Annotated in this window: 106 protein-coding genes and 2 pseudogenes (2 of these 108 cut by a window edge); 60 read left to right on the plus strand and 48 right to left on the minus strand. The window is 70.7% G+C overall.

Translation table 11 applies throughout. The features are described 5' to 3' along the window. On the plus strand, positions 1–1151 hold the 3' portion of the coding sequence (locus tag EWH70_RS23745; protein ID WP_130477702.1) for an HNH endonuclease signature motif containing protein. It extends 40 nt beyond the left edge of the window; only the last 1151 of its 1191 coding nucleotides appear in the window; the start codon falls outside the window, past its left edge; the stop codon is at positions 1149–1151. Positions 1152–1199: 48 nt separating this feature from the next. Here EWH70_RS23745 and EWH70_RS23750 read toward each other — a convergent pair whose 3' ends face one another. After that, positions 1200–1778, minus strand: coding sequence for a TetR/AcrR family transcriptional regulator (locus tag EWH70_RS23750; protein ID WP_130477703.1), 579 nt, complete (start codon positions 1776–1778; stop codon positions 1200–1202). A 96-nt stretch (positions 1779–1874) separates the two neighbouring features. Between EWH70_RS23750 and EWH70_RS23755 the strand changes: the two genes are divergently transcribed. The 6 genes from EWH70_RS23755 (at position 1875) to EWH70_RS23780 (ending at position 13806) form a co-directional block, all read left to right on the plus strand. Further along, complete coding sequence (locus EWH70_RS23755; protein ID WP_130477704.1) at positions 1875–2261, plus strand: DUF6463 family protein; 387 nt, start codon at positions 1875–1877, stop codon at positions 2259–2261. Positions 2262–2434: 173 nt separating this feature from the next. Continuing rightward, positions 2435–3511: an MYST family histone acetyltransferase gene (locus EWH70_RS23760; RefSeq protein WP_240687181.1), complete on the plus strand. Its 1077-nt coding sequence runs from the start codon at positions 2435–2437 to the stop codon at positions 3509–3511. A 128-nt stretch (positions 3512–3639) separates the two neighbouring features. Beyond that, positions 3640–7641 (plus strand): Hint domain-containing protein, encoded by a 4002-nt coding sequence (locus tag EWH70_RS23765; protein WP_240687182.1) that lies wholly within the window; start codon positions 3640–3642, stop codon positions 7639–7641. A 1-nt stretch (position 7642) separates the two neighbouring features. Further along, positions 7643–8209: a hypothetical protein gene (locus tag EWH70_RS23770; protein ID WP_130477705.1), complete on the plus strand. Its 567-nt coding sequence runs from the start codon at positions 7643–7645 to the stop codon at positions 8207–8209. After that, the gene (locus EWH70_RS23775) at positions 8206–10242 is read left to right on the plus strand and encodes an AbfB domain-containing protein (protein ID WP_130477706.1); all 2037 of its coding nucleotides are present in this window, start codon (positions 8206–8208) and stop codon (positions 10240–10242) included. Before EWH70_RS23770 ends, EWH70_RS23775 begins: the two co-directional genes overlap by 4 nt. Before the next feature lie 120 nt (positions 10243–10362). Further along, entirely contained in the window at positions 10363–13806 is a 3444-nt protein-coding gene (locus EWH70_RS23780) for a BTAD domain-containing putative transcriptional regulator (RefSeq protein WP_165436385.1), read from the plus strand. 41 nt (positions 13807–13847) lie between these two features. Here EWH70_RS23780 and EWH70_RS23785 read toward each other — a convergent pair whose 3' ends face one another. From EWH70_RS23785 to EWH70_RS23795, 3 genes are all read right to left on the minus strand, one after another. Further along, complete coding sequence (locus tag EWH70_RS23785; RefSeq protein ID WP_165436386.1) at positions 13848–14165, minus strand: hypothetical protein; 318 nt, start codon at positions 14163–14165, stop codon at positions 13848–13850. Between the two features lie 109 nt (positions 14166–14274). Continuing rightward, on the minus strand, positions 14275–14928 hold the full coding sequence (locus EWH70_RS23790) for a response regulator (protein WP_130477709.1): 654 nt from the start codon (positions 14926–14928) through the stop codon (positions 14275–14277). Further along, entirely contained in the window at positions 14925–16040 is a 1116-nt protein-coding gene (locus tag EWH70_RS23795; protein WP_130477710.1) for a sensor histidine kinase, read from the minus strand. The genes EWH70_RS23790 and EWH70_RS23795 overlap by 4 nt, the downstream gene beginning before the upstream one ends. A gap of 111 nt (positions 16041–16151) precedes the next feature. Between EWH70_RS23795 and EWH70_RS23800 the strand changes: the two genes are divergently transcribed. Continuing rightward, the gene (locus EWH70_RS23800) at positions 16152–16877 is read left to right on the plus strand and encodes an ABC transporter ATP-binding protein (RefSeq protein ID WP_240687183.1); all 726 of its coding nucleotides are present in this window, start codon (positions 16152–16154) and stop codon (positions 16875–16877) included. Then, the gene (locus tag EWH70_RS23805; protein WP_240687184.1) at positions 16874–17638 is read left to right on the plus strand and encodes an ABC transporter permease; all 765 of its coding nucleotides are present in this window, start codon (positions 16874–16876) and stop codon (positions 17636–17638) included. The genes EWH70_RS23800 and EWH70_RS23805 overlap by 4 nt, the downstream gene beginning before the upstream one ends. Before the next feature lie 7 nt (positions 17639–17645). Here the strand turns inward: EWH70_RS23805 and EWH70_RS23810 are convergent, their stop codons facing one another. The 5 genes from EWH70_RS23810 to EWH70_RS23830 are packed head-to-tail and all read right to left on the minus strand — an operon-like array spanning position 17646 to position 21663. Next, the gene (locus tag EWH70_RS23810) at positions 17646–18389 is read right to left on the minus strand and encodes an SDR family NAD(P)-dependent oxidoreductase (RefSeq protein ID WP_130477712.1); all 744 of its coding nucleotides are present in this window, start codon (positions 18387–18389) and stop codon (positions 17646–17648) included. Next, complete coding sequence (locus EWH70_RS23815) at positions 18386–18892, minus strand: aromatic-ring-hydroxylating dioxygenase subunit beta (RefSeq protein ID WP_130477713.1); 507 nt, start codon at positions 18890–18892, stop codon at positions 18386–18388. The genes EWH70_RS23810 and EWH70_RS23815 overlap by 4 nt, the downstream gene beginning before the upstream one ends. Further along, positions 18885–20150, minus strand: a complete 1266-nt coding sequence (locus EWH70_RS23820; RefSeq protein ID WP_130477714.1) for an aromatic ring-hydroxylating oxygenase subunit alpha — start codon at positions 20148–20150, stop codon at positions 18885–18887. Before EWH70_RS23820 ends, EWH70_RS23815 begins: the two co-directional genes overlap by 8 nt. A 14-nt stretch (positions 20151–20164) precedes the next feature. Continuing rightward, a complete protein-coding gene (locus tag EWH70_RS23825) occupies positions 20165–20542 on the minus strand; it encodes a hypothetical protein (RefSeq protein ID WP_130477715.1) in 378 nt (125 codons plus the stop codon). A 14-nt stretch (positions 20543–20556) separates the two neighbouring features. After that, complete coding sequence (locus EWH70_RS23830) at positions 20557–21663, minus strand: acyl-CoA dehydrogenase family protein (protein WP_130477716.1); 1107 nt, start codon at positions 21661–21663, stop codon at positions 20557–20559. 132 nt (positions 21664–21795) lie between these two features. On the opposite strand from EWH70_RS23830, the gene EWH70_RS23835 reads away from it, so the two are divergent. The 4 genes from EWH70_RS23835 to EWH70_RS23850 all read left to right on the plus strand — a co-directional run bounded on the left by EWH70_RS23835 (position 21796) and on the right by EWH70_RS23850 (position 25306). Beyond that, on the plus strand, positions 21796–23262 hold the full coding sequence (locus EWH70_RS23835) for a PAS domain-containing sensor histidine kinase (protein WP_130477717.1): 1467 nt from the start codon (positions 21796–21798) through the stop codon (positions 23260–23262). Between the two features lie 69 nt (positions 23263–23331). Then, a complete protein-coding gene (locus EWH70_RS23840; protein ID WP_130477718.1) occupies positions 23332–23835 on the plus strand; it encodes a flavin reductase in 504 nt (167 codons plus the stop codon). A 5-nt stretch (positions 23836–23840) separates the two neighbouring features. Next, complete coding sequence (locus EWH70_RS23845; RefSeq protein ID WP_130477865.1) at positions 23841–24089, plus strand: hypothetical protein; 249 nt, start codon at positions 23841–23843, stop codon at positions 24087–24089. After that, positions 24074–25306, plus strand: coding sequence for an amidase family protein (locus EWH70_RS23850; RefSeq protein ID WP_130477719.1), 1233 nt, complete (start codon positions 24074–24076; stop codon positions 25304–25306). The genes EWH70_RS23845 and EWH70_RS23850 overlap by 16 nt, the downstream gene beginning before the upstream one ends. Here the strand turns inward: EWH70_RS23850 and EWH70_RS23855 are convergent. Genes EWH70_RS23855 through EWH70_RS23865 form a run of 3 tightly spaced genes read right to left on the minus strand, consistent with a single transcriptional unit; the run spans position 25296 to position 27144 of the window. Beyond that, positions 25296–25922 carry a response regulator transcription factor gene (locus EWH70_RS23855; protein ID WP_130477720.1) on the minus strand — a complete coding sequence of 209 codons (627 nt, stop codon included), beginning with the start codon at positions 25920–25922 and terminating at the stop codon, positions 25296–25298. The two genes, EWH70_RS23850 and EWH70_RS23855, sit on opposite strands and share 11 nt — an antisense overlap. Before the next feature lie 4 nt (positions 25923–25926). Further along, positions 25927–26484 carry a nuclear transport factor 2 family protein gene (locus tag EWH70_RS23860; RefSeq protein ID WP_130477721.1) on the minus strand — a complete coding sequence of 186 codons (558 nt, stop codon included), beginning with the start codon at positions 26482–26484 and terminating at the stop codon, positions 25927–25929. A gap of 12 nt (positions 26485–26496) precedes the next feature. Continuing rightward, positions 26497–27144: a GntR family transcriptional regulator gene (locus EWH70_RS23865; protein ID WP_240687185.1), complete on the minus strand. Its 648-nt coding sequence runs from the start codon at positions 27142–27144 to the stop codon at positions 26497–26499. A 56-nt stretch (positions 27145–27200) separates the two neighbouring features. Here EWH70_RS23865 and EWH70_RS23870 point away from each other — a divergent pair, with 56 nt between their 5' ends. Beyond that, complete coding sequence (locus EWH70_RS23870; protein WP_130477722.1) at positions 27201–27713, plus strand: YbhB/YbcL family Raf kinase inhibitor-like protein; 513 nt, start codon at positions 27201–27203, stop codon at positions 27711–27713. Between the two features lie 2 nt (positions 27714–27715). On the opposite strand, the gene EWH70_RS23875 is transcribed toward EWH70_RS23870, so the two are convergent. Further along, entirely contained in the window at positions 27716–28888 is a 1173-nt protein-coding gene (locus tag EWH70_RS23875) for an MFS transporter (protein ID WP_130477723.1), read from the minus strand. Between the two features lie 66 nt (positions 28889–28954). Here EWH70_RS23875 and EWH70_RS23880 point away from each other — a divergent pair, with 66 nt between their 5' ends. After that, positions 28955–30040, plus strand: a complete 1086-nt coding sequence (locus tag EWH70_RS23880) for an ArsR/SmtB family transcription factor (protein ID WP_130477724.1) — start codon at positions 28955–28957, stop codon at positions 30038–30040. Here the strand turns inward: EWH70_RS23880 and EWH70_RS23885 are convergent. Together EWH70_RS23885 and EWH70_RS23890 are read right to left on the minus strand one after the other, a co-directional pair. Further along, positions 29932–30588, minus strand: a complete 657-nt coding sequence (locus tag EWH70_RS23885; protein WP_130477725.1) for an FG-GAP repeat domain-containing protein — start codon at positions 30586–30588, stop codon at positions 29932–29934. The genes EWH70_RS23880 and EWH70_RS23885 overlap by 109 nt on opposite strands. Before the next feature lie 237 nt (positions 30589–30825). Further along, positions 30826–31248 carry a winged helix-turn-helix transcriptional regulator gene (locus EWH70_RS23890; RefSeq protein WP_130477726.1) on the minus strand — a complete coding sequence of 141 codons (423 nt, stop codon included), beginning with the start codon at positions 31246–31248 and terminating at the stop codon, positions 30826–30828. 71 nt (positions 31249–31319) lie between these two features. On the opposite strand from EWH70_RS23890, the gene EWH70_RS23895 reads away from it, so the two are divergent. Then, complete coding sequence (locus EWH70_RS23895) at positions 31320–31955, plus strand: FMN-dependent NADH-azoreductase (RefSeq protein WP_130477727.1); 636 nt, start codon at positions 31320–31322, stop codon at positions 31953–31955. A 53-nt stretch (positions 31956–32008) separates the two neighbouring features. Next, positions 32009–33322, plus strand: coding sequence for an HNH endonuclease signature motif containing protein (locus tag EWH70_RS23900; RefSeq protein ID WP_130477728.1), 1314 nt, complete (start codon positions 32009–32011; stop codon positions 33320–33322). Here the strand turns inward: EWH70_RS23900 and EWH70_RS23905 are convergent. Further along, a complete protein-coding gene (locus tag EWH70_RS23905; protein WP_130477729.1) occupies positions 33203–33661 on the minus strand; it encodes a MarR family winged helix-turn-helix transcriptional regulator in 459 nt (152 codons plus the stop codon). The two genes, EWH70_RS23900 and EWH70_RS23905, sit on opposite strands and share 120 nt — an antisense overlap. A 67-nt stretch (positions 33662–33728) precedes the next feature. Here EWH70_RS23905 and EWH70_RS23910 point away from each other — a divergent pair, with 67 nt between their 5' ends. Beyond that, positions 33729–34115: a tautomerase family protein gene (locus EWH70_RS23910; protein WP_130477730.1), complete on the plus strand. Its 387-nt coding sequence runs from the start codon at positions 33729–33731 to the stop codon at positions 34113–34115. On the opposite strand, the gene EWH70_RS23915 is transcribed toward EWH70_RS23910, so the two are convergent. After that, complete coding sequence (locus EWH70_RS23915) at positions 34105–37236, minus strand: AfsR/SARP family transcriptional regulator (RefSeq protein WP_205669226.1); 3132 nt, start codon at positions 37234–37236, stop codon at positions 34105–34107. The two genes, EWH70_RS23910 and EWH70_RS23915, sit on opposite strands and share 11 nt — an antisense overlap. Positions 37237–37333: 97 nt before the next feature. Here EWH70_RS23915 and EWH70_RS23920 point away from each other — a divergent pair, with 97 nt between their 5' ends. The 5 genes from EWH70_RS23920 to EWH70_RS23940 all read left to right on the plus strand — a co-directional run bounded on the left by EWH70_RS23920 (position 37334) and on the right by EWH70_RS23940 (position 42825). Then, on the plus strand, positions 37334–38851 hold the full coding sequence (locus EWH70_RS23920) for an MFS transporter (RefSeq protein ID WP_130477732.1): 1518 nt from the start codon (positions 37334–37336) through the stop codon (positions 38849–38851). Between the two features lie 9 nt (positions 38852–38860). After that, positions 38861–39409, plus strand: a complete 549-nt coding sequence (locus tag EWH70_RS23925) for a copper chaperone PCu(A)C (RefSeq protein WP_130477733.1) — start codon at positions 38861–38863, stop codon at positions 39407–39409. Between the two features lie 63 nt (positions 39410–39472). Continuing rightward, positions 39473–40105 (plus strand): carbonic anhydrase, encoded by a 633-nt coding sequence (locus EWH70_RS23930; RefSeq protein ID WP_130477734.1) that lies wholly within the window; start codon positions 39473–39475, stop codon positions 40103–40105. Positions 40106–40284: 179 nt separating this feature from the next. Further along, a complete protein-coding gene (locus tag EWH70_RS23935; RefSeq protein ID WP_130477735.1) occupies positions 40285–41256 on the plus strand; it encodes a TerC/Alx family metal homeostasis membrane protein in 972 nt (323 codons plus the stop codon). Positions 41257–41397: 141 nt separating this feature from the next. Continuing rightward, on the plus strand, positions 41398–42825 hold the full coding sequence (locus EWH70_RS23940; RefSeq protein WP_240687186.1) for an MFS transporter: 1428 nt from the start codon (positions 41398–41400) through the stop codon (positions 42823–42825). Here the strand turns inward: EWH70_RS23940 and EWH70_RS23945 are convergent. Continuing rightward, on the minus strand, positions 42746–44260 hold the full coding sequence (locus tag EWH70_RS23945) for an MFS transporter (RefSeq protein ID WP_130477736.1): 1515 nt from the start codon (positions 44258–44260) through the stop codon (positions 42746–42748). The genes EWH70_RS23940 and EWH70_RS23945 overlap by 80 nt on opposite strands. An 81-nt stretch (positions 44261–44341) precedes the next feature. On the opposite strand from EWH70_RS23945, the gene EWH70_RS23950 reads away from it, so the two are divergent. Continuing rightward, positions 44342–44998 (plus strand): winged helix-turn-helix transcriptional regulator, encoded by a 657-nt coding sequence (locus EWH70_RS23950; RefSeq protein WP_130477737.1) that lies wholly within the window; start codon positions 44342–44344, stop codon positions 44996–44998. Next, on the plus strand, positions 44995–45852 hold the full coding sequence (locus EWH70_RS23955) for an alpha/beta fold hydrolase (RefSeq protein WP_130477738.1): 858 nt from the start codon (positions 44995–44997) through the stop codon (positions 45850–45852). The genes EWH70_RS23950 and EWH70_RS23955 overlap by 4 nt, the downstream gene beginning before the upstream one ends. A gap of 4 nt (positions 45853–45856) precedes the next feature. Here EWH70_RS23955 and EWH70_RS23960 read toward each other — a convergent pair whose 3' ends face one another. Both EWH70_RS23960 and EWH70_RS23965 read right to left on the minus strand, forming a co-directional pair. Further along, positions 45857–47122: a hypothetical protein gene (locus EWH70_RS23960; RefSeq protein WP_130477739.1), complete on the minus strand. Its 1266-nt coding sequence runs from the start codon at positions 47120–47122 to the stop codon at positions 45857–45859. A 30-nt stretch (positions 47123–47152) separates the two neighbouring features. Then, positions 47153–47695 carry a hypothetical protein gene (locus EWH70_RS23965; protein WP_130477740.1) on the minus strand — a complete coding sequence of 181 codons (543 nt, stop codon included), beginning with the start codon at positions 47693–47695 and terminating at the stop codon, positions 47153–47155. 191 nt (positions 47696–47886) lie between these two features. On the opposite strand from EWH70_RS23965, the gene EWH70_RS23970 reads away from it, so the two are divergent. After that, the gene (locus tag EWH70_RS23970) at positions 47887–48348 is read left to right on the plus strand and encodes a DoxX family membrane protein (protein WP_130477741.1); all 462 of its coding nucleotides are present in this window, start codon (positions 47887–47889) and stop codon (positions 48346–48348) included. After that, on the plus strand, positions 48345–48863 hold the full coding sequence (locus EWH70_RS23975) for a hypothetical protein (RefSeq protein WP_130477742.1): 519 nt from the start codon (positions 48345–48347) through the stop codon (positions 48861–48863). Before EWH70_RS23970 ends, EWH70_RS23975 begins: the two co-directional genes overlap by 4 nt. Before the next feature lie 37 nt (positions 48864–48900). Here the strand turns inward: EWH70_RS23975 and EWH70_RS23980 are convergent, their stop codons facing one another. Next, a complete protein-coding gene (locus EWH70_RS23980) occupies positions 48901–49581 on the minus strand; it encodes an NAD(P)/FAD-dependent oxidoreductase (protein WP_240687187.1) in 681 nt (226 codons plus the stop codon). A 187-nt stretch (positions 49582–49768) separates the two neighbouring features. Further along, a pseudogene (locus EWH70_RS36720) lies at positions 49769–49852 on the minus strand (hypothetical protein); the annotation flags it as partial. An 80-nt stretch (positions 49853–49932) separates the two neighbouring features. On the opposite strand from EWH70_RS36720, the gene EWH70_RS23985 reads away from it, so the two are divergent. After that, a complete protein-coding gene (locus tag EWH70_RS23985) occupies positions 49933–50526 on the plus strand; it encodes a helix-turn-helix domain-containing protein (RefSeq protein ID WP_130477743.1) in 594 nt (197 codons plus the stop codon). Between the two features lie 81 nt (positions 50527–50607). Continuing rightward, positions 50608–51963 carry an MBL fold metallo-hydrolase gene (locus EWH70_RS23990; protein WP_130477744.1) on the plus strand — a complete coding sequence of 452 codons (1356 nt, stop codon included), beginning with the start codon at positions 50608–50610 and terminating at the stop codon, positions 51961–51963. Positions 51964–51973: 10 nt separating this feature from the next. Here EWH70_RS23990 and EWH70_RS23995 read toward each other — a convergent pair whose 3' ends face one another. Next, positions 51974–53128, minus strand: a complete 1155-nt coding sequence (locus tag EWH70_RS23995; protein ID WP_165436387.1) for a DUF1684 domain-containing protein — start codon at positions 53126–53128, stop codon at positions 51974–51976. Positions 53129–53264: 136 nt separating this feature from the next. Here EWH70_RS23995 and EWH70_RS24000 point away from each other — a divergent pair, with 136 nt between their 5' ends. The 3 genes from EWH70_RS24000 (at position 53265) to EWH70_RS24010 (ending at position 56413) form a co-directional block, all read left to right on the plus strand. Then, positions 53265–53864: a TetR/AcrR family transcriptional regulator gene (locus EWH70_RS24000; protein WP_130477746.1), complete on the plus strand. Its 600-nt coding sequence runs from the start codon at positions 53265–53267 to the stop codon at positions 53862–53864. Between the two features lie 120 nt (positions 53865–53984). Further along, positions 53985–55577, plus strand: coding sequence for an FAD-dependent monooxygenase (locus EWH70_RS24005; RefSeq protein ID WP_165436388.1), 1593 nt, complete (start codon positions 53985–53987; stop codon positions 55575–55577). 5 nt (positions 55578–55582) lie between these two features. Next, a complete protein-coding gene (locus EWH70_RS24010) occupies positions 55583–56413 on the plus strand; it encodes an alpha/beta fold hydrolase (RefSeq protein ID WP_130477748.1) in 831 nt (276 codons plus the stop codon). Between the two features lie 24 nt (positions 56414–56437). Here the strand turns inward: EWH70_RS24010 and EWH70_RS24015 are convergent, their stop codons facing one another. The 3 genes from EWH70_RS24015 to EWH70_RS24025 all read right to left on the minus strand — a co-directional run bounded on the left by EWH70_RS24015 (position 56438) and on the right by EWH70_RS24025 (position 59486). Beyond that, the gene (locus EWH70_RS24015; protein WP_130477749.1) at positions 56438–57016 is read right to left on the minus strand and encodes a VOC family protein; all 579 of its coding nucleotides are present in this window, start codon (positions 57014–57016) and stop codon (positions 56438–56440) included. A gap of 73 nt (positions 57017–57089) precedes the next feature. Beyond that, positions 57090–58127: a methyltransferase gene (locus tag EWH70_RS24020; RefSeq protein ID WP_130477750.1), complete on the minus strand. Its 1038-nt coding sequence runs from the start codon at positions 58125–58127 to the stop codon at positions 57090–57092. Positions 58128–58199: 72 nt separating this feature from the next. Next, complete coding sequence (locus EWH70_RS24025) at positions 58200–59486, minus strand: MFS transporter (RefSeq protein WP_165436389.1); 1287 nt, start codon at positions 59484–59486, stop codon at positions 58200–58202. A 232-nt stretch (positions 59487–59718) separates the two neighbouring features. Between EWH70_RS24025 and EWH70_RS24030 the strand changes: the two genes are divergently transcribed. Then, entirely contained in the window at positions 59719–60918 is a 1200-nt protein-coding gene (locus tag EWH70_RS24030) for an ROK family transcriptional regulator (protein ID WP_130477752.1), read from the plus strand. Positions 60919–60927: 9 nt separating this feature from the next. Here EWH70_RS24030 and EWH70_RS24035 read toward each other — a convergent pair whose 3' ends face one another. Beyond that, on the minus strand, positions 60928–61773 hold the full coding sequence (locus tag EWH70_RS24035; protein WP_130477753.1) for a helix-turn-helix domain-containing protein: 846 nt from the start codon (positions 61771–61773) through the stop codon (positions 60928–60930). 91 nt (positions 61774–61864) lie between these two features. On the opposite strand from EWH70_RS24035, the gene EWH70_RS24040 reads away from it, so the two are divergent. From EWH70_RS24040 to EWH70_RS24060, 5 genes are read left to right on the plus strand one after another with little or no spacing between them, the layout of a single operon-like run. After that, positions 61865–62869 (plus strand): NHL repeat-containing protein, encoded by a 1005-nt coding sequence (locus tag EWH70_RS24040; RefSeq protein ID WP_130477754.1) that lies wholly within the window; start codon positions 61865–61867, stop codon positions 62867–62869. Further along, a complete protein-coding gene (locus EWH70_RS24045) occupies positions 62866–65091 on the plus strand; it encodes an alpha-N-acetylglucosaminidase (RefSeq protein WP_240687188.1) in 2226 nt (741 codons plus the stop codon). Before EWH70_RS24040 ends, EWH70_RS24045 begins: the two co-directional genes overlap by 4 nt. Positions 65092–65119: 28 nt before the next feature. Next, positions 65120–65311, plus strand: a complete 192-nt coding sequence (locus tag EWH70_RS24050) for a ferredoxin (RefSeq protein WP_130477755.1) — start codon at positions 65120–65122, stop codon at positions 65309–65311. A 7-nt stretch (positions 65312–65318) separates the two neighbouring features. Next, positions 65319–66497: an NAD(P)/FAD-dependent oxidoreductase gene (locus tag EWH70_RS24055; RefSeq protein ID WP_130477756.1), complete on the plus strand. Its 1179-nt coding sequence runs from the start codon at positions 65319–65321 to the stop codon at positions 66495–66497. Next, positions 66494–67711, plus strand: coding sequence for a cytochrome P450 (locus tag EWH70_RS24060; protein WP_165436390.1), 1218 nt, complete (start codon positions 66494–66496; stop codon positions 67709–67711). The genes EWH70_RS24055 and EWH70_RS24060 overlap by 4 nt, the downstream gene beginning before the upstream one ends. Before the next feature lie 7 nt (positions 67712–67718). Here EWH70_RS24060 and EWH70_RS24065 read toward each other — a convergent pair whose 3' ends face one another. Then, complete coding sequence (locus EWH70_RS24065) at positions 67719–68372, minus strand: GNAT family N-acetyltransferase (RefSeq protein ID WP_130477758.1); 654 nt, start codon at positions 68370–68372, stop codon at positions 67719–67721. A gap of 177 nt (positions 68373–68549) precedes the next feature. On the opposite strand from EWH70_RS24065, the gene EWH70_RS24070 reads away from it, so the two are divergent. Beyond that, entirely contained in the window at positions 68550–69896 is a 1347-nt protein-coding gene (locus tag EWH70_RS24070; RefSeq protein WP_130477759.1) for an erythromycin esterase family protein, read from the plus strand. Positions 69897–69937: 41 nt separating this feature from the next. On the opposite strand, the gene EWH70_RS24075 is transcribed toward EWH70_RS24070, so the two are convergent. Genes EWH70_RS24075 through EWH70_RS24085 form a run of 3 tightly spaced genes read right to left on the minus strand, consistent with a single transcriptional unit; the run spans position 69938 to position 71812 of the window. Further along, positions 69938–70330 carry a nuclear transport factor 2 family protein gene (locus EWH70_RS24075; protein ID WP_240687189.1) on the minus strand — a complete coding sequence of 131 codons (393 nt, stop codon included), beginning with the start codon at positions 70328–70330 and terminating at the stop codon, positions 69938–69940. 37 nt (positions 70331–70367) lie between these two features. Then, positions 70368–71216 (minus strand): oxidoreductase, encoded by an 849-nt coding sequence (locus EWH70_RS24080; protein WP_130477760.1) that lies wholly within the window; start codon positions 71214–71216, stop codon positions 70368–70370. Positions 71217–71218: 2 nt separating this feature from the next. Then, positions 71219–71812: a TetR/AcrR family transcriptional regulator gene (locus tag EWH70_RS24085; protein WP_130477761.1), complete on the minus strand. Its 594-nt coding sequence runs from the start codon at positions 71810–71812 to the stop codon at positions 71219–71221. Between the two features lie 106 nt (positions 71813–71918). On the opposite strand from EWH70_RS24085, the gene EWH70_RS24090 reads away from it, so the two are divergent. Continuing rightward, a complete protein-coding gene (locus EWH70_RS24090; RefSeq protein WP_130477870.1) occupies positions 71919–72947 on the plus strand; it encodes a dipeptidase in 1029 nt (342 codons plus the stop codon). On the opposite strand, the gene EWH70_RS24095 is transcribed toward EWH70_RS24090, so the two are convergent. Next, on the minus strand, positions 72937–74142 hold the full coding sequence (locus tag EWH70_RS24095) for a cytochrome P450 (protein WP_130477762.1): 1206 nt from the start codon (positions 74140–74142) through the stop codon (positions 72937–72939). The genes EWH70_RS24090 and EWH70_RS24095 overlap by 11 nt on opposite strands. A 112-nt stretch (positions 74143–74254) precedes the next feature. Here EWH70_RS24095 and EWH70_RS24100 point away from each other — a divergent pair, with 112 nt between their 5' ends. The 3 genes from EWH70_RS24100 (at position 74255) to EWH70_RS35560 (ending at position 77500) form a co-directional block, all read left to right on the plus strand. Continuing rightward, entirely contained in the window at positions 74255–74851 is a 597-nt protein-coding gene (locus tag EWH70_RS24100) for a TetR/AcrR family transcriptional regulator (RefSeq protein WP_130477763.1), read from the plus strand. A 64-nt stretch (positions 74852–74915) separates the two neighbouring features. Further along, positions 74916–76886 (plus strand): eCIS core domain-containing protein, encoded by a 1971-nt coding sequence (locus EWH70_RS24105; RefSeq protein ID WP_205669228.1) that lies wholly within the window; start codon positions 74916–74918, stop codon positions 76884–76886. A 203-nt stretch (positions 76887–77089) separates the two neighbouring features. Beyond that, a complete protein-coding gene (locus EWH70_RS35560; protein ID WP_165436391.1) occupies positions 77090–77500 on the plus strand; it encodes a helix-turn-helix domain-containing protein in 411 nt (136 codons plus the stop codon). 3 nt (positions 77501–77503) lie between these two features. Here EWH70_RS35560 and EWH70_RS24115 read toward each other — a convergent pair whose 3' ends face one another. Beyond that, positions 77504–77812 (minus strand): DUF7677 family protein, encoded by a 309-nt coding sequence (locus tag EWH70_RS24115; protein WP_130477766.1) that lies wholly within the window; start codon positions 77810–77812, stop codon positions 77504–77506. Between the two features lie 485 nt (positions 77813–78297). Continuing rightward, the gene (locus EWH70_RS24120) at positions 78298–78573 is read right to left on the minus strand and encodes a hypothetical protein (protein ID WP_130477767.1); all 276 of its coding nucleotides are present in this window, start codon (positions 78571–78573) and stop codon (positions 78298–78300) included. Positions 78574–78846: 273 nt separating this feature from the next. On the opposite strand from EWH70_RS24120, the gene EWH70_RS24125 reads away from it, so the two are divergent. The 3 genes from EWH70_RS24125 to EWH70_RS24135 all read left to right on the plus strand — a co-directional run bounded on the left by EWH70_RS24125 (position 78847) and on the right by EWH70_RS24135 (position 81764). Then, positions 78847–79725 carry a GNAT family N-acetyltransferase gene (locus EWH70_RS24125; RefSeq protein WP_130477768.1) on the plus strand — a complete coding sequence of 293 codons (879 nt, stop codon included), beginning with the start codon at positions 78847–78849 and terminating at the stop codon, positions 79723–79725. Next, on the plus strand, positions 79722–80828 hold the full coding sequence (menC, locus tag EWH70_RS24130) for an o-succinylbenzoate synthase (protein WP_130477769.1): 1107 nt from the start codon (positions 79722–79724) through the stop codon (positions 80826–80828). The genes EWH70_RS24125 and menC overlap by 4 nt, the downstream gene beginning before the upstream one ends. 75 nt (positions 80829–80903) lie before the next feature. After that, on the plus strand, positions 80904–81764 hold the full coding sequence (locus EWH70_RS24135) for an SAM-dependent methyltransferase (protein WP_130477770.1): 861 nt from the start codon (positions 80904–80906) through the stop codon (positions 81762–81764). 10 nt (positions 81765–81774) lie between these two features. Here the strand turns inward: EWH70_RS24135 and EWH70_RS24140 are convergent, their stop codons facing one another. Genes EWH70_RS24140 through EWH70_RS24150 form a run of 3 tightly spaced genes read right to left on the minus strand, consistent with a single transcriptional unit; the run spans position 81775 to position 84081 of the window. Beyond that, on the minus strand, positions 81775–82509 hold the full coding sequence (locus tag EWH70_RS24140; RefSeq protein WP_130477771.1) for an ABC transporter permease: 735 nt from the start codon (positions 82507–82509) through the stop codon (positions 81775–81777). A gap of 1 nt (position 82510) precedes the next feature. Continuing rightward, entirely contained in the window at positions 82511–83221 is a 711-nt protein-coding gene (locus EWH70_RS24145; protein WP_130477772.1) for a fluoroquinolone export ABC transporter permease subunit, read from the minus strand. After that, on the minus strand, positions 83218–84081 hold the full coding sequence (locus EWH70_RS24150; RefSeq protein WP_130477773.1) for an ABC transporter ATP-binding protein: 864 nt from the start codon (positions 84079–84081) through the stop codon (positions 83218–83220). Before EWH70_RS24150 ends, EWH70_RS24145 begins: the two co-directional genes overlap by 4 nt. Before the next feature lie 82 nt (positions 84082–84163). Here EWH70_RS24150 and EWH70_RS24155 point away from each other — a divergent pair, with 82 nt between their 5' ends. The 3 genes from EWH70_RS24155 to EWH70_RS24165 all read left to right on the plus strand — a co-directional run bounded on the left by EWH70_RS24155 (position 84164) and on the right by EWH70_RS24165 (position 85631). Beyond that, positions 84164–84643 (plus strand): GbsR/MarR family transcriptional regulator, encoded by a 480-nt coding sequence (locus EWH70_RS24155; protein WP_130477774.1) that lies wholly within the window; start codon positions 84164–84166, stop codon positions 84641–84643. Positions 84644–84699: 56 nt separating this feature from the next. After that, complete coding sequence (locus EWH70_RS24160; protein ID WP_130477775.1) at positions 84700–85263, plus strand: DUF6886 family protein; 564 nt, start codon at positions 84700–84702, stop codon at positions 85261–85263. A 71-nt stretch (positions 85264–85334) separates the two neighbouring features. After that, positions 85335–85631: a DUF1330 domain-containing protein gene (locus EWH70_RS24165; protein WP_130477776.1), complete on the plus strand. Its 297-nt coding sequence runs from the start codon at positions 85335–85337 to the stop codon at positions 85629–85631. Positions 85632–86281: 650 nt separating this feature from the next. On the opposite strand, the gene EWH70_RS24170 is transcribed toward EWH70_RS24165, so the two are convergent. Beyond that, positions 86282–87202: a LysR family transcriptional regulator gene (locus EWH70_RS24170; RefSeq protein WP_130477777.1), complete on the minus strand. Its 921-nt coding sequence runs from the start codon at positions 87200–87202 to the stop codon at positions 86282–86284. A 153-nt stretch (positions 87203–87355) separates the two neighbouring features. On the opposite strand from EWH70_RS24170, the gene EWH70_RS24175 reads away from it, so the two are divergent. The 3 genes from EWH70_RS24175 (at position 87356) to EWH70_RS24185 (ending at position 89228) form a co-directional block, all read left to right on the plus strand. Beyond that, positions 87356–87730 carry a VOC family protein gene (locus EWH70_RS24175; RefSeq protein WP_205669229.1) on the plus strand — a complete coding sequence of 125 codons (375 nt, stop codon included), beginning with the start codon at positions 87356–87358 and terminating at the stop codon, positions 87728–87730. Between the two features lie 58 nt (positions 87731–87788). Next, on the plus strand, positions 87789–88169 hold the full coding sequence (locus EWH70_RS24180) for a VOC family protein (protein ID WP_130477778.1): 381 nt from the start codon (positions 87789–87791) through the stop codon (positions 88167–88169). A gap of 384 nt (positions 88170–88553) precedes the next feature. Next, positions 88554–89228: a GH12 family glycosyl hydrolase domain-containing protein gene (locus tag EWH70_RS24185; RefSeq protein ID WP_130477779.1), complete on the plus strand. Its 675-nt coding sequence runs from the start codon at positions 88554–88556 to the stop codon at positions 89226–89228. Positions 89229–89598: 370 nt separating this feature from the next. Here EWH70_RS24185 and EWH70_RS24190 read toward each other — a convergent pair whose 3' ends face one another. From EWH70_RS24190 to EWH70_RS36630, 8 genes and pseudogenes are all read right to left on the minus strand, one after another. Beyond that, positions 89599–92610, minus strand: a complete 3012-nt coding sequence (locus EWH70_RS24190) for a glycoside hydrolase family 3 protein (protein WP_130477780.1) — start codon at positions 92608–92610, stop codon at positions 89599–89601. Next, positions 92610–94928, minus strand: a complete 2319-nt coding sequence (gene yicI / locus EWH70_RS24195; protein ID WP_130477781.1) for an alpha-xylosidase — start codon at positions 94926–94928, stop codon at positions 92610–92612. The genes EWH70_RS24190 and yicI overlap by 1 nt, the downstream gene beginning before the upstream one ends. Further along, complete coding sequence (locus EWH70_RS24200) at positions 94925–95740, minus strand: carbohydrate ABC transporter permease (RefSeq protein WP_130477782.1); 816 nt, start codon at positions 95738–95740, stop codon at positions 94925–94927. Before EWH70_RS24200 ends, yicI begins: the two co-directional genes overlap by 4 nt. Continuing rightward, positions 95740–96639 (minus strand): carbohydrate ABC transporter permease, encoded by a 900-nt coding sequence (locus EWH70_RS24205; RefSeq protein ID WP_130477783.1) that lies wholly within the window; start codon positions 96637–96639, stop codon positions 95740–95742. The genes EWH70_RS24200 and EWH70_RS24205 overlap by 1 nt, the downstream gene beginning before the upstream one ends. Positions 96640–96649: 10 nt before the next feature. Further along, positions 96650–97945: an ABC transporter substrate-binding protein gene (locus EWH70_RS24210; protein WP_130477784.1), complete on the minus strand. Its 1296-nt coding sequence runs from the start codon at positions 97943–97945 to the stop codon at positions 96650–96652. 70 nt (positions 97946–98015) lie between these two features. Continuing rightward, complete coding sequence (locus EWH70_RS24215; RefSeq protein ID WP_476692392.1) at positions 98016–99638, minus strand: LacI family DNA-binding transcriptional regulator; 1623 nt, start codon at positions 99636–99638, stop codon at positions 98016–98018. Positions 99639–99749: 111 nt separating this feature from the next. Next, positions 99750–100714: pseudogene (locus EWH70_RS36285) on the minus strand (family 43 glycosylhydrolase); the annotation flags it as partial. A 407-nt stretch (positions 100715–101121) separates the two neighbouring features. Then, the gene (locus tag EWH70_RS36630) at positions 101122–101322 is read right to left on the minus strand and encodes a glycoside hydrolase family 6 protein (RefSeq protein WP_338078609.1); all 201 of its coding nucleotides are present in this window, start codon (positions 101320–101322) and stop codon (positions 101122–101124) included. A 585-nt stretch (positions 101323–101907) separates the two neighbouring features. Here EWH70_RS36630 and EWH70_RS24230 point away from each other — a divergent pair. The 7 genes from EWH70_RS24230 (at position 101908) to EWH70_RS24260 (ending at position 109903) form a co-directional block, all read left to right on the plus strand. After that, positions 101908–102996 carry a substrate-binding domain-containing protein gene (locus EWH70_RS24230; protein WP_130477786.1) on the plus strand — a complete coding sequence of 363 codons (1089 nt, stop codon included), beginning with the start codon at positions 101908–101910 and terminating at the stop codon, positions 102994–102996. An 83-nt stretch (positions 102997–103079) separates the two neighbouring features. Continuing rightward, a complete protein-coding gene (locus EWH70_RS24235) occupies positions 103080–104408 on the plus strand; it encodes an ABC transporter substrate-binding protein (protein WP_130477787.1) in 1329 nt (442 codons plus the stop codon). Between the two features lie 31 nt (positions 104409–104439). Then, positions 104440–105396 carry a carbohydrate ABC transporter permease gene (locus EWH70_RS24240; RefSeq protein WP_130477788.1) on the plus strand — a complete coding sequence of 319 codons (957 nt, stop codon included), beginning with the start codon at positions 104440–104442 and terminating at the stop codon, positions 105394–105396. Then, complete coding sequence (locus EWH70_RS24245) at positions 105393–106247, plus strand: carbohydrate ABC transporter permease (RefSeq protein ID WP_130477789.1); 855 nt, start codon at positions 105393–105395, stop codon at positions 106245–106247. Before EWH70_RS24240 ends, EWH70_RS24245 begins: the two co-directional genes overlap by 4 nt. Beyond that, the gene (locus EWH70_RS24250) at positions 106244–107254 is read left to right on the plus strand and encodes a hydroxyacid dehydrogenase (protein WP_240687191.1); all 1011 of its coding nucleotides are present in this window, start codon (positions 106244–106246) and stop codon (positions 107252–107254) included. Before EWH70_RS24245 ends, EWH70_RS24250 begins: the two co-directional genes overlap by 4 nt. Before the next feature lie 11 nt (positions 107255–107265). Beyond that, the gene (locus EWH70_RS24255) at positions 107266–109116 is read left to right on the plus strand and encodes a DUF2264 domain-containing protein (protein WP_240687192.1); all 1851 of its coding nucleotides are present in this window, start codon (positions 107266–107268) and stop codon (positions 109114–109116) included. 16 nt (positions 109117–109132) lie between these two features. Further along, the gene (locus tag EWH70_RS24260) at positions 109133–109903 is read left to right on the plus strand and encodes a sugar phosphate isomerase/epimerase family protein (RefSeq protein WP_240687193.1); all 771 of its coding nucleotides are present in this window, start codon (positions 109133–109135) and stop codon (positions 109901–109903) included. Between the two features lie 63 nt (positions 109904–109966). Here the strand turns inward: EWH70_RS24260 and EWH70_RS24265 are convergent, their stop codons facing one another. Beyond that, entirely contained in the window at positions 109967–110989 is a 1023-nt protein-coding gene (locus EWH70_RS24265; protein ID WP_240687194.1) for a glycoside hydrolase family 5 protein, read from the minus strand. A 93-nt stretch (positions 110990–111082) separates the two neighbouring features. Next, complete coding sequence (locus EWH70_RS24270) at positions 111083–112138, minus strand: glycoside hydrolase family 43 protein (RefSeq protein ID WP_165436392.1); 1056 nt, start codon at positions 112136–112138, stop codon at positions 111083–111085. A gap of 257 nt (positions 112139–112395) precedes the next feature. On the opposite strand from EWH70_RS24270, the gene EWH70_RS24275 reads away from it, so the two are divergent. After that, positions 112396–112665 carry the 5' portion of a family 43 glycosylhydrolase gene (locus EWH70_RS24275; RefSeq protein ID WP_130477793.1) on the plus strand. It continues 1125 nt past the right edge of the window, so the window shows 270 of its 1395 coding nt (coding positions 1–270); it begins with the start codon at positions 112396–112398; the stop codon falls past the right edge of the window.

Here is a 112665-nt window from a genome sequence, read left to right on the forward strand (position 1 = left end):
ACGAGGAGGTAGCCGCCATCATTCAGCGTGGCCAGGAAAAGATGGCCGCGGCCGCCGCCGAAGTGCTGGAGGGCCTGGCGGAGCTGAGCGCCCGCGGGGCCGATTTCGGGTTCCGGGATCTGGTGGCGTTTCAGGTGGACAACCTCAACGTCTCCCGGTCGCTGGCCAAGACCCGGGTGCAGCTGGCCGAGGAACTGTTCGGCTCGCTGGCCGCCACCGGTGCGGCGCTGGCGGCGGGTGAGGTGTCGCTGGAACACGCGGTGGAAATCCACCGCGCTATTACGGCCCTGCCGGTGGAAGCGCGGGAGGGTTTCGAGGACATCCTGCTGACCCTGGCCCGCACCGCCCCACCCACCGCGGTACGCAAAGCCGGGGACAACATCCGGGCCCGCATCGACCAGGACAGCGCACCACCCGACGAGGACGCGCTGGCGCACCCGGTCCGCGAGTTCCGCTCCACAGTGGATCGACGCGGCCGGTACCGGTTCGCCGGAACCTTGGATGCCGAAACTGGCGCCACCCTGGACGGCCTGTTCGATGTGCTGGCCAAACCGTGCCCCGCCGAGGAAGGCCAACCCGACCTGCGCAACCAAGCCGAACGCAAAGGCGACGCACTCGCCGAGATGATCGAACTGGTCGCCCGCACCGACGACCTCAGCACCCAAGGCGGGGAACGAGCCGTGGTCACCGTGACCACCACCCTCGACGACCTGCAACGCCGCGCCGGACCCGCGATACTCGACGGCGCCGGATACCTCAGCGCCTCCGCGCTGTCGCGGCTGTGCTGCGAAGCCAAACTTGTCCCCGCCGTATTCGGATCCGAGGGCGAGGTACTGCACCTGGGCCGCGATGTCCGGCTGGCCACCAAAGCCCAGCGCCGCGCCCTCCGCCTACGGGACCGTGGCTGCTGTTTTCCCGGCTGCACACGCAAACCCCGCTGGTGCGTCGTTCACCACGTGCGGGAATGGCAACACGGCGGACAGACCACAGTGGACGAGATGATCCTGCTCTGCGGCAGACACCACCGCATCGTCCACCACACCGACTGGACCGTCACCATGACCGACGGCAAACCCCAGTTCCACCCACCCGCCTGGCTCACCACACGCCGAAGACCCAGCACCAACCCCTACCACCGAATCCCCGCCTGAAACCGAAGCGCGGGGCAGGTTGTGACGCCCGGGGAGACCGCGCGACCTCTACTGCGCCGTGGTCGCGCCCCCGGGCCGGGCCTGGTCGAGGATGATGTCGCCGGCGCGGGCCCGAACGTCCACACGGGACCGGCCGCCGTGGTCGGTGGCGAGGAAGTGATGGCCGATCGCCAGGCAGAACGCCAGCAGGCTGCGCGCCTCGACCTCGTCGGGATCGTCGCAGAAGGTGCCGATCATGTCGCGCAGCAGGCGCATGCGCTCGTTGTCCACCCGGCGCAGGTACCCGGCCGCGACCTCGTCGCGGCGGGCCCAGTCGCGCACCGCCAGGTCGATGGGGATCAGCTCCTCGGAGTAGGTGAGCTGCCCGGCCAGCCGCACCCGCTTGCGTGGGTCGCGGGTCTCGCGCTCGACGCGGTCGAGCACGTCGCCGATGCTGCGTTGTTCCCAGGTGTCCAGCATCGCCAGCAGCAGGGCGTCCCGGTCGGCGAAGTAGCCGTAGAAACCCCCCTTGGTCACCCCCAGGGACTTGGCCAGCGCCTCCACCCGCACGGCGTCCACGCCGCCGCCGGCCAGGGCCCGCAGACCGGCCTCGACCCACTTCTCCCGCGGCGTCCGCAACGCGCCCATGACCCACCTCACCTCGAATCCGGTTGTACGCACCCGTACAACCAGGTTAGCCTCCTTCGATATACGCCACCGTATAACCGGGGATGGAGGCCAACGATGATCAAGTGGGCTGGCTGGCTCATCACACTGTTCGGCGCCGCGCACACGATCCTCGCGCTGACCCTGATGGGCGCCGGACAGCACGCCGGAACCTGGTTCAGCGGCGGCCTGTGGCAGGAGAACCTCAAGGCGCTGAGCCCGGCTGGCTCGGCGTACTGGTTCAGCATCGACAGCTTCGGCCCGGCGTTCGTCCTGGTCGGGCTGCTGGTGCTGTGGCTGGCACGGCGTGGCATCACGCCACCGGCGTTCGTCGGCTGGGCGCTGATCGTCTGGACGGTGGTCGACGCCGTGGTCATGCCGCTGACCCCGTGGCCGGTCATCCTCGTCGCCGCCATCCTGCTGCTGGTGGGAATCCGCCGCGCCACCGCGACCGAACGCGCCTGAGCGATCCGCCGGGGTATTTCTCCAGCGTTTCTATATTCCATTGCGCTCACTGTAGATACGGCAATTTCGGCAACTGCGGCCGAATGGCTCATTGACCGAAAGTCGGCCTGCCTGATTTCCTTGCCAGGTCAAATTACTTCAGGCAGGGATTCCACCGGCCGTCGGGGCGTTTCATGGTGGAGGAATTCCAGCCGGGCTCGGGTTTGTCACGGCGGGAGTTCTGCATGCGTGTGCGTTCGTGGGTTGGTGCTGCCTGCGTCCTGTTGATGTTGGTGTCGTCGCTGACGCCTGCCGTGATGGCGGAGGAAGTGTCGGCGGATCGGGCCTTGGTGCGGTGGCTGGCGCGGAAGGACCCGCGGTCGACGGTGCGCACCGATGCGGTGGTGGCGCTGGTGAGTCCGCTCGGGGAGCCGGCGGTCTCGGAGTTTCTGGCTACCGGCTACGACTATGCGGTGCGGCGTGCGGCCGACGCGAAGGTGCGGAATCTGGATTTCGCGAAGCGGGTGCTGGCCACGCATCGGCCGGAGTTCTCGCCGGCGGTATTCGAGGCGTCGCGGCGTGCGGTGCAGGGCACCGATGCCGACCGGGAAGCCTTTGTGCGCACCGGATATGCGGCCGCGCAGAACAGTGACCGGTCGGCGCGGGAGGCGGCGGGTGAGCACGCGCGGGCGATCGCGGAGACCGATCGCGCTTTCGTACGGGCGCTGGCGGTGAACGATCCGGGGGCGCAGGTGCGGGGGGCGGCGGTGTGGGCGACACGTCCGGGCGCCGGTGACGGGGACCTGGTGGAATTCTACGTGCACGGCTGGGTTTCGGGTGGCCGGCTGGATCTGGATTCGCATCGGGCACGGGCCGCGGACAACGACATGGCGTGGCGGGCCACGGCCCGTCGCCTGGTGGCCGAGGCGACCGAGGCCGAGCAGGCCGCGCGGGAAGCCGCCGGTGAAGCTGCGGAGCAGGCCAGGCAGGCGGCGGCACGGGCTTGGCGCACCGTGGCCGATCAGACCACCCCGGCGCGCACCGCGTGGGGCGAGGCCGAGCGGGTGGCGCTGGCGCAGGCGGAGAACTGGCGGCTGGTCGCCGCGGCGGCGGCCGGTGCCACCAGCCCGAACTGGCAGGCCATCGCCGGTTCCGCGGCCGGGAACGAATCCGAATGGATGGCTGAGCAGACGACCGCTGCCGAGCAGGCTGCCTATTGGAAAGCGCTGTACGAGCAGGCACTGGCGGGCGAAAAAGAAATGACTCGCTGAAATCTCTTCTTTTGCCGGGTGGGATCTTGTATTAGCGGAGGGAATCCGTCGTGTCTTGGCTCAGAAATTCTTACCGCGGGCTGATACTCGCGCTCGTACTCACGGTGTTCGCCGGGGGGCTGCAACCGGTGACAGCCGCCGCGCCCGGTGCGCCGCCGACGAATCCGGCAGCGCGGCAGATGCCGCAGGGTGGTCATGGTTCGTGGGATGGCAGGCAGGGCCTGTCGGTGTCGGCGATCGATCCGCGGCTGCGGCAGCTGGTGGTCGACATCGCCGAGCTGGACGAGGACATCGAGGTCCGGCAGGCCGCGACTGCGGCGCTGGCCGCGGGCACCGACGCGGCGATCATGGCGTTCCTGGAGAGCGGGCACGAGCAGGCCAAACAGGCCGCGGCGGCGCGCAAGGCCGAGACGGCGCGGCAGCATCGGACCGAGATCGAGGCGTTGCGGGGCACCGGCGGGCCGGTGTTCAACGCCGAGGTCGAACGCGTGCTCGCCGGTACCGACTACGACCGGGCGTGTTTTCTGGCCTACGGCGCCGAGGTCGCCAAGCTCCGCGACCGCGAGGTAGCCGAACGCACCCAGGCCAGGGCTCACGAGTTGCGAGTCCGGGTGACCTTGCTGAGCACCACCGGCGGGTTCGAGGTCCAGAAGGCAGCCAAGGCGGCGCTGGCCGCGGGGGATGCGGCGATCGCGGAGTTCCTGCGTACCGGATATCAGGCCGCGGCCGCGTTGGACGCGCAGGCTTGGGAGCGGTACCTGCGTGAGCAGGAGGAACGCAACAAGGCCGCCGAGGCGGCCTCGGAGCTGGCCAAGAAGGCCGCGCGGGCCTCGCAGGCGCGGCAGGCGCTGCTGGTCGCGCACGGCGAGGGCGTGCGCGCGTTGCAGCGGGCGGCCAACGCGATGGTGCTGGCCGGAAACGAGGGCCGCCGCGCCGCGCAGATCCTCGCGGCGAACGAGGCCGGCGGGGTCCATGCCCCGTTCGACGAGGTCCAGCGCGAGGTCGCCCGCCAGCTCGGCGCGGCCCAGACCGCGTCGAACGCGGCGCAGCAGGCCGCGGCCAGGGCCACGGTCGAGGCGAACGTGCTGGTCGAGATCGGCCTGCCCTACGGCGCCGAGTGGGCCCGCATGGCCCAGGGCATGGCCGAGGCGGCCGGCGCCGCCGTGGGCGCCTCGCAGACCGCGGTACACGCGGTCGAGGCCACCGTGGCCACCGACCGTGCCCAGGAAGGACAGCAGAAAGCCGAAGCCCGCGCCGAGCAGGCCCGCAAATGGCGCGGCCACGCCGAGGAACACGCCCGGTCAGCGGCCGCGATCGCCGAGGCCGCCCGGGTCGAGGCTGCCGCCGCGCAGGACGCCGCCGTACGGGCACGCCAGTCACGGCTGGCGGCCGAGGAAGCCGAACGGCAGGCCTGGGCCGCCGCCGAACGCACCCGCCAGGCCCGGCTCACCGCCGAGGCCGAAGCTCGCACCGCCGCCGCGCAACGCGCCATCGCCGAACGCGAACGAGCCAGCGCCGAAGCCGCCCGCCAGCGAGCCGACCAGGAAGCCGCCCGGGCACGCGCGGCCCGTGGCGTCGCCGAAATGGAAGAAGGCAACGCCAACGCCGCCCTGACCCGGGCGCTGGAACAGGAACGTCTCGCCGGACAGGCCGCGGGGCACGCTCGCACGGAAGAGGGCAAGGCCATCGCCGCCCGGGACGAGGCGTTCCGGGCCGAGCAGGCCCGTGACGCCGCGCAGGCGCGGGCACAGGCGCTGGAGGCGATGGCCGCGCAGGCCCGGGGCACCGAGCACGCGGAAGCGGCCCAGGCGGCCGCGAACCAGGCCCGCACCGAAGCGGGCATCGCATCCACCGCCGCGGCCAACGCCAGGACCGCGGCGAACACGGCCACCGGGGCCGCGGCCAACGCGAGGGCGGCCGCCACCGAGTCGACCCGGGCCGCCGCCCGGGCACGGGCAGCGTCGGACGCGGCGCACGCCGCGGCGAAGCGGGCCGACGCCGCCGCAGGCCAGGCCGAATCCGAGGCGGCCGCCGCGCACCATTTCGCCCTGCAGGCCAACGTGAAGGCCGCCGAAGCGACCGCGTGGGAAACCAAGGCCGCCGAACACGCGCGTAACGCCCAGCGGCTGGCCGAGCAGGCCGCCGACGAAGCGGTCAAGGCACTCTGGGCGGCCGACCGGGTCAAGGCCGAAGCCGAAGCCGCCGCCCGCGAAGCCGTCTCCTCGGCGACACAGGCCGAGGCCGCCGTGCGGGCCTCACTGGCCGCGCGGGCGTCGGCGCAGGGCATCACCCAGCCTGCCAGCAACGCCATCACCATCGTCGCCCCGTTCACCGGCGAGGACCTCGACGCCGACTGGATCGCCGAAATCGCCGCCCAGGCCCAAGCCATCGGCAACGAACAAGCCGAGGCCGCCGCACGGCGCGCCACGGAGGCCACCACCGCCGCCCGGGCCGCCGCCGACGCCGCAGCCCGCGCCGCGGCGGAGGTCAAACCCGCCTACGAAGCCGCGGCCCGCGCCGCGGCCTCGGCCGAAGCCGCCGCCAAATCTTCCGCGGCAGCCCAGCGATCAGCCGCCGACGCCGCACTCGAAGGCGCCGCCGCACGCGCGGCCGCGGCACGGGCCAGCCAGGCCGACGCGCAAGCCCGCGCCGACGCCGCCGCGGCACGCAACGCCGCCAACCAGGCCAACAACGACGCCGCCATCGCAGGTCGTAACGCCACCGCCGCCGAAGCCGCCGCCGAAGCGGCTCGCACGGCCGCCCGCAACGCCGAAGACGACGCTGCCGCGGCACGCGACGCCGCCACCAGAGCCCAGGCCGCGGCCGAGGCAGCCAACGACGCGGCCGAACGCGCCCAAGCCCACGCCGACGAGGCCGCCAAGGCCGCCGAGAACGCCAAGGGCAAGGCCACCGAAGCCCAGCAGGCCGCCGAACGCGCCGAGGAACAGGCCCGGCGCGACGAGGCCGAACGCCGCCGCCAGGCCGCCGCGGAGTCCGGCGGGGACGGGATTCCCGACCTGACACCCGACGAGGAGGAAGTCCTGCGGATGGCGGGCGGCGAGCCACTCGTCCAGGAATTCCGCAACGGCAGGGCCGCGGCGAACAAAACCGTTCTCGACTTCCTCGTCGAAGTCGGCGCCGAGGTCATCCTCGACGTCATCGGCGTGAACGACGCCAAACGCTGTTTCGGCGAAGGCAACATCGAGTCCTGCCTCTGGACCGTCGTCAACGTGGCCTCCCTGGTCGTGATCATCGGCAAGATCGGCCCGATCACCAAGGCCGTCGGGAGAATCATCAGCGGCGTCCAGGGCTACCTCGACGGCACGAAGTGGGGCAGGCAGCTGCTCAAGCGGGTGCAGGACTTCACCGTCTGCAACTGCTTTCCGGCCGGCACCACGGTGGACACCGAGCACGGACCGAAACCCATTGAGCGGGTCGCCGTCGGGGACCGGGTCTGGGCACGGGACACCGGCACCGGGCTGCCGCGGTTGCGCCGGGTCGTCGACCTCTCCAGCAGGACGGCCGAAACGCTGCTCAGCATCACAGCAGGCGGCACCACCGTGCGGGCCACACCGGAGCACCCGTTCTGGGTGGACGGCCGTGGCTGGCGCAGAGCCGACCAGCTCGTGGTGGGCGACCGGCTGGAGACGAAACGCGGCGAGCACCCGGCCGTCACCGGCATCACCCGGGCCGCCGCAGCCGTCACCGTCCACAACTTCGAGGTCGAAGGCGACCACAACTACTACGTCACCGAGTCACAGTTACTGGTCCACAACTGCGAAAGCGTCTGGAACATCATCACGCGCAGGGCCGACGACTGGCCCGGCACACCGATTCCGAAGTCGTTCGAGCTGCCGACCACGAGCGGACAGCGGATCTGGGTGATCGAGTCGGCGACGAAACACATCAACGAGCGGTACCTGAGCCTGAATGTGCGCCCGGAATTCCTCGATCTTCATGCCGAGGCCATGCTGAGCCAGCTGCGGAGTGCGGTCGACCAGGCCGTCACCAACGGTCTTCGCTATGACGGGCCTGTCAGGATAGGCAACTGGCACCTGCAGTTCAGTGAGCCGAGGAACGGGACGCTCCCGGTCCTTCACCACGCTGTATACAGTCCAGGAAGGTCGTGACGTGTCGTTTCGAGTAACCGGAGTTTCGCCGGCGGAGCAGGCCAGGGACGAAAGCGACGACTACATCGCACTCTCCCTCGCCTTCGTGCCGCCCGGCGCCCGGATGGATCCGGTCTACTTCTTCGCCGCCGACTCACGTGGACCCGAGTACGGCTACGTCGAGCTGAAGGCCGATGGCTACCAGGGAATGGTGTTCGAGATCGTCATGGTGACCGTCCCTGTCTCGCCGGGCCCGGTTCCCGGCGCGGCACCGGAGGAACCCGGCCTGGTGCGGCTGGACCTGTCGGAGCGCCCTGGTCCGTCCACAGAGGACTTCGCGATGGAGACGGTCGACCACCGGATGCCACTGTCGGTTGGCGTCGACGGCAACCGTGTCTACGTATCGCTGGGAGAACACCGGATCGCGCGCTGGGTGGTGTCCGCACCGGTGTCGTTCGGCGTGACCGAGGACGACCTGCTCGCCGGGTTCCGCGTCGACGACGCCTCCGGTGAACTGGGCAAGAGGATGATCGCGGAGCAGGAACGACGTCGGGTCGTCCTGGCGAAGAAGGAAGGCCGTTCCGAATGAGATGGAGACCCGTGCTCATCGCCGCCGCCGTGGCGGGCGGGCTGCTGGTGGCCGCGCCGGCACAGGCGCAACCCGTCGCGCCACCACCGGTGGTGGCCGCGGACACGCCGACCGAGGTGCCGCTGGAGGTGGCGGTTCCGCCTGCGACACAGGAGGACAAGTTCCGCGCCGCCGCCGTCCTCGGCATCGTCGCGGGTGACGACCTGCTGGTGCTCAGCGACCGCAACTTCGTCATCGCGCTCTGGCGGCGGGCCACCGGAGCGGAACTGCGGGCATCGGCCGAACTGGCGTTCGCCGGGACCGACCAGGAGTGCTCCCAGTGGATCCGCACCGGAATCCACGAGGCGAAGCGGCGCGACGACCTCAACGAGATCCGCGACGCCGAACGGGCCCGCGAGGCCCGCGAACTGAAGCAGAGCGCGGCGGCGGTCATCGGGATCGTCGCGGAACCGGAACTGCTGATCCGCGGGTACAAGGACTTCGTGTTCGCACTGTGGGAACGGGCGACCGGGCCGAAGGTCAAAGCGGCCGCCCTGGCCGCGTTCGGCGGGACCGAGCAGCAGCAGATCGACTTCCTGCGCACGGGCATCGGCGTCGCCGACGCGCAGGACAAGCAGGACAAGATCGACCAGGACGAGCAGGCCAGTGAGGCGGAGAAGGCGCGGCAGAAGGCCCGCAACGCCAAGGCACGGGCGATGGCGGTGCTCGGCGTCATCGCCACCCCCGGAATGCTGGAGCTGTCCGACGACAACTTCGTCCGCGAGGTGTGGAACCGCGCCACGCAGGGCACCGAAGTCCACGACGCGGCCGTCGACGCCCTGCGCAGCCCGGATCCGGCCGTGTGGAAGTGGTTCATCGACACCGGTATCTACGAGGCCGACGGCCGCGACACCGCCAGCAAACTGCGCAAGGAGGAGGAAGACAACCGGCGGCGCGCACTGGAAATCCAGACCAAGGCGGAGAAGTCCCTCATCCGCCCGGGGCTGGTGTACGCCGCGAAAGCCGCGCTGGCCGGGACCCCCAAGGACGTCGCCGACTTCCTGCGGATCGGCCAGTACCGGTCGTTGATCCAGTCGCTGCGCTCCGACCGCGCGGGCAGGCGCGGTCACCACGTCCGGCCGGTCGGCGCGGGTTACGCCGACATCACCGCCGGACCGCAGATCCCGGGTGGCGGCGCCGGCGCCGACGCGTCCTGGCGGGTCATGCCGGGCCTGGGCAACCCGGACTGCTACTCGTTCGAGTCGATGACACAGCCGGGCGTGTACCTGCGGGTCAGCAACTTCCGTGTCCGGGTCGAGCCGACCGACGGCACCACCGTCTTCCACCGGGACGCCACCTGGTGCCCGAAGCCCGGGCTGATGGGCGTCGGCGTCTCACTGGAGTCGTTCAGCAATCCGGGCCGGTACCTGCGCCAGTTCGGGGGCGCGCTGTTCGCCGCCGACAACAGCCGCAGGCAGAGCTTCGATCACCCGGACTGGTTCACCGTCGACGCGTCCTGGCGGATCAACTGGGCCTACCCGGTCACCACGGCGATCGAGCTGCGCTGGCTCAACGACACCGCCGCGCGCGACTACGTCTGCGAACCGGCCGACACCGAGAAGACCGACGGCATGGTGCGCTACCGCGACTACCGCTGTGCGCGGATGTACTGGGCACCCACGCATCACAACTTCGGACCGAAGATCATGACCGGCCACATCCACGCCGAATATCTCAGGCTAGGCGGGCACACCTCGGCCCGGCTGGGCCTGCCGGTGACCGACGAACTGGACGCACCCGACAAGGTCGGCCGGTACAACACCCTGTCCAACGCCGGGGCGATCTACTGGTCGCCCTCGACCGGCGCGCACGCCATGTTCGGCTCGATCCTGAGCACCTGGTACTCGCTCGGCGGTGTGAAGTCGTCGCTGAAGTACCCGATCAGCGCCGAAACCGACATCCCCGGACTGCCCGGCGGTAAGCGCACGCTGTTCCAGGGCGGCCGTATCGACTACGACCCCGCGACCGGCAAGGCGACCCCCTACCCTGCCTGACGCGGGACCGACCCGGGCCCCTCGCTCACTCCCCGGGCGAGGGGCCCTTCTCGCAGGTCAACCATCTTGCTAAAGTACGCCCGCGTCGGCATCACGATGTTATGGACGGGTGGGGGCACCGTGGTCGAAGACCCGAAGACGTGGGGAGCAGCGCTGCGGACACGGCGCAGGAACGCCGGGCTCACCCAGCGCGACCTGGCGAGCCTGTCCGGGGTGAGCGTCCGCACCATCCGCCACCTGGAACAGGGCCTGACCGGCAAGCCCCGGCAGGAGTCGGTCCGCAGGCTGGTGGCCGCGCTGGACTCCGGCGGTCCCGCGCCCACGGCGCCGGAGGCCACGCTCCGCATCGACATTCTCGGCCCGCTGGCGGTGACACTCGACGGCACCCCGGCCGACCTCGGCCCGATGAAGCAGCGGTCGCTGTTCGCCCTGCTCGCGCTGCGCGCCGGCCAGGTGGTCACCCGCGAGGAACTGGTCGACGCGCTGTGGGGCGACCGGCCGCCGGCCAGCTGTCACAACCTGGTCCATACCTATGTCTCCGGGCTGCGCAAGGCGCTGGCGACCGGTCACGGCGCGGCGGCGGCCATTTCCTCCGCCACCGGCGGCTACCTGCTGACCGCCGACGCGGACGCGATCGACCTTGGCCGGTTCGACCGGCTGGCGACCATGGCCGACCGGCTGTGGCAGGAAAGCCCGGAGGCGGCCCTTGATCTGGCCGAACGGGCGTTGCGCTGCTGGCGCGGGCCGGCACTGGCCGACCTGCCGCCCGGGATCCGGCAGCACCCGGTGGCGCAGGCGGCCGGCACCCGCCGCATCGCCGTCTGTCTTGCCTACGCGGAGACGGCGTCGCGGCTGGGAACACCGGAGCAGGCCGTCGAGTACCTGCGGGCGCTGACCCACGAGGAGCCGTTCCACGAGGGACTGCACGCCCGGCTGATGCTGGCCCTGGCCGGCAGCGGGCAGCAGGCGACCGCCCTGCGGTTGTTCGGCGAGCTGCGCTCGCGGCTGTCCGACGAGCTGGGAATCGCGCCTGGGCAGGAAGTGCGGTCGGCCCATCTGCAGATCGTGCGCGACGAACTGCCAGCGAAGCCGGTCCCGAACTCGCGGCAGCCCGTGCCCGCGCAGCTTCCGGCCGCCGTGTCCGGGTTCGTCGGCAGGCAGGACAGTCTCGGCACGCTCGACGCGCTGCTCGGCGGCGCCGTCAGCCTCGCGGTCATCAGCGGCACGCCCGGCGTCGGGAAGACCTCGCTCGCCGTGCAGTGGGCCCAGCACGTGCGCGGCCGCTTCCCGGACGGCCAGCTGTACGTCAACCTGCGCGGCAACGCCTCCGGGCAGCCCGCGCGGCCGCTGGAGGTGCTGGTCCGGTTCCTGCGCGCGCTCGGCGTGGCCCCCGAGCACACCCCCGGTGACGTCGACGAGGCCGCCGCCCTGTTCCGCACCCGGCTGGCCGGGCGCCGGATGCTGATCCTGCTGGACGACGCCGCGGGCGCCGACCAGGTCCGCCCGCTGCTGCCGGGTAGTCCCGGCTGCCTCGTCGTGGTCACCAGCCGGGACCGGCTGACCGGGCTCACGGCGAAGGAGGGCGCGTCCCGGCTGTGCCTCGGCGTGCTCGACGAGACCGAGGCCGAACTGCTGCTCGGCAGGATGATCGGCACGGACCGGGTGCACGCCGAGGCCGGCGCGGTCCGGGAACTGGCCCGCGCCTGCGCCTACCTGCCGCTGGCGCTGCGGATCGCGGCGGCCAACCTGATGTCGGCGCCGCACACCAGCGTCGCCGCCTACCTCGACGAGCTGCGTGGCGCCGGGACGCTGAGCGGTCTCGCGGTGCAGGGCGAGGACAGCGGCGACGCCGTGCTCCCCGCGTTCGAGATTTCCTACACCAGGCTGGAACCACCGGCCCAGCGGCTGTTCCGGCTACTCGGCCTGGTCCCCGGCAGCGACTTCACCGCCGGGTCGGCGGCCGCGCTCACCGGTGACCCGGTCCCCGTCACGCGGCAGCTGCTGCGCAGGCTGACCGCGGCGAGCCTGCTCGACGAGCACGCGGCCGGCCGCTACCAGTTCCACGACCTGCTCCGCGAGTACGCCGCCGGGCTCGCCCGCCACGCCGAGCCTGCCGAACACCGGCGTGCCGCGGTGCGCGGGCTGTTCGACTACTACCTCGGCCACGCCGAGGCCGCGAGCGCCGTGCTGTACCCGTTCGCCCGCCGGACCGTCCGGCCCGCCGACGTCGAGTTCACCACGTCGTCCGCCGTCGACTGGCTGGACCGGGAGCGCACCAACCTGTTCGCCATGGTGTCGCGGGCGGCCGAGCACGACCTCGCCGACCACGGCTGGAAAGCGGTCGACATCCTCAGCCGCTACCTCTACCACCGGGGCCACAGCGCGGAATGGCTGACCGCCTGCCGTGGCGCGCTGGCCGCGGCGCGGACCCGCGGCGACCAGCGCGCCCAGGCCAGGATGCACAACGTCCTCGGGCTCATCCACTACAACCTCAGCGACTTCCGCGCCTCGCTCAGCGAGCACGCGACCGCGCTGGTGCTGAGCAGGTTCACCGGCGACAAGGCCATGCAGGCCGGCGCGCTGCACAACATGGGCAGGGTGTACTCGCAGACCGGGCAGCACAAGCGCGAGGTCGACTGTTACCAGCAGGCGCTGTCGCTGCGGCAGGAGATCGGCGACCGGGTCGGTGAGGTGGCGGTGCGCCAGCACCTGGCCGTCACCTCCTACACGCTGGCCGAGTTCGACACCTCGATCCGTGAACTCGGCAGGGTGCTGGAGGTGGCGAGGGCGGAGAGCGCCGCCGACATCGAGCAGCGGGCCCTGCACGCGCTCGGGATGAACAACTGGGCGCTCGGCCGGTTCGACGAGGCACTCGGGTTCTACACCCGGTGTGCCCGGATCGTGCACCGCACCGGCAACCGGCACGGCGAGGCACCCGCCCTGGTGTGCATGGCGGAGACGAACTGCGACGCGGGACGGCTGTCCACGGCGGCGGAGCAGGCGCGGGAGGCGGTCCGGCTGGGCCGGTCGCTGGGTGAGCGCAGGCACGAGGCGGGCGGGCTGGAGGTGCTGGCCGCCGTCGAAGCCCGGCTCGGCAGGCACGACGAGGCGATCCGGGGCTACACCGAGGTGCTGCGCCTGGCCGAGGAGATCTCGTTCGACTACGGGCAGCAGTCCGTCCTCATCGGACTCGGTGCCGCCTACCGCGGCGCCGGGCGGACCGAGCAGGCCGTCGAGACCGGGGCCGCGGCGCTGGAAATGGTGCGGGCGTCCGCGACGCTGGTGCTGGAGGTGCGGGCGCTGACCGAACTGGCCAGGTCATTGCTGGCCGCCGGGGACACCGCCGCCGCGGAGCGCCACGCCGAGCAGGCGGTGACCCTCGCGCGCCGGCGTGGCCAGCGGTTCGGCGAGGCCCATGCCCTGCACGTGTCGGGGCAGGCCCTGCGGGCCGAGGGCCGTGCCGAGGCGGGAGCCCGGCGCCTGGACGAGGCACACGCCCTGTTCGCCGAACTGGGGACGCCGGGGGCGGGCGACAGGCCGTCCCTGATCGGCAGAAGCGCGTGAGGTGCGGGGCCGGTGTCGGGGACCGGCCCCGCGGTCCGTTCTCAGCAGGTTCCCTGGTTGTCGATCGTGAAGATCTCGGTGGGCCCCCAGCCCTTGAGCCCGGCCGTCGGCCCCGACTCGATGGCGAAATGCGCGTTGACCGCGTCCCAGGTGAGGATCGCCCCGCGCGTACCCGGCCACACCCGCACCCGCTCACCGCCCGCACCCGGCCCGGCAACCTCGAGGTTGTACTCGATCTCGAAGAATCCCGTGTTCAGGCAGGCGGGCTCGCTGCTCGCGCCGGCCGGCGCCGCCAGCACCACGCCGGCGGCTCCGGCGGCGAGCCCGGCCGCCAACGTCCTGGTGAGCATCTTGACCACTGTGTCGACTCCCTGTGTCGCTTGTTGGTTGATTACCAACGAGACGCTAGGGATCGTTTCTGGAACACCACTGGAACCCGGCTGAACCGGTGCCTGCCCGGTGGACCCGTCAGTCCAGCAGGCCGTGGTGCAGCGCCCGCAGCACCGCCCGGGTGCGGTCGCGCGTGCCGAGCTTGCCCAGCAGGTTCGACACGTGGTTCTTCACCGTTCCCTCGGCCAGGAACAGCGCCTCGCCGATCTCCCGGTTGCTGTACCCGCCGGCGACCAGGCGCAGGACCTCGAGTTCGCGTTCGGTCAGCTCCCGCACCGGCGCGGCGTCGGCCTCGGTCAGCGGGGCGAGTTCGCCGGACCGGACCACCCGCAGCAGCCGGTCGGTGATCGCGGGCCGGACCAGGGTCGCCCCGGCAGCGAGCGTGCGCACGGCTCCGACGAGCTGCTCCAGGGTGACGTCCTTGAGCAGGTACCCCTTCGCCCCCGCCCGCAGTGCCCGCAACGCGAGTTCGTCGTCGTCGAACGTGGTGAGCACCAGCACCGGGACGTCGATTCCGCGCTGCCGCAACGCTTCCAGCGTCCAGATCCCGTCGTGGCGCGGCATGCGCAGGTCCAGCAGGACGACGTCGGGCCGGTGATCGGCGATGGCCGTCACGGCCGCGGCGCCGTCGTCGGCCTCGGCCACCACCTCGACGTCCGGCGACAGGTCGAGCAGGCCGCGGATCCCCTTCCGGACCAGGGTCTGATCGTCGACGACGCACACCCGGATCATGGCGCGGGCACCTGCGCCAGGACGCGGAACCCACCGCCGCCGGCGAATTCCACGCGGCCGCCGAGTTCTTCGACCCGCTCGGTGATGCCGCGCAGCCCGTTGCCGGGGCGGATCGCGGCCGCACCCCGGCCGTCGTCCCACGCGCTGAACCGCACCTCACCGCCGGTCCCGGTGATCTCGATCCACAGCTGGGTCGCCTCGGCATGGCGGATGGCGTTGGTGACGACCTCCTGCACGCAGCGGATCAGCGCCGCGGTGCGGGTCTCGTCGACCCGCACGGTGTCGTCGACGCGCAGGTGCACCGTCGGCTCGGGCAGGTCGGCGACCAGCTCGCGCAGGGTGTCGCGCAGGTCCGGGCTCCGGCGGCGCAGTTCGCCGACGGCCGCGCGGACGTCCCCGAGCAGGCCCCGGGCCGTGGCGCGGGCCTGGGTGACGTGCTCGGCGGCGGGCCCGGACGCGGTGTGCGCGGCGACCTCCAGTTCGAGCGCGAGGACCGTCAGCTGGTGCCCGATCAGGTCGTGCAGCTCGCGGGAGATCCGCAACCGCTCGTCGGCTCTGGTCGATTCGGCCAGCAGTGCGGTGGCCGCACGCAGCTCGACGTGTGCCCCGGCGAGTTCCTGCCGGGTCCGCGCCTCCCGCAGCTGGACCAGTACCCCGAACAACACGCCCAGCTGCAGCAGCAGGTACAGCAGCGGAAGCAGCAGCATCTCCACGAGCCGTCCGGAGGTCATCCAGACCGCGGCGGCCACCACGCCAGTGTGCAGCACGATGATCGCCGCGCTGGTCCTCCTGCCGACCAGATAGCCGCTCGTTGCCGCCGTGTAGACCAGCAGAATCGGCGTCCAGCCGACCTGTGGTGCCAGCAGCACGAGGGCCGCGCCCAGCAGAACCTGCGCGGCGAACACCCGTCGCACGAGCACCGCCGAGGTGAGGTCGACCAGCCAGGTGCAGACCACCAGCGCCGTGGCGTAGCCGGCGAAGCAGATCCACCACAACCAGAAGGGAGCGGCGCCCGTGGCGCCGCCGGACAGCTGGACCACCAGGACCGGCACGGCGACGGTGACACAGACGAGCGTGCCGAAGATTCCGGACCACAGCTCGTCTCGCCGCATCCGTCCACTGTAAACGGCGGACTCCCCCGGTGACCCGTGCCGGAAGTCATGGCCTCCGATCGTGACCGCCGGCACGCGCGCGGCCCGGGGTCGCTGCCTAGCGTCGGTGGGGTGAAAGCGATCGAGATACACCGGCTGCACAAGCGCTACAAGCACGTCGTCGCCGTCGACAACCTGAGCCTGACGGTGGACCAGGGCGAGGTTTTCGGGCTGCTGGGCCACAACGGCGCGGGCAAGACCACGACCGTCGAGATCGTCGCGGGACTGGGCAAGCCCGACCGCGGCCGGGTCCGCGTGCTCGGGCTCGATCCGCTGCGGGAGCGCGCCGCCGTCCGGCGAGTGCTCGGTGTGCAGTTGCAGGACGCCGCCCTGCACCACGCGCTGACGGTGCGCGAACTGGTGCGGCTGTACCGGACGCTGTACCGCGACGGCGCCGACCCGGACGAGCTGATCGGCGCCGTCGGGCTCACCGGAGCAGCTCGCACCCGGTACGACCGGCTCTCCGGCGGTCAGCAGCAGCGGCTGTCCATCGCGCTCGCCCTCGTCGGACGACCCCGCGTGGCGTTGCTCGACGAGCTGACCACCGGCCTGGATCCCCGTGCCCGCAGGGACATCTGGGCCCTGGTGGAGAACCTGCGCGCCGACGGGGTCGCCGTGCTGCTGGTCAGCCACCAGATGGAGGAGGTCGAACGGCTGTGTGACCGCGTCGTCCTGCTCGACCGCGGCAGGGTGATCGCGGCGGGCACGCCCGCCGACCTGGTGACCGAGGCCGGCGCGGTCACGCTCGACGACGCCTTCCTCGCCCTGACCGGCCGTCCCCACCAGGAGCTGTCGTGACACCGGCGAGCCGGCCGGGCCCGCGAGCCTGGGCGGCCCTCATCGGTGCCGAGGCGCGGATGGTCGTCCGGGACACACCGGGCCTGCTCATCCCGTTCGCACTGCCCCTGCTGATCCTGGTGATGAACGCGCTCGGCTCGGCCAAGCAGGTAGTGCCGGGTACCGGCGGCCGTACCACGGTGGACCTCTACGTCGTCCCGCTGGCACTGGCGATCGGCACGGCCACCATCGCCGTGGTCAACCTGCCCAGTTTCCTCGCCTACTACCGCACCGCCGGGGTGTTGCGGCAGCTCGCCGTGACACCGGCACGGCCGATCATGGTGCTGGTGGCGCAACTGGTCGTCAGCGCGGCGCAGACAGCGGCAGGGATCGCGCTGGCGCTGGGGATCGCCACGGTCGCGTTCGACGTGCACCTGCCTGCCGCGCCGGCAGGTGCACTGGGCGTGCTGTGCCTGGCCGCGCTGGCGATGTACGCGGTCGGCCTGCTCGTCGCCGCGGTCGCGCCCACCGGCAACGCCGCCGTGGCGATCGGCATGACGCTGTTCTTCGCCATGGGCGCCGTGGGCGGCATGTTCGGCGGCACCGGCAACCTGCCCGGCGCGCTGGCCGGGATCGGTGAGGCGCTGCCGTTCGGGGCCGCGGTGAAGGCACTCGGGGCGGCCTGGGCCGGCGCCACGCCGCAACCGGCGCAGCTGGTGAGCCTGGCGGTCACCGTGGTGGTCTGCGGCCTGCTCGCCGCCCGGTTGTTCCGCTGGCGGTAGTACGCCGTCAACGCAGGTAGAGGCCGCCGTTGGCGTCCCAGCAGGCACCGGTGACCGAGGCCGCGCCCGGTGAGGCGAGCAGGGCGACCATGTCGGCGATGAACGCCGGGTCGCCGAGCTGCCCGACCGGAATCCGGGCGGTGAAGGAGTCGAGGTCGGCGCCGACGATCGAGCGGACGGCGGGGCTGTCCAGCGGGCCCGGCGAGACGGCGTTGACGGTGACCCCCGAGGAGGCCAGCTCGCGGGCGAAGACCTTGGTGGCCGACAGGATCGCTCCCTTGGATGCCGCGTAGTGGCCGCCGGTCGCGGTGCCGCCGTTCTGCCCGGCCAGCGACGCGAGGTTGACGATCCGGCCGTAGCCCCGCCCGGCGAGGTAGGCGCCGAAGACCTGGCAGGCCGTGAAGGTGCCGGTGAGGTTGACCGCCAGCACCTCCTCCAGTTCGGCCCGCGTGATCTCGAACAGCGGTGTGGCCTGGGTGCGGGCGGCGTTGTTGACCAGGATGTGCACGGTGCCGAAGTCGGCGACGACGTCGGCCAGCAGCCGTTCCAGCGCCGCGCGGTCGCTGACGTCGACGCGGTAACCGCGCGCCGTCGCGCCGGTGTCGTCGAGCCGGCCGGCCAGCGCGGTGGCCCCGGCGCCGTCGAGGTCGGCCACGGCGACCCGGCAGCCACCGGTGTGCAGGCGGCGGACGAGGTACTCCCCCAGGCCGTTCGCGCCGCCGGTGACGACGGCGACCTGCCCGGCGGTCACGGCAGGAACCCCGCCGCCGGCACGGCGTCGTCGCTGTCGACGAGCCGGACGACCTTCAGCGCGATCCGGTCGCCCGCCGGGTCCCCCGCCGACAGGCGGATCCGGTGCACGAGGTCGGCGGCCCAGATGTCGTGCCGCCCCCGTTTGTAGGCGATCAGCACCTGTGCCGACCGCAGCACGACCTCGTCGTCGGCGACCGACTCCGGCACGAACCGCGACACGGTGCGGACGGTGCGCGCGGCGTCCACGGCGGCGATGGCGTAGCCCTCGGTCATCCGGTTCACCCGCAGCCGCCGCATCCGGGCGTCGTCGTAGACCATGTTGAGCGACGCGGCGAAGTCGGTGGCGTCGCGGTCGATCGGGACGACGTAGATCCCGTCTCCGGTGAACAGCTCGTTCCAGGCGGCGTAGTCCGGGCGGTCGAGCAGTTCGGCCTCCCGCCAGACGAGTTCGACCGCCCTGGCCACCCGGCGGTCGGTCAGGGACAGCGCGGTCTCAGGCATCGCTCATCATCCGCTTCCACTCGCCGTAGGCGGCACGCATTCCGGTCTCGTCGGTGACGTGGGAGGTCGGCAGGCCCCGCGGATCCGTTGCCTGCCTGGCCATTCCGCGGTTGACCAGGATCGCCATGTCCGGCGCGGCCCGCACCCCGCGCTGGACCCGGTCCCAGCCTTCGGCGTCGTCGGGTGTGCCGAACCCGAACGGTCCCTGGAAGTGCTCGTGGATGCGCAGCCGTTCCCGGTTGACCACGTCGAGTTCGGGCGGGCCGTCCGGGCCGATCGCGATGTGCTCGATCTCGGTCTCGTCCACCGCGACCGGGCGCAGCACCCGCAGGAACGACGAGGACAGCGACACGTTCGGGAACAGGTTGAGGTTGAACCCGGTGCCGTGCATGGCCCGCACCAGTTTGCGCACGGTGGCCGGATCGAGCGTCTGCGACAGTTCCGCGGCGATGCCCGCGAAGCGGGACGGCAACGGCTCGCTGCCGTCGTCGACGTCCAGATCGGAGTGCCCGGGCACCATCCGCATGACGCTGTGGCCGTTGCCCAGATCGTGGGTGACCGCGGCGGGATCGGTCATGAACGACATCATGTCCGCGGTCTCGGCATCGACCGAGGCCATCCAGGACCGGTGCACGATCGGGAAGTGGTAGCCGTCGGTCGTGTTCTCCAGCTGGATCTTCCAGTTGCCCCGGTAGCGGAACCGGTGCCTGCCCAGGACCTTGACCGGGTAACCGCCGCCCTGCTTGAAGAACCGGTCGATCCACGGAACGGCCTCACCGAGGAAGTCCGCCAGCGGCTCGCCGTCCCCGGCGAGGGTCGCGAACACCATGCCGCCGCAGACCTCGGTGCGCACCCGGTGCAGCGACAGCTCCCGCCGGTCGAACACGCCGTCGTAGCCCTGCGGGTAGGGCACCCCGCGCAGGGTTCCGTCCAGGCCGTAGGACCAGGCGTGGTACGGGCAGGTGAACCCGTTGGCCCGGCCCGAGGGCTTCTCGCACAGGCTCGCGCCGCGGTGCCTGCAGCGGTTGAGCAGCGTGTGCAGGACGCCCTGGCGGTCGCGGGTCACGATCACCGGCTGGCGGCCGATGTGCGCGGTCTTGAAGGTGCCCGGCTCCGGCAGCTCGCTCTCGTGCGCGACCCACACCCAGGTGCGTTCGAAGATGCCGGTGAGCTCACGCTCGAAGATCTCCGGGTCGGTGTAGAGCCGGCCGGCGACCCGGTCCGGGGACACCAGGTCGCCGGGGGAATGCTCGGTCATCGGGTGCTCCCTGCTCAGTCGGGAAGGGTGACGTCCTCGCGGACGGTGAGCGCGCGGCCGATGCGGGCCTCGATCCTGGCGAACTTCCACAGCTTGAACTCGGTGCCGCCGACGCCGGTGGTGCGCAGCAGGTTGCAGGCCGCCTTGACGGTCTCCTGCGTGTCGACGTCGGCGAGCAGGTAGCAGGTCCACGGCCAGCCCTCGGACGGGCCGACCATGTGCGAGTCGTCGTCGAAGTCGCCGATGAAGTCCACCCCGGGCAGGGCCTTGAGCTGGCCGGTCATCGAGACGAACGCCTGCCAGACGTCGCCGGCGGTGATGCCGTCCCTGGGCAGGTCGAAGAAGTTCTGGTTGATGCCGATGCAGAACAGCACCCGCAGTGGCTGGTTCATGGAACTCCCCTCGCTCAACGGAAACCGGGCGTCGTGGGTGGCAGTCCCATGAGGACGGCGCCTGCGGCGTCGTACATCGCGGGACCGAGGAAGGCGTGCTGCTTGGGGACCAGCGCGTCACCGAGCAGCAGCTGCAGCGGGTGGTCGTTGTTGATCGCGGCGGTTCCGGAGACCTCGACCAGCCTGGCGACGACATCGGACGACGTCCGCGCCAGGTGCGCCGCGGCGAGCCGGAGGTGGGCGTTCTGCTCGTCGCTGACGTCGTCGCCGGCGACGACGGTGTCCCACACCTCGTGGCTGAGGTCGTAGAACCAGGACCGGGCCGAGCGCAGCTCCGCCTCGGCGGTGGCGACCGCGGCGCGGTAGTACGCCCGGTCGGCCAGCTTGGGCGCGCCGGTCACCCCGGCGTACCCGGCACCGGTTTCCTCGGCGTGGTTCAGCGCGGCCCGCGCGACACCGGCGCCGACGACGGCGAGAACCTGTGCCGCGTAGGCGATGGTCGGATAGCGGTACAGCGGCTCGTCAACGGTGGGTGCTCCGCCGCGGACGAACGTCCACTCCCTCGGCACCTCGACGCCCCGGACGACCAGGTCGAACGACCCGGTGCCACGCATGCCGACGACGTCCCAGTCCCGCACGATCTCCACCTGCTCCGGCCGCAGCAGCGCGACCCGCGGCTTGCCTGCGGTGGAGTCGTCGCCGGGAATGCCCACGCCGAGCACGTCGGCCGCCATGCAGCCGCTGGCGAACTTCCAGCGGCCCTCGACCAGGAACCCGTCCCCGGTCGGCTCGGCGGGCTGCACCGGGAACAGGCCACCGGCGAAGACGACGTCCGGGCCGTCCCGGTACAGCTCGGCCTGGGTCTGCGGGGGCAGTGCGGCCAGGTAGATCAGGCCCGAGCCGAAGCTGGCCACCCAGCCGGCCGAGCCGTCGACGACCGAGATGCGCTCGATGCGGTCGAGGAACTCCGCGGGTGGCAGCGGTTCGCCGCCGAACTTCGCCGGGGTGGCCGCGCGGTAGAGGCCCGTCTCCTTGAGGCGGTCGACGAAGTCCCTTGGCACGTAACGCTGCTCGCGGAACTCCGCCCGCCGCCGGGCGAGCTCCGCCAGTACGGCGTCCATCTGCTGCTCCTCGCGTCGGGTGTCCCCCGCACGGTACGAATCCGGCGCGGGTCACGGAATCGGTATTGCCTCTGCCCGCGTAGGGGATTCCTTCAGTAGGTGCGGCCCGCGCACCCGCCCTACGCTGACGGGGTGCAGGCCGATCCGCGCGCCCCCGAGCTGATCACGGACGACTTCGTGGCGATGATGAACGCCACCCGGACGTGTGTACTCCTCCACGACGCCGCGACCAAGAACATCCTGTGGGCCAACCCGGCCGCCTGCGAGATGCTCGAGTGGACCGTCACCGAGCTGCGGCCGCTCAAGGCGAACCACATGAGCAGCTCGGCGCAGCAGTACGACCGGGTGATCGGCCGGGCGTGGCTGCAGGAAGCCGTCGACAAGGGCGCCAGCCGGATCGAGTGGCACTACCGCAGCAGGTCCGGCCGGGTGATCCCGACCGACGCGCTGGCCGTCCGCGTCGAACTGGCCCAGGGGCCCGCGGTGATGGTGCAGTTCCGCGACATCGAACGGGAGCAGCGGATCGAACGCGAGCTGCGGCGCACCACGTCCTATGTCGACGCGCTGGCCCACCACACCTCGACGGCCGCGCTCATGCTCGACGCGGACGGCGCGCTGCGGTTCGCCACCGACACGGCCGCCACCCTGCTCGGCGCGGACCCGACCGAGCCGCTCGGGCCGCTGACCGGCTACGGCAGGCTGCGCCTGGACGGCCGTCCGGCGACGTGGGAGCAGGCCGTGACGCGGGCCGACCCGGTGGCCGCGGTCGGGCTGGAGGTTCCCCGCGGCGACGGCGACCCGGTGTGGCTGGAAGGCAGCCTGGAACGGCTGCGGCAGGCCGACGGCGACGCGCTGCTGATGATCCTGCACGACGTCTCCGACCGGGTACACCAGGAAGTGCGCAGGGAACGCGAGCTGCACCGGGAGAACTACCTGGCCCGCTACACCGCGATGGGCGACATGGCGATGGCGATTGCGCACGAGCTCGGCCAGCCGCTGTCGGCAGCGGGCAACTTCCTGGCCGGGCTGCGGGCCCGCGCCGGCGCGCTGGCGGTGGCAGGCGAGCTGGGCTACGGCATCGACAGCGCGGTCCGCCAGATCGAGCGGGCCAGCGCGATCGTCGCGTCGGTGCGGGCGTTCGTCGGTCACCTCGAACACGTCCACCAGGAGGTGGACCTGGGCGAGATCGTCGAGGAATGCCTGTACTTCGTGCGGCTGCGCGCCGAGCCGGCCGGGGTGCTGGTGACGGTCCGGCACGACGGGCCGGTGCGGGTGCGCTGCGAGCGCGTGCTCACCGGGCAGGTCGTGCTCAACCTCTGTTTCAACGCGATCGACGAGCTGGCGGCCTGCGACCCGGCGCGGCGGCGGCTCACGATCACCACCCGGACCGAGGACGGCCGCGGCGTCCTCACCGTCGACGACGAGGGCCGCGGCCTGCCCGCCGACCCGTTCGCCGGGTCGTTCACCGCCAAGGAACACGGCAGCGGCATCGGGCTGGCGCTGAGCTACCGGATCATCACCCGCCAGCACGGCACCATCTGGGCACAGCGGCGCGACGAGGGCGGCTCGCGGTTCGGCTTCACCCTGCCCCTGGCGTAGGGGAAATCCTCAGCCGCGGCGGTGTTACTCACGATGCCCCGGCGCCCGCGCACGCCGTAGGCTTTCCCCGTGCCCGAGCCGACCCGGACCCAGCTGGAGTTCCGCTCCGCGATGGCGAACCTGTCCGCCGCGGTGAACGTGATCACCACCGACGGGCCGCACGGCCGCGCCGGGCTGACCGTCAGCGCGGCCTGCTCGGTGACCGACTCGCCGCCGACGATGCTGGTCTGCGTCAACCGGTCGGCCCGCTCGCACGGCGTCCTGCTGGCCAACGGGCGGGTGTGCGTCAACGTGCTCGGCGCCGAACACGAGGACCTGGCCCGCTACTTCGCGGGCGGGGCGGGCGTGCCACCCGCGCAGCGGTTCACCGACGGCCGGTGGGACCTGGACACCGAGGGCGTCCCGGTGCTGCGGGACGCCCTCGCCTCGGTGGTCGGCCGGATCGTGGCCGAGCAGACCCAGGGGTCGCACTCGGTGCTGTTCGTCGAGGTCGACACGGTGCCCGAGCCGGCAACCGACAGCGGTGCGCTGGTCTACTTCCAGCGCCGGTACCACAACCTGGCGGCGTCGTGAACCGGATGACGCTCACCTGCTACAACGACACCCACGGCTACGGCTGGCGGCACGTCGACCTGTTCGTCCACGACGCCGGGGGACGCGAGCTGAGCTGGGTGCACTGGCAGGTGCCCGAGGACGGCCCGGAGGCCGCCGACGCGGTGACCGCCGAGGTCGAGCCGCTGCTGCGGCGCACGTCCGAGTGGCGGCACGGGGTGAGCGAGAGCGGGATGGACTACTGGGTGGCCGACGCCGAATGGGCGCGGCCGTGACCGGGCCGTGGTCGCTGCGTGAGCTGGCCGGCGAACTCGCCCGCGGCACGATCACGCCGGCCGAGGCCGTCGCCCGGTCCCGCGCCCGCATCGCCGGGACCGACGCCGCGCTGCACGCGTGGGTCGCCCAGGATCCCGGCGCGCCCGGCGGGATCCCGCTCGGCGTGAAGGACATCATCGACCTGGCCGGCCTCCCGACCCGCTGCGGCAGCGTCCTGCGGGCGGACGCCACGCCGGCGCGGGCCGACGCGGCGATCGTCACCGCCTGGCGCCGGGCCGGCGCGGCACCGGTCGGCAAGACCGCCACCACCGAGTTCGCCTACTTCGCCCCCGGGCCCACCGGCAATCCGGCGGCGCCCGGCCACACCCCGGGCGGCTCGTCGAGCGGGTCGGCCGCGGCCGTCGCGGCCGGGCAGGTGCCGCTGGCCCTGGGCACGCAGACCGCCGGCTCGGTGACCAGGCCCGCGGCGTTCTGCGGGGTGGCGTCGCTGGTGTTCAGCCACGGCCGGTTCCCGATGGACGGGGTCACCGCACTCAGCCCGAGCCTGGACAGCCACGGCGTGTTCGCCGCCCGGGTCGCCGATCTCGCCCTGGCGTGGTCGATGCTGACCGGCGAGCCCGAGCCCGGCCCCGGCCGTCCACCCCGGCTGCTGGCCTGGACGGCGGTGCCGCTCGGGGTCGTCGGCACGGAGATGTCCGGCGCGCTGGCCGCCGCCCGGCGGAGGCTGACCGAGGCGGGCGCGGTGGTCGACGACTTCCCCGACGAGCGGCTGATCGCCGAGGTCACCGCCGCCCACGCGGTGGTGATGGCCTACGAGGCCGCCCGCGAGCGGGCCGCCGAGCTGGCCGACCGGGACCGGCTGAGCCCGCAGCTGACCGGGCTGCTGGACACCGGCGCGGCGACCCCGGACGGCGACTACCAGGCCGCGCGGGAGGTCGTCGCCGCGGCCCGGCCCCGGGTGGCGGACCTGCTGGCGTCCTACGACGCCATGCTGGGCCCGGCCGCCCCGGGCCCGGCTCCGGCCGGGCTGGCGGCGACCGGCGACCCGGCGGTCAGCCGGGCGTGGCAGGCGCTGGGGCTGCCCGCGGCGGGCGTGCCGGGCCTGGTCACCGCGGCGGGGCTGCCGCTCGGGCTCCAGCTCGTCGGCCCGGCGGGCGGCGAGCCCGCGCTGCTCGGAGTCGCGTGCTGGGCGGAGGCCGCGCTCGTCAGACCGTGACCTGGTGGACCAGGACGTCCCGGACGAGTGCGCCGAGGCTGTCCGCTCCGGTCTTCGCCTTGATCCGGGCGCGGTGGACGTCGATGGTCTTCACGCTGGCGCTCAGCCGCCGCGCGATGTGCTGGCTGGGCAGTCCCTCGACGACCAGCCGGAGTACCTCGCGTTCCCGTGGTGTCAGCGTGCCGATGCGGCGCTGGACGTCCTGCCTGCGGGCGTGCTCGGCGAACCGCTCGCGGGCCTCGATCAGCTGCTGCTGCACGACTTCGAGCATGCGCTGCGGCTGGTAGGGCTTTTCCAGGAAGTCGGCGGCGCCGCCTGCCATCGCGCGGACCGACATCGGGATGTCGCCGTGTGCCGAGCAGAAGATGACCGGCGCGGGGTGGCCGAGCTGCCGTAACCGCTCCTGCAGCCCGAACCCGCTGATCCCGGGCATGCGCACGTCGACGATGACCACCGCGGGCTCGTCCGGGTCGAACTCGGCGAGGAACGAGGCCGCGTCGGGGTAGGTGAGCGCCTGGACGCCCACGCTGTCGAGCAGGAAGACCAGCGACCGCCGCAGGTCCTCGTCGTCGTCGACGATGTGGACGACCGGCTCTGGCGATCCCGGGGCTGCCATGCGCTCATGGTCTCATCAACACCGACGCCGCCGGGTGATCACCGGGCCATGAGTGCGGCAGCGGCGCGACGAAGACGTTCTCGGTCCGGGTGCGGGTGATCTTCCAGCTGCCGCCGGTCCTGCGGAAGGCGTTGTTCAGCCTGCTCGACCGCAGCAGCGACCGGCCGTCGGAGAACAGCCAGGGCTGGACGTGGATCCACTGGCCGGTCGCCTCCTGCCCGGTGACGTGGATCTGTTCCGAGGTCAGGTAATGCGCGTTGAGCACCAGGGCGGGATCCCGCTTCTCGCCCCAGAACCGCTCGAAGTGCGCGCGGATGGCGGCGGCTCCCTCAGCGCGGCCGAACTGGCCGTCGTAGTACTCCCCCACGCCCTCCCAGACGGCGTCCTCGGTGTAGAGCTCCATGATCAGGTCGATCCGCCGCGCATCGTCCGTGACGCCGTACTCGGGGCAGGGGGTGTCGCACAGGAACACGTACCGGGCCTGCAGGCGGCGGATCTCGGCCTCGGCCTCGAGCACCTCGACCCGGCGCAGCAGGTCGGCAACCGTCGTCTCGATCGTCATGGGAACGGGACGCTACGCGAGCCCTGCGGCGGTCTGCGTGAGGTGCCGGGTGAGCAGGTCCGCGGCGGCGTCGGCGTCCCTGGCCAGTGCGGCTTCCTCCAGCCCGCGGTGCTCGGCGAGGTGGTCCCGGCCGGGGTCGCGGCCGGCGGCCCAGCGGCGGGTCAGCTCGCCCGCGAGCCACATCCGGTCGAACGTCTCCAGCAGCACGTCGTTGCCGCTGCCCTCCAGCAGGGTGCGGTGGAAGACGCGGTGCGCCTCCGACCACTGTGGACTGACGCCGCCGGTTCCCGGCTCGTGCGTCGGCGTGTTCGCCAGCCGGTGGTGTGCCGCGCGGACCCGTGCCTCCCAGTCGAGGTCGCCGCGGGCGATGGACATCCGCAGCGTCGCGGGTTCGATCGTGCTCCGCGCCTCGGCCAGGTCCTGCCACCGCTTGGCCGACTGGAGCGGGACCGCGAAGCCGCGGTTGGTGAGCCGGTCGGCCAGGCCGTCGCCGACCAGGCGGACCAGCGCCTCCCGCACCACCGCGAGGCTCACCCCGTGCGCCCCGGCCAGCTCCTGCGGTTTGAGGGCGTCGCCGGGCGCGAAGTCGCCGCGCAGGATCGCGTCGCGCAGCTCGGCGTACACGCGCCCGGACAGCATCTGCTTGGTCCCCTGAGCCATGCCGACATCGTAGACCATTTGACAGATAATCGATTTTCTGTGCTATCGTCGATCTCGTGAACGATCCTTTCGCCCGCCTTCCCGAGGCAGCCACCTTCACCGTCACCAGTAACTCCGTCACCGACGGCGGCACGCTCGCCGCCGAGCAACTGGCCGGCGCGGACGTCTCGCCGCAGCTGTCCTGGACCGGCGCCCCCGAGGGCACGAAGAGCTACGCCGTCACCGCCTACGACCCGGACGCCCCCACCGGTTCCGGGTTCTGGCACTGGGCCGTCGCCGACATCCCGGCGACGGTGACCGGCCTGCCCGCCGGAGCGGGCGACGCCACCGGCTCGGGCCTGCCGGAGGGCGCCTTCCAGCTGCCCAACGACGCCCGCGAGGCCCGGTTCGTCGGCGCCGCCCCGCCCGCGGGCCACGGCAGGCACCGGTACCTGTTCGTCGTGCACGCGCTCGACGTCGCCACGATCGGCGTCCCGGCCGACGCCACCCCGGCCTACCTCGGCTTCACCATCGCCGGCCACATCCTGGGCCGGGCCGTGCTGACGGCGACGGCGGAAACGCCCGCCTGAGTTCAGCCGGCGCGGCCGTGGCGCAGCAGCGCGGGCAGGGCGACGGCGAGCGCCACCGCCCTGGCCACGCCGGCGAGCTGGTACGGCACGCGGAGACCGAGCCCGTGCGCGACCAGGCCGCCGGCGAGCATGCCGAGCGGGATCAGTCCCCAGCCGAGCAGCTTGTAGACGCTGTTGACCCGGCCGAGCAAAGTGGACGGAACGAGTCGCTGCCGCAGCGTCGCGGTGGCGACGTTCCACATGGTCGTCGCGAAGCCGCCCAGGGCGAGGAAACAGCCGAGGGTGACCGGGCCGGGGCTGAACCCGGCCCCGACGAGCGCGACGACGTTGAGGGCCGCCGCGACGACGAGCGACGAACCGGCCCGCAGCGGGACGTGCGCGCTGATCAGTCCACTCAGGACACTGCCTGCGCCTGCCGCCGTGAGCAGCAGGCCGTAGCCCCCGGCGCTGACCTGCAGGGTCTGGGTGGCGAACAGGACCAGCGTGGCGTTCGCCAGCTGGCCGAAGAAGGTGTTGACACCGAGCAGGACGGCTACGGTGCGCAGCAGGCGATGCCGCGTCAGCCAGCGCAGGCCCTCCGCGACGGCCGTACGCACGGGTTTCCGCTCCCGGCGGCCGGTTTTCGGCAGCCCGGACAGCAGGAAGGCGGCCACGGCGAACGACCCCGCGGTGACCGCGAACGGCAGCCCGGCCGAGACGGCGAACAGAGCGCTGCCCAGCGGCGGCCCGGCGAACTGGTGCCCCGCGGTGATCACCGCCTGCTGGGCCCCGTTGGCCCTGTGCAGCATGGGCCCGGGAACGACGTCGGGCAGCACCGTCTGGACGGCGACGCCGAGCACGACGGTGCAGATTCCCAGCGCGAACGCGAGCACCGCCAGGGTGGCGATGCCGATCCCGTCCAGCGCGGCGAGAATGCCGGTGGCCGCGACGATCGCGGCCGCCACCAGCTGGGTCCGCCACATCAGGCCCGCCCGGTCGAACCGGTCCACCCACGTCCCGGCCGGCAGCGCCACCAGCAACCACGGCAGGTAGGCCATGGTGGAGATCGCCGTGACCAGCCGGGGATCACGCGTGATCGTGATCGCCAGCAGCGGCACCGCGGCGACGCAAGCGCCGCTGCCCATTCCTTCGATTCCGGTGGCCGCGACCAGCCGCCGGTACCCCGCCGCACCCATGGCTTCAGCGTGCGGTGGCCGTTGCCGTTCCGGACACGGTTTAGCCCGGTGCTACATACTCGGGCGATGGCACTCACGGTCGAGGTAGGGGTGGACGACCTTGCCACCACCCGGTTCGCCGTCTCGCCGCTGTCGGAGACGGTGGCCTGCCTGCAGCAGCTGTGCGGACGCGACCGCAACCCGGCCAACCTCCGGTGGCTGCGCTGGGCACGCGACCGGCTGGCCGAATCGCCGCTCGACCTTCCGCGCACCTGGCCGCTGCTGGTGGGAACCCACCGCAGCTGGCCCGAGTTCCTCGTGCCCGCGCCCACCGGCGCCGCCCCGGCGATCGACGACGAACTGGCCACGGTCGCCGGCACCTCCGCCCGCGACATACGCGCCAGCCTGGCCAGGGTCTTCGGCGACAACCCGCCCGCCGCCCTGTGGGCCCGCCCGGTCACGGAGATCCGGGCGGTGGCGCGGGAACTGCGTCAGGCCCACGACCGGCTGGTCGCCCCGCACTGGCCGCGCATCCGGGCGGCACTCGAAGCCGACATCGCCTACCGGGCACGCGGGCTCGCCCTCGGCGGAGCCGGGCAGCTCTTCGCCGGCCTGCACCGGGACCTCAGCTGGCAGGACGGCAGGCTGACGCTGGCCGGAGACCGCTGGCGGGCCCACCGCGCGGTCGGCCGCGGCCCGGGCGGGCTGGTCCTGCTGCCGGTCGCGCTCGGCTCCGCCCACGTCCTGATCAAGAAGCAGACCTCGACCCAGACCACCGTGCGCTACCCGGCCCGCGGCATCGCCACGCTGTGGACGGCGGACACCGGCCCGCCCGCGGACAACGTCGTACGGCTGCTCGGACGACCGCGAGCCGAGATCCTGCGAGCACTACGGTCGCCCGCGACCACCACCGACCTCGCGCGGGCCCTTGGCGTCACGCCGAGCGCGGTGTCCCAGCATCTCGCGGTGCTGCGAGCCAGCGACCTGGTCGCCCGCACCCGCGCCGGACGCAACGTCCTCTACCGGACCACCGCGCTCGGTACCCGGCTACTGGCCGGGATGGCTCACGCCGAGCAGGTCGCCGGGTCCGCGACGACCAGCGGGTCGGTCGCCGGCCTGCCGGTGAACGGGACGGTCTCCCGCACGCTCAGCGCGCCGTCGCGCAGGGTGTAGACCGTACGGGTACCGGAGTAGGTCAGTTCCCCGGCCGGGCTGCCCAGGTTGTCGGCCTCGGCGGCGACGGTGCCGAAGGTTCGGCCGCCGCCCTCGGGCGAGCAGTTGTATCCCAGCCGGGCGGCGATACCGCCACCCTCGGCCAGGGCGACGGGTGTGCCGTCGGGGCCGACGACCTGGCTCAGGTTCCCGCCGTCGAAGTGCAGCGTGGTGAAGTGCGTGGTGTTCGCGCCCACCGACTGCGTGACGATCAGTTCCGCCCGGCCGTCACCGTTGAGGTCGGCCACGCGGGGTGCCTCGAGACCGGCGGCGGAGTCGGCACCGACGCGGATCGAGGCGGGCACCCCCTGCACCGTCGCCGAGATCACCTGGTCGTCACCGGCCGGCGTCGCGGTGACCGTCTCGATCTCGCCGTCTCCGTCCAGGTCCGCGACGGTCGTGACCGGCTCCGTGGCCGGGGCCGCCGTGGCGGTCGCCGTGGCCGTGAGACTCAGCGCCGCGGCGATGCCGGTGAGCGTGGCCGCGCGGACGATTCCCTTGCGGTTCATGAGGTTCTCCCCTTCTCTCCGGACCGTCCGGTGATCTTTTCACCGAAACTGTCTTCGTACGGGGAGACGTCCACCTGGCCGCGAGGTGGGCCACGGGTGTGATGTGCCACACCAGCGCAACCCTGACGCACTTCAAAGTGCCTTTTGTAAGGCTTCTTTTTCTCACTCATGATGGTGTTACGCACTACCAGTGAGGTGAGAAGGACGATGGCGGAACAGGGAACGCGTGGGGACGGGTCACTCTCGCGCCGCGCCGGCCGAAGCCCTGCCCCGGCCGACTCCGGTTCGTTCGCTGACCGCGCGGTTGCCGGCGATCTCACGGTGGTGAGTGGCGGCCCAGTCGGCCATCGCCGACACCGCCTCCAGCAGGGACCGGCCCAGGTCCGTCAGCTCGTACTCCACCCGCGGTGGAACCTCGGCGTACGCGGTCCGCGAGATCAGTCCGTCACGCTCGAGGTGCTTGAGGGTCTGGGTCAGCATCCGCTGGGAGATGCCCGGGATGCTCGCCTGCAGGTCGGAGTAGCGCAGCACCCCGGCGCTCAGGGTGCTGACGACCAGGACCGTCCACTTGTCACCGATGCGATCGAGCACTTCCCGGATGAAGGCGCCGTCCTCCGGCCATGCCTGGCACGGACCGCTGATCTGTCGCGCTGACGCCATCCCGCTCACCTCTCATCCGGTGTGCAACCGCACTACCAGTATGTAACCACCACCGAAAAGGAACACCACCCATGTCGTACCTGCTTCACGTCGACTCGTCCGCTCTCGGCGAGGCCTCGATCTCGCGCCAGGTCGCCCGGTCCTTCCTCGACGGCTGGCAGGGCACGGTCGTCCACCGCGACCTCGCCGCGGCGCCCGTGCCCCACCTCAGCGCGGCCGGCATCACCGCCCGCGTCACCGATCCCGCCCAGCACACCGACGAACAGGCCGCCGCGGCGGCGTTGCAGGACGAGCTGATCGAGGAGTTCCTCGGCGCCAGGGCTTACCTGTTCACGGTGCCGATGTACAACCTGTCGATGCCGTCGGTGTTCAAGGCCTGGCTCGACCAGATCGTCGTGCACGGCCGCACGTTCCGGCCGTCCCCCGTCGCCGGGCGTCCGGCGGTGCTGATCTCCGCCCGGGGTGGCAGCTACGCTCCCGGCGCACCCAACCACGGCTTCGACTACGTCGTGCCCACGACCGAGGCGGTGCTCGGGCGGGAGGAACTGCTGGGACTCGATGTCGCCACCGTGATCCCCGAACTGACCTTGGCTCCCCACACACCGTCCCTGGCGGAGCTTCTGCCGAAGCACAAGGAATCCATGGCCGAGGCCCACGACCGCGCCCGTGAACTCGCCGCGACGATCGCCACCGCGACTGCCGCCTGAGGTCATCCGATCGTGTAATGGTTTCGAACACGTGTTCGTAATACGATGGTGATGTGTTCGAGAGATCTGGCACCCGCTTGTGGCGGCACTCCGACGAGGAGGTAGCCGCCATCATTCAGCGTGGCCAGGAAAAGATGGCCGCGGCCGCCGCTGAGGTGCTGGAGGGCCTGGCGGAGCTGAGCGCCCGCGGGGCCGATTTGGGTTTCCGGGATCTGGTGGCGTTTCAGTTGGACAACCTGAACGTCTCCCGGACGCTGGCCAAGACCCGGGTGCAGCTGGCCGAGGACCTGTTCGGCTCGCTGGCCGCCACCGGCGCGGCGCTGGCCGCGGGCGAGGTGTCACTGGAGCACGCGGTGGAAATCCACCGCGCTATTACGGCCCTGCCGGTAGAGGGCCGGGAGGGTTTCGAGGACATTCTGCTGACCCTGGCCCGCACGGCCCCACCGACCGCGGTCCGCAAGGCCGGGGACAACATCCGGGCCAGGGTCGACCAGGACAGTGCCCCACCCGACGAGGACGCACTGGCGCACCCGGTCCGGGAGTTCCGCTCCAAAGTAGACCGACACGGCCGATACCGCTTCACCGGCGTCCTCGACCCGGAGACCGGCGCCACGCTGGACGGGTTGTTCGACGTGCTGGCCAAACCACACCCCGCCGAGGAAGGCGTGCCCGACCTCCGCGACCAGGCGGAGCGGAAGGGTGACGCGCTGGCCGAGATCGTCGACCTGGTCGCCCGCACCGAAGACCTGCACACCCAAGCCGGGGAACGCGCCGTGGTCACCGTGACGGTGACACTGGAGGACCTGGAACGCCGCGCCGGAGCGGCACTCGACGGCGCCGGATACCTGAGTGCCCCGGCGCTGTCCCGGTTGTGCTGCGAGGCCAAGCTCGTCCCGGCCGTGTTCGGCTCCGACGGCGAGGTCCTGCACCTGGGCCGCGAGGCCCGGCTGGCCACCAAAGGCCAGCGCCGCGCCCTCGCCCTCCGCGACCGTGGCTGCGCCTTCCCCGGCTGCACCCGCAAACCCCGCTGGTGCGTCGTCCACCACGTCCGCGAATGGCAACACGGCGGACGAACCAATGTGGACGAAATGGTCCTGCTCTGCGGACGCCACCACCGCGTCATCCACCACACCGACTGGACCGTCACCATCACCGACGGCAAACCCCGATTCCACCCACCAGCCTGGCTCACCAGGCGCCGAAGACCCAGCAGCAACCCCTACCACCGGATCCCCGCCCAATGGGAGCTACTCCCCCTCGGGCGCGGCGAACGCCTCCTCGTACCGCAGCAGCGTGTCCACGAACAGCCGCCGCTGCGCCGCGCTCAGCGGTGCGAGGGCGTGCCGCCACGCATGAGCCCCCGGTGACAGCCACTGCGCGATCGCGGGACGGCTCTCCGGGCTGATGTCGACGATGCGCCGGCGGCGGTCGGCGTCGTCCTCGCGCCGCACCAGGACGCCCTTGCGGCTGAGGTCGCTCACCAGCAGGCTCACGGTGGTCGGCGCCACGCCCAGCATCCCGGCCAGTTGCGAGACGGTCAGCGGCCCGTCGAGCAGAAGCAGCGACAGCATCGACAGGTGTCTCGGCGCCAGATCCAGCGACCGCAGCTGCTCCGGCAACGGCATCCGCTTGATCCGGCCGACCACCCTGGGCATCACCAGCAGCAGCTCCCTGACCGCGTCGTCGGTGGCATCCGGCGTTGACATCCGCCCAACCTTTCAATAGCTTTGAGATCAAAGATATTTTGTGATCAAACCTGTCAGGGAGTATGTCATGCCCCACCTCACCGTCCATGTGCTGGAAAGCGACCTCGCCGGCCGGGAGACGGCACTGATCGAGAAGCTGACCGACGCGGTCGTCACCGTCTACGGCGAATGGGCCCGCGGCATTGTGGATGTCCGGCTGATCGGCCTGCCGCCCGGCCGGTGGGGAATCGGCGGTACGCCAGCACAGGCGCCCTCGCCGAGCGTGACGTTCGGCATCAGGGAGGCCGCGTTCAGCAGACCGGACGCCGACGAGATCGTCGCCGGCCTGGTCACCGCGGTCACCGAGGCCGTCGTCGGCGTCTTCGGCGAGCGCGTCCGGTCCGATGTCACGGTCGAACTCGTGGGCAGCCCGGCCGGACGCACCGGCGCCGGCGGAGCCGTGGTCACGTCGTAGCCCTGCCGGGCAGGTTCTCCCCCGGCTCCTGGGCGCGTCCGGCGCCGGACTCCGCCGCGAACGTCTCCGCGCCGAGCCGGTCGCGTACCGCCGCGGTGATCCGGTCGACGTCGGGGCGGTGCGGTCCGGGCACCGGCGCCCCGGCACTGTCCCGCAGCGCGGCGGCGGTTCCGAGCAGCCGTGCCGCGCGGACCGGGTGCCCGGCGGCCAGCTGCGCGCCGGCGAGTCCTTCCAGTGCGAGTGCGGCGCTGCGGTGGTTGCCGAGGTCGCGGGCACGCTCGAAGCCCGCGACGTGACAGGCCGTCGCCTCGGCGGCGTCGCCCCGCAGCCGCGCGGTGAATCCCAGCTCGGCCAGCGTGTTCACCACGCCGGGCTCGTGGGCGATCTGCTGATAGGACTTCAACGCCCCGCGCAGCCGGGTCCGCGCCGTGTCGAGGTCGCCTTCCCGGCGCGCGAGGCTGCCGAGGTTCTCCTCCGCCAGGATCTCCCAGAACCGGTTCGACTGTTCGGCCGCGAGCCGCTCCGCCCGCTCGAACGCCTTCCTGGCGCGCGAGAAGTCCCCGGTGAACATGGCGGCACGGCCCAGGCCGACGAGCTTCGCCGGGACTTCCGCCCACAGGCCGAGTTCCTCGGCGGTGCGCAGCCCGTCCCGGTGCCAGCGTCCGGCCCGCGCGTAGTCGCCTGCCAGTTCGGCGAGTTCGGCCAGGCTCGCGGTGGCCTGCATCCGGCCCCAGCGGTCGCCTGCCTCCCGGAACAGCTCGTCGCTGCGCTCGCAGTCCCGCCGCAGGGTGGCCAGATCTCCTTTCAGCACCGAGAAGAACCCGCGGGTCCACAGGGCGGCGGCGACGCCCCAGCTGTCCCCGAGTGACCGGAACATGTCCAGCGCCCGGCTCACCTCGGCCTCGCTGGCGCCCAGGTCCCCGAAGCTGTACAGCGCCGCTCCCCGGAACCACCGTGCCCGGGCCAGCCCGGCGTCCACTTCGGTGTCCGCGATCTCGCCGACGGCGACCGCAGGCTGCTCGCCGAGCATCAGCCGGATGCCCGAGTGCCACGCGCTCGCCTGGGCCCGCAGCCCGTGCGGGGCAGGCCCGGGATGAGCGTGTGCGGCGGCCAGCGCCCGGCCGCCCTCCCGCAGCCTGCCGGAGAGCACCCAGTACCAGCTCAGCGCGGTGACCAGCCGCAGCACCGGCGCTGCCGTGTCCTCGTGCCGGAACGTCTCCAGCGCGGCGCGCAGGTTGGCGTTCTCGGTGTCCAGCGTGCGCAGCCACTGCCGTTGCCCGTGGCCGCGCAGGTGCGGTTCGGCTTCCTCGGCGAGCTCCAGGTAGTACCGGCTGTGCCTGCGCCGGGTCTCGTCGAACTCGCCGGCCGCGCGCAGGCGTTCGGCGCAGTAGGCCGTGACCGGGGCGAGCAGCCGGTAGCGGGGGCCCTCGGTGACGATCACCAGTGAGCGGTCGACCAGGCGGGCGAGCAGCCCGACCACCGCGGCGGGTTCCACGTCGTCGCCCGCGCAGGTCGCCTCGGCGGCGGCGAGCGCGCACCCGTCGACGTGCACGGCCAGCCTGCGCAGCACGGCACGCTCCACATCGGACAGCAGCTCCCAGCTCCAGTCGACGGTCGCCCGCAGGGTGCGCTGCCGTCGCGGCGCTCCGCGGCGGCCCGCGGTGAGCAGGTGGTCGTCGAGCCCGCGGGCCAGCTGGTGCACGCCCATCCCGCGGACCTGGGTGGCGGCCAGTTCCAGTGCCAGGGGGATTCCGTCCAGGCGGCGGCAGATGTTCGCCACCGCGGCGGCGTTGCCGGACTCGAGGGCGAATCCGGGCGAGGCCGCCGCGGCCCGGGCGACGAACAGTTCCACCGCGCCGGGCTCCGCGAGCGGCTCGGCGTAGTACACGTGCTCGCCGGTGAGCCGCAACGGTTCCTGGCTGGTCAGCAGCACGTGCGGGCCGGCGGCGGAGCGCAGCAGCACGTCGGCCAGTTCGGCGGCGGCCTCGACGACGTGCTCGCAGTTGTCCAGCACCAGCAGCATGCGCCTGCCCCGCACCACCTCCACCAGCCGGTCGGCGGCTGCCGTGGCCTGCCCGGTGCGCGCCGAGGCGATCCCGTCCCGGATGCCCAGTGTCGCGGCCACCGCATCGGCCACCGCGGCCACCGGCGCGCCGGGTGCCACGTTCACCAGCGGGACCAGGAAAATCCCGTCCGGGAAGGCGTCCCGCAGGCGGTCGGCCGCGGCCAGCGCGAGCCTCGTCTTGCCGACACCGCCGGTGCCGGTGAGGGTCACCACGCGCCGCGTCCGCACCAGGGCGGACACCGCCTCGACGTCCCCGGCCCGCCCGACCAGCTCGGTCAGCGGCACCGGCAGGTTGCCCGGAGCCGCGTCGAGCGCGGGGCTCTGCTCGAGCATCGCCCGGTGCAGCTCGACGAGTTCCCTGCCCGGATCGGTACCCAGCTCGCCACGCAGCCGGTCACTCAGCCTGGCGTACGCGTGCAGGGCCTCGCCCTGCCGTCCCGACCGGTAGAGCGCCAGCAGGTAGACCGCCTGCAGGCCTTCGCGCAGCGGGTGCCGGGCGGCGGCATCGGCCAGCTCCATCGCCAGCTGGACGTGCTCGCCCAGGTCGAGCCGTGCCCGCGCGTGGTCCTCGACGGCCCCGATGCGCTGTTCGGCCAGCTGGGCGACGACCGGGCGGGCGCACTCCAGGTCGCCGACATCGGCATACGGCTCACCGCGCCACAACGCCATCGCCTCGGCGAACAGCGCGGCCCGCGCCCGCGGATCCGCGGTGGCCCGCGCCCGGCCGGTGAGCGTGCTGAAGAGATCGGCGTCGACCGCGCCGGGTTCGGCTCGCAGGAGGTATCCGTCCTGCTGGTACCCGATCAGGTCACCGGCGCCCGGCTCGGCGGCGTCCAGCTTCCGGCGCAGCTGCCAGACCTTGTTCTGCAGGGTGGCACGCGGGTTGCCGGGCAGCCGCTCGCCCCACACCTGCTCGATCAGCAGATCGGTCGGCACGAACCGGCCCGCACGCACCAGCAGCACGGCCAGCAGCGACCGGAGCTTCGTCGCGGAGACCTCGACCGGGACACCGGCGGAAGTCCAGACCGCCAGTGGACCGAGAACCCCGAACCGCACACGACGACAGTAGTCGACCCGCGACGAGAGTGAGCCGAGAGCAGTACCCGGCACAGTGAGTACGCCGGTTACGGCCGACCCGTGGAGGAGACCACCGATGACCCAGTCCGAGACACGTGCGGGCCCCCGGGCCTGGATCGGCCTCGCCGTCGTGACCGCGGCCAGCGTGCTGATCGCGATGGACAACACCATCCTGTTCCTCAGCCTGCCGCACATCACCGCCGACCTGGGCGCGACCGGGCCGCAGATGCTGTGGATCCAGGACATCTACGGCTTCCTCGTCGCCGGGCTGCTGATCACCATGGGCACGCTCGGCGACCGGATCGGCCGCAGGCGGCTGCTCATGATCGGCGCGGCGGCGTTCGGCGCCGCGTCGCTGCTGGCCGCGTTCTCGGCGAGCGCGGAGATGCTGATCGCCGCCCGCGGCATCCTCGGCGTCGCGGGCGCGGCGCTGGTGCCGACGATCCTGGGCATGGTGCGCGGGCTCTTCCCGGACCCGAAGCAACGCACGCGCGCCATTTCCGTGCTGATGACCTGCTTCACGCTCGGCGGGGCACTCGGGCCGCTCGCCGGCGGCGTGCTGCTGGAGCACTTCTGGTGGGGCGCGGTGTTCATCGTCGCCGTCCCGGTGATGGCGCTGGTCCTGCTGACCGCGCCGCTGCTGCTCACCGGCCAGGAGGACACCCGGCCCGGCAGGCTCGACCTGCCCAGCGTGGGCCTGTCCCTGGTGTCGATCCTGCCGATCACCTACGGCGTCAAGGAACTGGCCAGCTACGGCCCGTCCTGGACGGTGCTCGTCAGCATCGTCGCCGGCGGCGCGTTCACCGTGCTGTTCGCCCGCAGGCAGTACCGGCTGGACAGTCCGCTGCTGGACCTGCGGCTGTTCCGCTCCCGGACGTTCAGCGTGTCGCTGGGCGCGCTGCTGCTCGGGCAGTTCGCGATCGGCGGCATGTTGTTCCTGCTGCCCCAGTTCTTCCAGCTGGTGCTGGGCGAGACGCCGCTGCGGGCCGGGTTGTGGCTGCTGCCGGGCACCGCGGTCTTCGCGCTGGTCGCCATCATCGTCCCGGCTGTCGTCGCCAGGGTCCGGCGCGACCGGCTGCTCACCGGCGCCCTGGTCCTCGCGGCCGCGGGCTACGTCCAGCTCGCCCTGGCCGGTCCCGGCGCCGGCCACGCGCAGCTGGTGGCGGCGATGGTGGTCATGTTCGCCGGGATGGCGCCACTCGTGCTCGTGGTCACCGACCTCGCGGTGGCCGGGGCGCCGCCGGACCGCGCGGGCGCGGCCGCCGCGATGTCCAGTACCGCCACCGAGTTCGGGATCGCCGCCGGTGTCGCCGCGCTCGGCAGCGTCCTGGCCGCCGTGTACACCCGGGTGCTGGGTCCCCTGCCCGAGGGCGTGCCCGCGGCCGCCGGGGAGAGCCTCGCGCGGGCGGGCGACGTGGCCGGGCATCTGCCCGAGCCGGTCGCGGAACAGCTGCTGGCCACGGCCAGGGACGCGTTCGTCACCGGGTTCAACGTCGTCGCCGCCATCAGCGCGGTGGTGGCACTCGGCTCGGCGATCGCGGTGAAGTCGCTGTTGGGCGGACGAAGTGCGAGTCATACGCGCGGGAACGGGTAGCGCTGGTACATGCGCGTGCGACGGACTGTGCTGATGCTGGCGGCGTTCCTCGTCCCGGTCGCGGGGTGCGGACCGTCCCGCGGGGACGGCAACGCCGGAACGCTGGGGACGAGTGCGGAGATCGGGGAGGTGAAACTCCGCAACGTCTACGTCGAGCGGCCGGACGACGGCGCGCACCGGCCAGGGGACAGCGCCCGGGTCGCGTTCACGGTGGTTTCCAGCGAGAACGCCGACGACCGGCTGACCGCGGTCACGACCGGCCACGCCCGCGAGGTGCGGATCAACTGGGACCAGCACTGCGACGGCACCGCCGAGCCGGTCACCGCGCTGCCTCTGCGCAACGGCGGTGTTCCCGGGCCCGCCGACCGGGCGGTCACCGGTCACCTGCCCTACCACCTCACGCTCGTCGGGTTCACCCGCGAGGTCCTCGCGGGCACGACCGTCCCGCTCACCTTCACCTTCGCCCGCGCGGGCACCGTCACCGTGGACGCCATGGTCCAGCCACGCGACCCCAGCGACGCTCCCGGCGCGTACGCCTGCGGCGCAACTCCGCTGTGACAACCCTCATGGGGTACCCGGTTTGCCGTCTATGTCCGTTGCTTGCGGATATGCTGCACAGTCATGAACGACGCGCCCACCCCCTCGGAAGCCTTCGAGCTGCTGCTGGCCGGCAACCAGCGCTTCGTCGACGGGACGCCGCAGCATCCGAACCAGGACGCCGCGCGGCGTGCCGACATCGCCCCCGGCCAGCGCCCGTTCGCAGTGTTGTTCGGCTGCTCGGACTCCCGGCTGGCCGCCGAGATCATCTTCGACCGCGGCCTGGGTGACCTGTTCGTGGTCCGCACCGCGGGTCACGTCGCCGGGCCCGAGGTCCTGGGCAGCATCGAGTACGCCGTGAGCGTGCTGGGCTGCCCGCTGATCGTCGTGCTCGGCCACGACTCGTGCGGCGCCGTCGCCGCCACCCGCGCCGCCCTCACCGACGGCCTGGGCACCAGCGGGTTCGTGCGCGACGTCATCGAGCGGGTCACGCCCAGCGTGCTCGCCGCCCACGCCGCCGGGATCACCGGCGACGACGACATCGTCGCCGAGCACACCCGGCACACCGTCAACCTCCTCGTCGACCGCTCCCGGCTGCTCGCCGAGCGGGTCGCCGCCGGACAGACCGCCGTCGTGGGCATGTGCTACCGGCTGGCCGACGGCAGTGCCCACGTGGTGACCACCCAGGGCCTGGCCACCGAACCCAGCCCCACCTGACGCACGTCCAGGTGACACCCTCTTTACGATATGTCCGTTTTGCCTGATACTCGCGGGTGAGGGGAGTACTTCCCGAAGCCCCTGACCGGTCAGGACGGACACGACCGGGTGTCCCCGGCAGGGCGCCCATCGCGGGCGAAGGAGACCTCGAACGCTGACGGTTCGAGGAGGCTCCCGCCATGACCCAGTCCACGATCGGCTCACCGTGGCTGTGGGGCGTCAGCATCGCGGTCCTGCTGGCCCTGCTGGTGACCGACTTCCTGGTGACCCGGCGCCCGCACGAGGTGTCGCTACGCGAGGCGGCCGGCTGGTCGGTGTTCTACCTGGCCTTGCCGCTGGCGTTCGGCGCCGGGCTGTGGTGGGCCTTCGGCGGTGCGCAGGCACTGGAGTTCGTCACCGGCTTCGTCGTCGAGAAGTCCCTTTCGGTGGACAACCTCTTCGTCTTCCTGCTGCTGCTGACCGCGTTCGCCGTGCCAGCCGAGGTCCAGCAACGGGTTCTGCTCTACGGCATCGTCGGCGCGCTGATCCTGCGCGGCGTCTTCATCGCCGCCGGTGCCGCGTTGCTGCAGGCGGGCACCTGGGCGTTCCTGGTCTTCGGCGCCATCCTGTTCGGCTCAGCGGTCAAGATCCTCCGCGAGGCCGTCACCGGCGCCGGGCTGGAACGGGACGTGGCCCAGCTGCGCTCGGTGCGGCTGCTGCGCAAGCTGATGCCGGTCACCGACGACTACCGCGGCACCCGGCTGATGGCGTACGAGCGGGGACGGCGCGCGCTCACCCCGCTCAGCGTCGTGGTGGTGGCCGTCTTCGCCACCGACGTCGTGTTCGCCGTCGACTCCGTGCCCGCCGTCTACGGCATCACCGAGGACCCCTACCTGGTCTTCGCCACCAACGCCTTCGCGTTGCTGGGGCTGCGGGCGCTGTACTTCGTACTGCGCACCACGCTGGCCAAGCTCGTGCACCTCAACCACGGGCTCGCCGTCATCCTCGCCTTCATCGGGATCAAGCTCGTCCTGCACTGGGCACACGACCTCTGGCCGGCCGTCCCGTCGATCCCCACCCCGGTCTCCCTGGCCGTCATCGTGCTGGTCCTGGTCACCGTCACCCTGACCAGCCTGCATTCCCGTAACCGCACCCGCGCCACCCGGAGCTGACCATGCTCAACACCCTCATCGACGCCGGCCTGATCGCCCTGCTCATCCTCGCCGCCCTCATCACCGCGGCCGTCCTCATCGACCCCCGGCCGCGCCGCTGACCCGGCCCGCTCGTTATGATACCGCTGTATCATAACGAGCATGGGGGCATCGATGGGAGACCGGCGCGGGGTGGTCCTGGCCCTGGCGTGCGCGGCGCAGTTCATGGTGGTGCTCGACATCTCCGTGGTGAACGTCGCGCTGCCGTCGATCCAGCGGTCCCTCGGGTTCGGCGACGCCGTCCAGCAGTGGGTGGTCAACGCCTACGCCCTGACCTTCGCCGGCCTGCTGCTGCTCGGCGGGCGGCTGGCCGACCTCTACGGCCACCGGCGCGTGTTCCTCACCGGCCTGGCGTTGTTCTCCGGCGCGAGCCTGGCCGGTGGCCTGGCCGGCACCGCCGAGTTGCTCGTCGCCGCCCGCGCCGTGCAGGGCATCGGGGCGGCCGTGCTCGCCCCGGCCACCCTGACCGTGCTCACCGGCACGTTCGCCGAAGGACCCCGGCGGACGCGTGCGCTGGCGATGTGGACCGCGGTGGGCGTCGCCGGTGGCACCGCGGGCAACCTGCTCGGCGGGATTCTCACCGAGTACCTGTCCTGGCGGTCCATCCTGCTGATCAACGTCCCGGTCGGGGCGGTCGCCCTGCTGCTCGCCCCGCGTCACCTCGCCGGGCACCACCGGCCCGCCGGACGGCCCCGGCTCGACGTGACCGGGGCGGTGCTGGCGACCCTCGGGCTGTCCGCGCTGACCTTCGGCATCGCCCGGTCGCACACCTCGGGCTGGGCCGCACCCGCCACGGTGGCCGCCCTGGCCGTCGCGGCCGCCGCGCTCGCGGCGTTCGTGGTGGTGGAAGCCCGTTTCGCCGCGGTCCCGGTCATCCCGCCGCGGCTGTTCCGGGCCCGCGCGATCAGCATCGGCAACCTCGCCATGCTCCTGGCAGGCGCCTGCCTCAACCCGATGTGGTTCTTCCTCACCCTGGCCATGCAGAACGTCCTGCACTACAGCCCGCTGCAGACCGGGCTGGCCTTCCTGCCGCACACCGTGGTCACCATCGTCGTGGCCGCCCGCGTCACCCCGTGGCTGATGCGGCACGTCGGCAGCCGCACGCTCGTCGCGCTCGGCTCCCTGCTCGCCGCCGCGGGGTTCGCCTGGCAGGCCCAGCTCACCCCGGACAGCGGTTACCTGACCGGCATCCTCGGCCCCGCCATCGTGTTCTCCCTCGGCGGCGGGCTGCTCAACACCCCGCTGACCACCCTCGTCACCTCCGGCGTCGGCCCCGGTGACGGCGGAGCCGCGTCCGGGCTGATGAACACCACCAAGCAGGTCGGCGGCGCCGTCGGCCTGGCCGCACTGGTCACCCTCGCCGGTCCCGGCTACGCGACCGCCTTCCTCGCCATGGCGGCCCTCATGGCCGTCACCGCGGTCGTCGCCCTCACCCTTCCCCGCGGGCCCGTCATCCGCGCCGGCCGGGGAGAGCGGCGAGGCCGGCCAGCGCCGCCGCGTAACACAGCCCGGCGACCACGGTGCAGCTGATGGTGAGCGCGTCGAGGAACGAGGCCTGGGCCGCGTCGAGCAGGCGCGGGTCGGCTCCGGCCACGGAGAACGCCACGGGCACCGACCGAGCCGCCTCGTGTGCCTGGCCGGTGGCGGCGAAGGCGCTGTCGAGCAGGCGTGCCCCGAACACCGAGGAGAAGACCGAGCCGACCACCGCCACGCCGAGGGTGGAGCCGAGTTCACGGGTCGCGTCGTTGACCGCCGACCCGACTCCGGCCCGGGCGGGCGGGAGCACCCGCATGATCGACTCGGTGGCCGGGGTGGAGATCAGGCCCATGCCCAGGCCCATGAGCACCATCTGCGGCACGATCGTCGACCAGTAGGCGGTGTCGGCGGCGACGCTGCCTGCGATCCAGGCCATCGCGGTGCCGAACGAGACCAGCCCGGCCACCACGACCGATCTCGTGCCCACCCGCGGCGCGAGCATGCCACCGGCGACGGAGGCGACGGCGATCGAGAGGGCCACCGGCAGGATCCGGGCGCCGGTCGAGAGCGGGCCGAATCCGCGCACCACCTGGAAGTACTGGGTGATCAGGAAGATGAAGCCGGCCAGCGCGAAGAACGTCACCGCCACCGCACCGCTGGCGGCGCTGAAGCGGCGGTCGGTGAACAGCCGGATCTCCAGCATCGGATGCTCGGCGACCCGCTCGACCGCCACGAACACCGCGACCAGCAGGGCCGACCCGGCGAAGCCGAGCAGGGTCGCCGTGCTGTCCCAGCCGCGCTCGGGACCCTCGATCACCGTGTAGGTCAGCAGCCCGAGCAAGCCGGCCGACACCAGCAGGCCACGCAGATCCAGCCGCGGCACCGACGGGTCCCGCGACTCCGGCACCAGCGCGAAGCCGAGGACGGCGGCCACCAGCGCGAGCGGAACGAGCGCCAGGAAGACGCTGCCCCAGTAGAAATGCTCCAGCAGCAACCCGCCGGTCACCGGGCCGGACGCCACGCCCACCCCCACGACGGCGCCCCAGCCGCCGAGCGCCGCCGCGCGCTGCCTGCGCTCGCGGAAGGTGTTGGAGATGATCGACAGCGTCGTCGGGAAGATCAGCGCGGCGAACACGCCCATGCCGAATCTGGCGGCGATCAGCGTGCCCGTGCTGGCGGCCAGTGCTCCGGCCACCGAGGTGACCGCGAACCCGGCGAGGCCGAGCAGCAGCGCGGGGCGCCGTCCGTAGCGATCGGACAGTCCGCCCGCGGCCAGGACCAGCGCGGTGAAGGCCAGGTTGTAGCCGTCGACAACCCACTGGAGACCACGGGTCCCGGCACCGAGTTCCGTGGCGACACTCGGCAACGCGACGTTCACGATCGTGACGTCGAGGTTGATCGCGAGCGTCGCCGCGTACACCGCGACCAGGATCCCGGCCCGCCGTCGCAGGGTCAGGTCCGGCATGAGGTTCGGAGAACTCGCGCGCATGTTCTCGTCCTACTGCCTGGAGTTTGAAAAAGTCAAGTGTCCACTCTTGAATATCAAACACCGTGCGGCTAGGTTCGGAGCATGCGTTCCTACGGCCACTACTGCGCGGTCGCGAAGGCTCTGGACGTGATCGGCGACCGCTGGACACTCCTGGTGATCCGGGAGCTCTTCCTGCAGGGCGGGTGCCGCCACGCCGACCTGATGGCCGGGCTGCCCGGCATCGCCACCAACCTGCTCGGCGACCGGCTGCGCAAGCTCGAGGCGAACGGGCTGGTGCGCAGGGAGGCGGCGGCTCCACCGGTGGCCGCGACCCTCTACCACCTCACCGACGCCGGCCGGGACCTGCAGCCGGTACTCCGGGCGCTCGGCCACTTCGGCGCCAGGTACATGCCCAGCCCGACCGGTGACGAGGAGTTCCGCAGCCACTGGGTGGCGTTCCCCGTCTCGGAACTTCTCGACGACGCCGACCCCGGTGGACCCCAGGTCGTCTTCGAGATCCGCACCGGGGACCGGCCCACGTTCGTCGAACTGGCCGACGGCGAGATGCGCACGACGTTCACCGCTCCCCGATCGCCCGACCTCGTCCTGGACGGTCCCGCTCCGCTTGTCCTCGGCGTGCTCACCGGGCAGCTCACGGTGACCAACGCCCGCCGGATGGGGTTGCGCACCGAGGGGTCGACCGCCCCGCTGCGACGCCTGCGCTACCTCGTCCCGGCCGGACCGGAGGCCCAGGCATGACGGCGCGCCGCCCGTCGTGGGTGGACGACGACCTGTTCCCCTTCCCGAGCCGGTTCGCCGACATCGACGGGCACACCGTCCACTACGTGGACGAAGGATCGGGGCCGACGCTGCTGTTCCTGCACGGCAACCCGACCTGGTCGTTCGAGTTCCGCGACGTCATCCGGGCCCTGCGGGCACGGTTCCGCTGCGTCGCCCTGGACTACCCCGGCTTCGGGCTGTCCACGGCCCGCCCCGGCTACCGGTATCTGCCCGAGGACCACGCCCAGGTCGTCACCGCGTTCGTCTGCGCCCTGGGCTTGACTGGAATCACCCTGGTGGGCCACGACTGGGGTGGCCCCATCGGCCTGGCCACCGTCCAGCGGCGGCCCGCCGCCTTCACCGGCCTCGTGCTGGCCAACACCTGGGCCTGGCCCATCGGGGACCTCCACATCAAGGCCGCCTCGCACCTGTTCGGCAACCCGCTGGGGCGGGTGCTGATCAGGCGGCTCAACCTGTTCGTCAACGCGCTGATCCCGGCCGGGCACCGGCTGCGGAAGCCGACCGCCGCCGAGATGGCCCACTACCGCAAGCCGCCCGGCGTTCCCGGCGCGTCGGCGGTACTCCCCGGTCGCATCACCGCCAGCCGCGACTTCCTCGCCGGCGTCGAGGCCGGGCTCGCCGGCCTCGCGTCGCTCCCGGCGCTCATCGTGTGGGGCGACGCCGACTTCGCCTTCCGCGCCAAGGAACGGCGGCGCTGGGAGCAGACCTTCGCCGACCACCACACCGTCGTCATCGAGGGCGCGGGTCACTTCGTGCAGTCCGACGCACCGCGGGAGTTCGCGGCCGCGATCCGCGACTGGCGGTCCGGGTGACCCGTCAGCCGCCTGCGATCTCCTTCTCGATGGCGGCGACCTCGGCCGCGTTGTCCGCTTCCCGCACGAGGTAGGCGTGCCGGGCGGTCTCCAGCTTGTCCGCCAGGTCGGCCGTCGCGGCGCTGCCCTTCTTCAGCAGATCCTTCGCGATCCGGTCGGACAGCGCGTTCAGGGCCGTGGACTGGTTGGCCGTGAAGCTCGGCACCCGGGTGAACATGGCCGGGATCTCCTCGACTCCGGCTGCACGGGTGCCGAGCGCGGACAGTCGCGTGGAGATGTCGTCCCAGAACGCCGCGTGATCGGTGAAGAACCGGGCGTCCATCACCAGCTGGCGCCGGTTACGGCGCCCGTTGTCCGCGCCGGCCACCGCGATCGGGGCGGGCCAGCCGTCGTCCCCCCGGACCTCCCCGGGATCGTTGACCATGACGTTCAGGGACTCGATGTCGAGTAGGTCCTGAATGTTCTTGGTGGCCATTTTCCCGAAGGCGACGTTCTTCTCCGCCTCCACTTCCTTGAGACCGTTCACCGCACTGAAACCCGCGTCGATGAGCTGACCGATGGTCGCCATCGACGGTGGCTCGGCGAATCCGGCGACGTCGGTGACCACCTTCGAGTAGTACTGCTGCAGTCCGGTGGTGATGGCGCCGTAGTCCGCCAGGTTCCCCGCCAGGCTTTCGAGAAACTTGGCGCTGCTGTTCAGCAGTCCCGAGATGACATTCGTCGTGACACTGGCCGCGTTGCTCTGGGAAGCCAGGACCACGCCGTAGGTGCCGGAGGCGATCGGGCTTTCCCATCCGGCCGGAGCTTTCGTCCGGATGTAGGCGGCGTCGGACGGGATCACGACCTCGCGCGCGAGGGTGTCCCGGATTCGCAGCCACGTGATCAGGAACTTGCCGATGGTGATCGGTGTGTTGGCGATGTCGTCGACGTTGAGCTGGAAGTGCTTGTCGTTGGAATTCGCCTTGCCGAGAAGTTCCTCGACCCGCTTCCTCGCCGCCGGCGCCTCCGGGTGGGGCACCTGCTCCTCGGCCAGAACGGCGAACCCGCTCGCGTAGAAGCCCAGTTTCTCGAACCACGACATCTTAACGTCCCGGTAGGTTTCCTCGACGGTTCCCCGCCTGCTCAGGACGTACTTCCACTGCGTGATCCTGCCGATCGAGGTTTCCAGGTCCTCCAGGGCGGGAGCGGCCTGCGCGGCGAGATTCGCGTACGTCGCCCTGAGATCTTCGCAGTTCTGCGTGATCTTCTTTACGATTTCCTCGACCGACATGAGTCGCCGCCTCTCGACAGTGCCGCGCCGCTATCCGGCCAGGTACCGCTCGAACCGGGCGCGATGCTCGTTGATCTCCGCCATTTCCGGAAGGACCGGAGCTCGCTGGTCCAGGTGCACGTCGCGGAGCGCCTCACTGATGAGGGCCGACAGCGATGCCGCGCTCGCGTCGTCGAACACCGCCGGGACGATTCCCATCAGGCAGAACTTGCCGGCCGAGTCGAATTCGACGATCCATCGCCGGCCCGGATCGTCGATGGACGCCGGCGGGCGCCAGACCGGAAGCTCCCCTGCCCGTGCCCGCTCGCGGAGTTTCTCCAGCTTTCGCTGCCACAGCATGAACTCGTTCCAGAAACCGCGAAGCCGGTCCGGTTCGGTCACCGTGACCTCGTCGTCGGCCGGTTCGGGAGCGTCCGGCGGCAGCGCGGCGAGAATCGTCTCCGTGAGGGTCGCGCAGAACTCGACCGGGTCATCGTAGTGCCGCCGCCACGACCGGTCGACGGTCACACCGTCGACGACATCGCCCGTCGTGCGCACGTCGAAAACGCCGTACTCGTCGGTGGCTTCGCCCATTGCGTCCCCCTCCGGCCGCCCGGGACAACTGTATCCCCGGATCGCGGAACCGTTGTCGGTCGAATGCCCGACAACCGCGTACGTCACCGGGCGTAGGTCCAGGTGCCGGTCGTCGGCGGACGACGCTAGGACCGGCAAACCGCGAACCTGTTGCCGTCAGGAGGAACGGTTTCGAAGGAACGGAGCGAACGATGACGATCAAGACAACCCTGACGGGAATCGGGAACTGGCTTGCCCGGCACAGTGTCGGCGCGCTGCGGGTGAGCGTCGGGGTGGTGTTTCTCGGGTTCGGGGTACTGAAGTTCATTCCCGGCGCCAGCCCGGCGCAGGAGCTGGTGATCCGCACGCTGGAGACGCTGTCGTTCGGCGTGCTGTCGCCGCAGGCGGCGCTGCTGGTGACGGCGGTCGCGGAGTGTTTCATCGGCCTCACCCTGATCACCGGCAGGCTGCTGAAGACCGGCCTGGTGGTACTCGGGGCGTCGCTGGTGGGCATCCTGTCGCCGCTGGTGCTGTTCTTCACCGACCTGTTCCCCGGCGCGCCGACGCTGGAGGCCCAGTACGTGTTCAAGGACATCGTGCTGGTCACCGCCGGCCTGGTGATCGCCGCAGGCGCGCTCGGCGCCCGGCTGCGGCCGGTCCCCCACGCAGCATGACGATGCCGGTTGCCCACCGTGCCGGATCGCTCGATGATGGTGCGGTGATCCCAGCCTGGCGGGCAGATCGGTTACGCGATGACGACGAGATCGTCCGGTGGCGGCCTGTGCTCCGCGTTTCCCAGGCCGCCACCTGGGCCGGGCGGGACGTGGACGACCGATGGGTTGTCGGTAAGCCGGGGGCGCACGTCCTGCGGGCGGAGTCGGCGCAGGGGGTGATCGCGTTGCTGCCTCTGCTGGACCGGCCGGTGACGGAGGTCGCGGCCGAACTCGGCACCGGCGTCAGCAGCCTTCCCTGCCATGACCTGGGTTTAGAACGCGTGCTCGGCGCCGCCCTTCACCGTGACAGCAGCGGTCACTGGACCACCCGGGCCATTGCCTGGATCGACGCAGGCTTTCCCTTCGCCGGGTGCCGCGACGCCCTGATCCAGGCGGCATCCGACAGGCGCGTCCCGCAGCGCGCTCGCCAGACAGCCGCCCGGATCCTGACCAGAAACCCCAGATCGTCCACTTAGGACATTCTGCCGCCGGGCTCCACGCTGGTCGTGCTCGTCAGAGCCGGGTCCTCTCCCGGGCGCCGACCGCGAGGCGGGCGTCCTCGGCGGCCAGGTCGGCGTTGATCTGCGTGGCCGCCGCCGAACCGGCCGCGGCGGCCGCGCCGACCTGGGCGGCCAGGTCGGTGACGTTGCCGGCGGCCCACACGCCGGGCACCTCGGTCCGCCCGGCCGCGTCGACCGCGATGTACTCACCCATGGGATGCGCCGTGGGGTACAGCCCGAGCCCGGCGAGGAACCCGGCGCGGGCCACCATCCTCGGCGAGACGGCGACCACCTCGCGTTCGACGACCGTGCCATCGGCCAGCCGGACACCGGCCAGGCGGTCCTCAGTGATCTCCACGGCGGCCACCTCGCCGTCCACCACGCGGATGCCCCGTGCGTCCAGTTGCTCCGCCTGTTCCCCGGCCGGCGCGGTGCCGCGAGCGAAGAACGTCACGTCGTCGCTGAGCTGGCGGAACAGCAACGCCTGGTGCACCGACATCGGACCGGTGGCCAGCACGCCGATCGCCTGGTCGCGGACCTCCCAGCCGTGGCAGTACGGGCAGTGCAGCACATCGCGCCCCCAGCGCTGCCACAGTCCCGGGATGTCCGGCAGCTCGTCGGCCAGCCCCGTGGCGGCCAGCAGCCGGCCCGTGAACGACCTTTCCGCCGGCCAGCGTCGCCGCGAACAGATCACCCCTTCGGGTCACGGTGTCGACCACACCGGACACCACCTCGCCCCCGTAGCCGCGCACCTCCTCGCGGCCTCGCGCCAGTAGCTCGGCGGGCGGCAGCCCGTCCAGGGCGAGCAGCCCGTGCACCCCGTCCGCCGGGGCGTTACGTGGCGTGCCCCCATCGACCACCACCACCGACCGCCGCACCCGCGCCAGCGTCAGCGCCGCGCCCAGGCCGGCGGCACCCCCACCGACGACCACCACGTCGTAGCGGTCTGCCAATTCCTCTGTCACCGTGGATCACCTCCACGGCCACCATCGCACCGCTCACACCAGCTTGCAAATTAAGTTGCCGAACTGGCAAAGTGGTCGGTATGGACGACGTCGACAGCGCACTGGACGCCGTGGGACCTCAGCTACGCGCGTTGCGCCGGGAGCGCGGCACCACACTCGCCGAGCTGTCCGCGGTCACCGGCATCTCCGTGAGCACCCTGTCCCGGCTGGAATCGGGTAGCCGCCGCCCGACCCTGGAACAGCTGCTTCCGCTGGCCAAGGCACACGGCGTCACACTCGACGAGCTGGTCGGCGCCCCGCCCACCGGCGACCCGCGCCTGCATCTGCGGCCGATCAGCTGTCAGGGCGGGATGACGATCCTGCCGCTCACCCGGCGGCCCGGCGGCATCCAGGCGTACAAGTTCGTCCTCTCGGCCAGGGCCCGCCCGAAGGAACCGGATCCGCAGACCCACGAAGGTTACGAATGGCTGTATGTCCTCAACGGACGCCTGCGGCTGGTGCTCGGTGAGCACGATCTCGTCCTGGCTCCCGGCGAGGTGGCCGAGTTCGACACCCACGTCCCCCACTGGTTCGGCGCCGCCGACACGGAATCGGTCGAATTCCTGAGCCTGTTCGGCAAACAGGGTGAACGTGCGCACATCCGGGCGCGCCCAGGGAATTCCCGGTCCCGCTGAGCCACTTGCCACCCTGGCAAAGTTCTTTGACGCCTCCTCGCCGGGCTACCGATACTCCGGTGCGACAGCGGAGGTGGCGAAGTGTTTGTGGACCAGTACTATCTCGAGTGCCTTTCCCAGGCGAGTTACCTGGTGGGCGACCAGGTGGCCGGCGAGGCGATCGTCATCGACCCTCGGCGTGACATACAGGACTACCTCGACGGCGCCCGGCGACGAGGGGTACGGATCACCGGAGTGGTGAACACCCACTTCCACGCCGATTTCGTCGCCGGGCACCTGGAACTGCGGCAGGCGACGGGAGCCTGGATCGCCTACGGTCAGCGCGCCGAAACGGAGTACCCGATCCGGCGACTGCGCACCGGGGACCGGATCACGGTGGGCGCGACGATCCTGGAAGTGCGGGAGACACCCGGTCACACCTGGGAGAGCATCTCGCTGGTGGCCTATGCGGGAACGGATCCCCGGCCTCGCGCGGTCTTCACCGGCGACACACTGTTCGTCGGCGACGTCGGCCGTCCCGACCTGGCGGCCGCGGTCGGCGCGAACCCGGTCGAACTCGCCCACGAGCAGTTCAACAGCGTCCACAATGTCCTGATGACGTTGCCGGACGAGGTCGTCGTCCACCCCGGGCACGGAGCGGGTTCGGCCTGCGGCAAGAACCTCTCCGCGGACCTCCAGTCCACGATCGGCAGGCAACGTCACACGAACGTGGCGGTGCGGGAGACCAACGAGGATCGCTTCGTGGCACGCCTGCTCACCGGCCAGCCTGCGATTCCACGCTACTTCGCCGTCGACGCCGTCCTGAACCGGCGGGAACGGACCGTGCTCGACACGCCGCCGGCTCCGCCGGGCCTGCCGGCCAGGCGGCTGCGGGAACTGGTGAAAGCGGGAGCACGCGTCGTCGACGCCCGGTCACCGGAGGAGTTCGCCGAGGGGCACCTCCAGGGGTCGGTCAATGTCGGCGTCGACGGACGCTTCGCGGAGACGGCGGGCATGGTGTTCGACCCGGCCGACCACCTGGTGATCGTCGCCCCACCCGGCCGGGAGAACGAGGTCGCCCTGAGACTCGCGCGGATCGGACTCGACAATGTCGCCGGGTACCTCGCGCGAGACTTCACCGGGCTGAGCGACCTCGTCCGCCCGGGATTCCGGATCGGCCCACAGGACGTCGCCGGGCGGTTGCCCCGGATCACCGTGGTGGATGTGCGCAATCCCGGCGAGCGAGCAGCCGGGTACATCGCCGGCTCCCTGCCGATCCCGCTGGCCGAACTGGGCCGGCGCATGGACGAGATCCCGGACGACCGCACCGTGCTGGTGCACTGCGCGGGCGGCTGGCGCTCCAGCGTCGCGGCGAGCATGCTGCGCGCCGCCGGGCGTACCGACGTGCTCGATCTCGACGGCGGTTACGACGCCTGGAAGCGGGCCGGAGCGGCATAGCCGGGCGGCGTCAGCCGGCGGCCGGGATGAAGTTGGCGTACTCCTCGATCCGGTCGATGAGTCCGTCCTTGAAGCGGAAGTACATCGCCGCCTGTACCTCGCCGACCGGCCCGTCGGCATTGCTGATGCGCAGGACGTGCTGCTGGAGCACCTCGTCCGCCTCAGCGAGCTGGCGGGTGATGTCGTAACGCAGTGACGCGTCCGCTCCAGGCATGTCCTTGAGCATCGCGAGGTTCTCGTCGATGGTCTGCTCGCCCTTGCCGTCGTTGTGCCAGACGGTCGCGGTGTCCGTGCACAGCGCACGCATCGCGGCGTAGTCACCCTCTTCCAGCCGTCGCAGGTAGCGGACAGCGGTGTCCTTGATGTCGGCGCTCATGGCTTCGCGTGTTCCTTTCGGTTCGTGAACAGGTGCCCGCTCCCCCACCGGCACGGGGACCGGCAGGTGGTTGCCCTCCGGGGGCAACGGGCAGGGATAGATGTGCGAGAAGGTGTGCAGCGGAAGCACGACCTGGTTGAGATCGATGTGGACGGTGTCGCCCTCCACCGGCGGCAGCAGCACCCACCTGCCGATGGCCGGGGTCTCGGTGCCGCTGGTGGAATCGGTGAACACCACCAGCAGGTTGCCGGGGAACGTCTCGATCACCGTCAGCGTGTGCCGCTGCCCCGCCAGGTCGAACACCAGATCGGCGGGCGCGGGCAGGACGTGCTTGGTGGGCGGATCGGTCAGCCGCTCGATCTCGACTTCCCGCCCCGGCGTCCGCCGGTACTCCGCCTCGACCACATACGCCGGATCCACCGGGTACACCGCGATTTCCCGCAGCCCCGTCAGTGCCTCGGCGGCGGGATCCCAGACGACCAGCCCGTACCTCCCCTCCCCTCCGGAGATCGTCGCGGTGCGCCCGCCCGGCAACCGCAGGCTGTCGCCCCCGGCCAGCGTGACGGTGCCGTCCACCGGACTGCCGTCCGTCGACACCTCGTCCGCGGCGGCCGCGGTGAATCTCAACCCGTCCGGGCCGCTCGCGTCCCACTGCCCGGGCACGCCCTCGACGGTCTGGGCCGGCCCGCTGAGGGTGGCGAGCTGAACCACCCCGGCCTTCCCCTGCTGTCCGGCTATCTCTTCCCAGCGGGCATTCCGCCACGCCGTGTAGTCCACTTCTTCGACCATGGTTCGAGTTAGCCGCACAGGCGGGCCAACCGTCAAACTTTGTTGCCAATCTGGCAAGTCACGTCCTCGGCCGGCCATCTGGCAGCCACTGCCAGATGGCAGTTAGGCTTACCGGCCCCGAACCGAGGAAGGTGCCATGACACTGCGCGCGACCAAAATGGAGCGAACCCGGGACCTGATCGCCGAGACAGCCCTGACGCTGTTCCAGGAGCAGGGATACGCCGACACGACCGTCGAGCAGATCGCGGCCGCGGCCGAGGTCGGCGCACGCACGGTGTATCGCTACTACCCGACGAAGGAAGCACTCGTCTTCGGCCTGTACGCGAGGATGCTCGACACCGCACGCCAGGAACTCCGGGCACTGCCCGACGACACCTCCGTTCCGGATTTGCTCCGGGCCGTTCTCGACAGCATCGTGCGCTCACACCTGGACAAGCCGGACCAGATGCTCGCGGCGTTCGCCCTCGCGCAGCAGACCCGGTCGGTCATGGCCTACCTCACGCACCTGCTGTTCACCTGGCGGCAGGAACTGGTCCACGACGTGGCCGCCCGGCTCGACGGGCGGTCCGCAGACCTCGTCGCGGGGCTCGCGGTGGAACAGACGGCGACGGTGTTCACCCTGGCCTTCCGGAAGTGGGCCGACGGCGGTGGCCGGTCCGACCTGCGGAAACTGACCTACACGACGTTGAAGCTGCTGCACTCGGACGCCGTCCCGCTGCCGTCGCTGCGGCGCTGACCACCGGCGGCGACTGAGACGCACGCCACTTTCGCCGCCATGGCGGCAGCTCGCGTCAACCGGCAGACTGTGCCTTGTGGCAGTGACTGCCACGAGAGGGCGAGCGAAGTGGAGACAGCCATGACCGTCGAGTCGGCCGAGCGGGTTCCGGTGCTGATCGTGGGAGGCGCCTACACCGGGCTGAGCACGGCGCTCGGACTGGCCTCGCGTGGGGTGCCGCCGATGCTGGTGGAACGCCGGGCGACGACGTCCACGCTGCCGAAGGCATGGGGACTCAACTCGCGGACCCACGAACTGCTCAGCACCATCCCGGGGGTCGCCGCGGCGCTGCACGACGCGCAGAAGGACGTGCGGCTGCCGCTGGTCAAATCCGGCCCCACCGTGCGCGACGCGCGAGCGGCCGACGTCCCGGAGGACCTGCTCGCCAGGTACCGCATGCTCACCGCGGCGCCCGCGTGCTGGCTCCCGCAGGCGACCATCGAGAGGATCCTGCGCGGGCGAGCCGAGGAACTCGGCGCCGACCTGCGTTTCGGCACCGAACTGGTGTCCTGGACACAGGACGCGGACGGGGTCACCGCGGTGGTGCGTGCCACCGGTGACGGGCGCGAGTACCGCGTCCACGCCGACTACCTGGTCGCCGCCGACGGTTACACCAGTCCGATCCGCACCAGCCTCGGCATCGGGGTGGAGGGCGGCGGGCGGATCGGCCACGTCTACGTGATCACCTTCGAAGCCGACCTCGATGCCTACTTCGAGGAAGGCCGGTTCTGCGTGACCGGGCTACCCGGCAGCGGGATGAGCGTGATCCACGACAGCATGGGCACCCGCACCCTGTGGGTCGACTACTTCCCCGAGCAAGGACAGAGCGAGGCCGATTTCACCGAGGACCTGTGCCGGGACAGGGTCCGCCGGGCCGTCGGCGATCCCGGGCTGGAGTGCCGGATCGTCAACGCCCGCCCGTTCACCCTGAACCACCAGCTCGCCGAACGGTTCCGGGCAGGCCGGGTCATCCTGGCCGGCGACGCGGCACACGCCTGTCCCCCGGTCGGCGGGCAGGGCGGGAACCTCGCCATCCAGGACGGCTACGACCTCGCCTGGCGGCTGGCCCTGGTTCTCGGCGGGCAGGCCGGTGAGGCACTGCTGGACACCTACCAGGCCGAGCGGCGGCCGGTCGTCAACATCACCCTGGAACGTGAGGTCGCGCTCCAGGCGGTGGCCGACGGGCGCGTGCTGTCCACTTTCGACCCGTCGCAGCCGATACCCACACCCCGGGAGATTCTCGGGTTCCGGTACCACTCGCCTGCCGTCCGCACCGAACCCGGCGACGACCACGCTCTCCAGGAGGACCCGGAGAACCCGACCGGGCGGCCCGGCAGCCGCGCCCCGCACGTGCGCCTGGAACGGGACGGGCTGGCACTGTCCACACACGACCTGTTCGGTCCCGGCTTCGTCCTGCTCACCGACGCGGAGGGCACGGCGTGGGCCGACGCGGCCGCGAACGTCGCCCGGTACCTCGGAATCACGCTGACCGCCCACCAGATCGGCGGCCGGATCCGGGACGCCGAGGGAGTCTGGCGGCGCCGCTACGGAATCGAAGCCGGCGGAGCGACGCTCGTCCGCCCGGACGCGATGATCGCCTGGCGCAGCCGGACCGCCGCGGCCGGCCCGGAGCGCGAGCTCGAGAACGCCCTCACCGCGATCCTCGCGCGCTGATGCCGATGTCGCCGACGACGATCCGCCTCGGTGAGCTGACCTTCGACGTCGCGGACTCCGGCCCGGCGGACTCCCCCGTGGTCCTGCTGCTGCACGGTTTCCCGCAGTCCCGCCACTGCTGGGACGAGGTCGCCGGGCAGCTCAACGCGCACGGGTACCGCACCGTCGCCCCCGACCAGCGAGGCTACTCACCGGGCGCGCGGCCGCCCGCGGTCTCCGGCTACGCGATCCCGGAGCTGGTGGCCGACGTCATCGGGCTCCTGGATGCCATCGGCGTGGACACCGCACACATCGTCGGCCACGACTGGGGCGCGATAGTGGCCTGGTACACCGCCGTCCACCATCCCGAGCGCACGCGGACCCTCACCGCGCTGTCCGTGCCGCACCCGGCCGCGTTCGCCTGGGCCCGCGACCACGACCCCGACCAGCGACGGCGCTCGGCCTACATCGACCTGTTCCGTCGCGAGGGAGCAGCGGAGGACCTGTTTTTCGGTGAACAAGGCGGTCTGCGCCGCCTGTTCGTGCCGCCCCTCACCGAGGCGCAGGCCGCGCCCCATCTCGCGCTGCTGTCCACCCGCCCCGCGCTGACCGCGGCACTCAACTGGTACCGGGCACTCGACAGCGGCTTCGGCGACCTGGGCCCGTCGGCCGTGCCGACGACCTACCTCTGGAGCACGGACGATCCGGCGCTGGGCAGGGCCGGTGCCCTGCGCTGCGAGCGACACGTCACCGGCCCGTACCGGTTCGTCCGGCTGGACGGCATCAGCCACTGGATTCCCGAGCAGGCACCGGCCGCGGTCACCCGGGAGATCCTCACGCGCGCGGCGACGGCCTGACACCCTCGGCCCCGGTGCCCTGCCTCAGGACCCCTCGATCCGTTCGACGAGTTCGTCGCGGAACTCCCGCGCCGCCGCGAGCTCCGGTTCGTCGCCGGTCGCCCGCTTCAACGCGCCTTCCAGGATCTTCAGGCCCTGGCGTTCGTCGCCGCGCGCGTCCGCCTGCCTCGCGGCGTTCTCCATGGCTTTGGCGAGCTTGGTCCGTGCCTCGGGTTCGGTGGCCGCCTGGTTGATCCGGATCCAGTTGCCGCCCGGGTCGACGACGGTGAATCCGGTGTACCGGTCGTTGCGCAGCCGCGGCCGGGTCATCCGCGGGATGCCGGAAACAAGCAGCTTTCCGTGCACGGACCGCATTCCCGCCGCGAAGGCCTCGAACAGCTCGCCGGTGTCGGGCACGATGACCAGGCACGTGCTGTACGACTGCGCCGGGTCGTAGCCGTCCATCCCGAAGAAGTGCAGATTGATGTCCTCCCGGCGCACCGCGACGTGCGGGTTCGGCCGCGTCTGCCGGTAGGTGATCTCGAAGCCGAGCATCTCGTAGAACGACGCGGTCTCGTCGATGGACGGGCAGGGCAGGAGCGGAATGGTCAGTTCGTTCGCCATTGCCCGAAGCTAAGCCCGGGCCCGCCGAAACGACACCAAGCTCTTTGCTCAAGCGAACGGCCCGGCGGCCGGTTCACACCGGAGCGGCCTCGAGCAGCGAGAACCCGTCCGGCGCCGCGGGCAGCGGGTGCACGGTCACCGTGAAGCCCGCCGAGCTCAGCAACGCGTGGTACTCCGGCTCGGTTCGAAGCCGCCCGCCGACGTTGACGACGGAACCGACATCGTCGACGTAGACATGCGGCGGTATCGACCCGTCCACGGTGGCGGGCAGCATCTGCTCCACCAGCAGCAGGCGCCCCTTGTCGGTAGCCATGCTCTCGCGGCAGTTGGCCAGGATCATGGCCACCCGCTCGTCCTCCGGCCAGTTGAAGAGCACGCTCTTGCACAGGTAGACGTCCCCGCGCGGGAGGGACTCGAAGAAGTCACCGGTCCGGATCTCGCATCGGTCCGCGACGCCGGCTTCGGCCAGCACGCGAGGCGCGTGCTTCACCCCGTCCTCGCGGTCGAGCAGGATGCCGCGCAGCTGGGGATGGGCGGCGAGGACGGCCGCGATGAACGGCCCGCTGCCACCGCCGATGTCCACGACCGTCGAGAACGGACCGAAGTCGTAACTGTCCACAATGATCGGAGCGATCACGCGGGTGTGCTCGATCATCAAGCGGTCGATGGATTCCCGGAACTCCGAATCCTGGCTCCAGTCGATGTCGCTCCAGAATCCCGGGTCGGAGGTGAACTCACTGGCCTGCTTGCCGGTACGGACAGCCTGGTCCAGCTTGGGCCAGGCTCCCCAGGCCCACTCGCCGACCTGGTACGCCGCCAGCTCGTGCACCGATCCGGGCGCGCCCGGCAGCAGCAACCGTCCGCGTGGGGCGAGCCGGAAGGCGCCCGGCCGCTCCTCGGTGAGGACCTCGAGTGCGGCCAGTGCCCGCAGCACGCGGGTCAGTGTCGGCTCGTGCGTCGACGTGGCGCGGGCCAGATCCCCGGCGGTCACCGTCGAGTCGCCGATCGCGTCCAGCAGCCGCAGTTTCAGCGTGGCGCCGAGCAGGAACGTGAACGTGTAGCCGTCGAGCATCCGCAGCAGCTCAGGGTCTTGCCAGGGTCCTCTGGTCATGCGTCACTCCCTCTTGGCGAACTCCACTAAGGCATGGCTAACCTCATCTTGGGCGTTCAAGCCGGCTTGATGTCAATTCGACACATGACCGGTTCGCGGGGCGCGAACCCTGAGCACGGCGAGGGCTCCGACGAGTGAGATCACCCCGCTGACGACGTACAGGGCCGGGTAGCCGCCGAGCGAGCTGACGATCATCGCGGCGAGGAACGGGGCGACGACCTGTGGCGCGGTGACCGCGATGTGGAAGACGCCGAGATCGCGGCCCGTGTCGCCGGCCGCGGGCATGACCAGTGTCGCCAGCGCGAGATCGACACCGAGGTACAGGCCCATGCTGAAGGCGGTGACGGAACCGCAGATCAGCCAAGCCGTCCAGACCGGCCACACGAACGGGACCAGCGTCGAGACCGCGGCCACGAGCCCGGACCCGAGCACGAACATCCGGTGGTGACCGAACCGGTCGACCAGGGGACCGGCGATGGCGGTGCTGACCACGGTGAGCGGAAGCACCAGCGTCGAGCCGATCGCCGCGGCCTCGGCCGCCGTCATGCCGGGCGGCAGCGTGACGTAGTCCTGCAGGACGTACAGGCTGAAGCTGCTGACCATGGTGAATCCGAGGAAGAGCACCGCACGGGAGATGAAAACCCAGCGGTAGTCGCGGAATCGCAGACTGGAGAGCGTCTGGCGCAGCTCGGCGAGCACCGGCCGGCTCTCCCGGACCTCCGCGGCGGCCTCGCGCGGCTCCCGCGTGAGCCAGGCACCGACCAGCGAGGCGAGCGGCACCAGGATCGCCAGGACCAGATAGCCGGTGGCGATCGCGTCGGCGAAGTACGCGCCGATCTGGACCCCGACGACCCCTCCGATGGGCAGCCCCAGCCCCTGGATCGTGCTGGCCAGACCGTGCCGGTGCGGGGGAATCCGGTCGGGGATCACCGCGAGGATGACGTTGAGCCCGATGTTCACCAGTGCCTGCATCAGAAACCAGCCGACGACGAGTCCGGCGACCGTCGCCGAGGTGCCGAGCATGATCAGCGAACCGGCGGTGCCGAGGCCGCCGAAGAAGATCCACGGTGCCCGCCGGCCCCACCTGCTCCGGGTGCGGTCGGACCGGATCCCGATGAACGGCGGCACGGCGAACGAGGCGATCGCCGCGATCCCGGTCACCAGCGCGAGTGCGGACGGGGCGCCGTCGCCTGCGATGAGCCGCGCCTGGGTGGGCAGCAGTATCTGGAGTGCTCCCGAGATCGCCGCGTAGGCGCAGACGTTGAGCACGAACATCGACAGCATGATCGGCCACACCCGCACCGTCCGGGCGGCCGTGCCGGTGGCTAGTTCTTCCTGCTGGGGAGCTTGCTGGGACACGGGCAGGCCTCCGGGCTCGAAGGCCGCGCCGGCCCTGGCGGCGACATCGCCAGGACGGGCCGGGTACCGGTTCGGGTGAGATTCGTACGTAGCCTCCAAAATCCGAACATAGAAGTTCGATTTCTGAAAAAAGTCTCCGGCCATAGCTTTCACCTGCAAGGCTGGTCACCCAGCCCGGACGGACTGGTGGCCGATTTTCGTCCGAAGCTCCTCAGACCGGTAAGGTGAGGGAATGACTGACCGCTCGCGCTCGCCGCGGATCGAGTCGCCCGCGTCGATCGGGTCCGTGTTCGACCTCATCCGCCGCGGGACCGCACGCACCCGGCGGGAGATCTCCCGGCAGACCGCGCTCGCCCCGTCCACCGTCTCGCTGCGGGTGGATTCCCTCATCGCGGCCGGCCTGGTCGAGGAAGCGGCGAGCGGGCAGGCCACCGGCGGCAGGCAGCCGCGGTTCCTGCGGGTGCGCGGAGACGCCGGGGCGGTCGTCTCGGTCGCTCTCGGCACGCACCACTTCCGCCTCGCGGTCGCCGACCTCGTCGGGCGGGTGCTGCACGTGACCGAGTGCCCGATCGACGTCGCCCTCGGGCCGGCCGCGGCGATGCGCGAGATCTGGGAGCGGACCCTGATCGCGCTCGGGGACGCCCGCGTCGACGCCGGCGCCGTGCGCGGGATGGCGCTGGGCGTCCCGGCTCCGATCGACTCCCGGCTGGGCACCGTGACGTCCTCGGCCCAGTTGCCGGGCTGGGGCCAGCAGAACCTCTATGACCTGATCAAGCGGCACACCGAGCTCCCGGTGTCGATCCAGAACGACGCGAACCTCCTGGCACTCGCGGAATTCCGGGCCGCCGGCCCGGACGTGGGGCACATGCTCGCGGTGAAGGTCGGCAGCCGGATCGGCTCCGGGGTCGTCGTCGGCGGCCGGCTGTACTCGGGCTCGAGCGGTGCCGCAGGAGAGATCAGCCACTCCCGTTCGTCCGGCCGGTCGGCCATTCACTGCTGGTGTGGCACGCCGGACTGCCTCGAGTCGGTCGCCGGCGGCGCGGCGCTGGTCGCCAGGCTCCGGCAGGAGGGCTACGACATCGGCGGAACAGCCGATCTGGTCGCACTCGCCGGCGCGGGTGACGCCCGGGCGGTCGAGCTGCTCCGCGAGGCAGGCGGACTGGTCGGCGAGGTGCTGTCCTACGTCGTCAACTTCCTCAACCCGGACCTGGTCACCTTCGGCGGGCAGCTCTCCGGCGTGCCGCCGTTCGTGGCCGCGATCCGCGCGGCGGTGTTCCAGCAGTGCCTTCCGGTGGTCACCGACGCGCTCGAGGTGCGGGTCGGCACCGTGGGCACCGACGCCGAGATTCTCGGTGGCATCCAGCTGATCCTGGATCGCACGCTGGACGTGAACCGGGTCGACAAGCTCGTGGCGAACGGCTGGACCGGCTGACGCGGGTGGTCAGGTCCGCGTGCGCCCGGCGCGGAAGTGCGCCCGGTACGCGCTGGGCGACATTCCTTTCACCGCGCGAAAACGGCGGTTGAAGTTGGACAGGTTGGTGAACCCCGACTCGGTCGCGATCGTGGCCACCGGCCGGTCGGTCTCCCGCAGCGACCGGCAGGCGGCGTTGAGCCGGACGACGGTGAGGTACCGGGTGACGCTGGAGCCGGTGCAGCGAGCGAAGAGCCGGCTCGCCGCGCTGGCGTTCATGCTCGCCGCGCCGGCGATGTCCTTGAGGGCGAGCGGGGACGCGTAGCCGGCGTGGATCTTCGCCACCATGGCTTCGACCCGGCCGGCCACCGCCCGGCTGACGGCTGGCCGCCGCTGCTCGGTGGCCAGCAGGCGATACGGCACCCGGCTCATCGTGACCAGCAGCCGGAGCAGCTCGACGCTGCGTTCGGCCGCGGGGAGCGTGCCCAGGCCGTCGGGCTGTTCCGGCGGATCCGGGAACCAGATTCCGTTCGCGGCGTCGTCGAGCATGGCGGCGACATTCTCGAATGCCGGTGTATCGAATAGGCCGTCGCCGAGAAAATCCCGGCGGAAATGAATCACGACCGCCTCGTTCACCATGTCCTCGCCGGTCGACACGTAGCAGTGCGGCAGGTCGGGACCGAACAGGGCGAGGTCCCCCGACTGGTACTCCTCGACCGAATCGCCGGCCAGCCGGGTACCCCTTCCCCGGACCATGCGGGTCAGCTCGAACTCGCGGTGGAAGTGCCAGTACGGATCCAGCCTACCCACCATGAAGTGCGCATACCGCCAGGTGAGCGGAGCGGCGGGGGTGAGGTGCTCGAAGGTCGGCCGCATCGCGATCCTCCCGTTCCAGGGTGCAACGATCGTACCAGGATCTGCCACGACAAACGTTGTCCGAATACCCCCGCCCAATCAGGGTTGGGGTATGACCACATCCGTTCCCGACGGTACCGAAACCATTTCCCCGCCGATGACCTGGCAGATTCTCACGCCCGGTACACCGCGCAGCCCGGAATGGTCGCATTCGGGAATCGCGGTCGATCCGGCGGGGACGGTCTACTGGGCCGACCCGGCAGGCGGGGCGATCCTGACCCGGCACCCGGCCGGGCGGCCGGGCCGGATCGAGGTACCGCTGCTCGAAATCCACGGGATCACCCACGAACACCGGGCCGGCCGGGAGGCGCTGTGGCTGGCCGACCCCGGGTTCAAGATGCGGCCACCCCGCTACGAGCCCGAGGTACGCGACGGGACGGCGGGGCGCTTCGACCTCGCGACGCGGGAGTTCCGCCCGCTCCCCCAGCCCGGCCTGCCCGCGTACGCCGGACAGCCGTGGCGGCCCACCGCGGTCGCGATCGCCGGGGAGCTCGTCGTCGTGGCCGACGGCTACGGCGCCGGCCTGGTGCACTTCTTCGACCGTTCGGGCCACCTGCTGACCCTGGACGGGAGCGAGACGGGGACGGGCTTCCGGTGCCCGCACGACCTGACGGTTCTCGGGCACGGCGGGCGGGAGCACCTGGTGGTCGCCGACCGCGGCAACCGCAGGCTCGTCTCGTACGGGCTCGACGGCGCGTACCGGCACAGCCTCACCCACCCCTCGCTGCGCAGCCCGACCGGTCTCGCCGTCCTGGGCGAGACGCTCGTCGTCACCGATCTCGACGGGGCGTTGCTGGCGGTCGACCTCGACGGCGGGCGGGTGGAGGAGATCGTCGCCTTCCCCGCCGGGGCGAAACAGCCGGGGTGGCCCAATCTCGAGCGGCCAGGCGCGACGGTGCGGCCCGAGCTGACCGTGGGGACGCTGAACAGCCCGCACGGGGTGGCCGCAGGACCGGACGGGTCCCTCTATCTCACCGAGTGGGTCATCGGCGGACGCGAGATCCGCCTGACCCCGGCCCATGACCGACACCCGACACCCGACAGGAGATTCCCGTGATTGACCACTCCACGCCGACGGCGGCCACCACCGCCGCCGCGGCCATCCACCGGCTCAGCGGCATTCCCGCCGACGACATCCAGGTCGAGATCGACCCCGGCATCGCCGACGGGTTCCGGGTGCACGCCGCCGACGGCCGGCTGCACGTGGCGGCCTCGGGCGCGGGAGCGGCCGTCGCGGGCTACGCCGCCTTCGCCCGCCGGACCGGAGTCGCGCACGTGTCGCGGTTCGGTACCCGCCCGGTCGACCGCGCCCTGCCCGCCGACGTCGTGGTGGACCGGCGAGCGCGGCTGGACCTGCGCGTCGCCTACAACCTCACGGTCCCGGGGTACACGACGCCGTACTTCGACTGGCCGCAGTGGGAAGCCGAACTCGACCTGCTCGCCGCCGGCGGAATCAACGCCGCACACGTCACGCTCGGCCAGGAACTCGTCTACCTGGAGACGTTCACCCGGTTCGGGTACTCCGAGGAGGAGATCCTCCGGTGGCTCGGGCCGCCGTCGCACCAGCCGTGGCTGTGGCTGAACAGCATCCACAGCTTCGGCGAGGGCACGACACGTGCACTGGTGGACAAGCGTGCCGCGCTGGCCCGCCGGGTGCTCCGGCGAATGCGCGAACTCGACATCACCCCGATCCTGCCGGGCTTCAGCGGATCCGTCCCGCCGGAGTTCGGTGAGCGCAACGACGGCGCCCACGTCGTACCGCAGGGACTCTGGTTCATGGATCTCGCCGGGCCGCAACGGCCGGACTGGCTCGATTCGACCTCCGGGGCCTACGCGGCGGTCGCCGAACGGTTCTACGCCGCGCAGCGTTCCGCGTTCGGCACCTACGGGATGTGGGCGGTGGACCTGCTGCACGAGGGCGGCAAGACCGGCGGGGTCGACCTCGCCGAGGCCGCCCGGGGCGTGCAGCGGGCCATGACCGCCGCCGATCCGGGCTCGACGTGGGTGATGCAGGCCTGGATCGGCAACCCACGCAGGGAACTGCTGGAGGCCGTCGACCTGTCCCGGGTCCTCGTGCTCGACCTGACCGGTGACGCGGCCGACGCCGACGGCGGCTTCCTCGGCGCGAAGTGGGCGCTGGGCATCCTGCCGAACTACGGTGGCCGGACGGTGCTCTACGGCGACCTGGCGACCGTCGCGGCGACGCCGGGGCGCTGGACCCCGGACGCCGGGCCGGCACCGGCCGGCCTGACGAACATGGCGGAAGGGGTCGCCAACAACCCGGTGCTGTGGGATCTGTTCAGCGACCTCGCGTGGGCCGACGGTGAAATCCACATCGGACGCTGGCTGGACGAGTGGACCACCGCCCGGTACGGCACCGCCGACGAGCACGCGCGTGCCGCCTGGACCACCCTGGCCGGCACGGCGTACGCGGCATGGCGGCAGGACGGCGCGGGCAGCACTCCGGTCGAGTCGCAGCAGGCCATGGCGGGAAACACGGTCGACGCCGCCGACCCCGCCAGGGGCCTCGTCCCGGCCGCCGTCGACCCCGCCGGATCGTCGGCGGACGCCTTCACGATGCCCTACAGCAGTACCGACTCGGTGATCGCGGCCGTTCCCAGCATGCGGGCCAACCAGTCGAGCATGGTGGGGCCGCGCGCGCTGCCCTACCCCGAGAACGCACTCATCCCGGCACTGCGGCAGCTGCTGGCCGCCGCGGATTCCGTGCACACCAAGGGTTTCGAGTACGACCTCGTCGACGTCGCCCGCCAGGTGGCCGACGACGTGGCCCGCGCCGCACTGCGGGCCGTCGCCGAGGCGGCCGAGGCGAAGGATCTCGGTGCCTACGACCGGGGCACGGCCGCCTTCCTGGAACTGATCGACGCGCAGGAGACGCTGCTGGGCACCAACGAGCACTTCCTGCTCGGGCGGTGGCTCGACGACGCCAGGGCGTGGGGCTCCACGCAGGACGAGGGCCGTTACCTCGCCGAGGAAGCCAAGCGCCTGCTGACCTCCTGGGGCTACGAGGACTCCACCTTCCTGATCGACTACGCGAACCGGGGCTGGGCCGGCCTCGTCGGCGACTACTACCGCCGCCGCTGGAGCACCTGGCTGACACAGGTACGGAAGGCCCTCACCGGGGAGGCCACGACGCCGGTCGACTGGTACCGGTTCACCGACGACTGGATCAGGAGCGCCACCCCGTACCCGAGCCGGCCGCACGGTGACCCGAGGGCGGCCGCCGCCGCGGTACTCGCGATCGCCGAACGGCTCACCTAGCAACGACAGCAACGGAAAGGGAAACACCATGAAGATCGAGGTCAACGACCCGGCGTGTGTGGGCTCCGGCCAGTGCGCCCTCGTCGCGGAGGACCTGTTCGACCAGGACGACGACGGCATCGTCGTCCTGCTGCGGGACCACGCCGGGCCCGAGCACCAGGACGCCGCCCGGCGCGCGGCCGCGCTGTGCCCGGCCCGCGCGATCACCCTGTCGGACTGAGCTGGCCATGACCAGGCGGCACCGCACCGTGATCGTCGGTGCGTCCATCGGCGGATTCACCACGGCGGAGTCCTTGCGCCACAACGGATACGAGGGCCGGATCACGCTGGTCGGCGAGGAGCGGCACCAGCCCTACCACCGCCCGCCGCTGTCCAAGCAGGTCCTGGCCGGCGACTGGGCGCCCGGGGACGCGGCCATCGCGCCGGCCGGGACGATCGCCACGCTGGGGATCGACCACCTCCCCGGCACGCGGGCGACCGGTCTCGACCCGGTCCGGCGCCTGGTCGAGACCACGAACGGCCCGCTCCCGTTCGACTCGCTGGTGATCGCCACCGGGGTGTCCGCCAGGTGGCCCGGCCGGCGGGCCGCCCTCGCGGGCTGCCACACGCTGCGCACCCTCGACGACGCGGCCGCACTCGCCGCGGACCTCGACGGCGCGGCACGCGTCCTCGTCGTCGGCGCCGGGATTCTCGGCGGTGAGATCGCGGCCGGGCTGGTGAAACGCGGCCTGCCGGTGACACTCGTCGACCGGAGCCGGTCGATGCGGTTCGGCCAGGCAGGGACGCTGCTCTCGGCGCGGCTGGTGGCCCTGCACCAGGCGAACGGGGTGGACCTGCGGCTGGGCTGCCGGGTGGTCCGGTTGCTCGGCACGGACCGGGTCCGCGGCGCGGTGCTGTCCAGCGGAGCGGCGGTCGCCGCCGACGTCGTGGTGGCCGCGGTGGGCAGCCGCCCGCGAGTCGAGTGGCTCGCCGGGACGGGCCTGCGGCTCGCCGACGGGATCGAGTGCGACGCGGCGGGCCGGGCGGCCAGGGACATCCACGCCGTCGGCGACGTCGCGCACTGGCCGGGCGCGCCCCGCGTCGAGCACCAGCAGAACGCGATCGAACAGGCACACGCGGTGGCCGCGACGCTGTCCACCGGCGTCGCGCAGTCGCCGGACATCGTGCCCTTCTTCTGGTCGGAACTCCACGGAACCCGCATTCAGGCGTACGGGCGGTTCACCGGCGCGACCGCCCTCGAGGTGGTCGCCGGGGACCCGGCCGGCGGAAGGTTCGTCGGCGTCGCGACCCGCGGCGGCACGCCGGTGGGCGTCGTGGGATGGAACCTGCCGCGCGCCTTCCGCACCGTGCGGTCCCAGTTCACGTCCGGGTCACCGGACCTCGCAGAAAGGCAGCTCCGCACATGACAAGCCAGCTGAACACGCGGGCCACGGGGTGCCCCTACCCGCACCCGCCGACGATGCCAAGGGACGGCACGCCGTTCCGTCCCTCACCGTCGTTCGCGCGGTGGCGTGCCGAGGCGCCCGCGACCCGGATGACGGCCGAGGACGGCAACGTCGGGTGGTTCGTCACCGGTTACGAGCTGGCCCGCCAGGTACTCCAGGACTCCCGCTTCAGCCAGGCCGACCAGCGGACCCCGCTGGGCTCGGCGCCGGTGCCGGCGGAGACGCCGATCGACGAGGAGACCCTGCACGCCCTGGTCGCCGGCAACGTCCTGGGTCTCGATCCGCCGCAGCACACGAAGATCCGCCGGGTCGCGGTCCGGCGCTTCTCGGTCCGCGCGGTGCGCGGGCAACGGGAGGCGATCGGCGAGTTCATCGAACGGCGGCTGGACGAGATTCTCGCCGCCGGGTCCACCGCCGACCTGTTCGAGGACTTCGCCGTCCCGGTGTCGGTCTTCGCCCACTGCCGGGTCCTGGGCATCCCGGACGGCAAGGCCGACGAGTTCGCCGCCCTCTTCGCCACCGAGGAACCGCGGGCAGGCGACATGGTGCGATTCGCGGCCGAGACCCTGGAGCTGAAGGCAGGCGACCTCGGCGAGGACACGATCAGCGACCTGCTGCGTTCGGAACTCACCGCGGGCGAGCGGCTGGGGATCACCACGGTGCTGATGGGGTCGGGGCGCGACGCGGTCGCGTACATGATCGGGACGATCATGGTCTCGTTGCTGTCGGATCCGGGCCAGCTGGAACTCCTGCGGCGGGAGCCCGGGCGGATCCCCGCCGCCGTCGAGGAGTTCGTGCGGTTCCACGCGATGTTCGTCTCGGCGCATCCACGCACCGTGGCCGAGGACGTCACCCTGGAGGGGATCGACTTCCGCGCGGGCGAACCGGTCTGGGTGTCCACAGTGGCCGCCAACCGGGACGGCGAGCGGTTCCCGGATCCCGACACCTTCGACGTCACCCGGGAGGCGTCCGGGCACCTCGCGTTCGGGCACGGCATCCACGCCTGCATCGGGCAGCAGCTGGCCCGGGTGACGATCGCCGAGGCGATCACCCGGCTGCTGCGGCGCCTGCCGGTGCTGCGCCTGGTCGAGGCGGAGCAGCGGACGCCGATGGCCTTCGCGGGCAACCTGCCGACCTACGCCCCGGGGACCGTCCGGGTCAGCTGGGACGGCTGAGCGGGATTCACGACGTCGCGATGCCCAGCACCGGATGTTCCGGTGTGCTCGACGGCAGTTCGTGGAAGCCGAGGCGGCGGTAGAACGCCAGCGCCCCCGGGTTGCCGGCGTCGACGCCGAGGAACAGCGCCGGCACCCCGCGCGCGGCGAGCGCCTCGCGGAACGTGTCGACCAGGCGCCTGCCGACACCCCTGCCCTGCAGCTCCGGCAGCAGGTTGATGTGCAGGTGCGCGGGGTAGTCGGCGACCTCCGGGATGGTGGTCACCTCGGGATTCAGGCCCGCCCAGACGAGCACTTCCTCGGTGATCACGGGGTGATGGCCGGTCGGAGGCCCGGGCGCCGGATGCCGCTTCGCGAACTCCGGCGCCCAGGACCGCCGCCACCACGCTGTGAACGCCTCGGTGTCGGCGACCCCGATCACGTAACCCAGGACGTTCGTCCCGTCGTCGGCGACGAAGGCGAGGTCGGGGGCGAACTCCAGGTAGGGCAGCGCGGCGACGTCGGCGACGAGCGTGTCGTCGGAGTAGACGCCCGTGGCGTCGGCACCGGCCGCCCCGGTGAGCAGACAGACCCGCGCCACCGCGTCGCGGTCGGCCGGGCGGTACGGGCGGATCGTCAGCTCGCCCGGTTCGCCGGGCCCTGCCAGTGCGATGTCGTTCATGACCTCAGCGTCGGGCAGCCATGATCCACGGGCAACGCCGCGGTTGGCCGGAACCGGTACGTTCTTTGCCCCTCTCCCCCGGACTACGTCACCGGGCGTACCCGGCGAGCCGCCTGACGACGGATGCGCCGGCGACGGCCGCGGGCCATCGTTGGGCGCGAAGGAGAGGTGAGGTCGATGACTCGACACAAGCGGCGGCGACGAGGACTGCTCGCTCCCGCCCTCGCACTGGCGATGCTGGTGAGCACACCGGCGGCACTCGCCGGGCAGCCGCGGCACCCGGTGGCCGGCTGGGTCCGGCACAACGCCGCGCCGCTGGAGCACGTGGACCCCGCGGCCCCGCTGGACGACCTGGCGCCGCTGCGCCGCGCGGTCGGCGACGCGTGGATCGTCGGGCTGGGCGAGTCGGTGCACGGGGCCGCCGAGCAGCAGACCCTCAAGCACCGCACCGTGCGGATGCTCGTCGAGCAGCTCGGGTTCCGCTCCATCGCCTGGGAGGAGCAGTGGACGACCGGGCTGGCGGTCGACGAGTACCTGCGCACCGGCGAGGGTGACCTGGCGGCGCTGGTGCGCGGGCTGGGCCCGCAGTGGCAGTCCCGGGAGATGACCGACACGCTGCGCTGGCTGCGCGACTTCAACGCCGGCCGGGCGGACAAGGTGCGCTTCGTCGGCGTCGAGTACTACCTGACCGGACTTGCCGCCTACACCGGCGTCGACACCTACGTCGCCCACGCCGCCCCCGGCCGGCACGCGGAGCTGCTGCGGCACCTGAAGCCGATCACGCCCCGCACCGGGAACATCGACGACCACATCACCTGGTTCGAGGCCCTGCCCGCCGCGGAGCAGCAGGCGGTCGTCGACGACGCCCGCCGGGTGCACGACCTGGTCGCCGGCCTCCCCGGCCGGCCGGGGCACGCGGTGGCGCTGCGCCACGCCCGGCAGATCCTGTCGTTCTTCGAGCACCTGATTCTGCCCGAGCCGGACACCCACACCTACCGGGACGCGCGCACCGCGCAGACCGTGCGCTGGTGGCAGGAACTGACCGGCGACAAGGTCGCGTACTGGGCGGCCAGCCCGCACACGGCCAACGCGCCGCGGCTGCGGATCGCCCTGCCGCCCGAGCCCGACCTGCGCTTCGCCGCCGCCGGTTCGCACCTGCGCCAGTGGTACGGGCGGCGCTACCTGTCGATCGGGTTCACCTTCGACCACGGCGCCGTCCGGCTGACGCCCGACCTGACGGTCCCCCAGACGCCGCCGAAACCACACTGGTTCGAACGGCCCTTCGGCGAGACCGGAATCGCCCAGTTCACCCTGGACCTGCGCAGGCCGGCACCACCGGCGGTGCGGGAATGGCTGCGGGCACCCGCCACCACCCGGGGCATGGCACACGCCGGTCCGGAGTCCTATGTGGACGGCGGCAGCCTGGGCCAGTGGTTCGACGTGATCGTCCACCGCCAGGAGGTGACCCCCATGCGGCCGGCGCCGGTCAGCCCGGATCGCGGTGCCGGCCGCGCGGCGGCGTGATCGACATAGCGTGGTGGAGCACGTCGCTTGTCACACGATGCTCACACGATGCCGGTGGCCTGCGACCAGACACAGCGCCACCCGTTTCCGCCCGAGACGTACACGTCGGTGTGCCAGGCCTCGTGCCGGGGAATGTCCGTGCCGTCCACGGTGACCTCGATGGCACACCGGTAGCGGAGAACGACGACCCCCTCGCCGGCGACGGCGACCGGGTCACTCAGCAACTCCAGGCTCCGGTAGGCGACCTGCCCGGTGGTGAGCAGGTCGAGGTACTGCGCCTTGGTCCAGACGGCGCCGGTGGGGTTGCACAGCTCGTATTCCGGGGCATGCAACCGGTCGTACGCCTCGGGGTCGACGTCGAGCAGGCTCCGGATCCGGTCCTTCTCGGCCTGGACGACCTCGCCGGCCGGGTCGCCGGTCAGATGGAGGGTCATGCCGAACGATACCAATCTCGTGAACCGGATCGTGCGGTCAGCTGGAAGCGATCTGGTGGCCGTCGGGAAAATCGGTGGAGCGGGACAGCTCCTCCCACTCGCGCAGGTCCTTCTCGACAGCGGAGCGGCCGGCGGCGACCAGGCGCAGCGCGTCGGAGCCCAGTACCAGATGCACGGGTGGCTTCTCGGCCGCCACGACCTTCAGGACGGCCTCGGCCGCTTTGGCCGGGTCCCCCAGCTGGTTGCCGCTGGCCGCCTGCCGGGCCGCGCGGATGGGTTCGAACAACGTGTCGTAGTCCGGAATGGATCGTCGCGCGCGGACCATCGACCGGCCCGCCCAGTCGGTGCGGAACGAGCCCGGTTCGATGATCGTCACGTGCACGCCGAAATCCGCGACCTCCTTGGCGACGGTCTCCAGGATGCCCTCCACGGCGTACTTGCTGCCGCAGTAGTAGGCCAGCCCAGGCACGGTCATCAGCCCGCCCATCGAGCTGACCGCGAACACGTGCCCCGCACGGCGCTCGCGCATGAACGGCAGTACCGCCTGCACCGTGGCGGCAACCCCGAACACGTTGACGGCGAACTGCGCCCGCAACTCGGACAGCGGTGACTCCTCGAACACCCCCTCGTGCCCGTAACCGGCGTTCGCGATGAGCACGTCGATCGGCCCGACCCGCGCCTCGATCTCCTCCACGACGGCGAAAACCGCGTCGTCGTCGGTGACATCCAGCCGGCGCGCGTGCGCACGTCCCGGCGCGAGCGCTTCGAACACCTCGGCGTCCTCCGCCCGGCGGATCGTGCCGACGACGGTGTGCCCGGCGTCGAGCGCCCCGCGGGCGAACGCCCGGCCGAGGCCGCTGCTGACACCGGTGATCAGGAAAAGCATGGTCACCCTTCAGGTAGGACGCGGCACCAGATCTCGACCATCGTCTCGGTCATGCGATCCAGACCGCCGGGTTGTGTTGACGCGTGGTAGAAGTTGCGTTCGGTCATCCAGCACAGCGCTTGGGCGAGCGCCGCCGCGTCCGCCGGGCCGTTCCCGTCGGGCAGACCGGCCGCTACGAGGACACGGGTCATGACCTCGGTGTTGTTGGCGATGGTGTCGCGCCACAGCCGGGCGATCTCGGGCACGTGGGGGCCGAACTCGACCGCCGCCCGCATCACGAGTCCGTGCTCACGCCAGGCGCCGGCCACGTTCTCCACCGCCCTTCGCACGATGTCGCGCGGGAGCGAACCGGGGCCGGCGGACCGTTCGTCCATGTGCAACCCGGCAACCGTGCGTTCGACCAGTGCGGCGAGCACCTCCTGTTTCGATCCGAAGTAGAAGTACAGCGAGCCGCGGGAGATCCCCGCACCCTTGGCGATCGACTCGACGGTCATCGGCTCGGTGTGTTCCCGTTCGAGCAGCACCTCTGCGGCGTCCAGGATCGCCTGTTCGCGCAGGTCACCCTTCCTCGGTGCGTCACGACGCTTCGCTGCCACGACACCACTATGACATGCCGCAGAGAAAAATCTGCACTGTGTCGAAAAATTTCTGCGTGACGTAGAACGCACCGTGCCAGGCCTGCCGACCTAGACTCAGGTCGTGATGTCTCTGCACCAGGACGCCGTGGTGGTGGACTGCCACAACGACCTCATCCTCCTTGTCGACCACTTCGACCAGCGAAATCAGCCCGGCCACTTCAGCGACTTCTGGCTTCCCGAGCTGCGGGCAGGCGGAGTCGACGTCCAGATCCTGCCCATCTGCCTCGAACCGGCCTTCCAGTCCGAGGGCGGCCTGCGCCGCACGCTGCTGCTCGTCGAGCGCATCCACCGCCTCGCCGCCGAGCACAGCGACGACGTGGCGGTGTGCCTGACCGCCGCCGAGATCGACGCGGCCGTGGCCGCGGGCAAGATCGCCCTGGTCATCGCACTCGAGGGAGCACACGGGATCGGGCAGGACGTCGCGCTCGTCCGCACCCTGTACCGGGTGGGCGTCCGGGTCGTGTCCATGGCCCACTTCGGCCGCACGTTCCTCGCCGACGGCAGCGGCCTGGACACCACCTCACGGGGCCGGCTCACCCCGCAGGGCATCGAGGCACTGGCCGAGATGGAGGACCTGGGCATCGTCTTCGACATCAGCCACCTCGGCCTCGGCGGCGTCGACCACGTGCTCGAACTCGCCACCCGGCCGTTCCTGGCCACCCACTCGGCCTGCCTCGGCATCACCGACATCCACCGCAACCTGCACGACGACCACATCAAGCAGATCGCCCAGCTCGGCGGCGTCATCGGGGTGGCCGCGGCGATCCCGTTCTTCATCGACGCCCAGCACCCCACCGCCGACCGGGTCGTCGACCACATCGAACGGATCATCGAGGTGGCCGGCATCGACCACGTCGGGCTCGGCCCCGACTTCATCGACGACTACTACCAGCAGGTCTACGGCGGCTGGATCATCCCGCCCGAGTTCGCGGCCACCACCGCACACGCCGAGATCGCCCGGCCGTCGGACCTGCCCAGGATCACCGACGCACTGGTACGGCGCGGATTCGCCGAGCCGGACATCCGCAAGATCCTGGGCGAGAACGTGCTGCGGGTCCTCCGGGACGTCCTGCGGGGCTCGGTCACCACCTGACGGGCAGCGCGTTGAGGTAGGTGCCGGCGTCGTGGCGGACATCCAGCTCCTCGAACGGCACAGCCAGCCGCAGCCCGGGCAGCCTGCGCAGCAGGGTGGGCAGCCCGATCTGCAGCTCGGCGCGAGCCAGCGGCTGGCCGAGGCACTGGTGGACGCCGTAGCCGAAGGCGAGCTGTCCCCTGACGTTACGGTCGAGGTCGAGCACGCCGGGGTCGGCGACGAACGACGGGTCATGGTTGCCGGCCAGGTAGTTCAGTACGACACCGTCGCCTGCCCGGATGACCTGCTCGCCGACCGTGATGTCGGCGGTCGCCACGCGCGGCAGCATCTCGGCGATGCTGAGGAAGCGCAGCAGTTCCTCGACCGCGCGGGCGACCACGGCCGGGTCGTCGGTGTCCCGGAGCCGGGCGAGCTGGTCCGGATGCTGGAGCAGCACCGCCGTGCCCATGGAGAGCATCCGGGCGGTGGTGTCGTGCCCGGCGATCAGCAGGGCGACACCGTTGATAGCCACCTGCTCGTGGGTGAGTTCGCCGGTCGCGACGTACTCGTGGACCAGGGTGCTGATGATGTCGTCGGCCGGCTCGCGTTCCTTACGGTGCACCAGATCGAGCAGGTAGGCGAACAGGGTCCGCGTGGCCTGCGCCTGCTCGTCGGCAGGCAGGTTCCGGTTCGTCATGGTCTTGCTGTTGCGCTGGAAGAACTCGTGGTCCGAATAGGGCACCCCGAGCATCACCGAGATCACCAGGGACGGGACCGGCAGCGCGAAGTCCGCCACGAGGTCGGCGGGCGGGCCCTTGCTGATCATCTGTTCGACGAACCCGTCCACCACTTCCTGGATCCGGGGCCGCATCGCGTCGATCCGCTTCACCGTGAAGAACTTGGTGATCATGCGCCGCAACCGGGTGTGCGCCGGGGGATCCATCTGCAGGAAGAACAGCGGCACGTCGTCGACTCGCTCGCCCAGCAGCTTCGGCAGGCGCGGGTTGGTGGCGTCCGTGCTGATGGCCGGATTCCTCGCCACCGACCGGATGTCGTCGAACCGGGTCACCGCCCAGGCCGACGAGCCGTCGCGCAACCTGACCCATTGCAGGCCCTCTGCCTGCTGCCAGGTCGCGTAGTCGGCAGGCGGGTGGAACGGGCAGCGCGCGTCGCGTGCGGCGGGCGCGGCGGGCAGGTCGCTCTGGTTCGTCGTCATGGACTGCTCCTGTCATGGCTTCTCCCTTGCCGTGTTCCATAAGGCTACACATGTAGGAAAACCTGCACTAGTAGGCAATCGTGTGCCGGGTTCAGCGAGGTAGGCTCCGCCCATGTCGACGAGCGGAGCCGGCCCGGGACGGCCGGTGGACCGGCGGGTTCGGCGCACGCAGGCCACGCTGCAGAACGCCCTGATCGAGCTGGTGGCGGAGCAGGACCTGACGAAGATCACCGTCGCCGACGTGGCGGAACGCGCGGAGGTCAGCCGCTCGACGTTCTACGACCACTACCGGGACGTCCACGAGCTGGCCGAAGCAGCCTGCACCGCGATGATCGACGATCTGATCGACTCGCTGCCCCAGACGCAGTACGCGGCGGAGGAACTGGAGCGCTCGGCCACCGACGGGTTGCGCCAGTTCTTCGCCAGCCTCGCCGAGCACGCCAACCTGTACCGGAGCCTGCTCGGACCCCACGGCAGCGCACGCATCATCGATCACATCCGCCGCCGCGTCACCGCACGCCTGTACGCCGGCGAGGCGGAGCAGGCCGGGCAACCGGAATCACCGCTTGACGTGCCCACCGCGTTCATCGCCGGGGCGCTGATCGGTGTCGCCGTCGACTGGCTCCAGCACGACCGCCCGCACCCTCCGGCCGACATGGCCGCTCGCACCTGGCCGCTGTTCGCCGCCCTTGTCGCGGTCCTCGCCTAGGCGTGACGCGATGGTGACGGCGGCCGCGCAGACTGCGCGAGCCGTCGATCAGGGGATTTCGCAGATGGAGCACGTACCGAAGACCGGCCGCAGGACAGCCGACAGGCAGGCCGTCGCTGTGCCTGACGGCAGCGGGCGGCCCCTCGAACCGGATGTGCGTGCCTTCATGGAGAGCCGCTTCGGGGAGGACTTCAGCCGGGTGCGGGTCCATGCCGACCGTCCGGCGGCCGAGGCCGTCGCTGCGGTGGACGCGAAGGCGTTCACCTTCGGCGAGGACGTCGTGTTCCGCCCGGGCGAGTACTCACCGCGGACCGGGGAGGGCCGCCGGTCCCTCGCGCACGAGCTGGCTCACGTCGTGCAGCAGCGCCGGGGCGGCGGGCCCGCGCCCGGTTTCGACACCGGTCACGCACTCGAGAGCTCGGCCGACGCGGCCGCGGCCGCGGTCTCCGGCGCCGGTCCCGTGCGCGTGTCCGGCGCCAGTGCGCCGGGCCTGGCCAGGCAGGTGGAGACCAAGCCCGTGTCACCCCTTGTCCTGCCGAAGGAGGGCATCAGCATGCCCTGGGTCGGCAAGGGCGAGGGGATCGACTCCAGCGACCTGGGCTTTCTCCGCGACTCGGAGCGCTACTGGGCGGACTGGGTGAAGAAGTGGGGCAAGAACGGCGCGCTCAGCCAGGCCAACCTCGCCGCCATCGCAGGCGGCCGGTCGCCCGTGGTCGACGCGCAGTGGGTGCAGGTCTATCCACAGCACAAGGCCTACCTGGGACAGGTACTCGAACACCACCACGTCGGCCAGGGCGCGTTCGCCGTGCCGCTGCCGCACGACCTGCACAAGGCCCATTCGGTGTTCCATCCCAAGCGGCAGACCGTCGGCCAGGGCAACCGGCCGCTGAAGCCGGTCAACCCGCTGCAGCCGCGAAGCACCACCGAGGGCAACGTCGCCAAGCACACCGGGTCGGGCCGGATCCGCGGCGAGGGCATCACCCCGAAGAACCCGCCGAAGGTCGGCCGTATCCCGCCCTCGTCCGGGCTCAGCGCGGGGGTCAAGGGAGTGCGTCCGCCCGGCGCGAAGGGCATGGGCAAGTCACTGCTCGGGGTCGTGATCGTCCTCGGCATGTCCGCGCTGGCTTCGAAGGCCCAGGCGGCCACCGAGGACAGCGCGAGAACCCCGGCGCTGAACCGGATCGACGCCGAGATCGAAGCCTCGCTGCTCGCGCAGTTCGACACCTACCTGGTGCTGCAGCTGGACAATCCGGGCGCCTCGGTCTACGCCAACATCACGCTCTCCACGACGACGGCGACCACCCGGATCGTCGCGGGCACGGAGGTCGAGGAAATGACCAGGACGAGTCCGCCCGAACTGGTCTCGGTCGTCATCGCCGCGACCCCCGTCAGCGCCACCGAGACCGTCCTGGGGCCGGAGAACCGCAACGCGTTCTACGAGGAGGACACCGACGTCACCACCTATCCGGCGGAGCTGACGCTGGTCTCCGTCGAGCGGCTGCGGGCCGAGGCCGCCGCCCGAGGGCTCCTGACCCCGGAGCGGGACCAGCGACTCGGCAGGTACGAGGCCACGCTGCTGCAGCGGGCGCGGGCACGCGAGCGGGAGAAGGCGGAGGACGACGAGAAGCGGCGCAGGGCGAAGCTGGCCGAGCTGCGTGCCACCCCGCCGGTCACCCCCTCGCCGGAACTGCTGCCGGGCCCCGGCACGCCGGCGCGCCCGCCGGCCCAGTCCTACGGGCCGTTCCTCTCTCCCCAGCGAGCCGAATGGCGTGCCGGCGACTACGCCGACGCCTTCGAGGCGCTGCAGGCCGACATCGTCGCCAAGGCCAAGGCGGTCGCCGCGAAGAGCAGCGCGAACACGCTGAGCCGGGAGGAACTCACGGCGTTTCGTGCCGAGCGCGACCGGTGGATCAGCGACCTGCGGACCGTGATCAAGCGGCTGGAGGGCCGCGGCGACGAGCAGGGCCTCAACCGGTTGAAGCGGATCAACGACTGGCTGGCCAACGAGGGCCACAACATCGTGATGATCCTCTGAGCGATCACCGCGGCCTTACCAGGCGGCCGCGTACAGCGCGGTCGCGGCGGCGGCTTCGACCAGGAAGTAGAACCAGTTCGCCCCCCGGGACCTCGATCGTCAGCGCGTACCAGGATCCGGCGTCCGGCCGGTCGGGCGCCGGCGGAGCGTTCGCCCACTGGGCCGGTGCCGCAGGCTTCGGTCATCAACACGAAGCGCGGCTCGTGACCTCCCTGCCGGTGCTACCCGGCGAGGCGGCGGCCTGGCTCGACTCGGCAGCGCCGAGCGCGACGCCCGGCATCGATCCCCGGATCGGGCAGATCACGGCAGCTCTCCACGAGAACCCGGCTGCACACCGCGCCGCGGCGGACCTGGCGCACGACGTCGGCCTCTCCGAATCGCGGCTGCCGCATCTGTTCCGTTCCGAAACCGGAACGACGCTGCGGTCGTACCGGACGTGGGCGCGAATGCTGCACGGAGCCAGGTGCGTCGGCAGGGGCGGCAGTCTCACGGCCGCCGCTGCCGAGTCCGGCTTCGCCAGCCCCTCCCACCTCGCCGATCGCTTCAGGCAGACCTTCGGGACGACGGCATCGACGCTGCTTGGCCGCGGCCTCCGGATACACCTGATGGACTGACCCTCAGTAGAGCCGCAGCTCCCAGTCCTCGAACGGCGGTTCGCCGTCCGGCAGGCGACCGGTCATGTACTGGTAGATGTACGCGGCGGCCCGGCGTTCGGCGTACTTGGCGTTCACCGGCTCACCGTCGTCGTCGAGTTCCAGGACGTTCGCGAAGATGGCGAACGGCATCTCCAGGTGGCTCGGCGACTCCCCGAGGGCGTCCCAGTAGTCGATGTCGTCCAGCAGCGGGTGCCCGACGGTGCCGTTCGCGATCCAGAAGGCGAAGGTCCGCAGTGCCCCGGAGGTCCCAGTCGACAGTTTCGTGGTCATGGGTGAACCCTATTCCGCCGCGGAGGCAGCCCCCGACCTGGACTACAGTTCAATTATTTCGTTCGGAGAATCATCTTCCTCATTGAGCCAGATGGTCGCCTTGGCAGGACGATTTCGAAAACTTCTGAGAATGGGTCCTATCGAGGCCATCAACTTGAGAGCATCCGAGCGCCAAATTCGTTTGCCGTCAAAACATCCCCGCAATCCGCTTCTCTTGATTCCGTCCGCAACCTGGTGCCCCCAGCGCGAAAATAGCTTCTCGTTCCTCTTTCTCCCCATACTCTTCGCCGGTCAGCAGCCTCAGCGGCCGGGAGCCGGCGCGGTGAGGACCCCGTCGAGCAGGGCGAGGTAGTTCTCCACCGTGGGCGCGCGACAAGGGCGGAGCGGGCCAGGGACGGGTACTCGTACAGAACGTCACCAACCTCACCGCGACCTGGCCCAACGACTGCGGTCCCCACCTCGAACGCGGCCAAACCCTGTGGGCTTCAGGCTTTCTCCGCTGACACCACGGCCGGCATCCGCTTCAGCCGGTCCAGCAGCAGAACAGCTTCGGCCTCGGTGAGCAGGACCGTGCAGTCGACACGGCTTTCGACCACACCTTCCCGAACGCTGACACCCAGGTTTCGTACGGCGTATCGGCGGCTGTGCAGGAGTGACACGACACGGAGAACCCCGGCGAGACCGCCGACGACGTGCGTCGTCATCGACCGGTACGAGGGAAACTCGGGCGTTTTCGAGACGGTGGAAGCGGAAAGTGTCATTTCGGATCTCCTTGAGCGGTCTCTTCGGTAGATCCGGACCAGGCCCCGGCAGCGCACGACGACTCAGCGCGCCGGCGGCCTGGCTCAGCCGACGCGCCAGGTAATGATGATCCTGCGCATGAACCGGACTGTACACCACAGCATCCTGGCTGGACACGGCGTTACATTGTGGACGGCCCCCAACATGGGCCGCCGGATTCGTCGGCCGCTACGAACGGCGGCCGGACACAACGTCCTAGTGTCGTGAACCGACCCTGGAGGAAGGATCGTCCGGTGACGAATCGCGCGACGAACGCGGAGACTCCGGCCGACGGGGCGGTCTGCGCGGAAGCCGTCGCCGCCGCCCACGCCGCCGCCGCTGCCGCCGGCGTGGACGTCCGGGAGCTCGCCGAGGTGGCGGACCTGGCCGCGGTGAGCGACCTGTTCGAGTCGATCTGGCGCGCCCGGCCGGTCAGCACGGAGCTGCTGCGGGCCATGTCCTCGGCGGGGAACTACGTCGCCGGCGCGTTCGCGAACGGCGTGCTGCTGGGGGCCTGTTTCGGCTTCTTCGGAAGCCCGGGGAAACCGGCGTTGCACAGCCACATCGCCGGAGTCACGGCCGGCGCGGGCCGCGGGATCGGGTACGCGCTCAAGCTTCATCAGCGCGGCTGGGCGCTGGACCGCGGCATCTCGCGGATCACCTGGACCTTCGACCCGCTCGTCCGCCGCAACGCCTACTTCAACCTCGGCAAGCTCGGCGCGCTGCCATTGGCCTACCTGCCCAACTTCTACGGCCCCATGGGGGACGAACTCAACGGATCGGGCGACACCGACCGGCTGCTCGTCGGCTGGGACCTGACCTGCCCGGCCGTACGTGCCGCCGCGTCCGGCACGCCGGTCACGGCCGACGCCGCGGCACTGCGGAACCGGGGTGCCGCGCGGGCGCTGTCGGTCGACTCCCTCGGCGGCCCGGTGGCGGGCCCCGCGGACGGGCCGACCGTGCTCGTCGCGGTCCCGCCGGACATCGAACACCTGCGCCGCACCGATCCGGGCCGCGGCGACGCGTGGCGGGCCGCGTTACGCGAGGTCCTCGGCGGGCTGCTGGCCGACGGTGCCAGGGTCACCGGTTTCGATCGTGCCGGATGGTACGTGATCTCGAAGGAGCAGTCGTGAAACTCAGCGGTGTGGAACTGCGCAGGCTCCGGATGCCGCTCGTGGCGCCGTTCCGGACGTCGTTCGGAACGCAGACCGAACGGGAGCTGCTGCTCGTCCGGGCGGTCACGCCGGCAGGCGAGGGCTGGGGCGAATGCGTCACGATGAGCGCCCCGGTCTACTCCTCGGAGTACAACGACGCCGCCGCCGACGTGCTGCGCAACCATCTCGTGCCCGCGCTGCTGGGGGCGGGTGAGCTGACCGCCCACCGGGTGGCGTCGCTGCTGGCGAGGTTCAAGGGGCACCGGATGGCCAAGGCGGCGCTGGAGATGGCCGTCCTCGACGCCGAACTCCGCACGCACGACCGGTCGTTCGCGGCCGAGCTGGGGTCCGCGCGGGACACGGTGCCCTGCGGCGTCTCGGTCGGGATCATGGACTCGATCCCCGAGCTGCTCGACGTCGTGGGCGGGTACCTCGACGAGGGCTACGTACGGATCAAGCTCAAGATCGAGCCGGGCTGGGACGTCGAGCCGGTCCGGCGGGTGCGCGAACGCTTCGGCGACGACGTGCTGTTGCAGGTCGACGCGAACACCGCGTACACCCTCGGCGACGCGGCGCGGCTGGCCCGGCTCGACCCGTTCGGGCTGCTGCTGATCGAACAGCCGCTCGACGAGGAGGACATGCTCGGGCACGCCGAACTGGCCCGGCGCATCCGGACCCCGATCTGCCTGGACGAGACGATCGTGTCGGCCCGGGCGGCGGCGGACGCCATCAAGCTCGGCGCGTGCCAGGTCGTCAACATCAAACCGGGCCGCGTCGGCGGCTACCTCGAAGCCCGCCGGGTGCACGACGTCTGCGTGGCGCACGGCGTCCCGGTGTGGTGCGGGGGAATGATCGAAACCGGCCTGGGGCGGGCCGCCAACGTCGCGCTGGCGTCGCTGCCCGGCTTCACCCTGCCCGGGGACACCTCGGCCTCCGCCCGCTTCTACCGCACCGACATCACCGAGCCGTTCGTGCTGGTGGACGGCCACCTGCCGGTGCCGTCCGGGCCGGGGCTCGGTGTCACGCCGATTCCCGGGCTGCTGGAGGAGGTCACCACCTCGACGGTGTGGATCGGTTCATAGCTGGGCTAGGCTGGTCTGTGGTGTGCCGGGAAGCCTGGTCGGCGTCGTATGGACCCGTCCCGGATCGGAGCACACGTGAACAACCCCGCCGCCCAGACCGCGCTCGGCCCGATGGTGATCGTCGCGGTCGACCAGCATGAGAACCCGCCGCTGGTCCACGACGGACTCGCCGGCCGGATGTTGCCCCGCGGCGGCAGGCTCGCCGTCGCCGCGGCCCGGTGGCGGCCGGTGCGCCGGGCACTGATCAATGCCACCGAACGCAGGATGCCGGGTCTGTGGGCGAGCATGCTGTGCCGGAAGCGCTACATCGACGACATCGTCGAACGCGTCGCCCCGCACGTGGCGGCGGCGGTGATTCTCGGCGCCGGGTTCGACACCCGGGCCTACCGGCTGCCGGCGCTGGCCGGCATGCCGGTCTACGAGGTGGACCAGCCGCTGAACATCCGCCGCAAACGCGCCGCCCTGGCCGCCGCGGGCCGGCGGCACGGCGGGGTCACCCTCGTGCCGGTCGACTTCCAGACCCAGCAGCTCGCCGGCGTCCTGGCCGGGCACGGCTACCGGGCCACCGAGCCGACGGTCTTCGTCTGGGAGGCGGTCACCCAGTACCTCACCGAGGACGCCGTCCGCGCCACGTTCGACTTCCTCGCCGCGGCCCCGGCCGGAAGCCACCTGGTCTTCACCTACATCCGGCAGGACTTCCTCGACGGAACCGCCCTCTACGGCGCCGAACCGGCCTACCACGAGTTCGTCGTCAAACGCCGCCTGTGGCACTTCGGCATGCACCCCGAACGGGTCGCCGGGTTCCTCGCCGGCTACGGCTGGACCCACACCGAGCAACTCGGCCCCGCCGAGTTCGCCGCCCGCTACGTCACCCCCAGCGGACGCAACCTCCCGGTGTCGGAAATCGAACGCTGCGTCCACGCCACCAAGAACTGACCGTCCGGGCCTAGCTGCTCGTACGGATGAACCTGCGGTAGAGCGGCCAGGCCAGCAGGGCGTGGAACGCGGTTCCGGCGAGCAGGTAGGGCCACCAGGTGCCGCCGTCGCTGGCGGTGAGGAATGCCTGGGCGGGCCAGTAGGTCGGCAGGATGCCGAAGGCGAGGTCCCAGTCCGAGTCGATGAACGCGGGCAGCAGCGGCAGGCCGGCGACGATGATGCCGAGCGCGCGGATCGCCGCGATGCCTTCGACTTTGTTCTTGGCGACGGCGAGGATGGCCAGCGCGATGACGAGCGCGGACAGGCCGGTGAGCAGGCCGATCGGGATCAGTGCGGGGACGAGGTGGCCGGGCAGCAGGCCGCTGACGGTGATGGTGGCGATCACGTAGACGGTGGTGAGGACCACCGCGACGGTCGCACGGTACGCCAGGTAACTGCCCAGTGAGGCCGGGGTGACCCGGACCGCGGTGAGGGTGTGCGCGTCGCGTTCTTCCAGTACGAGCATGCCGGTGACGCCGCCGACGATGATCGCGCTGGTGAGCAGCAGGAACCCGACCAGGATCACCGGGTAGTAGGGCGTGAGGTCGAACTGGTGGTCCTCGGCGAGCAGGCGGGTGACCGGCGGGGTGCCGAAGCGGACCGCGGCGATCCAGACCAGCGGGGCGAGGGTGACTCCGACCAGCAGCGAGTCGCGGCCCACGCCGCGCAGATCGTTGCGGCCGAACGCGGCGAAGGTGTGTGCCATGTCAGGCTCCTCCGGTCTTGGCGATGAGGTACCTGGTGAACAGCCGCTGGGCCAGCAGCCACATTCCGGCGGCGAACAGCACCGGGTACAGCACGCCGTAGGCGGCCTGCCAGAGGGTCAGGGTCTTCTGGTCGAAGGCGGCACCCAGGAACAGCAGTGGCCCGTGGGTGGGCACCAGGTAGAGCCAGGGCGTCTCCCACAGTCCGGAGTAGTGGACGATCGGCAGGTTGAACACGGCGATGGGCACCACCGCGGGCAGGAACCAGTCGCTGACCGAACGGAAGGGCAGTGCGGTGAGGAAACCCAGCAGCAGCATCAGCACCGTGCCCAGTGCGGCGCCGAGCACGAGCAGCGGCAGGTGGTAGTGCACACCGTGGGTCGTGGTCGCCACGAACACCGCCAGCAGCACCGACAGCGCGGTCAGCATGACCACTTTGGACGCGAGGTACTCGTGGAACCGCAACGGGGTCGTGACGACCGCGTTCAGGGTCCGCTCCCCCTTCTCGAAGAACACCGCGGCGGCGACGAAGAAGAATCCGACGATCATCAGGTCGCCGAGGATCACGTACGGTTCCGCGGTGGAGCGCAGCTGAGCGGGGATGGGCAGTAGCAGGGCCAGCCACAGTACGCCGGAGAACACCGCGGCGTGCAGGAACTTGTACCGCCACTGCAGGGTGATCTCCAGGCGCAACGCCACGGCGAGGCGGCTCATGTCAGGCTCCGCCCGGTGGCTTCGACGAACACGTCGTCCAGGCTGGCTTCCTTGCTGTGCAACGTCTCCACGCGTTCGTGGCGGAGCAGGGCGAGGAAGTCCGGGTTGCCTGCCAGGCCGTCGAGCGGGAAGTCCTTGCCGATCAACGTGTCCGCCTCCGATCGGTACTCGACGCGGACCTGCCGCAGGCTGCGGGCGACCTTGAGTTCCCTCGGCGAGCCAAGCACGACGATCCGGCCGTCGACGACGAACGCGACCCGGTCGCAGAGCTGGTCGGCGGTGGCCATGTCGTGGGTGGTCAGGAAGATCGTCTTCCCGCGGGCCTTCGCCCGCAGCACGATGTCGCGGACTTTGCGGGCGTTGACCGGGTCCAGGCCGGAGGTCGGTTCGTCCAGGAACAGCAGGTCCGGGTCGTGCAGCAACGCCCGCACGAACACCAGCCGCATCTGCATTCCCTTGGAGAACTTCGCCACCCGGGTGTCCGCGTCCTCGGCCAGGCCCACCGCGTCGAGCAGTTCCATCGGGTCCAGAGTGGATCCGTCATAGAGTGACGCGAAGAACCGCAGGTTCTCCAGCGCGGTCAGTTTCTGGTAGTGGTTGGGCAGTTCGAAGGACACCCCCACCCGCTGGTAGTAGTCCTGCCCCCACTCGGCGGGTTCCCTGCCCCACACCGACACCGAGCCCCCGTGCCCGGTCAGCAGGCCGATCAGGATCTTCTGCGTGGTGGACTTGCCCGCGCCGCTGGGTCCGAGGAACCCGAAGATCTCGCCCTCGCCGACGGCGAAGTCCATCCCGCGTACGGCGGGTTCGCCGCCGCCGGGGTAGGTGAAGGTGAGGTTGTCCACCTCGATCACGTCCATGGTTCATACGGTATCGAATCTTCGCACTTTTGCGAACATTCGCAAGTGTTAGGATTGCGTCAGGATCCTGGAAGGGAGTTCGATGGGTGACCCGATGGAGCCGGCCGAACGGCTCGCGTTGACGCTGACCAGCGGCGGCATGCAGCGGATGACCGCGCGCGTGCTGTGCGCGCTGCTGTTCGCCGAGCAGGAGACGGTGACCGCGGGCGAGCTGGCGGACTGGCTCACCATCAGCCCGGGCACCGTCTCGACCGCGATCAAGTCCCTGACCTCGGTGGGGCTGATCGAGCGGGTCCCCGCACCGGGCAGCAGGCGCGAGCACTTCCGCTTCCGTGACGGCGCCTGGGCCATCCTGATGTCCAGCCAGAACGAGATGATCAAGATCATGCAGGAGGCCGCCGACGAAGGCATCGACGCCGTCGGCGAAGACAGCATCGCCGGACACCGCCTGGCCGAGATGCGCGACTTCTACACCTACCTGATGGCCGAACTCCCCGCCGTCATCGACCGCTGGCACGCCAGCCGCGACGGACAGCCCCCGCCTGGCGGGTCGTCCCGGTAGCGCGCGCGTCCACTGGACGGAAGACGACGCCAACCCACGCCGGTTACCGTGAGGCCATGAGACCGGAGCCCGGGCAGGTGCTGCACTTCTCCGAGGACCCCACCATCACCCGCTTCGTACCGCACGTGGCCGCGACGGCACGGCAGCCCGGCGCCTACGTCTGGGCCGTGGACCACGACCGGGCCCCGGACTACTGGTTCCCCAGGAACTGCCCCCGGGCAATGGCCTGGACACTGCCCACCACATCGCAGGCAGACGCCGACCGGATCCTCGGCCCCGGCGGCGGCACCCGCGTGCACGCCATCGAGTACCACCGCCTCGGCGAACTCTTCAGCGTCCAGCTGTTCGCCTACCGGCTCCCCGCCGACCGCTTCCGGCCGTTCGGCACACCGACACCCCACGCCATGGTCGCGACCGAACCCGTGCAACCCCTCGGCCCACCAGAGCCGGTCGGTGACCTCCTGCGGCTGCACGCCGACGCCGGCATCCAGCTTCGAGTGCTCGGCAACCTCTGGGACTTCTGGGACGCCGTCACCACGAGCACGCTGGGCCACAGCGGAATCCGGCTGCGCAACGCACTTACCGGGCCTACCCCGACAGGTAGCGATCGCCCGCCCTGATCCACCCGGCTCTTTCGGGCCGATGGATCTGAGTATGTTTCTGATGATCAGTTCCGAACGCAGGAGGAACCGTGGCCAAGGGCTACTGGGTCAGCGTCTACCCCACCAGCACAGACCCTGAGGGTCTTGGTGCCTACAACGAACTGGCAGGTGTGGCCGTCAGGGCCGCAGGCGGCCGGGTGCTCGCCGGCATCGGCAGCCGGGTCGTCGCACACGAAGCCGGAATCGCCGAGCGCGTTGTCCTGATCGAGTTCGACAGCTTCGAACAGGCGGTCGCCGCCTATGAGAGTGCGGCTTACCAGGAGGCGCTGGCCGAACTGCCCGACGGCTTCGAGCGCGACTTCCGCATCATCGAAGGCCTCGACTGACGATCGAGGCCGCGGGGCGACACTGGGCCGCCTTCGGCGACCGATGCCGGGCCGGGTGAGGTCATCGGCCGGTTCCGTACGGACCGGATCGGTCTCCCGGCCAATCGGACCGGCCTCGTGGTGAGGAACGCGGGCTGCCAGATTCCGTAGGAGCCCAGCCTGATCGTCATGTCGCCACCGCAAGGACGAAAAATGCACAAAGTCATCCCTCGCGGCACCGCTCCGGGTCGGTGCCGAATCAAACCGCCGCCGACCCCGCCATTCGCCCTGGTCAGAGCAGCCGAGGACATGCCGTAGTGACCGCGATGCGGTCGGAAAACACCCGCCCTGCGCCGCGGGCGTGAACGCCGGCGATGCGGCCGAAAGACATGCCGAGCGGCTCGCCCGCTCGCCCCCTGTTATCGAGTCGGCATCGTGCCCATACCCGTGGGACCAGCAAAAACACTCACCGACGGGTCGGTTCTGTGCCTGCCACCGTGGCACAGCAAGCAGGCGCGTTCCCCACTGCCGACCCCAGGGGCAGACCAAGAGCCGTCCCGCCGAAACGGGCTCGACTGGTTTCGGCAAGCTGAAGTGGCTCCGGTGCGGCCTCCTGATCTGGCCCTGCTGCCTCGGGGATCTCCTGCAAAGGGTTTGGCCGGGAGCGGTTACTACGCGGTGGTCGCCCCGCTGTCATCAAGTTCGTGGGATATCTCGTGTGCGACCTGGGTGGTAATCGCGATCGTGCGCTCGGTCAGTGGGGAGTGGCTGCGGGCTGACTGCCAGAGCAGGTGGATCTGACGCGGATGGGGCGCGGGCTGCAGGGTGTGCAGACGCAGCGTGGTGTCGTCCCAGAGGCCTGCGGCGTGCACGGCCAAGCGCGGCAGAATGGCCCAACCGAGTCCGGCGCGCACCATGGACAGGAGCGCTTCGTTGCCCGCGGCGCGGAAGACGATCAGCGGATGGACGCCGTGCCGCGCCAGTTCGCGCTCCAGCCGCGGCTGGTCGCAGGTGGGCGGGTAGGCCACCATCGGCGCGCCGTCGAGGCAGGCCAGCGGGACCGGGCCGGCGGGTGCGGCGCCGGGTGTGGCCACCAGCAGGTACGGGTCGTCGAGCAGTTTGAGGTGTTCCAGGTCGCCGCCGACCCGGCAGTCGTAGAACACCAGGTCCAACTCGCTGACCTGCGGTGGGTCCGTTTCCTCCTCGAACAGGCGGATGTCACAGCTGGGGTGCTCGTCGCGCAGCCGCCGCACCACCCGGGGAAGGACCACAGTGGACACACTTTGGAAGGTGCCGATGTCGATGCGGCCATCGCCGGCCTTGAACCGCTCGATCGCGGTCGTCATGGCGGTCGCCTTGGCGAGCAATTCGCGGGCATGGGCCAGGACCACAGCGCCCAACGGGGTGACCTGCACCGGTTTCGGCCCGCCCGGCCGATCGAAGACCGCGCCACCGACGGCCCGCTCCAGGGCGGCGATCTGTTGGCTCACGGTGGATTGTGTGTATCCGAGCCGGGCGGCGGCCCGGGCGAACGTGCCCTCGTCCGCGATGGCGGCGAGCGCGGCCAGGTACCGCAGTCCGATGTCGGTCACGCGGCGCAGGCTACCCACGATGATCGCAAATCTCAATCGAACTAATCGCTTATGTTCGCTATACGCGATGCTGACGCGGCTCTAGCGTGGCTGTGTGCGACGACGTGGTCCTGCGACCGCCCGCGGACCCAACCAGGGAAGGAATGAGCCACGATGACGAGCAGGGACAGCATGAAGGTCGGCATGTACTCCTTCGACTGCCGCGACGCGGCAGCCCTGGCGGGGTTCTGGTCGAGAACGCTTATGCGGCCCGTGGATGACGGCGCGACGGCAGCCTTCGCGACGATCGGCTTCGACGGCAACGGCCCGACCTGGATGTTCCACCAGGCCCAGGGCGAGCTCCCGGCCGGGCAGAACCGCCTGATGCTCGACCTCGGCGGCGAGGCCGACTGGTCCGAGCAAGCCGACCGCGTCGAGGCGCTGGGCGCGGAACGGGTCAGCGACAACGAACAGGACGGCATCCGGTGGGTGGTGTTCCGCGACCCGGAGGGCAACACGTTCCGGATCTTCGCCCCACGACCCGAATAGCCACCCCGAGCACGCCGGGGGATGACGCACGTGACGAATTCCGGAGGGAGTAGCTCTGATGCACGTTGGACCCGTCATCGCCGTGACCGACCTTGATCGGGCACGCGAGTTCTACGAGGGCAAGCTGGGTCTGGCCGGCGAGCCGACACCGGGCGGCTGGCTTGTCCGCGGCGACGACGACACGGTGATCTACCTGCTCGCCGGATTCTCGGACGCCGGAACAGCCAGCTGGCCGGTGGCCAGCTTCCGGGTCACCGACGCCCGGACTTCGGCACGAACCCTCCGCTCGCGCGGGGTCACCTTCCTCGGCCGTGCGGAGTTGCCCTTCCAACTCGACGCCGACGGCATCTCCTCGGACACGCCCGGCCTGCTGGTGGCATGGATGCGCGACCCCGACGGCTCCGTGCTCACCATCTTCAGCCGCACCGCACAGCATTAGCGAAGACATCGACACAAGATCCCGTACACCACCCGGCACGTGGCAGAGCGCCTGAAGCCGAACGGTCCGCACATCCCGCATAGCGCGTTCGCCGGGGACTGGGTGCTCACCCGCCCCCGTGCAGCTGTCACATCCGCTAACCGCGTTTAGCTCGCCCGGGATCCGCGGCGCCGCCTGGTCGTGCGCAGCCGGAAGGATTCGGTACCGGCCGAATTACTCGATTCGGATTACGAACATTGCCCACGGCTACAATTCGGCCATAGTGTGTATTCACCCCTCGCGACAACGGATCGCGCGGGTGTCGAATTCGCTGTCGAAGCGATTCGACTGTGAATTCGACTGACTACGACGACAAAGGAGTCGTTTGTGTTCAGATTTGTGCGCATGGCCGTTCCCGCTCTCGCACTGGCGCTGGCAGCCAGTGTCATACCGACACCGGCGCTGGCCGCGGCGTGGAGTTCGTCCGACCGGTGGGGGACCTGGAACAACGGTGGTTACACCCTCTACAACAACATCTGGGGCCAGGGCTACGGGCCCCAGAGCATCTGGGCGAACTCCTACAGCGACTGGGGCGTCTGGGCCAACCACCCGAATACCGGAGGCATCAAGTCCTACCCGAACTCCAATCGTGACGTGAACCGGCGGCTCAGCTCGCTGAACAGGGTCACCAGCAGTTTCAACGTCACCGTTCCCAGTGCCGGCGCCTACACCAGCACCTACGACATCTGGGCCAACGATCATGCCTACGAGATCATGCTCTGGATGAACAGGACCGGCCCCATCGGACCGATCGGCTCGTTCCAGACCAACGCCTCGGTCGGCGGGCACGACTGGGCTGTCTACCGTGGCTCCAACGGTTCGGCACAGGTCTTCTCGTTCGTCCGCCGGTCCAACACCAACGCGGGCAATGTCGACATCCTGGCCGTCATGAACTGGATTCGTGCCCGTGGCTGGTACGGCGACGTGACGCTGAGCCGGGTGCAGTTCGGCTACGAGATCACCTCGTCCAGCGGCGGGATGAACTTCCGCACCAACAGCTACTCGGTCAGCTACTCCTGACCCGTCTGGTGCCGCCAACCCTCAAAGCACGTGAAGGCCACCTTCATTACGTGAGACGTGGTGAAGGTGGCCTTCACGAGCTTGTCCGGGACTCGCTGGTCTGAACGGCCAACTCGCAGGTCCGGAACGGCCGACTCGTGTGAACGGGGCCAGTCAGCCGAGCCCACCGGCACGGACTGAGAACCGGGTCCACATCGTGAGTTCTGCATTCCGGACCGCGAACTCTGCGCTCACGACCGCGAGTTCCACGCTCGGGACCACCTCGGCCGTCCCGCCGGGCGCCGACTTTGCCGGGACCCTGACATCAGACGTAATGAAGGTGGCCTTCACGAGCTTCGACGGGCCCTCACGGCATCCGCCGGAGCGCGGGTCACCGCCTCAGGGAGAAGGTGCTGATCCGCAGGTCCCCGGTGAACACCAGGTACACGTCGTGCCGCCCGCTCGCCCCGGTCAGCGCGCCGGTGACGGTCGTGTAGGCGTACCGGTCCCCCGTGCTCGGGACGTCCACCCTGCCGGCGGTCCGGCCACGCACCGGGTCGTCCAGCCGGATCTCGACCGAGCCGGACCCGGCGGCGGCCCGCGCCACCCTGGCGGTGACGGTCGCGGCACCGGAACCGAGGTCCACGTCGGCGAACCGGATCCAGTCGCCGGTGCCGCCGGCGACGGCGTCCCCGCGTGCCTTGCTCTCGTCGACGAGGTCGACCCCGGCGTAGTCGTCGAAGTCGATGGCCCTGATGCTTGCGGAGAGGTCCCTGGCCGGGATCCGCTCACCCTGGACGTACACGGCCGCGCGCTGCCGGATGTCCGACGACGAGGCGCCGACGAGGACGTCGTGCATCGACGCCTCGACGACCCACCGGCCGCGGGTGACGTCCCAGTGCCCGAGCTCGGCCGCCGGCACGGTCAGCTCGACGGTCCGGGTCTCCCCCGGCCGCAGGTGCACCCGCTGGAACGCGTGCAGTTCCCGCTTCGGCTGGGGATCACGGGAGAACCGCTGGTGGGTGTAGAGCTGGACGACCTCGTCACCGGCGCGGTCGCCGGTGTTGGTCACCTCGACGCTGGCCCGGACCGTGCCGTCCCCGGCGACCACCGGCGAGGCGAGCCGCAGGCCGTCGTAGCGGAAACCGCTGTAGGACAGTCCGTGGCCGAACGGGTAGAGCGGGTCGCCGTCGAAGTACTGGTAGGTGCGGCCGGTCCGGGCGATGTCGTAGTCGAGCAGATCCGGCAGGTCGCCGTCGGAGCGGTACCAGGTCTGGGTGAGCCGCCCGGCGGGGTTGACGTCGCCGAACAGGACGTCGGCCAGCGCCCGGCCGGTCTCCTGGCCGGCGTGTGAGGTCCACAGGATCGCCGGGACGTTGTCCTGTTCCCAGGTCAACGTCGTCGGATAGCTGTTCTCCACCACCACGATCGTGTTCGGGTTGGCCCGCCGCACCGCCTTGATCAGCTCGGACTGATTCTCGGCCAGCGCCATCGTGGTCCGGTCGTGGACCTCTCGGCCGTTGATGAACGGCATGCTGCCGACCACGACGACGGCCGCGTCGGCGCCGGTGGCGGCGTCCACCGCGCTGTCGATCCCGCCGGTGATCGTCTCCTTGGTGAACCGGGCGGCCCCAGCGGCGTCCGGGGAACCGAGGACGAGCGTGCCGTCCGCGGCCACGGTGAGGTAGTGGTTCGGGCCGTCCCAGTCCTCGGGTGTCTCGTAGCCGACGTACTTGATGACGTGGGTACCGTCGCCGGCGTCCTCGAACGTGAACTGCTGGTGCACGAACCAGTCGCGTGGCTGCGGAGCCTGGTTGACGAACGGGCTGACGGCGGTGAAGTCCGCGCGCTCGACGTACTTGCCGTTGGCCACACTGCGCAGTGTGAGCCTGCCGTGCCCCCAGCCGAAGACGTCGAACTGCCCGGATTCACCCGCGCTCGCGCCGTCGACGGTGAGCTTCGCGCCGCTCTCCCCCGTCCCGGCGGTGACGTACTTCCCGGTACGGACCTCCTTCAGCGCGATCCGGTCGACGGCCTCGGTGCCGGTCACGGTGGCGCCGCTGCCGAGCCGGTCGCGGATGCCGTCCAGCGGGGTGACCTGGTATGGCATCCGGCCCGAGTACCAGTCGGTGTAGAGGGTGTCGGCCAGCGGCCCGATCACCGCGACGTTCCTGGCCCTGCCCGGATCCAGCGGCAGGGTCCGGCCGTCGTTCTTCAGCAGCACCATGGCCTCGGCCGCAGCCTGGCGGGCCAGCCGCTGGTGCTCGGGACGGTTCACCACGTCCCTGGGGATCCCGCCGTACGGACCGCCGCCGGGGTCGAACTCGCCGAGCCGGAACCGGACGTCGAGAATGTGCCGGACGGCGGTGTCCACATCGGACTCCCGGAGGAGCCCGCGACCCAGTGCCTCGTGGATCGACCGGCGGGTCGGTTCCGGGTCGGCACTGTCCACGGTGAGACTGTCCACACCGGCCTTGAGTGTGGCGGCGTTGCCCTCGGCCTTGGTGTCGTAGTAGTCCTGCGAGCCGACCAGGTTGTTCGGGCCGTCGGCGTCGGTGACGTTGAGCAGCGTCTGGTCGGTCCAGGTGCGCACGACGTCGTTGTGGTCGGCGTGCGCGGTCATCGGCCTGCCGTTGACCAGGTTGTACGACGACATCACGCCGGTGGCGGCGTTGGCCGCGATGGCCGGTTTGAACGCCTGGTCGTAGTACTCGTGCCGGAGCCGGGGCCGCACGTTCGACGAGGTCTGGGTGCGGCGGATCTCGTTGTTGTTGGCCAGGTAGTGCTTGAGCGTCGGCGCCGTCTTCAGGTAGTGCGGGTGGTCGCCTCGCATGCCGCCCGCGTACGCGGTGGCCAGCTGCCCGGTCAGGAACGCGTCCTCGGAGTAGCCCTCCTCGTTGCGTCCCCAGCGCGGGTCACGCAGCAGGTTCACCACCGGTGCCCACGTGTTCAGGCCCCACACCACCGGGTTCTCCGCGTGGTAGCCCCTGGTCTCGTCGCCGACGACCGAGCCGACCCGCTTGATCAGCTCCGGGTTCCAGGTCGACCCCAGCCCGATGGCCTGCGGGAACACCGTGGCGGTCGCGGTGCGGACCGCACCGGGCGGTGACGAGGTGATGTCGGTGGACCAGGCCAGCCCGTGCAGTGCCTCGGTCCCGGTCTTGAACGGGCCCACGCCGAGCCGGGGGATCGCCGGCTGGTACTGGTGCAGCAGGGAGACCTTCTCGTCCAGCGTCAGCCGCCCGAGCAGATCGTCGACACGCTGCCCGAGCGGCAGCCGGGGATCGCGGAACGGGTACTCCCCCGCCGTCACCGCCGGGGCGGTCAGCCCGGTGAGCAACAGGATTCCGGCGGTCACCAGGACGAACCGGGCGGATCTGGTGGTGTGCCTTCGGATTCGCATCAGCCCTCCTGACCGATCTGGACGGTGAGTTCGCCCCCGCGGGCCTCGATCAGCACTCCGTGCTCGTGCCGGCTGACCGCGCCGTCGGCCGAAGCCACGGCATCGACGCCGACGAGCAGCAGGCGCCAGGCCGCCGGCGGGTTGTCCACCCGCACCCGGACGACCGAACCGTCGCGGGTGGTGGTGAACGTGGCGGCGACCTCGCCGGTCAGCGCCGGGATCCGGGTGGTCACCTCGCCGTCGGCGAGCTGGTAGGCGTGCAGGGTGACGTCGTCGAGGTAGTCGTAGTCGGGACGGTCGTCCACCGCGCCGAACGGGATCACCGCACCGGGACGGGCCAGCAGCGGCACGCTGTCGAACCCGTGCCGTTCCCTGACCCAGCGCGGCCCGGACACCCGGGCGCCGGTCAGCACGTGGGTCCACTCGCCGTCCGGCACGTAGTACTCGACGGTGCCGTCGGCGGTGAACACCGGCGCGACGAGCAGGTCGTCGCCGAGCAGGTACTGGCGGTCGAGGTGGGTGCATGCCGGGTCGCCGGGGAATTCGACGACCATGGCCCGCATCATCGGGACACCGTCGTGGTGTGCCACCGTGGCCACCCGGTACAGGTAGGGCATCAGCGTCGCCTTGAGCCTGGTGAACCGCCGCAGGACGTCCACCGACTCCTCGTCGAACAGCCACGGGACCCGGTAGGAGAAGTTGCCGTGCAGCCTGCTGTGCGAGGAGAGCAGCCCGAACGGGATCCACCGCTTGAACAGCTCCGCTTTCGGGGTGCCCTCGAACCCGCCGATGTCGTGGCTCCAGAACCCGAATCCGGACATCGCCAGGGACAGCCCGCCGCGCAGGCTCTCGGCCATGGACTCGAACGTCGACAGGTTGTCCCCGCCCCAGTGCACCGGGAACTGCTGTGAACCGGCCGTGGCCGACCGGGCGAACACCACGGCATCACCCTCACCGCGGCGCTTGCGCAGCAGCTCGAAGACGGTCCGGTTGTAGAGGAAGGTGTAGTAGTTGTGCATCAGCTCGGGATCGGAGCCGTCGAAGTAGGCGACGTCGGTCGGGATGCGCTCGCCGAAGTCGGACTTGAAACAGTCCACGCCCATGTCCAGCAACGCGTCCAGCTTCGAGGCGTACCATTCGCGCGCCTCCGGGTTGGTGAAGTCGACGATCGCGAGCCCCGGCTGCCACAGGTCCCACTGCCACACGTCGCCGTTCGGGCGTCTGAGCAGGTAGCCGTTGGCCTTGCCCTCCTCGAACAGCCGTGACCGCTGGGCGATGTAGGGGTTGATCCACACGCACACCCGCAGGCCGCGGTCCCGCAGCCGCGCCAGCATTCCCCGGGGATCCGGGAACGTGCCGGGGTCCCACTCGAAGTCGCACCAGCTGATCTCCCGCATCCAGAAGCAGTCGAAGTGGAACACCGACAGCGGAAGGTCGCGCTCGGCCATGCCGTCGATGAACGAGGACACCGTCTGCTCGTCGTAGGCGGTGTTGAACGACGTCGACAGCCACAGGCCGAACGACCAGGCCGGCGGGAGTGCCGGGCGCCCGGTGAGCGCGGTGTACTTGGCCAGGATCTCCTTGGGCGTGGGCCCGTAGATCACGAAGTACCGCATCGACTGACCCTCGATGCTGAACTGCACCCGGGACACGTCCTCGGAGCCGACCTCGAAGGAGACGAGGCCGGGGTGGTCGACAAAGACCCCGTAGCCGGCGTTGGTGAGGAAGAACGGGACGTTCTTGTAGGCCTGTTCGCTGGTGGTCCCGCCGTCGGCGTTCCAGATGTCGACCACCTGGCCGTTCTTGACCAGCGGGCCGAACCGCTCGCCGAGCCCGTACACCGCGTCGCCGACGCCGAGGTTGAGCCGCTCCCGCAGGTAGTGCCTGCCGGAGTCGGTGACGACGGCCATGTCCCGCGCACCGCTCGTGGTCAGTGTCCGGTCGCCGGCCACGAACTCGACCCGCCACGGCTCGGCGCGGCTGATCCGCACCGACAGCTCGCCTGAGGTCAGCACCGCCGTGTCGTCATCGGCCGACACCACGGCGTCGGCACGGCCGTCCGGGAACAACTCGAACCGCGGCCGCGCGGCGGCCCCGCCGGCGAAGTGGGTGAGCCGGATTCCCACGACGTCCGGCCGCGGCGCGCTGACGTCGAGGGTGAGCACCGGGCCCTTCTGCAGGTCGAGCCGGTGCCGGACCGGGTAGGTCGGCGCGTGGACACGCAACGCCCCCGGTGTGGTCTCCACGTCGAGGACCTCGACCGGGTAGGCCGCCTCCACGCCCTCGCGCAGCAGCCAGTGCCCATCGGTGAACTTCACTTTATCGCTCCCACAGCTATGCCTCGGGTCAATGTCCGTTGGAAGATCAGGAAGAACACCACGGCCGGAACGATGCCGAGCAATGCCGACGCGCTCTGTGCGGTGGCGTCCATCAGCCGCTGCCCCTGCAGCACGCCGAGGGCGACGGGGACCGTCTGGTTGTCGTTGGAGACCAGCATGATCATCGGGATGAAGAACTCGTTCCACGTCCAGATGAAGAAGAAGACCATCAGCACCGACAGCGTCGGCCAGCTGACCGGGACGACCACGCGCCACAGCACCTGCCACCGGCTCGCGCCGTCGATCCGGGCGGCCTCGATGATCTCGCCAGGGAAGGTCCCGAGCACCGACGACAGCAGGTAGGTTCCGAACGCGGCCTGGATCGCGGTGAAGATGATGATCACGGCGATCCGGGTGTCGTAGAGGTCCACCTCCTTGGACAGGTAGTACAGCGGGTACACCAGCGCTTCCTGCGGCATCAGGTTGGCCAGCAGGAACACACCGACGATCCACATGCGACCCCGGACGCGGCCGATGCCGACCGCGTAGGCGGTGACGACCGACACCAGCACCGCCAGCACGGCGACCGAGCCGCTGATGACCACGCTGTTGAACAGCTTCTGCCCGAAGTCGACACGCGTCCAGAAGTCCGCGATGCCGTCGAAGTGGAGGCTTTCCGGCAGGCTGAGCGGCCCGTTGCGGGCATAGTCGGCCGGTGACTTGACGGCGTTGATCACCACCAGCAGGAACGGCACCAGCATCAGCAGTGCGAGCACGGCCAGCACCACCAGCACGACAACGCGGCGGGCCATCAGCGCTCACCCCGGCTCTGCGCCCGCAGGAAGAGGAAGGCCAGCCCGCCGATGATCACCATCAGCACCGTGGCGATCGCCGCGCCGTAGCCGACGTTGGACTTCTCGAAGAAGTTCTGGAACGAGAAGTACGCCGGCACGTTCGTCGCACCGCCCGGCCCGCCCCGGGTCAGCACGAAGATCTTGTCGAACGACTTCAGCGCCGCGATGGTGCAGGTCAGCAGCACCACGAAGATCTCGGGCCGGATCTGCGGCACGGTGATCCGCCACAACCGCTGCCACCACGACGCGCCGTCGAGTTCGGCCGCCTCGTACAGCTCGGGGTCCACGCGTTGCAACCCGGCCAGGAAGATCACCAGCGGATACCCGAGCTGGATCCACACCAGGACACCCATCACCGACAGCAGCGCAGTGTTCTCGTCGCCGAGCCAGTTCTGCGTGAACGACTCCAGCCCGAGTGCCCGCAGCACCGCGTTGGCCGCGCCGTACTCCGGATGCAGGATCCAGCCCCACACCACACCCGCGACCACCGCGGGCAGCACCTGGGGCAGGTAGAACGACGCACGCAGGACGCTGGCCGGCCGCTGGCCGAACCGCTTGGCCACCACGTCGTACAGCGCGACCGACACCAGCAGCCCGAGCAGCGTCGGCAGGATCGCCATCGCCACGATCAGCGCCAGGTTGTTGCCGAAGGACACCCAGAACGTCGTGTCGCTGAACAACTTCTGGTACTGATCGAGACCCGCCCAGTCCGGGCTGCCGACCCCCTGCCAGCGGGTGAAGCTGATCCCGACGTTCATCACGACGGGTACCGCGATCACCGCAGCGAAGAGCACGGCGGCGGGGATCAGGTACGGCAGGTAACCCCTGCGCCCACCCGTCACGGTGGTCAGCGCCATCGCCGGATCCTCAGCTGCCGAGGGTGGCGACGTGCTCCTGATACGGCCTCGCCAGCTCGTCGAGCACCTGGTGGGGTGAGGCGCTGCCGTTGATGAGCTTCTGCGTCGCCGACGCCAGCACGTCGTAGTAGCCCGGCGCCGGCCAGTCCGGGTAGTACGCCAGCCCGTCCCGCCCGACCAGCGTGTGGTAGTTCTGGATCAGGCTCTTGCTCTTCGGGTCGGTGATCGCCGCGACGTCACCGGCGACCGGGACACCACCGGAGTTGCCGAGCAGGTTCTGGTTCTGCTGGCGCATGGTGATCTCGATGAAGTCGTAGGCGAGGTTCTTGTTGTCCGCGCCCTGCGGGACCACCCACAGGTTGCCACTCGACCCCAGCGTCTTCCCGCTCTGCGGCCACAGCGACGAGTCCCACTCGAACGCGGTGATCTCCCGCTGCAGACGGCCGAACCACCAGCTGCCGGACATCATGATCGGGAAGTCGCCCGCCATGAACGCGGTGCCCATGCCCTCGGCGTCGACGCCGGTCGACGCCTTGCCGATGTAGCCCTTGTTCACCCACTCGGCGAAGGTGGTGGCGGCATAGGTCCACGCGTGGTCGTGGAAGTCGGCCTTGCCCTGGTAACGCTGGAAGGCGTCCACCCACGCCGAGTCGGCCCTGGTCAGCGCGAGCTGGTACAGCAGGTGCTGCGCCGGGTATTCCTTCCCGCCCATCGACAACGGGGTCACGCCGGCGCGGACGAAGGCGTCCATGGCGGCGACCAGCTCGTCGAACGTGGCCGGGATCTTGACCCCGTGCTTGGCGAACAGGTTCTTGTTGTAGTAGAGCATGGTGTACTCGGCGTAGTTCGGGACGCCGAACCACTTGCCCCCGCCCATCACGCCGCGCTCGTCGTACTTGCAGGTGGTCTGCACGCCGGGACTGAGCACCTTGTCCCATCCCCTGCTCGCCACCTGCTCGCTGAGGTCGGTCAGCAGGCCCTGCTTCGACAGCAGGCCGGCGGTGGCGTTGCCCTTGTTGTACTCCATCAGGTCCGGCGCCTCGTCGGAGTTGAGCACCATCTGCGCGCTCTTCTGGATCTGTTCGAAGCCCTTCTCCTCGAACCGGACCTTCACCCCCTGGTGAGTGCGTTCGAACTCCTCGATCGCCGCCGCCCAGGCTTTGCCCATGGCACTGTCCGGTGACTCGTAGTGCCACAGCACCAGCTCGTTCGGCGAATCGCCCGCGTCGCCGCCGCAGGCGGCCAGCATCGTGCTCGCCACCGCCAGCACCGCCGCGAAGGCGGTGAGCTTGCCTCGCTTGACCATGTGTCGTCCCTCCAGACCGTCGAAGCGCTTCGACAATGTGCGGCGATCCACCCGTCCGGCAGTCGTGCCGTCAGACCGGTCGCCGGTTGCTCCTGCCAGGGGCGCCGCTGCTCCTGCGCTGAACGAGCCGTGGGCGCAGCAGCGTCGCGTTCGGTACCTGCTCTCCGTTCAGCTTGGCCATCACCAGGTCGACCGCCTGGCGGCCGATCTCGTCGGCCGGGATGGCCACCGAGGTCAGCTCGGGACTGGTGCGCTCGGCGACCTCGTCCGGGCAGATGGCCACGACCGACAGGTCGTCGGGCACCACCCGGCCGGCCTCCCGGAACGCACCGAGCAGCGGTGCGGCGACAGGCTCGTTGTGCACCACGACACCGGTGACGTCCGGGTGATCCCGCAACAGCTCGGTGGCGACCCGCGTGGCCGCGTCCGGCGTGTCCTCACAGGGGTGCACGCTGGTGGCGATGCCGTGCGCGCTCGCCGCCCGGGTGAACCCGGCCAGCGTGCGCCGCGCGAACCCGGTCTTGCGCTCGTACACCTCGGGCGGCGAGCCGACGAGCGCCACCCGCCGGTGCCCCAGTGCGGCCAGGTGGTCGACACAGGCGGCACCGGCAGCGGCGAAGTCGAGGTCTATGCAGGTCAGCCCTTCGGTATCGGCGGGAAAGCCGATCAGTACCGCGGGCCGCTGCAGTTTGCGTAACACCGGGATCCGCGGGTCGTGCAGCTCGACGTCCATCACGATGATCGCGTCGACCAGTGCGGTGCCGGCGACCCGGCGCAGGCCCTTGACGCCCTCGTCCTGGGTGAGGAGCAGGACGTCGTGGTCGTGGCCGCGCGCGGCCGTGACCACCGAGGTGGCGAACTGCATGATCACCGGCACGTGGATGCCCGCGCGCAGCGGGACGACCAGGGCGACCACATTGGACCGGTTGCTGGCCAGCGATCGCGCTCCGGCATGCGGCTGGTACCCGAGTGCCTCCACGCTGCGCAGCACACGCTGCCGGGTGCGCTCGGAAATGGACCGCTTGCCGCTGAGGACGTACGAGACCGTGCTCGGGGCGACCCCCGCGTGCCGCGCAACGTCGTCGATCTTGGCCACGATGCCATCCCAGCGTTGTCGAATCGCTTCGACGAAGCTTAGGAGGCTACCTTCGCACGGAGCAATGCTCTGTCCGGGTGCAAACCCCGCGGCACCGTCCGGGAGACTGTGCGGCGCGGGCTGGGCGTGGCGAAGCTCGTGAAGGCCACCTTCATTACGTCTCACGTGATGAAGGTGGCCTTCACGTGCCCTGCGCCGGCCGGACACCGCCGCGGTCAGCTCGGCACGAAGGTCGCCCGCAGCCGGTCGGCCGCCGTGGGGACGCGCCCCACGGTCAGCCTGCCGTCGTCGTGCCGGACGTACGCGTCCGGATCGCCGTGCGGCTGCAGCGACAGCGACCGGGGATCGGCCAGTCCCGGAACCCGCACGAAGCTGGCGGCCCTGCGAAGGAGTCGCTGCCGGAGTACGGGTCGATGCGCAGCGACGTGCCGTCCACGCGGACGTAGCGGTCGGGAAGTTCACCGACGACAGGGCGACCCGGTCCGGGCCGAGGAAGCCCGGCACGATCCGGAACTGGCTGTCGGCGAGCTCGGTGATGCCGCCGTCCACCCGCAGCTGGTAGGCGTAGTGGCGCACGTACCGTCGTCCCGCGTCCATCGGGGACAGCCGGACGATGGGACCGCCCTTGCCGACCGGGATCCCGAAGTTCGGTGTCCCGTCGTCGTTCCAGTACAGCCGCTGCACGCGGGCGTGCCGGTTCGGGTCGTAGAGCGGGTCACCGGTGATGTCGCGGTAGTCCCTGGCGTGGTAGACGAGCACGTCGGTGGTGCCGTCCCCGGCCACGGTGAACGAGTTGTGGCCCGGCCCGTACTGCCGGGTGCGGTCATGGGTCGTGAAGACCGGGTTCGGCGACTTGGTCCACGAGGCCGGGTTCAGCAGATCGGCCCGGGCGTCGGCTGAGCAGGCCCATGCGTAGCGGTGGTCGGTGGCACTGGCCGAGAAGGTGAGGAACACCCGGCCGTTGCGGATCAGCGCGGCCGGGCCCTCGTTGACCCGGAACCCCTGGATTTCCCACGGGAGGGTGGGCACGGCGATCCGCACCGGGTCGCCGGCGATCGCCAGCGGGGAGGCCATCCGCGCGAGGTAGAGGTTGCTGTTGGTGTCGATCCCCGGCTCACCCTGTGCCCACACAGGTAGCGCGCTCCGGCGTGCTCGAACGTGGTGGCATCCAGCGAGAAGGTGTCCCACGCCGTGGTGATCCTGCCCCGCAGCACCCACGCGTCCGCCCGCGGATCCCGCGCCGAGGACTCCAGCACGTACATCCGGATACGGAACTTCGCGTCGGCGTCGCCCGCCGCGAAGTAGATGTACCAGCGGCCGTCGATGCGGTGCAGTTCCGGTGCCCAGATGTGGCCGCCCATGGTCCCGGACGGCGGGCGCCGCCAGATCACCTGCTCACGAGCCCCGGACAAGCCGTCGATGGTCGGGGCGCCGCGCACGACGATCCGGTCGTATTCGGGCACCGAGCCGGTGAAGTAGTACATGCCGTCGACCGGGCGGGTGATGAACGGGTCCGCCCGCCGCTCGATGAGCGGGTTGCGGGTAGTCAGGGCGGGCGCGGCGAGCGGGCGGCCTGCCGCCGCCCCGGGGAATGCCGCGCCCAGGGCGGCCACCGCCACCGCTCCCCCGCCGGCCCGCAGAACGGCCCGCCTGCTCAACCCTGCTCCGGACATGGGTGTCTCCTCGTTGTTATCGCGGGCTGGTTCTGATACGCAGGAAGTCACCGAGTGGGACGGGAACGTGTGGGTGAAGACGCTGCCGATCCCGCGCAGTGTCTCGGTTCGCGGCTGGATCGGCCGCGAGTCGGCGGTGTCGGTCGCCTCCGGCGCCCCCTGCAGCCTGGTCAGCCGCCGTCCCGAGCAGCAAGGCGAGCCTCGACGGGGTCCGGAACATGGGGCCCCCCGAAGTGTCTCCGTTGCCACAGGCGAAATGTGAGCGCTAACATTGCCAGCGTGTGAAACGGCTGTCAATCAGGCGTGAAGAGTGCCGGACGGTAGCGCCACAGTGGCGGATGGGGCGGATGGGCGTGCACAGGAGTTCCTGGAACTGGGCGGGAAACCAGTGGCCGGACAGCGTCGCGTCACCCAGCGCGCCGGACGGGTTGTGCCCGTTGCGCGGGTTGCCCCGTGGAGCCATCGGACTCCCCCGGCGGCTTCATCCACAGGTAGGCATCGATTCCCGGCTCAGGCGCGCTGCGTGACCGTTCCCCCAGGCCGGCCCCGGACTTGATTACACCAGTTGCCGATGTGGATCCTGCGGTCGAACCGTCCACCGTCGACATAGACGTCCACAGAGGACCGCGGACCGGCCCGGCAGATCGTGCGCTGCCACCCCAGCCGTTGCGCGAGATGGACGCCGCACCGGACGCACGTGACTCACGATCAGCCGCGGTTGCGGGGGCGGCGAGGCCGAGTTTGACGACCCGGCGGTCGTAGGTGAGCAGGCCGTTCACCTCGTTCTCGATGCCGGTGACCTGGGTGTAGATCGCGCCGGCGAAGTCGGTGTGGGTGACTCTCCCCCAATGCCACATTATTGGGGAGTTCGCCGGTGGCCGGGGTGGTCTCCTTCGTGGTGACCGGTGAGGCTGCCGAACCTGCAGTGGTCACTGAGGTCCCCGAGGCCGCGACACCGGAGCCACGACATCACAGGAGACGACAGGAACTCGGCCTTCACCCGAACCCACACGCCCCAGCCACACCAGGCATCACAACGACATCAACGCTCACCTGTCACCTCACGCCGCCGGGGCCCTGGCGTCTGACGCCGTGAGGACCGGGCTCGGCGCCGAACGGATCGACCTCGCCCGGCGCCACGGCGGATGATCGTTTATGCTCGGTTCAAACGTTCAAACGAACAGGGTTGTGCGATGCGAGAGCTGGGTGACGACCGCCGCCGGCGGATACTGGCGGCCGTCGAGGCGCGCGGGGAGGCCCGAGTCGCCGACCTCGCCGGTGAACTCGAGGTCTCCGTGGTCACGGTGCGGCGCGACGTCGAGCAGCTCGCCCAGGAGGGCAAGCTCAGGCGCAGGCATGGCGTCGTACGTTCGCTCGTTCCGGTCGCCCCGGCGCGACCGGAACACGACACCGAAGGCGGCGCCGTCGCACTGGTCGTCCCGGAGCGGCACGCCTACCTGAACGAGGTCGTGCACGGCGCGCGGTCGGCGCTGGACGAAGCCGGGATGCGGGTCGTCCTGCACATCGCGCCCAAGGCCGAAGGTGGTTCCGAACGTCCGATCCTCGAACGCGCTCTGTCGGACGACGTGCGAGGCCTGCTGATCGCGCCTCGCTGGCGCACCGTCGAATCGGAAGAGGCGGACTACGGCTGGATCGCGGACGTGCGGGTGCCCACCGTGGTGATGGAGCGGCGGCCGCGTCCCGGCAGTGTCCTGCACGCGACCGACTCGGTCTGCACAGATCACTGGTATGGCGTCCACCTGGCTGTCGATCACCTCCACTCCCTGGGGCACAAACGGATCGTGCTCGCCGCACGGCACGACAGCCCGACCGCACGCGCGGTGCGGGCAGCCTTCGCCGAGATCACCGCGAACCGGCCGGGGATCGAGGACCACGCGGTGATCCTCAGTGCCCCGGATGCCGGCCCCGACGAGAAGGTGGCCCCGCAAGACCCGGCCGTGCTGGCCGGGCTTGTCGGCGAGCGTGGCTTCACCGGAGCCGTTCTGCACGGCGACGTCGACGCGCTGATGCTGGTCGAGCGCCTCGCCGAGGCCGGGCTTCAGGTTCCGCGGGACTGTTCGGTGGTGGCATACGACGACGTCGTCGCCGCGCTCGGCAGTACTCCGCTGACCGCCATCGCCCCGCCGAAGGCCGAGGTCGGCCGCGTGGCGGCGGAACTGCTGATCCGCCGCCTACTCAGTGCCGGCGAGCAGAGCCGCCGTCCGCAGCGCATCGAGTTGATGCCCGAACTGAAGGTGCGAGGGTCCACACGGCCACTATGACCGTTTGACCGCTTTGAGCGAAGCTATTGACCGTAAAACGCTCAGCCGATCAGAATGCGGTATCCGAACCGCAGGAGGCATCGATGCCCGGTCGACCGAGCCGCCGGTCCGTGCTCGCCGCGAGCCTGGCACTTCCCTTGGGCGCGGCGCTCGGCGGTTGCACTTCGTCCGCGACGACAACGCAGAACACCGGTCGCGCCACCAGGGTCGTCTTCTGGTCCGCGCTGCGTGGCAGTCAGCAGGTCGTCGACGCGTTCAACAAGTCGCAGAACCGGATCCAGGTCGTCTTCCAGCAGATCCCGTCGGCCGACTTCGGCGGTTACGCGAAACTGAGCAACGCGGCCCGCGCGGGGAACTCCCCCGACATCGCCACCATCGAGTATCCGCAGGTGCCCGGCTTCGCTATCGACGGCGTCGCGACGGACATCACCGATCTCGTCAGCGACGGCCTGCGGGCGAAACTGCTGCCCCAGTCCCTGGGACTGACCACGTTTGCGGGCCGGGTGTTCACCATTCCGCTCGACATCGAGCCGATGGTGCTGCACTACCGCAAGGACCTGTTCGACCAGTTCGGTTTTCAGGTTCCGCGTACCTGGGACGACTACGCCGCGCTGGCCCGTTCGGTCCGCCAGAAGATGCCCGCGAGCCGGATCAGCGTGTTCCCCACCGACGGTGCGACGCAGTTCGCCGCGTGGGCGTGGCAGGCGGGTGCCCAGTGGTTCGACACCCGGGACGGGGCGTGGAACGTCTCGATCGCCGACGCCCCGACGCGTAAGGTCGCCGAGTACTGGCAACAGCTGATCGACGACGGCCTCGTGTTCGCGAACGCCGTCTCGGGCAGGCAGTTTGACGCACAGGTCAACCAGAACCTGGTGCTCACCAGGCTCAGCGGCGCCTGGGAGGCCGGCGCGCAGATGAAGTCGCGCCCCGGCCAGAAAGGGCGGTGGGCGATCGCGCCGATGCCCCAGTGGGATCCGGCGGCACCCGCCGTCGGCACCCACGGCGGGTCGACCTTCGCCATCACCAAGGACAGCCAGAATCCCGAAGCCGCCATGGAATTCATCGAATGGCAGGTCTCGCACCCCGACGCCCTGCGTGCCCGGCTTTCCAGCGGTGCCAGCAGCCAGTACCCGGTGGCTCCCGCGCTCGTCGACGTCGGCCGGCAGGCCTTCGACAGCGCGTACTACGGCGGCCAGGACATCTACACCCTCTTCACCGAGGAAACCGCGAAGGTCCGGCATGGCTGGACCTGGGGGCCGCGGATGAGCGCGACCAACCGGATCATGCAGGACGGTTTCGCGCGGGCGATCGGCGGCGCCGGGACGATTCTCGACGCCGTCCGTCAGGCGCACGCCGGCACAGTGCCGGATCTCGAGGCACTCGGCCTCGCCATGACCGAACACAGCTCCTGAACCACCGGAAGAGAAAGGTGGTGACCCATCGATGACCGCGACCATGTCCCCGCCCGCGAAACGCAGCGCCGCGCCCAGTGGCCCGCGCGTGAAATCACGGCGACGTGAGCATGTCGCCTGCGGTGTCCTGATGGCGCCGTTCTTCGTCCTGCTGGTGACGATCTTCCTGATCCCGATCGGAACCGCCGTCTGGCTCAGCTTCTTCGGCGACGACCAGCCCGGCCTCGGCTTCGGCCCGGAATCCACCGTGTTCACCGGAATCCGCAGCTACGCGGCCGTCCTTTCCGATCCGACCTTCCTGAGCGGACTCGGCGTCGTCGTCCTGTACTGCCTGATCTACATCCCGCTGCTGGTGATCGGCTCGCTCGTGCTGGCGCTACTGCTGGACTCCGGCGCCGCCCGGCTGCGTGCGTCCGCGCAGCTCGTGCTGTTCATGCCGCACGCGATCCCCGGCATCATCGCCGCGCTGATCTGGGTGTACCTCTACACGCCCGGCCTCAGCCCGGTCGTGGACCTGTTGAGCAAGGCCGACATCGAGGTGAACTTCCTCGGGGTCCAAGGCGTTGTGCCGTCGATCGTGAACATCGCACTGTGGAGCAACCTCGGCTACAACATGGTGATCTTCTACGCCGCGCTGCAGGCTGTCCCGCGTGACGTGATCGAGGCAGCCGTGGTCGACGGCGCGGGCCCGGTCCGGACGGCGATGCGGGTCAAGACGCCGCTGATCCGGTCGTCCATCGTCATGGTCGTGCTGTTCTCCCTGATCTGGGCGCTGCAGCTGTTCACCGAGCCGATGCTGCTCAGCCAGTCCACACCGGTGGTCGGCGCCCGGTTCTCACCCAGCATGTACATCTACGACGCCGCCTTCACGCGCAACAACTACGGCCTGGCCGCGGCCGCGTCGGTGATCCTCCTGGCCTGCACGATCGCGCTGTCCTACGGCGTGACGCGCTGGACGAACCGAGACCGGGGAGAGACCGTCCGATGAGCGCGTCCGCACTGCGTCCCCGTCTGCTGGGCCGCACCGTCGTCAACGTCGTGGTCGGCGTCTCCGTGCTCTACACCTTGCTGCCCATGTTGTGGCTGGTGCTCGCCGCGTCGAAGGACCGCGACGCGCTCTTCGGCAGCGACCTCTTCTCCCTGCGAGGGTTCTCGTTCCTGCAGAACATGGGTGACCTGTTCGCGATGGACGACGGAATCTACGGCCGCTGGTATCTCAACAGCCTGCTCTATTCCGTCGTCGGCGCGGCGATCAGCGCGCTGGTGAGCATCGGCTGCGGATACGCCTTCGACAAGTACCAGTTCCGCCACAAGGAAAAGCTCTTCGGTCTGGTGCTGGCCGCGGTCATGGTGCCGCAGACCGTGCTCGCCCTACCGCTGTACCTGATGGCGTCGGAGGCCGGTGTGGTCAACACCTTCTGGGCGGTATTCATCCCGGTGCTGTTCAACCCGTTCGGCGTGTACCTCGGCCGGATCTTCAGCCAGGGCTACGTTCCCGGCGAGGTGCTGGAGGCGGCGCGCATGGACGGCGCGGGCGAATTGACGATGTACGGGAAGGTCGCCCTGCGCATGCTGGCGCCGGGTGTGGTCACGATCTTCCTCTTCCAGCTGACCGCGATCTGGAACAACTTCTTCCTGCCGATGGTGATGCTGTCCGACCAGAAGCTGTACCCGGTCAGCCTCGGGCTCTACACGTGGAACAGCTCGGCGTCAGTCTCGCCCGAGTACTATCCGGTGGTGATCATGGGTTCGCTGCTTGCCGTCATCCCGCTGGTAGTGGCTTTCGCGCTGCTCCAACGGTTCTGGCGGTCCGGGCTCACCGCCGGAGCGGTCAAGTGACCGTGCTCCCGCGTACCGCGCTGGCCATGAGCAAGGAGGCCGCGGCCGCCGTGCTCACTCCCGAACCGCTGGCGGAACTGGGGCGGGTCTGCGATCTCGTCGCGGATCCCGTGCTCGACGACTTCACCACTCCCGAGGCTCTCGAAATCCTCGGTGACGTCGAGGTGCTGGTCACCGGCTGGGGCTGCCCGCCGCTCGACTCCGCCGCGCTGGCCGCCGCTCCCCGGCTCCGCGCCGTCGTGCACACCGCCGGTTCGGTGCACGGACATGTCACCGGAGAATGCTGGGACCGGGGAATCGAGGTGGCGTCCGCGGCCGCGGCCAACGCGCTCCCGGTGGCCGAGTACACCGTGGCGATGATCCTGCTGACCGGCAAGCGCGCGTTCGAACGGGCCCGCGACTACCGCGCGACCCGCGACCGGGAGGACTGGCTCTCGACTCCGCCGGACGTCGGCAATTTCGGCCGTACGGTGGGAATCCTGTCGGCCTCGCTGATCGGGCGGCGGGTGATCGAACTGCTGAGTCCGTTCGATCTCGGCGTTCTCCTGCACGACCCCTATGTGACCGGCGCGGAAGCGGCGGAGCTGGGCGTCGAGGCGGTCGGCCTCGACGAGTTGTTCGCGCGTGCCGACGTGGTCAGCGTGCACACCCCGCTCCTGCCCGCCACCCGCGGCCTGGTGAGCCGCGAGCTGCTCGCTTCGATGCGCCCGGACGCCGTCCTCATCAACACCGCGCGTGGCGCCGTCGTGGACCAGGACGCACTCGCGGAGATCACCGCCGCCGGCCGGATCAGAGCGGTGCTCGACGTCACCGATCCCGAGGTACTGCCGCCGGAGCACCCCTTGTGGGCCAGCGACAACGTCCTGATCACGCCGCATCTGGCCGGATCGCAGGGCAACGAGTGGCGACGGCTCGCCGACCTCGCGGTCGCCGAGGTCGTCCGCTGGGCCTCGGGTGCGGGTTTCGCCCACCCGGTCCGGCGGGACACACTGGGAAGGACCGCATGAACGTGCTCGGGATGCCCGACGAAGACCGGCGGCTGAGCCCGTACACGGGGTACACCAGGCAGCACTGGGAGGCGGCCGCCGACGGTCTGCTCGATGCCGCGTGGCGGTGGGCGAGTCCACGCGGCGCCTTCCTCGACCTGCCGGGCAGGCCGTCGCGCAGCGGCGTGCGCTCGGATGGGCTCGAGGCCTACGCACGCACGTTCCTCGCGGCCGCCTTCCGGGTGGCCGGAGCCGGCGGCGACGATCCATACGGCCGGCTCGACCGGTACGCCGAGGGAATCACCGCGGGGACACTCAGCCCCGGCCGCGACGACGCCGAGTCGTGGCCGCTCATCCTCGATCACGACGTCCAGGGTCAGCCGATGGTGGAATCCGCGTCGGTGGCGCTGGGCCTGCGCCTGACCCGGGAGTGGCTGTGGGACCGGCTCGACCCGGCCACCCAGGACCGTGTCGAACACTGGCTGCGGGGCGCGTTGCGGCACGTGCCTGCGCCGAACAACTGGTACCTCTTCCCGTACAGCGTGGCGGGTTTCCTGGAGTCGGTGGGCCGTGGTGACGCGGAGACCGCCCGTGCCAGGGAACGGGCACTGGAGCTGCTGGAGACCTGGTACCGCGGCGAGGGCTGGTACGCCGACGGCGACGGCCGCGCCTTCGACCACTACAACGGCTGGGCGATGCACCTGTACCCGGTGCTCGACGGCCACCTCGCCGGGAAGACCACGGAGTACGGTTCCCGGCTCCACGAACACCTGGAGAGCTTCGGTTACCTCTTCGGCGGCGACGGTGCGCCTGTCTATTTCGGACGGTCGATGACGTACCGGTTCGCCGCGGCGTCGGCGATCGGCCTGGGGGCGGTCACCGGCTACACGCCGCTGGCGCCAGGTGTCTCCAGGCGGTTGATGAGCGGGTCCCTGCGGTACTTCCTCGACCACGGCGCGGTCGGCGACGACGGGTTGCTGAGCCTGGGCTGGCACGGCCCGCACGCGGCGTCCCTGCAGCATTACTCGGGACCCGGTTCACCATACTGGGCCTCGAAGGCGTTCGTCTGCCTGCTGGCCCCGGCCGATGCTCCACTATGGACAGACGTCGAGCAGGCCGCACCGGCCGAGGGACCGGACACGGTGCTGGCCCTGCCGTCGGCCGGGTTACTGGTGCAGACGACCCGGGCCGACGGGATCGTCCGGCTGCACAACCACGGCAGCGACCACGTCCGCCCGCACGAGCCGGACGCGGCAGCGGGCGAGGATCCCCTGTATGCCAGGCTGGCCTACTCGACCCGGACCGGGCCGACGGCGCTGGGCAACGTGCGGGACAACCACGCGGCGGTGGTCGTCGACGGCAGACGGAGTGCGCGGCGGCGCATCCGCCCGCTCGGTGCCGGGCAGGGTGACGGCTGGGGCTGGGCGGCGTCGGAGCACAAGCCGGTGTTCGGGTCCGGGCCGCCGATGGTTCCGGGGCTGCGGGTCGAGAGCCTGACGATCGCCCGAGGCCGGTACGAACTGCGGGTCCACCGCGTGACCGGGGCACCGGACGGGGCGCGGATCGAGCTGACCGGCTGGGCCACCGGCCCCGGAACGGCACCGGAGTCCGCGTTGTGGTCACTGTACGGCTGGACCGGGCAGGACGCGCTCCGCGCACCCCAGGGCACGGCGTTCACCCGCTGGGCCGTGGTCCCCCGGCTTACCGCCGAGGTGAACGGCACGGGGCTCTACGCCGCGCTCGCCACCCTCACCGCCGACCCCGAACCCCAGGCGGACGCCGTCGAGGCGGTCACCGCCGGCCCGGCCGCACTCGAAGTCCGCTGGGCCGACGCCTCCACCACCCACGTCACCTTCGATCCCCTCGCCGTGACCCATGCCTGAGAGCCGGCGGTTCGCCGTGAGCACCTTGGGCATGCCCGGTGTCCCGGTCGCCGAAGCGGTCACGATCGCGACCGAACACGGCTGCCACGGCCTGGAGATCCGCGCACACGAGGACGAAGCGGTCCATATCGGACTGACCGAACGCGAATCCGCCCAGGTGCGAAACCGGATCACCGACGCCGGGCTGGAGGTGGCCTGCCTCGCCGGATACGCGAAGGTGTGCGCCCCGGGACCGGACGGGCCGGTGGTCGCCGAGTTGCGCGCGCTGATCGAGCTGGCACACCGGATCGGCGCCCCGTCGATCCGGGTCTTCCCCGGTGGCGACGGCCGGCCGCATGACCGGATCGCGGCCGTACTCGACGACCTCAGGGCCGCCGGGCTCCGCCTGCTCCTGGAGACCCACGATTCCCACCCCACCGGCGAGGCGGCAGTGGCCGTCGTCGAACCGTTCGGCGAACCGGCCCTGGTGGCCGTGCTGTGGGACGCACTGCATCCGTGGCGTTCCGGCGAAGCTCCGGCCAGGACCCGGGCCGTGCTCGGCGACTACCTCGGCTACTTCCAGGTCAAGGACGCCATCTCGGCCGGAGACACAACGCCCGTCCCGCCGGGGCAAGGCGCTGTCCCGCTCGGCGAATGCGCCGAACTCCTGCGGAGCTGGTCAGGCTGGATCTCCCTGGAATGGGAGAAGGCGTGGTACCCGGATATCCCCGGCGTCGCCACGCCGTTGCGTGCGGCCGCCGCCTGGTTCCACGCCCTCGATGAACCCGGAACCGCCCGGTGCCCCTGACCTGGACAAGCAAAGTGGCACTCGGCCGACGGAGCACCAACCGCTGTGGCGCACGGTCATCAGCTAGCCGATGGTGTCGCCCCAGGCATACCGGATCCGGTCAGCGCCGGAGGTGTTGCGGACGGTCAGGTTGAAATTGGTGCCGCTACCGCTCAGGGCGTACATCGAGTACCAGTCGTAACCGATGTTGCCGGGTTTGCCGCCGAGGGCGGGCCAGTAGGTGCCGCCCATCCGGTTGTCACGCATGACCTGGGCCACGGCGCGGATGTGGCGCACGAAGTTGTCGGAGCTGTTGGCGTTGCCGTAGTTGAGTCCGGTGGACATCGGCCCGCCGAACTCGGTCGCGACGGCGCGGGAGGCGCAGTTGCCCAGTCGCGTCCGGATGTGGCTTCGGAAGGCGTCGTAGCTCATCGGGGGATAGAAGAAGGCGTAGTGGTGGAAGGACAGCAGCGTCGAGTTGAAGCGGCTGTCGTTGCAGATGTCACGCAGGTCCTGGCTGTAGCCGGTACCGCCGATGAGTACCCGGCCGGGCACTGCCGAGGTGTGGTACCGCAGCCAGTTCGCCGCGACGTTGCGCCAGTCCGCCGACGAGTAGCCGTGCGGCTCGTTCATCGGCTCGAAGTAGACGTTGCTGTTCTTGCCATAAGTGCTGATCACGCTGGACCACATCGCGTTCCACGCGCCGACGTTCGTGATCCTGCCGCGGGAGGCGGCACCGTCCTCCCAGTAGGCGAGGATGACCTTGAATCCACGGGCGGTGGCGGCGTCGATGGTGCCGCGGTAGGCATTCCACCAGGTCGGGTGGCCCACGGTATGAGTGTTGATGGGCAACCGGACGGTGTTGACCGCCATGGTGGAGGCCATGTCGTCGTAGAGGGCGCTGGCCTTGGCCCGTACCGTGGCGTAGCTGTCGGACTGGCTCAGGCCATGCAGGACGAGCGGTTTGGTGCTGAAGTTGTCACCCAGCACGGCCCAGTTCATGCCCCGGAACTGGCTGGTGGCCGCGTTGGCCGGCGACGCGGAGACGACGAGGCTCGCCACCGCGGTGAGCGCGGTCACCACGAGGGCGATCAGCAACCGGCGCAACGACCGGGTGCTCCGCGATGGTCTCGATGAGCAGCCGCCAGACGCCATGATCAGTGTCATGAAATGTCCAATCACTAGGTGCCACAAGGGGTGTTACGAGTCGCCGGAGGGACCGGCGATCGAGGTGCCGGTCCGGACCGGCACGCCGAGGTTGGGCGAGCCGTCCGGGTTCCAGTTGATCTTCTGCGCCCGGGTGGTGCGGGTGGTGCCACAGCCCTGGTTGGGGGACGAGTTCGCGTGGTAGACGACCCAGGTCTCGGTGTTGTCCGGCGACCTGACGAAGGACGCGTGCCCCGGGCCGAAGACGCCGCTGGCGTCGTGGCGCTCGAAGATGGGCGTGGGCTTCTTCGTCCATGAGCTGGCCGACATCGGGTCGCCACCGGTCCAGGTCAGCATGCCGAGCTTGTAATCAGGCGTCTGGCAGGAGCTCGCCGAGTACGTCAGGAATGTCTTTCCGGCGTTGTACACGGCGTAAGGGCCCTCGTTGACCGGCGCGCCCCGCCGCTCCCACGGCAGTGCCGGGGAGGAGATCCGGACCCCGTTCCGCGAGACCTGGGTCGGCGACGACATCGGGGCGATGAACAGCCCCTGTTCCCCACCGCGGAACGCGGAGTAGACATAGTGGTTGACGTGGCCGTCGAACCGGACCACGCTGCCATCGATCGCCCACCCGTTGTTGGGCTCCAGGTTGAGGATCCCCCGGTAGGTGTACGGGCCCATCGGGTCCGTGCCGGAGCTTTCCAGCACGCCGGTCCGGCGCTCACCCTGGCCCGGTGACGCCGCCGCCGAGAAGTACAGGTACCACCGGTTGTTGATCCGCTGCAGGTCCGGTGCCCACATCGTGCAGCAGCCGGGCCCAGGGGCCAGGGTGTACACCGTGCGCTCCGGCGCGGTCTTCAAGCCGGCCATCGTGGACGACTTGCGCATGATGATCTTCGAGGACCACGTCGTGGCCACGTAGTACCAGTTTCCGCCGCTGTACACGATCGAAGGGTCCGCGCTGTTGGGCGCGCCCACGAGGGGGTTGGTGAACGACGGGCCGGGCGCCGCCGAGGCGGGAACGGCCGCGCCCAGGACGGACGCGAGCGCGGCCGCGACGGCAAGGGTGAGCAACCGTCGTGCCGTTCTCGCTCTTTTTCGCACGAACATCGGGATTCCTCCGCTGGGGACATGCGGTGGTCGGCGCGAGCGGCCGCTGAGCCCGGGAAGCCGGTCGTTGTGACGGGCACCACTCTGCGTTGTTAACGCTAACATGGCGCTCATTGTCGACTCAAGAGCGAATTCGAGTTTCTGCGGTAAAACCATTTCAGCGACACTGGAGAATGGCAGGTTGAACGTCTCCAGTAGGACTGTTAGCGTTAACACAAGCGAATTGACCCGGTTGTCCAGAGCACGGGAGTCATGTCATGCGCATTCCTTCAGTCCTGGCGGTGCTCGCGCTGTCCGCCGGTCCCCTGACCGTGTCGCCGGGCGTCTCGGCGGCCGCGGCGACGCTGCCCGCCGGTGTCCGGTCCTTCGAGTCGGTCAACCAACCGGGCTCGTACGTACGGCATCAGGAATCCCTCGGCCGTCTCACCCCCGTGACAGCGGGCAGCAGCCAGCAAACCAAACTGGACGCGACCTTCACCGTCGTGAACGGCCTGGCTTCGCCGTCGTGCTACTCGTTGCAGACCAGA

The sequence above is a fragment of the Amycolatopsis suaedae genome (assembly GCF_004214935.1).
Classification (GTDB): Bacteria; Actinomycetota; Actinomycetes; order Mycobacteriales; family Pseudonocardiaceae; genus Amycolatopsis; species Amycolatopsis suaedae.

Excerpts from the sequence above, each read along its gene's own strand:
- EWH70_RS23815 (WP_130477713.1), bottom strand. The coding sequence starts at position 18,892 with ATGCCTGAGACCGCGCTGTCCCTGACCGACCGCCGGGTGGCCAGGGCG.
- EWH70_RS24240 (WP_130477788.1), top strand. The coding sequence starts at position 104,440 with ATGACCGCGACCATGTCCCCGCCCGCGAAACGCAGCGCCGCGCCCAGT.
- EWH70_RS24065 (WP_130477758.1), bottom strand. The coding sequence starts at position 68,372 with ATGAACGACATCGCACTGGCAGGGCCCGGCGAACCGGGCGAGCTGACG.
- EWH70_RS24090 (WP_130477870.1), top strand. The coding sequence starts at position 71,919 with ATGTCTCTGCACCAGGACGCCGTGGTGGTGGACTGCCACAACGACCTC.
- EWH70_RS24235 (WP_130477787.1), top strand. The coding sequence starts at position 103,080 with ATGCCCGGTCGACCGAGCCGCCGGTCCGTGCTCGCCGCGAGCCTGGCA.
- EWH70_RS24120 (WP_130477767.1), bottom strand. The coding sequence starts at position 78,573 with ATGACACTTTCCGCTTCCACCGTCTCGAAAACGCCCGAGTTTCCCTCG.
- EWH70_RS23925 (WP_130477733.1), top strand. The coding sequence starts at position 38,861 with ATGCGCGTGCGACGGACTGTGCTGATGCTGGCGGCGTTCCTCGTCCCG.
- EWH70_RS23905 (WP_130477729.1), bottom strand. The coding sequence starts at position 33,661 with ATGTCAACGCCGGATGCCACCGACGACGCGGTCAGGGAGCTGCTGCTG.
- EWH70_RS23790 (WP_130477709.1), bottom strand. The coding sequence starts at position 14,928 with ATGATCCGGGTGTGCGTCGTCGACGATCAGACCCTGGTCCGGAAGGGG.
- EWH70_RS24270 (WP_165436392.1), bottom strand. The coding sequence starts at position 112,138 with ATGTTCGTGCGAAAAAGAGCGAGAACGGCACGACGGTTGCTCACCCTT.
- EWH70_RS23865 (WP_240687185.1), bottom strand. The coding sequence starts at position 27,144 with ATGGCTCAGGGGACCAAGCAGATGCTGTCCGGGCGCGTGTACGCCGAG.
- EWH70_RS23895 (WP_130477727.1), top strand. The coding sequence starts at position 31,320 with ATGTCGTACCTGCTTCACGTCGACTCGTCCGCTCTCGGCGAGGCCTCG.
- EWH70_RS24255 (WP_240687192.1), top strand. The coding sequence starts at position 107,266 with ATGCCCGACGAAGACCGGCGGCTGAGCCCGTACACGGGGTACACCAGG.
- EWH70_RS24140 (WP_130477771.1), bottom strand. The coding sequence starts at position 82,509 with ATGGCACACACCTTCGCCGCGTTCGGCCGCAACGATCTGCGCGGCGTG.
- EWH70_RS23775 (WP_130477706.1), top strand. The coding sequence starts at position 8,206 with ATGAGATGGAGACCCGTGCTCATCGCCGCCGCCGTGGCGGGCGGGCTG.
- EWH70_RS23760 (WP_240687181.1), top strand. The coding sequence starts at position 2,435 with ATGGTGGAGGAATTCCAGCCGGGCTCGGGTTTGTCACGGCGGGAGTTC.
- EWH70_RS24080 (WP_130477760.1), bottom strand. The coding sequence starts at position 71,216 with ATGCTTTTCCTGATCACCGGTGTCAGCAGCGGCCTCGGCCGGGCGTTC.
- EWH70_RS23750 (WP_130477703.1), bottom strand. The coding sequence starts at position 1,778 with ATGGGCGCGTTGCGGACGCCGCGGGAGAAGTGGGTCGAGGCCGGTCTG.
- EWH70_RS23830 (WP_130477716.1), bottom strand. The coding sequence starts at position 21,663 with ATGGACGCCGTACTGGCGGAGCTCGCCCGGCGGCGGGCGGAGTTCCGC.
- EWH70_RS23985 (WP_130477743.1), top strand. The coding sequence starts at position 49,933 with ATGGACGACGTCGACAGCGCACTGGACGCCGTGGGACCTCAGCTACGC.
- EWH70_RS23930 (WP_130477734.1), top strand. The coding sequence starts at position 39,473 with ATGAACGACGCGCCCACCCCCTCGGAAGCCTTCGAGCTGCTGCTGGCC.
- EWH70_RS24150 (WP_130477773.1), bottom strand. The coding sequence starts at position 84,081 with ATGGACGTGATCGAGGTGGACAACCTCACCTTCACCTACCCCGGCGGC.
- EWH70_RS23975 (WP_130477742.1), top strand. The coding sequence starts at position 48,345 with ATGACGATGCCGGTTGCCCACCGTGCCGGATCGCTCGATGATGGTGCG.
- EWH70_RS24200 (WP_130477782.1), bottom strand. The coding sequence starts at position 95,740 with ATGGCCCGCCGCGTTGTCGTGCTGGTGGTGCTGGCCGTGCTCGCACTG.
- EWH70_RS24145 (WP_130477772.1), bottom strand. The coding sequence starts at position 83,221 with ATGAGCCGCCTCGCCGTGGCGTTGCGCCTGGAGATCACCCTGCAGTGG.
- EWH70_RS23955 (WP_130477738.1), top strand. The coding sequence starts at position 44,995 with ATGACGGCGCGCCGCCCGTCGTGGGTGGACGACGACCTGTTCCCCTTC.
- EWH70_RS24160 (WP_130477775.1), top strand. The coding sequence starts at position 84,700 with ATGAGACCGGAGCCCGGGCAGGTGCTGCACTTCTCCGAGGACCCCACC.
- EWH70_RS24055 (WP_130477756.1), top strand. The coding sequence starts at position 65,319 with ATGACCAGGCGGCACCGCACCGTGATCGTCGGTGCGTCCATCGGCGGA.
- EWH70_RS23960 (WP_130477739.1), bottom strand. The coding sequence starts at position 47,122 with ATGTCGGTCGAGGAAATCGTAAAGAAGATCACGCAGAACTGCGAAGAT.
- EWH70_RS23855 (WP_130477720.1), bottom strand. The coding sequence starts at position 25,922 with ATGGCAGCCCCGGGATCGCCAGAGCCGGTCGTCCACATCGTCGACGAC.
- EWH70_RS23885 (WP_130477725.1), bottom strand. The coding sequence starts at position 30,588 with ATGAACCGCAAGGGAATCGTCCGCGCGGCCACGCTCACCGGCATCGCC.
- EWH70_RS24095 (WP_130477762.1), bottom strand. The coding sequence starts at position 74,142 with ATGACGACGAACCAGAGCGACCTGCCCGCCGCGCCCGCCGCACGCGAC.
- EWH70_RS24210 (WP_130477784.1), bottom strand. The coding sequence starts at position 97,945 with ATGGTCAAGCGAGGCAAGCTCACCGCCTTCGCGGCGGTGCTGGCGGTG.
- EWH70_RS23845 (WP_130477865.1), top strand. The coding sequence starts at position 23,841 with ATGACGCTCACCTGCTACAACGACACCCACGGCTACGGCTGGCGGCAC.
- EWH70_RS24155 (WP_130477774.1), top strand. The coding sequence starts at position 84,164 with ATGGGTGACCCGATGGAGCCGGCCGAACGGCTCGCGTTGACGCTGACC.
- EWH70_RS24205 (WP_130477783.1), bottom strand. The coding sequence starts at position 96,639 with ATGGCGCTGACCACCGTGACGGGTGGGCGCAGGGGTTACCTGCCGTAC.
- EWH70_RS23945 (WP_130477736.1), bottom strand. The coding sequence starts at position 44,260 with ATGCGCGCGAGTTCTCCGAACCTCATGCCGGACCTGACCCTGCGACGG.
- EWH70_RS23965 (WP_130477740.1), bottom strand. The coding sequence starts at position 47,695 with ATGGGCGAAGCCACCGACGAGTACGGCGTTTTCGACGTGCGCACGACG.
- EWH70_RS23755 (WP_130477704.1), top strand. The coding sequence starts at position 1,875 with ATGATCAAGTGGGCTGGCTGGCTCATCACACTGTTCGGCGCCGCGCAC.
- EWH70_RS24105 (WP_205669228.1), top strand. The coding sequence starts at position 74,916 with ATGGAGCACGTACCGAAGACCGGCCGCAGGACAGCCGACAGGCAGGCC.
- EWH70_RS23880 (WP_130477724.1), top strand. The coding sequence starts at position 28,955 with ATGGCACTCACGGTCGAGGTAGGGGTGGACGACCTTGCCACCACCCGG.
- EWH70_RS23910 (WP_130477730.1), top strand. The coding sequence starts at position 33,729 with ATGCCCCACCTCACCGTCCATGTGCTGGAAAGCGACCTCGCCGGCCGG.
- EWH70_RS24010 (WP_130477748.1), top strand. The coding sequence starts at position 55,583 with ATGTCGCCGACGACGATCCGCCTCGGTGAGCTGACCTTCGACGTCGCG.
- EWH70_RS24245 (WP_130477789.1), top strand. The coding sequence starts at position 105,393 with ATGAGCGCGTCCGCACTGCGTCCCCGTCTGCTGGGCCGCACCGTCGTC.
- EWH70_RS23890 (WP_130477726.1), bottom strand. The coding sequence starts at position 31,248 with ATGGCGTCAGCGCGACAGATCAGCGGTCCGTGCCAGGCATGGCCGGAG.
- EWH70_RS23820 (WP_130477714.1), bottom strand. The coding sequence starts at position 20,150 with ATGACCGAGCATTCCCCCGGCGACCTGGTGTCCCCGGACCGGGTCGCC.
- EWH70_RS24060 (WP_165436390.1), top strand. The coding sequence starts at position 66,494 with ATGACAAGCCAGCTGAACACGCGGGCCACGGGGTGCCCCTACCCGCAC.
- EWH70_RS23860 (WP_130477721.1), bottom strand. The coding sequence starts at position 26,484 with ATGACGATCGAGACGACGGTTGCCGACCTGCTGCGCCGGGTCGAGGTG.
- EWH70_RS36630 (WP_338078609.1), bottom strand. The coding sequence starts at position 101,322 with ATGTCGACGGTGGACGGTTCGACCGCAGGATCCACATCGGCAACTGGT.
- EWH70_RS24000 (WP_130477746.1), top strand. The coding sequence starts at position 53,265 with ATGACACTGCGCGCGACCAAAATGGAGCGAACCCGGGACCTGATCGCC.
- EWH70_RS24035 (WP_130477753.1), bottom strand. The coding sequence starts at position 61,773 with ATGCGGCCGACCTTCGAGCACCTCACCCCCGCCGCTCCGCTCACCTGG.
- EWH70_RS24180 (WP_130477778.1), top strand. The coding sequence starts at position 87,789 with ATGCACGTTGGACCCGTCATCGCCGTGACCGACCTTGATCGGGCACGC.
- EWH70_RS24190 (WP_130477780.1), bottom strand. The coding sequence starts at position 92,610 with ATGCGAATCCGAAGGCACACCACCAGATCCGCCCGGTTCGTCCTGGTG.
- EWH70_RS24230 (WP_130477786.1), top strand. The coding sequence starts at position 101,908 with ATGCGAGAGCTGGGTGACGACCGCCGCCGGCGGATACTGGCGGCCGTC.
- EWH70_RS24015 (WP_130477749.1), bottom strand. The coding sequence starts at position 57,016 with ATGGCGAACGAACTGACCATTCCGCTCCTGCCCTGCCCGTCCATCGAC.
- EWH70_RS23950 (WP_130477737.1), top strand. The coding sequence starts at position 44,342 with ATGCGTTCCTACGGCCACTACTGCGCGGTCGCGAAGGCTCTGGACGTG.
- EWH70_RS23935 (WP_130477735.1), top strand. The coding sequence starts at position 40,285 with ATGACCCAGTCCACGATCGGCTCACCGTGGCTGTGGGGCGTCAGCATC.
- EWH70_RS23940 (WP_240687186.1), top strand. The coding sequence starts at position 41,398 with ATGGGGGCATCGATGGGAGACCGGCGCGGGGTGGTCCTGGCCCTGGCG.
- EWH70_RS23825 (WP_130477715.1), bottom strand. The coding sequence starts at position 20,542 with ATGAACCAGCCACTGCGGGTGCTGTTCTGCATCGGCATCAACCAGAAC.
- EWH70_RS24040 (WP_130477754.1), top strand. The coding sequence starts at position 61,865 with ATGACCACATCCGTTCCCGACGGTACCGAAACCATTTCCCCGCCGATG.
- EWH70_RS23850 (WP_130477719.1), top strand. The coding sequence starts at position 24,074 with ATGGGCGCGGCCGTGACCGGGCCGTGGTCGCTGCGTGAGCTGGCCGGC.
- EWH70_RS23970 (WP_130477741.1), top strand. The coding sequence starts at position 47,887 with ATGACGATCAAGACAACCCTGACGGGAATCGGGAACTGGCTTGCCCGG.
- EWH70_RS24100 (WP_130477763.1), top strand. The coding sequence starts at position 74,255 with ATGTCGACGAGCGGAGCCGGCCCGGGACGGCCGGTGGACCGGCGGGTT.
- EWH70_RS24175 (WP_205669229.1), top strand. The coding sequence starts at position 87,356 with ATGACGAGCAGGGACAGCATGAAGGTCGGCATGTACTCCTTCGACTGC.
- EWH70_RS24050 (WP_130477755.1), top strand. The coding sequence starts at position 65,120 with ATGAAGATCGAGGTCAACGACCCGGCGTGTGTGGGCTCCGGCCAGTGC.
- EWH70_RS24115 (WP_130477766.1), bottom strand. The coding sequence starts at position 77,812 with ATGACCACGAAACTGTCGACTGGGACCTCCGGGGCACTGCGGACCTTC.
- EWH70_RS24020 (WP_130477750.1), bottom strand. The coding sequence starts at position 58,127 with ATGACCAGAGGACCCTGGCAAGACCCTGAGCTGCTGCGGATGCTCGAC.
- EWH70_RS24070 (WP_130477759.1), top strand. The coding sequence starts at position 68,550 with ATGACTCGACACAAGCGGCGGCGACGAGGACTGCTCGCTCCCGCCCTC.
- EWH70_RS24185 (WP_130477779.1), top strand. The coding sequence starts at position 88,554 with ATGGCCGTTCCCGCTCTCGCACTGGCGCTGGCAGCCAGTGTCATACCG.
- EWH70_RS23995 (WP_165436387.1), bottom strand. The coding sequence starts at position 53,128 with ATGGTCGAAGAAGTGGACTACACGGCGTGGCGGAATGCCCGCTGGGAA.
- EWH70_RS24030 (WP_130477752.1), top strand. The coding sequence starts at position 59,719 with ATGACTGACCGCTCGCGCTCGCCGCGGATCGAGTCGCCCGCGTCGATC.
- EWH70_RS23875 (WP_130477723.1), bottom strand. The coding sequence starts at position 28,888 with ATGGGTGCGGCGGGGTACCGGCGGCTGGTCGCGGCCACCGGAATCGAA.
- EWH70_RS24005 (WP_165436388.1), top strand. The coding sequence starts at position 53,985 with ATGACCGTCGAGTCGGCCGAGCGGGTTCCGGTGCTGATCGTGGGAGGC.
- EWH70_RS24075 (WP_240687189.1), bottom strand. The coding sequence starts at position 70,330 with ATGACCCTCCATCTGACCGGCGACCCGGCCGGCGAGGTCGTCCAGGCC.
- EWH70_RS24215 (WP_476692392.1), bottom strand. The coding sequence starts at position 99,638 with ATGGACGCGGGACGACGGTACGTGCGCCACTACGCCTACCAGCTGCGG.
- EWH70_RS23920 (WP_130477732.1), top strand. The coding sequence starts at position 37,334 with ATGACCCAGTCCGAGACACGTGCGGGCCCCCGGGCCTGGATCGGCCTC.
- EWH70_RS23795 (WP_130477710.1), bottom strand. The coding sequence starts at position 16,040 with ATGCGGCGAGACGAGCTGTGGTCCGGAATCTTCGGCACGCTCGTCTGT.